Annotated in this window: 99 protein-coding genes, 4 pseudogenes and 1 other annotated feature (2 of these 104 only partly in view); of the genes and pseudogenes, 49 read left to right on the plus strand and 54 right to left on the minus strand. The window is 64.2% G+C overall.

Annotated elements, in window-relative coordinates; all coding sequences use genetic code 11:
* The 4 genes from NGK62_RS06625 to NGK62_RS06640 form a co-directional block, all read left to right on the plus strand.
* A protein-coding gene (locus NGK62_RS06625; RefSeq protein WP_059371592.1) for an ABC transporter substrate-binding protein crosses the window boundary here: on the plus strand, nt 1-667 show its 3' portion. Its footprint begins 485 nt before the window's first position; only the last 667 of its 1152 coding nucleotides appear in the window; the start codon falls outside the window, past its left edge; its stop codon occupies nt 665-667.
* Between the two features lie 250 nt (nt 668-917).
* On the plus strand, nt 918-1958 hold the full coding sequence (locus NGK62_RS06630; protein ID WP_059371591.1) for a branched-chain amino acid ABC transporter permease: 1041 nt from the start codon (nt 918-920) through the stop codon (nt 1956-1958).
* On the plus strand, nt 1955-3748 hold the full coding sequence (locus NGK62_RS06635; protein ID WP_059371590.1) for a branched-chain amino acid ABC transporter ATP-binding protein/permease: 1794 nt from the start codon (nt 1955-1957) through the stop codon (nt 3746-3748). Before NGK62_RS06630 ends, NGK62_RS06635 begins: the two co-directional genes overlap by 4 nt.
* The gene (locus NGK62_RS06640) at nt 3748-4500 is read left to right on the plus strand and encodes an ABC transporter ATP-binding protein (protein WP_059371589.1); all 753 of its coding nucleotides are present in this window, start codon (nt 3748-3750) and stop codon (nt 4498-4500) included. The genes NGK62_RS06635 and NGK62_RS06640 overlap by 1 nt, the downstream gene beginning before the upstream one ends.
* 33 nt (nt 4501-4533) lie before the next feature.
* Here the strand turns inward: NGK62_RS06640 and NGK62_RS06645 are convergent, their stop codons facing one another.
* Entirely contained in the window at nt 4534-5469 is a 936-nt protein-coding gene (locus NGK62_RS06645) for a glycosyltransferase family 2 protein (RefSeq protein WP_059371588.1), read from the minus strand.
* Nucleotides 5470-5692: 223 nt separating this feature from the next.
* On the opposite strand from NGK62_RS06645, the gene NGK62_RS06650 reads away from it, so the two are divergent.
* A complete protein-coding gene (locus NGK62_RS06650) occupies nt 5693-6661 on the plus strand; it encodes a LysR family transcriptional regulator (protein ID WP_251877781.1) in 969 nt (322 codons plus the stop codon).
* Between the two features lie 93 nt (nt 6662-6754).
* Here the strand turns inward: NGK62_RS06650 and NGK62_RS32345 are convergent, their stop codons facing one another.
* The 4 genes from NGK62_RS32345 to NGK62_RS06665 all read right to left on the minus strand — a co-directional run bounded on the left by NGK62_RS32345 (nt 6755) and on the right by NGK62_RS06665 (nt 9492).
* Nucleotides 6755-6883, minus strand: a complete 129-nt coding sequence (locus tag NGK62_RS32345) for a hypothetical protein (RefSeq protein WP_006226408.1) — start codon at nt 6881-6883, stop codon at nt 6755-6757.
* 225 nt (nt 6884-7108) lie between these two features.
* Nucleotides 7109-8041 (minus strand): sugar kinase, encoded by a 933-nt coding sequence (locus NGK62_RS06655; RefSeq protein ID WP_059371586.1) that lies wholly within the window; start codon nt 8039-8041, stop codon nt 7109-7111.
* Nucleotides 8034-8684, minus strand: a complete 651-nt coding sequence (locus NGK62_RS06660; protein WP_059371585.1) for a bifunctional 4-hydroxy-2-oxoglutarate aldolase/2-dehydro-3-deoxy-phosphogluconate aldolase — start codon at nt 8682-8684, stop codon at nt 8034-8036. Before NGK62_RS06660 ends, NGK62_RS06655 begins: the two co-directional genes overlap by 8 nt.
* Nucleotides 8685-8706: 22 nt before the next feature.
* The gene (locus NGK62_RS06665; RefSeq protein WP_059371584.1) at nt 8707-9492 is read right to left on the minus strand and encodes an IclR family transcriptional regulator; all 786 of its coding nucleotides are present in this window, start codon (nt 9490-9492) and stop codon (nt 8707-8709) included.
* Nucleotides 9493-9734: 242 nt separating this feature from the next.
* Between NGK62_RS06665 and uvrA the strand changes: the two genes are divergently transcribed.
* The 3 genes from uvrA to NGK62_RS06680 all read left to right on the plus strand — a co-directional run bounded on the left by uvrA (nt 9735) and on the right by NGK62_RS06680 (nt 17368).
* Entirely contained in the window at nt 9735-15497 is a 5763-nt protein-coding gene (gene uvrA, locus NGK62_RS06670) for an excinuclease ABC subunit UvrA (RefSeq protein ID WP_251877783.1), read from the plus strand.
* A gap of 5 nt (nt 15498-15502) precedes the next feature.
* Complete coding sequence (locus NGK62_RS06675; RefSeq protein WP_251877785.1) at nt 15503-16639, plus strand: aminodeoxychorismate synthase component I; 1137 nt, start codon at nt 15503-15505, stop codon at nt 16637-16639.
* Nucleotides 16640-16735: 96 nt separating this feature from the next.
* On the plus strand, nt 16736-17368 hold the full coding sequence (locus tag NGK62_RS06680) for an aminotransferase class IV family protein (protein WP_059371581.1): 633 nt from the start codon (nt 16736-16738) through the stop codon (nt 17366-17368).
* Here the strand turns inward: NGK62_RS06680 and NGK62_RS06685 are convergent.
* Nucleotides 17365-18267, minus strand: a complete 903-nt coding sequence (locus NGK62_RS06685) for a LysR family transcriptional regulator (RefSeq protein ID WP_059371580.1) — start codon at nt 18265-18267, stop codon at nt 17365-17367. The two genes, NGK62_RS06680 and NGK62_RS06685, sit on opposite strands and share 4 nt — an antisense overlap.
* A 210-nt stretch (nt 18268-18477) precedes the next feature.
* Here NGK62_RS06685 and NGK62_RS06690 point away from each other — a divergent pair, with 210 nt between their 5' ends.
* Genes NGK62_RS06690 through NGK62_RS06700 form a run of 3 tightly spaced genes read left to right on the plus strand, consistent with a single transcriptional unit; the run spans nt 18478 to nt 20542 of the window.
* Nucleotides 18478-19737, plus strand: a complete 1260-nt coding sequence (locus NGK62_RS06690; RefSeq protein ID WP_059371579.1) for an aromatic ring-hydroxylating dioxygenase subunit alpha — start codon at nt 18478-18480, stop codon at nt 19735-19737.
* Between the two features lie 2 nt (nt 19738-19739).
* Nucleotides 19740-20213 (plus strand): aromatic-ring-hydroxylating dioxygenase subunit beta, encoded by a 474-nt coding sequence (locus NGK62_RS06695; RefSeq protein WP_251877787.1) that lies wholly within the window; start codon nt 19740-19742, stop codon nt 20211-20213.
* Nucleotides 20214-20230: 17 nt separating this feature from the next.
* Nucleotides 20231-20542: a non-heme iron oxygenase ferredoxin subunit gene (locus tag NGK62_RS06700; protein ID WP_059371577.1), complete on the plus strand. Its 312-nt coding sequence runs from the start codon at nt 20231-20233 to the stop codon at nt 20540-20542.
* 8 nt (nt 20543-20550) lie between these two features.
* Here the strand turns inward: NGK62_RS06700 and NGK62_RS06705 are convergent, their stop codons facing one another.
* The 4 genes and pseudogenes from NGK62_RS06705 to NGK62_RS06720 form a co-directional block, all read right to left on the minus strand.
* Nucleotides 20551-21381 carry a tRNA threonylcarbamoyladenosine dehydratase gene (locus NGK62_RS06705; RefSeq protein WP_059371576.1) on the minus strand — a complete coding sequence of 277 codons (831 nt, stop codon included), beginning with the start codon at nt 21379-21381 and terminating at the stop codon, nt 20551-20553.
* A 640-nt stretch (nt 21382-22021) separates the two neighbouring features.
* The gene (locus NGK62_RS06710; RefSeq protein WP_059371575.1) at nt 22022-23443 is read right to left on the minus strand and encodes an efflux transporter outer membrane subunit; all 1422 of its coding nucleotides are present in this window, start codon (nt 23441-23443) and stop codon (nt 22022-22024) included.
* A 5-nt stretch (nt 23444-23448) separates the two neighbouring features.
* Nucleotides 23449-25407, minus strand: coding sequence for a MacB family efflux pump subunit (locus NGK62_RS06715; RefSeq protein ID WP_251877789.1), 1959 nt, complete (start codon nt 25405-25407; stop codon nt 23449-23451).
* 1 nt (nt 25408) lies between these two features.
* A pseudogene (locus NGK62_RS06720) lies at nt 25409-25915 on the minus strand (permuted SH3 domain-containing protein); the annotation flags it as partial.
* Between the two features lie 114 nt (nt 25916-26029).
* On the opposite strand from NGK62_RS06720, the gene NGK62_RS06725 reads away from it, so the two are divergent.
* Complete coding sequence (locus NGK62_RS06725; RefSeq protein WP_013521177.1) at nt 26030-26296, plus strand: type II toxin-antitoxin system RelB/DinJ family antitoxin; 267 nt, start codon at nt 26030-26032, stop codon at nt 26294-26296.
* Nucleotides 26283-26564, plus strand: a complete 282-nt coding sequence (locus NGK62_RS06730) for a type II toxin-antitoxin system YafQ family toxin (protein WP_013521176.1) — start codon at nt 26283-26285, stop codon at nt 26562-26564. Before NGK62_RS06725 ends, NGK62_RS06730 begins: the two co-directional genes overlap by 14 nt.
* Nucleotides 26565-26840: 276 nt before the next feature.
* Here NGK62_RS06730 and istB read toward each other — a convergent pair whose 3' ends face one another.
* The 9 genes from istB to NGK62_RS06775 form a co-directional block, all read right to left on the minus strand.
* Entirely contained in the window at nt 26841-27644 is an 804-nt protein-coding gene (gene istB / locus NGK62_RS06735) for an IS21-like element ISThsp10 family helper ATPase IstB (protein ID WP_013516261.1), read from the minus strand.
* A complete protein-coding gene (istA, locus tag NGK62_RS06740; RefSeq protein WP_169885095.1) occupies nt 27634-29160 on the minus strand; it encodes an IS21 family transposase in 1527 nt (508 codons plus the stop codon). Before istA ends, istB begins: the two co-directional genes overlap by 11 nt.
* 77 nt (nt 29161-29237) lie before the next feature.
* A complete protein-coding gene (locus NGK62_RS06745; RefSeq protein ID WP_251877792.1) occupies nt 29238-31310 on the minus strand; it encodes a WD40/YVTN/BNR-like repeat-containing protein in 2073 nt (690 codons plus the stop codon).
* 62 nt (nt 31311-31372) lie between these two features.
* A complete protein-coding gene (locus NGK62_RS06750) occupies nt 31373-32458 on the minus strand; it encodes a P-loop NTPase (protein ID WP_051375859.1) in 1086 nt (361 codons plus the stop codon).
* 10 nt (nt 32459-32468) lie between these two features.
* A complete protein-coding gene (gene clrC / locus NGK62_RS06755; protein ID WP_201267793.1) occupies nt 32469-33263 on the minus strand; it encodes a chlorate reductase subunit gamma in 795 nt (264 codons plus the stop codon).
* Nucleotides 33264-33292: 29 nt separating this feature from the next.
* A complete protein-coding gene (locus NGK62_RS06760; RefSeq protein WP_251877795.1) occupies nt 33293-34030 on the minus strand; it encodes a molecular chaperone TorD family protein in 738 nt (245 codons plus the stop codon).
* 16 nt (nt 34031-34046) lie between these two features.
* Complete coding sequence (gene clrB, locus NGK62_RS06765) at nt 34047-35027, minus strand: chlorate reductase subunit beta (protein WP_108241478.1); 981 nt, start codon at nt 35025-35027, stop codon at nt 34047-34049.
* A gap of 12 nt (nt 35028-35039) precedes the next feature.
* Nucleotides 35040-37814 carry a chlorate reductase subunit alpha gene (gene clrA / locus NGK62_RS06770; RefSeq protein WP_251877797.1) on the minus strand — a complete coding sequence of 925 codons (2775 nt, stop codon included), beginning with the start codon at nt 37812-37814 and terminating at the stop codon, nt 35040-35042.
* Between the two features lie 425 nt (nt 37815-38239).
* On the minus strand, nt 38240-39325 hold the full coding sequence (locus NGK62_RS06775) for an IS5-like element ISPst12 family transposase (protein ID WP_011913346.1): 1086 nt from the start codon (nt 39323-39325) through the stop codon (nt 38240-38242).
* A gap of 281 nt (nt 39326-39606) precedes the next feature.
* Here NGK62_RS06775 and NGK62_RS06780 point away from each other — a divergent pair, with 281 nt between their 5' ends.
* The 11 genes and pseudogenes from NGK62_RS06780 to NGK62_RS06830 all read left to right on the plus strand — a co-directional run.
* Nucleotides 39607-39933, plus strand: coding sequence for a c-type cytochrome (locus NGK62_RS06780; RefSeq protein WP_251877799.1), 327 nt, complete (start codon nt 39607-39609; stop codon nt 39931-39933).
* 237 nt (nt 39934-40170) lie between these two features.
* Entirely contained in the window at nt 40171-41019 is an 849-nt protein-coding gene (locus NGK62_RS06785; RefSeq protein WP_251877802.1) for a chlorite dismutase family protein, read from the plus strand.
* 312 nt (nt 41020-41331) lie between these two features.
* Nucleotides 41332-41859: a peroxiredoxin-like family protein gene (locus NGK62_RS06790; RefSeq protein WP_286012428.1), complete on the plus strand. Its 528-nt coding sequence runs from the start codon at nt 41332-41334 to the stop codon at nt 41857-41859.
* Between the two features lie 80 nt (nt 41860-41939).
* Entirely contained in the window at nt 41940-42845 is a 906-nt protein-coding gene (locus NGK62_RS06795) for a DMT family transporter (RefSeq protein ID WP_249368007.1), read from the plus strand.
* Nucleotides 42842-43558, plus strand: coding sequence for a glutathione S-transferase family protein (locus NGK62_RS06800; RefSeq protein ID WP_013521173.1), 717 nt, complete (start codon nt 42842-42844; stop codon nt 43556-43558). The genes NGK62_RS06795 and NGK62_RS06800 overlap by 4 nt, the downstream gene beginning before the upstream one ends.
* 1 nt (nt 43559) lies before the next feature.
* The gene (locus tag NGK62_RS06805) at nt 43560-44354 is read left to right on the plus strand and encodes an SDR family NAD(P)-dependent oxidoreductase (protein WP_013521172.1); all 795 of its coding nucleotides are present in this window, start codon (nt 43560-43562) and stop codon (nt 44352-44354) included.
* Between the two features lie 63 nt (nt 44355-44417).
* Nucleotides 44418-45032 carry a TetR/AcrR family transcriptional regulator gene (locus NGK62_RS06810; RefSeq protein ID WP_013521171.1) on the plus strand — a complete coding sequence of 205 codons (615 nt, stop codon included), beginning with the start codon at nt 44418-44420 and terminating at the stop codon, nt 45030-45032.
* Complete coding sequence (locus NGK62_RS06815) at nt 45029-45733, plus strand: glutathione binding-like protein (protein ID WP_013521170.1); 705 nt, start codon at nt 45029-45031, stop codon at nt 45731-45733. The genes NGK62_RS06810 and NGK62_RS06815 overlap by 4 nt, the downstream gene beginning before the upstream one ends.
* 128 nt (nt 45734-45861) lie before the next feature.
* Nucleotides 45862-47031, plus strand: coding sequence for an AlbA family DNA-binding domain-containing protein (locus NGK62_RS06820; protein ID WP_013521169.1), 1170 nt, complete (start codon nt 45862-45864; stop codon nt 47029-47031).
* A 331-nt stretch (nt 47032-47362) separates the two neighbouring features.
* On the plus strand, nt 47363-50278 hold the full coding sequence (locus NGK62_RS06825) for a Tn3-like element IS1071 family transposase (protein ID WP_251877806.1): 2916 nt from the start codon (nt 47363-47365) through the stop codon (nt 50276-50278).
* A gap of 146 nt (nt 50279-50424) precedes the next feature.
* A pseudogene (locus tag NGK62_RS06830) lies at nt 50425-50799 on the plus strand (ATP-binding protein); the annotation flags it as partial.
* 156 nt (nt 50800-50955) lie between these two features.
* Here the strand turns inward: NGK62_RS06830 and NGK62_RS06835 are convergent.
* From NGK62_RS06835 to NGK62_RS06905, 15 genes are all read right to left on the minus strand, one after another.
* On the minus strand, nt 50956-51888 hold the full coding sequence (locus NGK62_RS06835) for a CorA family divalent cation transporter (protein ID WP_042797683.1): 933 nt from the start codon (nt 51886-51888) through the stop codon (nt 50956-50958).
* A gap of 5 nt (nt 51889-51893) precedes the next feature.
* A complete protein-coding gene (locus NGK62_RS06840; RefSeq protein WP_034054001.1) occupies nt 51894-52430 on the minus strand; it encodes an MOSC domain-containing protein in 537 nt (178 codons plus the stop codon).
* A 23-nt stretch (nt 52431-52453) separates the two neighbouring features.
* On the minus strand, nt 52454-52900 hold the full coding sequence (locus tag NGK62_RS06845) for a hypothetical protein (protein ID WP_008647292.1): 447 nt from the start codon (nt 52898-52900) through the stop codon (nt 52454-52456).
* A gap of 13 nt (nt 52901-52913) precedes the next feature.
* Nucleotides 52914-53891 carry an L-histidine N(alpha)-methyltransferase gene (gene egtD / locus NGK62_RS06850; RefSeq protein ID WP_034053995.1) on the minus strand — a complete coding sequence of 326 codons (978 nt, stop codon included), beginning with the start codon at nt 53889-53891 and terminating at the stop codon, nt 52914-52916.
* Complete coding sequence (gene egtB / locus NGK62_RS06855) at nt 53888-55096, minus strand: ergothioneine biosynthesis protein EgtB (RefSeq protein WP_197022694.1); 1209 nt, start codon at nt 55094-55096, stop codon at nt 53888-53890. The genes egtD and egtB overlap by 4 nt, the downstream gene beginning before the upstream one ends.
* Before the next feature lie 21 nt (nt 55097-55117).
* On the minus strand, nt 55118-55879 hold the full coding sequence (locus NGK62_RS06860; RefSeq protein WP_042797684.1) for an FAD-binding oxidoreductase: 762 nt from the start codon (nt 55877-55879) through the stop codon (nt 55118-55120).
* Nucleotides 55872-56480 (minus strand): sulfite oxidase-like oxidoreductase, encoded by a 609-nt coding sequence (locus NGK62_RS06865; RefSeq protein WP_008647302.1) that lies wholly within the window; start codon nt 56478-56480, stop codon nt 55872-55874. The genes NGK62_RS06860 and NGK62_RS06865 overlap by 8 nt, the downstream gene beginning before the upstream one ends.
* 17 nt (nt 56481-56497) lie before the next feature.
* Nucleotides 56498-57907 (minus strand): mercuric reductase, encoded by a 1410-nt coding sequence (locus NGK62_RS06870; RefSeq protein ID WP_034053982.1) that lies wholly within the window; start codon nt 57905-57907, stop codon nt 56498-56500.
* Entirely contained in the window at nt 57904-58281 is a 378-nt protein-coding gene (locus NGK62_RS06875; protein WP_487300239.1) for a DUF427 domain-containing protein, read from the minus strand. Before NGK62_RS06875 ends, NGK62_RS06870 begins: the two co-directional genes overlap by 4 nt.
* Nucleotides 58218-59438: a bifunctional alpha/beta hydrolase/OsmC family protein gene (locus NGK62_RS06880; protein WP_008647313.1), complete on the minus strand. Its 1221-nt coding sequence runs from the start codon at nt 59436-59438 to the stop codon at nt 58218-58220. Before NGK62_RS06880 ends, NGK62_RS06875 begins: the two co-directional genes overlap by 64 nt.
* Nucleotides 59435-59875, minus strand: a complete 441-nt coding sequence (gene msrB, locus NGK62_RS06885) for a peptide-methionine (R)-S-oxide reductase MsrB (protein WP_034054008.1) — start codon at nt 59873-59875, stop codon at nt 59435-59437. Before msrB ends, NGK62_RS06880 begins: the two co-directional genes overlap by 4 nt.
* A gap of 1007 nt (nt 59876-60882) precedes the next feature.
* Nucleotides 60883-61239, minus strand: a complete 357-nt coding sequence (locus NGK62_RS06890; protein WP_012435589.1) for a cupin domain-containing protein — start codon at nt 61237-61239, stop codon at nt 60883-60885.
* 133 nt (nt 61240-61372) lie between these two features.
* Entirely contained in the window at nt 61373-61933 is a 561-nt protein-coding gene (locus NGK62_RS06895; RefSeq protein WP_011514928.1) for a chlorite dismutase family protein, read from the minus strand.
* Between the two features lie 406 nt (nt 61934-62339).
* Nucleotides 62340-62624: a type II toxin-antitoxin system RelE/ParE family toxin gene (locus NGK62_RS06900; RefSeq protein ID WP_011342942.1), complete on the minus strand. Its 285-nt coding sequence runs from the start codon at nt 62622-62624 to the stop codon at nt 62340-62342.
* Nucleotides 62621-62899, minus strand: a complete 279-nt coding sequence (locus tag NGK62_RS06905; RefSeq protein WP_011342941.1) for a hypothetical protein — start codon at nt 62897-62899, stop codon at nt 62621-62623. Before NGK62_RS06905 ends, NGK62_RS06900 begins: the two co-directional genes overlap by 4 nt.
* Nucleotides 62900-63152: 253 nt before the next feature.
* Here NGK62_RS06905 and NGK62_RS06910 point away from each other — a divergent pair, with 253 nt between their 5' ends.
* Nucleotides 63153-63731 carry a recombinase family protein gene (locus NGK62_RS06910; RefSeq protein ID WP_012077403.1) on the plus strand — a complete coding sequence of 193 codons (579 nt, stop codon included), beginning with the start codon at nt 63153-63155 and terminating at the stop codon, nt 63729-63731.
* Entirely contained in the window at nt 63728-66757 is a 3030-nt protein-coding gene (locus NGK62_RS06915; RefSeq protein WP_012077404.1) for a Tn3 family transposase, read from the plus strand. The genes NGK62_RS06910 and NGK62_RS06915 overlap by 4 nt, the downstream gene beginning before the upstream one ends.
* A 34-nt stretch (nt 66758-66791) precedes the next feature.
* Here the strand turns inward: NGK62_RS06915 and NGK62_RS06920 are convergent, their stop codons facing one another.
* The 4 genes from NGK62_RS06920 to NGK62_RS06935 all read right to left on the minus strand — a co-directional run bounded on the left by NGK62_RS06920 (nt 66792) and on the right by NGK62_RS06935 (nt 70388).
* A complete protein-coding gene (locus NGK62_RS06920; protein WP_074423286.1) occupies nt 66792-68324 on the minus strand; it encodes a protein adenylyltransferase SelO in 1533 nt (510 codons plus the stop codon).
* A 4-nt stretch (nt 68325-68328) separates the two neighbouring features.
* A complete protein-coding gene (locus NGK62_RS06925; protein ID WP_034053978.1) occupies nt 68329-68817 on the minus strand; it encodes a peroxiredoxin family protein in 489 nt (162 codons plus the stop codon).
* A gap of 85 nt (nt 68818-68902) precedes the next feature.
* Nucleotides 68903-69412, minus strand: a complete 510-nt coding sequence (gene msrA, locus NGK62_RS06930; protein WP_008652077.1) for a peptide-methionine (S)-S-oxide reductase MsrA — start codon at nt 69410-69412, stop codon at nt 68903-68905.
* A 124-nt stretch (nt 69413-69536) separates the two neighbouring features.
* Nucleotides 69537-70388 (minus strand): AraC family transcriptional regulator, encoded by an 852-nt coding sequence (locus tag NGK62_RS06935; protein WP_052157284.1) that lies wholly within the window; start codon nt 70386-70388, stop codon nt 69537-69539.
* Between the two features lie 69 nt (nt 70389-70457).
* On the opposite strand from NGK62_RS06935, the gene NGK62_RS06940 reads away from it, so the two are divergent.
* From NGK62_RS06940 to NGK62_RS06950, 3 genes are all read left to right on the plus strand, one after another.
* A complete protein-coding gene (locus tag NGK62_RS06940) occupies nt 70458-72317 on the plus strand; it encodes a glutamine--tRNA ligase/YqeY domain fusion protein (RefSeq protein ID WP_197970338.1) in 1860 nt (619 codons plus the stop codon).
* A 485-nt stretch (nt 72318-72802) separates the two neighbouring features.
* Entirely contained in the window at nt 72803-73507 is a 705-nt protein-coding gene (locus NGK62_RS06945; protein ID WP_079385910.1) for an isocitrate lyase/PEP mutase family protein, read from the plus strand.
* Nucleotides 73508-73621: 114 nt separating this feature from the next.
* A complete protein-coding gene (locus NGK62_RS06950) occupies nt 73622-76537 on the plus strand; it encodes a Tn3-like element IS1071 family transposase (protein ID WP_251877808.1) in 2916 nt (971 codons plus the stop codon).
* 142 nt (nt 76538-76679) lie between these two features.
* Here NGK62_RS06950 and NGK62_RS06955 read toward each other — a convergent pair.
* Together NGK62_RS06955 and NGK62_RS06960 are read right to left on the minus strand one after the other, a co-directional pair.
* Nucleotides 76680-77398, minus strand: a pseudogene (locus NGK62_RS06955) (IS3 family transposase); the annotation flags it as partial.
* Nucleotides 77001-77117, minus strand: a sequence feature (AL1L pseudoknot). Its footprint overlaps the pseudogene before it by 117 nt.
* A 151-nt stretch (nt 77399-77549) precedes the next feature.
* Nucleotides 77550-78233: pseudogene (locus NGK62_RS06960) on the minus strand (efflux RND transporter periplasmic adaptor subunit); the annotation flags it as partial.
* 409 nt (nt 78234-78642) lie between these two features.
* Here NGK62_RS06960 and NGK62_RS06965 point away from each other — a divergent pair.
* From NGK62_RS06965 to purU, 6 genes are all read left to right on the plus strand, one after another.
* Entirely contained in the window at nt 78643-79851 is a 1209-nt protein-coding gene (locus tag NGK62_RS06965; RefSeq protein ID WP_118932384.1) for an MFS transporter, read from the plus strand.
* Between the two features lie 2 nt (nt 79852-79853).
* Entirely contained in the window at nt 79854-80516 is a 663-nt protein-coding gene (locus NGK62_RS06970) for a gamma-glutamylcyclotransferase (protein ID WP_502802953.1), read from the plus strand.
* Nucleotides 80517-80621: 105 nt separating this feature from the next.
* Nucleotides 80622-81251 carry a pyridoxamine 5'-phosphate oxidase gene (gene pdxH, locus NGK62_RS06975; RefSeq protein ID WP_059371571.1) on the plus strand — a complete coding sequence of 210 codons (630 nt, stop codon included), beginning with the start codon at nt 80622-80624 and terminating at the stop codon, nt 81249-81251.
* 38 nt (nt 81252-81289) lie between these two features.
* Nucleotides 81290-81814 carry a flavin reductase family protein gene (locus NGK62_RS06980; RefSeq protein WP_173143915.1) on the plus strand — a complete coding sequence of 175 codons (525 nt, stop codon included), beginning with the start codon at nt 81290-81292 and terminating at the stop codon, nt 81812-81814.
* A complete protein-coding gene (lhgO, locus tag NGK62_RS06985; RefSeq protein ID WP_251877812.1) occupies nt 81811-82920 on the plus strand; it encodes an L-2-hydroxyglutarate dehydrogenase LghO in 1110 nt (369 codons plus the stop codon). Before NGK62_RS06980 ends, lhgO begins: the two co-directional genes overlap by 4 nt.
* A gap of 79 nt (nt 82921-82999) precedes the next feature.
* Nucleotides 83000-83854 (plus strand): formyltetrahydrofolate deformylase, encoded by an 855-nt coding sequence (gene purU, locus NGK62_RS06990; RefSeq protein ID WP_059371568.1) that lies wholly within the window; start codon nt 83000-83002, stop codon nt 83852-83854.
* Nucleotides 83855-83887: 33 nt separating this feature from the next.
* Here purU and NGK62_RS06995 read toward each other — a convergent pair whose 3' ends face one another.
* Complete coding sequence (locus tag NGK62_RS06995) at nt 83888-85555, minus strand: SulP family inorganic anion transporter (protein ID WP_251877814.1); 1668 nt, start codon at nt 85553-85555, stop codon at nt 83888-83890.
* A gap of 253 nt (nt 85556-85808) precedes the next feature.
* On the minus strand, nt 85809-86711 hold the full coding sequence (locus NGK62_RS07000; RefSeq protein WP_059371566.1) for a LysR family transcriptional regulator: 903 nt from the start codon (nt 86709-86711) through the stop codon (nt 85809-85811).
* A 125-nt stretch (nt 86712-86836) separates the two neighbouring features.
* On the opposite strand from NGK62_RS07000, the gene NGK62_RS07005 reads away from it, so the two are divergent.
* Genes NGK62_RS07005 through NGK62_RS07015 form a run of 3 tightly spaced genes read left to right on the plus strand, consistent with a single transcriptional unit; the run spans nt 86837 to nt 90707 of the window.
* Nucleotides 86837-88537: an acyl-CoA dehydrogenase family protein gene (locus NGK62_RS07005; RefSeq protein ID WP_251877816.1), complete on the plus strand. Its 1701-nt coding sequence runs from the start codon at nt 86837-86839 to the stop codon at nt 88535-88537.
* A gap of 47 nt (nt 88538-88584) precedes the next feature.
* On the plus strand, nt 88585-89568 hold the full coding sequence (locus NGK62_RS07010; protein WP_059371564.1) for a Bug family tripartite tricarboxylate transporter substrate binding protein: 984 nt from the start codon (nt 88585-88587) through the stop codon (nt 89566-89568).
* Between the two features lie 11 nt (nt 89569-89579).
* Nucleotides 89580-90707, plus strand: a complete 1128-nt coding sequence (locus tag NGK62_RS07015) for a CaiB/BaiF CoA transferase family protein (RefSeq protein ID WP_251877818.1) — start codon at nt 89580-89582, stop codon at nt 90705-90707.
* Between the two features lie 12 nt (nt 90708-90719).
* On the opposite strand, the gene ggt is transcribed toward NGK62_RS07015, so the two are convergent.
* Nucleotides 90720-92477 carry a gamma-glutamyltransferase gene (gene ggt, locus NGK62_RS07020; protein WP_118932388.1) on the minus strand — a complete coding sequence of 586 codons (1758 nt, stop codon included), beginning with the start codon at nt 92475-92477 and terminating at the stop codon, nt 90720-90722.
* Between the two features lie 125 nt (nt 92478-92602).
* Here ggt and NGK62_RS07025 point away from each other — a divergent pair, with 125 nt between their 5' ends.
* Complete coding sequence (locus NGK62_RS07025; protein ID WP_118932389.1) at nt 92603-93508, plus strand: LysR family transcriptional regulator; 906 nt, start codon at nt 92603-92605, stop codon at nt 93506-93508.
* 86 nt (nt 93509-93594) lie between these two features.
* Here NGK62_RS07025 and NGK62_RS07030 read toward each other — a convergent pair whose 3' ends face one another.
* Nucleotides 93595-94587, minus strand: a complete 993-nt coding sequence (locus NGK62_RS07030; protein WP_059371560.1) for a tripartite tricarboxylate transporter substrate binding protein BugE — start codon at nt 94585-94587, stop codon at nt 93595-93597.
* Between the two features lie 240 nt (nt 94588-94827).
* On the opposite strand from NGK62_RS07030, the gene NGK62_RS07035 reads away from it, so the two are divergent.
* Nucleotides 94828-95727, plus strand: coding sequence for an AEC family transporter (locus NGK62_RS07035; protein WP_118932390.1), 900 nt, complete (start codon nt 94828-94830; stop codon nt 95725-95727).
* Nucleotides 95728-95792: 65 nt separating this feature from the next.
* Here NGK62_RS07035 and fumC read toward each other — a convergent pair whose 3' ends face one another.
* A complete protein-coding gene (fumC, locus tag NGK62_RS07040) occupies nt 95793-97190 on the minus strand; it encodes a class II fumarate hydratase (RefSeq protein WP_059371558.1) in 1398 nt (465 codons plus the stop codon).
* A 163-nt stretch (nt 97191-97353) separates the two neighbouring features.
* Here fumC and tsaE point away from each other — a divergent pair, with 163 nt between their 5' ends.
* Together tsaE and NGK62_RS07050 are read left to right on the plus strand one after the other, a co-directional pair.
* Nucleotides 97354-97893, plus strand: a complete 540-nt coding sequence (gene tsaE, locus NGK62_RS07045; RefSeq protein WP_118932391.1) for a tRNA (adenosine(37)-N6)-threonylcarbamoyltransferase complex ATPase subunit type 1 TsaE — start codon at nt 97354-97356, stop codon at nt 97891-97893.
* The gene (locus NGK62_RS07050; protein WP_059371557.1) at nt 97821-99206 is read left to right on the plus strand and encodes an N-acetylmuramoyl-L-alanine amidase; all 1386 of its coding nucleotides are present in this window, start codon (nt 97821-97823) and stop codon (nt 99204-99206) included. The genes tsaE and NGK62_RS07050 overlap by 73 nt, the downstream gene beginning before the upstream one ends.
* Before the next feature lie 100 nt (nt 99207-99306).
* On the opposite strand, the gene NGK62_RS07055 is transcribed toward NGK62_RS07050, so the two are convergent.
* Entirely contained in the window at nt 99307-99945 is a 639-nt protein-coding gene (locus NGK62_RS07055) for a VTT domain-containing protein (RefSeq protein WP_118932392.1), read from the minus strand.
* 102 nt (nt 99946-100047) lie between these two features.
* Here NGK62_RS07055 and mutL point away from each other — a divergent pair, with 102 nt between their 5' ends.
* Complete coding sequence (gene mutL, locus NGK62_RS07060) at nt 100048-102006, plus strand: DNA mismatch repair endonuclease MutL (protein WP_251877820.1); 1959 nt, start codon at nt 100048-100050, stop codon at nt 102004-102006.
* A gap of 2 nt (nt 102007-102008) precedes the next feature.
* Complete coding sequence (gene miaA, locus NGK62_RS07065) at nt 102009-102977, plus strand: tRNA (adenosine(37)-N6)-dimethylallyltransferase MiaA (RefSeq protein ID WP_251877822.1); 969 nt, start codon at nt 102009-102011, stop codon at nt 102975-102977.
* 60 nt (nt 102978-103037) lie between these two features.
* Here miaA and purM read toward each other — a convergent pair whose 3' ends face one another.
* The gene (gene purM, locus NGK62_RS07070) at nt 103038-104087 is read right to left on the minus strand and encodes a phosphoribosylformylglycinamidine cyclo-ligase (RefSeq protein WP_054457472.1); all 1050 of its coding nucleotides are present in this window, start codon (nt 104085-104087) and stop codon (nt 103038-103040) included.
* Nucleotides 104088-104444: 357 nt separating this feature from the next.
* On the opposite strand from purM, the gene hda reads away from it, so the two are divergent.
* Genes hda through NGK62_RS07090 form a run of 4 tightly spaced genes read left to right on the plus strand, consistent with a single transcriptional unit; the run spans nt 104445 to nt 107695 of the window.
* Nucleotides 104445-105146 carry a DnaA regulatory inactivator Hda gene (hda, locus tag NGK62_RS07075; protein ID WP_059371554.1) on the plus strand — a complete coding sequence of 234 codons (702 nt, stop codon included), beginning with the start codon at nt 104445-104447 and terminating at the stop codon, nt 105144-105146.
* Entirely contained in the window at nt 105143-105841 is a 699-nt protein-coding gene (locus tag NGK62_RS07080; RefSeq protein WP_059371553.1) for an HAD family hydrolase, read from the plus strand. Before hda ends, NGK62_RS07080 begins: the two co-directional genes overlap by 4 nt.
* A complete protein-coding gene (gene pcnB / locus NGK62_RS07085) occupies nt 105842-107206 on the plus strand; it encodes a polynucleotide adenylyltransferase PcnB (RefSeq protein ID WP_251877824.1) in 1365 nt (454 codons plus the stop codon). It begins immediately after the preceding gene.
* Between the two features lie 3 nt (nt 107207-107209).
* Entirely contained in the window at nt 107210-107695 is a 486-nt protein-coding gene (locus NGK62_RS07090) for a 2-amino-4-hydroxy-6-hydroxymethyldihydropteridine diphosphokinase (protein WP_251877826.1), read from the plus strand.
* A gap of 4 nt (nt 107696-107699) precedes the next feature.
* On the opposite strand, the gene NGK62_RS07095 is transcribed toward NGK62_RS07090, so the two are convergent.
* Genes NGK62_RS07095 through NGK62_RS07110 form a run of 4 tightly spaced genes read right to left on the minus strand, consistent with a single transcriptional unit; the run spans nt 107700 to nt 111479 of the window.
* Nucleotides 107700-108596: a sugar kinase gene (locus tag NGK62_RS07095; protein WP_251877829.1), complete on the minus strand. Its 897-nt coding sequence runs from the start codon at nt 108594-108596 to the stop codon at nt 107700-107702.
* Between the two features lie 32 nt (nt 108597-108628).
* Nucleotides 108629-109462, minus strand: a complete 834-nt coding sequence (locus tag NGK62_RS07100; RefSeq protein ID WP_251877831.1) for an HpcH/HpaI aldolase/citrate lyase family protein — start codon at nt 109460-109462, stop codon at nt 108629-108631.
* Nucleotides 109459-110652, minus strand: a complete 1194-nt coding sequence (locus NGK62_RS07105) for a CaiB/BaiF CoA transferase family protein (protein WP_118932395.1) — start codon at nt 110650-110652, stop codon at nt 109459-109461. Before NGK62_RS07105 ends, NGK62_RS07100 begins: the two co-directional genes overlap by 4 nt.
* The gene (locus tag NGK62_RS07110; protein WP_059371547.1) at nt 110649-111479 is read right to left on the minus strand and encodes an HTD2 family dehydratase; all 831 of its coding nucleotides are present in this window, start codon (nt 111477-111479) and stop codon (nt 110649-110651) included. The genes NGK62_RS07105 and NGK62_RS07110 overlap by 4 nt, the downstream gene beginning before the upstream one ends.
* A gap of 150 nt (nt 111480-111629) precedes the next feature.
* Between NGK62_RS07110 and NGK62_RS07115 the strand changes: the two genes are divergently transcribed.
* Nucleotides 111630-112523 (plus strand): LysR family transcriptional regulator, encoded by an 894-nt coding sequence (locus NGK62_RS07115; protein ID WP_059371546.1) that lies wholly within the window; start codon nt 111630-111632, stop codon nt 112521-112523.
* A 16-nt stretch (nt 112524-112539) separates the two neighbouring features.
* Here the strand turns inward: NGK62_RS07115 and paaG are convergent, their stop codons facing one another.
* The 3 genes in view from paaG to NGK62_RS07130 are tightly spaced (at most 35 nt apart) and all read right to left on the minus strand, a layout consistent with a single transcriptional unit that may run on beyond the window.
* Nucleotides 112540-113361 (minus strand): 2-(1,2-epoxy-1,2-dihydrophenyl)acetyl-CoA isomerase PaaG, encoded by an 822-nt coding sequence (gene paaG / locus NGK62_RS07120; RefSeq protein WP_251877833.1) that lies wholly within the window; start codon nt 113359-113361, stop codon nt 112540-112542.
* Nucleotides 113358-114470 carry an acyl-CoA dehydrogenase family protein gene (locus tag NGK62_RS07125; RefSeq protein ID WP_251877835.1) on the minus strand — a complete coding sequence of 371 codons (1113 nt, stop codon included), beginning with the start codon at nt 114468-114470 and terminating at the stop codon, nt 113358-113360. Before NGK62_RS07125 ends, paaG begins: the two co-directional genes overlap by 4 nt.
* Before the next feature lie 35 nt (nt 114471-114505).
* Nucleotides 114506-115343, minus strand: the 3' portion of a protein-coding gene (locus NGK62_RS07130) for an acyl-CoA dehydrogenase family protein (RefSeq protein ID WP_251877837.1). The gene runs 353 nt beyond the window's last position; 838 of the gene's 1191 nt are visible here — the last part of the coding sequence; its start codon lies off the right edge, out of view — the gene reads right to left on this strand; its stop codon occupies nt 114506-114508.

The raw sequence follows: 115343 nt of genomic DNA on the forward strand, positions 1-115343 counted from the left end.
CATCGGCCTGAACGATCCCTACGGCGAGAACTGGTACAAGGTCTTCTCGGGCCTGGCCGCCGAAAAGGGCATCAAGATCGCCGCCAACGAACGTTATCTGCGCTTTGACAGCTCGGTCACCGGCCAGGCGCTGAAGATCCTGGCCGCCAAGCCGGACGCCGTGTTGGTGGCCGCCCCCGGCGCCGCCAGCGTGCTGCCGCAGACCACCCTGTTCGATCAGGGTTACAAGGGCAAGTTCTACCAGACCCACGGCGCGGCCCTGCCCGACTTCCTGAAGCTGGGCGGCAAGAAGGTTGAAGGCACGGTGCTGGCCGCCAGCCTGATGCTGGTGCTGCCGGAAATGCCGGACAGCAACCCGTCCAAGAAGGTCGCTGCGGACTACATCGCCGCCTACGAAAAGCTCAACGGATCCAAGCCCGCCACCTTCGGCGCCAACGTCTACGACGCCGGCCTGCTGCTGGAAAAGGCCGTGCCGCTGGCTGAAAAGGCCGGCAAGCCGGGCACCAAGGAGTTCCGCAGCGCGCTGCGCGATGCCCTGGAACAGACCAAGGAGCTGGTCGGCACGCAAGGCGTCTACAACATGACGGCTGCCGACCACAGCGGCTTTGACGATCGCGGCCGCGAGCTCATCACCGTCAAGGACGGCGCCTGGAAGCTGATTAAGTAACCCCCCCGAAGCGCTGCGCGCTTCCCCCCCAAGGGGGGCATGCCTGCGGACCGGCAAAGCCGGCTCCGCGGCATCCCGATAGGGTGCGCAGAGCTTGCTTCGTGGCATCACCATGGCGTGCGCGGAGCTTGCTCATTCGCATTCCTCTGAAGTAGCGCAGCTCCGGCTCCGCAGTGTCCCGTTGGGGGGACGCGCGGTGCATAGGGGATGACGTACCTGGCGTGCTTGTCTGTCTTACCCGGAATTTCGCATGAATGCTCAGATTGCCCTGATACTCGGGCAGGACGGCATCACCAACGGCGCCATCTATGCGCTGCTGGCCTTGTCCATCCTGCTGGTCTTTACCGTCACCCGCGTGCTGTTCATCCCGCAAGGCGAGTTCGTCGCGTTCGGCGCGCTCACCATGGCCGCGCTGCAGGCCGGCAAGCCGGTGCTGCTGGTGTGGCTGCTGTTTGCCTTCGCGCTGGCCGAAGTCGGCGCCGATCTGCTGGCGCGGCGCAAGCGCCCCGGGCGCAACCGCGGCGCCTGGCGCATGGCGGTCAAGCTGGCCTATCCGCTGGTGCTGGCCGCGCTGTTCTACAACCTGCCGCTGGCCCAGCTGCCGATGGCCGCGCAGGCGCTGCTGACGCTGCTGCTGCTGGTGCCGATGGGACCGCAGCTGTACCGCTTGTTCTACCAGCCCATCGCGTCGGCCTCGACGCTGGTGCTGCTGATCGTCTCCATTGCCGTGCACCTGGCGCTGGTCGGCCTGGGGCTGCTGGCCTTCGGCGCGGAAGGCGCGCGCACGGCGCCGTTCAGCGACGCCAGCCTGGCGCTGGGACCGTTGAACGTCAACAGCCAGGCGCTTTGGGTGGTGGCGGTGTCGGCCCTGCTCATCGTCGTGCTCTACCAATTCTTTGAACGCTCGATGTACGGCAAGGCGCTGCGCGCAGCCGCCTTCAACCGGCTGGGCGCGCGGCTGATGGGCATTTCGCCGATCTTCGCCGGCAAGGCCACGTTCTTCCTGGCCGCGCTGATCGGAACGGTGTCGGGCATCCTGATCGCTCCGATCACCACCATGTACTTCGACTCCGGCTTCATGGTCAGCCTGAAGGGCTTCGTGGGCGCCATCATCGGCGGCCTGGTGAGCTATCCGCTGGCCGCGGCCGGCGCCATCCTGGTCGGCCTGATCGAAGCCTTCTCCTCGTTCTGGGCCAGCGCCTACAAAGAAATCATTGTGTTCACGCTGATCATCCCCGTGCTGCTCTGGCGTTCACTGAAAAGCCATCACGTCGAGGAAGAAGACGAATGAACCCGCGCCACATCCTCCTCGCATTCCTGGCGCTGCTGGCGCTGGGCCCGCTGGTGCTGCCGCCGTTCTATGTGACGCTGCTGAACTACATCGGCCTGTACGCCATGGTGGCGCTGGGCCTGGTGCTGCTGACCGGCGTCGGCGGCCTGACGAGCTTCGGGCAGGCCGCGTTCGTCGGCGTGGGCGCCTACACCACGGCGCTGCTGACCACCCGCGCGGACACGCTGCCGTCCTGGCTGGCATGGCTGGGCGCATCGCCCTGGCTGACCCTGCTGGCGGGGCTGCTGCTGACGCTGGTCATCGCCTATCTGCTGGGCGCGATCACGCTGAAGCTGTCGGGGCATTTCCTGCCGCTGGGCACCATCGCCTGGGGCCTGTCGCTGTATTTCGTCTTCGGCTCGGTCGAAGGCCTGGGCGGCCACACCGGCATCCCGGACATTCCCGCCATCAACCTGTTCGGCTGGACGCTGAACCAGGGCGACAACATCTACTACCTGATCTGGGCCTTCCTGCTGGTGGCGGTGTGGTCCACCCAGAATCTGCTGGATTCGCGCGAGGGCCGCGCCATCCGGGCGCTCAAGGGCGGCCGCGTGATGGCTGAATCGATGGGCGTGGACACGGCGCGCTCGCGCATGGTGATCTTCATCATCGCCGCGCTGCAGGCCTGCGCCTCGGGCTGGCTGTACGCGCACATGCAGCGCTTCGTGAACCCCAACCCCTTCGGCCTGCAGATGGGCATCGAATACCTGTTCATGACCGTCATCGGCGGCGCGGGGCAGGTGTGGGGCGCGCTGGTCGGCGCGGGCGTCTTCACCGTGCTCAAGCAATGGCTGCAGGACTGGATGCCCAGGCTGCTGGGCCAGACCGGCAACTTCGAGGTAATCGTGTTCGGCTTCGGCATGGTGCTGCTGCTGCACCGCGCCCGCAGCGGCCTGTGGCCGGTGCTGACGCGCTGCGTGCCGGTGAAGAAGCAGCAGCGCAAGCTGGACATGAATGCCGAGCCGCTGCCGCGCAAGCCCATGCCGCCGCGCGGCGAGGTGGTGTTGAAGGCCGTGGACGTGACCCGCAAGTTCGGCGGCCTGGTCGCCAACAACGCCATGAACCTGGAAATCCGCGCCGGCGAAGTCCTGGCGCTGATCGGCCCCAACGGCGCGGGCAAGAGCACCATGTTCAACCAGATCTCGGGCGTGGACACGCCGACTTCCGGCACGGTAACGCTGCTGGGCCATTCCGTGGCCGGCGCCGGCGCTCGCCGCATTGCGCGGCTGGGACTGTCGCGCACCTTCCAGCACGTGCGCCTGCTGGGCCGCATGAGCGTGCTGGAAAACGTGGCCATCGGCGCCCACCTGCGCGGCCATCGCGGCGTACTGCCGGCCGCCTGGCGGCTGGACCGCGCCGAAGAAGCGCGCCTGCTGGCCGAAGCCGCGCGCCAGGTCGAACGCGTGGGCCTGGGCAAGCATCTGCACGACGAGGCCGGCTCGCTGGCCCTGGGGCAACAGCGCATTCTGGAAATCGCCCGCGCGCTGGCGTCCGATCCCTGCATCCTGCTGCTGGACGAACCCGCCGCCGGCCTGCGCTACCAGGAAAAATGCGAACTGGCCGAATTGCTGAAGAAGCTGCGCGCCGAAGGCATGGCCATCCTGCTGGTGGAGCACGACATGGACTTCGTGATGGGGCTGGTGGACCGCGTGGTGGTCATGGACTTCGGCGAGAAGATCGCCGAAGGCCTGCCCGCCGAGATCCAGCACAACCCCGCGGTGCTTGAAGCCTATCTGGGCGGAGTGGAATGATGAGCGCGAAATTGCTGGAAGTGCGCGACCTGCGCGTGGCCTACGACAAGATCGAGGCCGTCTCGGGCGTCAGCCTGGAAGTGGGCGAAGGCCAGATCGTGACCGTGATCGGCCCCAACGGCGCCGGCAAGACCACGCTGCTGTCGGCCATCATGGGCGTGCTGCCGTCCAGCGGCCGGATCGTCTTCGGCGGCAAGGTGCAGGAACATGCCGAGATCGAGGAAATGGTGGCGGCCGGCATGAACCTGGTGCCTGAAAAGCGCGAGCTGTTCGCCGAGATGACGGTGGAAGACAACCTGATGCTGGGCGCGTTCCACCGTTTCCGCAGCGGCCTGCGCGACCAGGACCAGACACTGGCCGAGGTCTATGAACTGTTTCCGCGCTTGAAGGAGCGCCGCCTCCAGCTCTCCGGCACGCTGTCCGGCGGCGAACGCCAGATGCTGGCGGTGGGCCGCGCGCTGATGGCCAAGCCCAAGCTGCTGATGCTGGACGAACCCAGCCTGGGGCTGGCGCCGCGCATCGTGCGCGAGGTGTTCCGCATCGTCACGCGCCTGCGCGAGATGGGCGTGTCCATCCTGCTGATCGAACAGAACGCCCGCGCCGCGCTGCAAGTGGCGGACTATGCCTACGTGTTGGAAACCGGCGCCGTCACGCTGGAAGGCCCGGCCGCCCAGGTGGCGGAGGACCCGCGCGTGGTCGAGGTGTATCTGGGGCTGGGGCACGGAGCCCCTGCCTCGGCGCCCGCCGCCTGAAGCACCGGCAGGGGCCTGCCTGCGCGGCAGGCTTCAGGCCACGCCGCGGCGCCTGTCGCGGCGGTACATGGCATAGCCCAGCGGCCACAGGGCCGCGACCATGAACTTCGCCATGGGATTGGTCAGCTTGTAGGCTTGCACCGCCGTCGGCACGCCGGAGTGCTTCAGATGCAGCCGAAAGCGTGTGTAGCGCGCCGCGGCCATGATGAATTCGCGCGGGCGGTAGCGGAAGAATTCCAGGTGATGCTGCAGCATGTCCCAGGCCAGCAGGTACAGGCCTTGCGCGTTGTTGCTCACGGAAACGGCGCCCTGGCTCAGGGCGCCGGGCGTGTCGTGATAAGTCCGCACCACACGGTTGATGAAGCGGCTGAGATAACCCGCCCGCGCAATCGCCCACCACACCAGGCTTTCGGGCACAAAGCCTGCGACATCCTCGGGGAAGGGATACTTCCTGAGGATGTCGGTGCGCATACAGCCGAATTTCTCGCCTTTGATGCGATAGCGGAAATAGACGTCCACCGCCGTGCTGTCGAACACGTCCTGCGGATAGCGGTCGCCGACGATACTGCCATCGGGACGCGCGCACAGCCCGGTCACGGCCACGTAGGATTCGCGCCGCGCCGGCGGAATGCCGTCCCAGACCTCCTTGAACGTGGCCAGCGCGTCGGCCGGCATTTCGTCGTCGCTGTCCAGGGCGACGATGAGTTCGCCGCGCGCCTCGCGCACGCCGCGGTTGAAGGCGGTTTTCTTGTGGCGGTTGTTCTGCCAGAAGTAGCGGATCGGAAAATCGGCGCGCGCCTGCCAGTCCAGGATGGATTCGTGGGTGTTGTCGGTGGAACCGTCGTCCACCACGACCCATTCGAAATCCCGGAAAGTCTGCCGGGAAAGCGATTCATATACCCGGTGCAGCGTGCCCGCCCGATTGTAGGTGGGCGTCAAAACAGTGAAAAAAGTTGGTGTGTCGGTCATGCCCACTGAGCCCCTTTGCGATGCGTCGAGCAAGCGCTGCGGTCTTGGTTTTGGTGTTTTCGCCTGAAGTTTAGGGGATATGCACGCGCGTTCCGGCCCTGTAAGGCTCAAATTTGCAATCAAATCTGACAAAAACGACAGTTGACAGGCCGTCTCGGCACTTTATCTGCCGTGGACGCACTCCTTAGTGGCGTACACTCGGGCGGCCAAAACCGGAATGCCTATGGAAGCTTCGACCGTCCAGCTCAATGACATCGCCTTGTTCGTGGAGGTTGCCAAGCGCAAAAGCTTCAGCATGGCGGCGCGCGCGCTGAACATGCCGACCTCGACTTTATCGCGGCGCATCAACGAGCTGGAGCGCGCCATCGGCCTGCGCTTGATCAACCGCAACACGCGCCGCCTGGATCTCACCGAAGCCGGCGCGGCCTACATGCGGCGCTGCCAGGGCCTGATCGACGAAGCCAGGTTGGCGCATGAGCAGCTGCAGTCCCTGTCCGGCGGCCCTTCTGGCAACCTGCGGGTATCCATGCCCTACAGCCTGGCGATGTGGCTGCTGCCAGAAACCATCAACGATTTCACCGACCGCTATCCGGAAGTGGAATGCGAGTTCGACCTGAGCATGCTGACGGCCTCCGACGCGCAGGGCACGCCGTTCGACATCGTGCTGCGCTTCGGCAGCAACGCCGACTACCCGCTGGCAGCGGCCAGCGCCGCCGACATCAACGGCAACGGCGGCATGCATGGCGGCGCGGTCGTGCAGGAGCTGGTCTCCCTGGACAACTACCTGTATGCCTCCGACCGCTACCTGGAACGCCACGGCGAGCCCGAAACGCCGGCGGATCTAAGCCGGCATCAGTGCCTGCGCACCACCATCGACGAGGCGCATTCGCACTGGACGCTGCGCCGCGGCGCGGTCAGTGAACGCGTGCCGGTCAGCGGCCACCTGGCGGCCAACAATATGAGCATCGCGGGCACCCTGGCAGGCCTGGACCTGGCGATCACGCGCATGCCGCACTGCCTGGCGCTGGAGCCCATCATCAAGCGCAATTCGCTCAAGCGCGTGCTGCCAGGGTGGTCGGTGGATCCGATCTCGATCTACGTGGTGTATCCGTCCAGCATCCAGCCGGCCAAGACCCGCGCCTTCATGGATTTCATTCTGCCCAAGCTCGGTCCGCCCCAGGAGCAGGCATAGGCCGGTCCGCGCAGGACGAAAAAAAACCCGCCGGCGCGCCGAGCGGGTTTTTTTTTGATCTGGCCGAGCCTGGGCTGCGGCCGGACGCGTCAATTAGACGCGCTTGATCTTTTCCAGCATCTTGAAAACGCCCTTGGGCGACTTGACGAACAAGCGCTTGAAAGCCTTGCCCAGGCAACGGCGTTCCAGGGTGTTGCGACGCACGCGTTTGCGTTCAGCCATGTTGATTCTCCTGTTGAATTTGCGGAAATGTTGCCCGCACAACCGGATACTGGGCTGGCGGAAAATTCGGGTAACTTGGCATTTTAGCCTGAAATGCCCTGACGGCGCCAATGACGCGAAAATGCGGCGTTTCCGCCACGTTCGCGCCAGGAGCAATCAAATGCGGGACGGAACACCGCCCAGTCAGCCTGGACAGTCGTCCGCGCCGGTCCAGCCCCCCGGCGATCAGCAGGAAAGGCTCTTCAGCCGCTCCAGCACCTGTTCCTTGCGCGGCAGCGGATCGACCGCGCCGTAGCCCAGCGTGGACAAGGCCGCCGCGGCATTGGCGTAACGCACGGCATCCTCCCAGGAGTCTCCCTGGCAGCGGCGCGCCAGCAGGCTGCCGGCAAAGCAGTCGCCCGCCCCGGTCGCGTCCACCGCATCCACGCGCAAGGCGGCCACGGGTACGCGGCGCTGGCCGTCGTCGATGATGGAGCCGTCCTTGCCCAGCTTCAGCACCACCACGCCGGTGGCGCCGGCGTCGCGGATCCAGTCCAGCGTGCGTTCCGGATCGTCGTTGCCGGTCAGATGCTGCATATCGTCCATGCTGGGCAGGAACAGGTCGGCCGTGCGCATGGTTTCGCGCAGCACGGCGCGGGCGCGGTCCACCGGCCACAGGCGCAACCGCAAGTTCGAGTCCAGGCTGACCTGGACGCCGGCCGCGTGCGCGCGCTCGATGGCGGCGAACACGGTATCGCAGGCGCTGGTGCTGATGGCCAGGCTGATGCCCGACACGTGCAGGTAGCGGGCGCGTTCGATCAGGCCCGAATCCAGGCTGGCCGGCGTCATCAGGCTGGCGGCGGAGCCGCGGCGCAGATAGCTGAAGGCATGGCCGTCCGGGCCGTGCTGCACGAAGTACAAGCCGGTGTGGGCCTGCTCATCCACCTGCACGCCGGACGTATCCACGCCTTCGGCCTGCCACAAGTCCAGGAACTGCTGGCCGAAGGCGTCGTTGCCGACCCGCGTCAGATAGGCGCAGCTTGCGCCCTGCCGCGCGGCTGCGATGACGGCGTTGGAGGTGTCGCCGCCAAAGCCCTGCAGATACTGGCGCTGGTCCTGGTGCGTCTGGTTCAGTTCGACCAGAGGCTCGCCCAGCGCGACGATGTCGAAATCAGCCATGGGCGGCCTCCCGGGTGCGGATGATCTGCGCCACCAGCGCGGCGGTGTCGCGGGCAGCGAAGGCCGCCTTGTCATAGAGATTGCTGCCGATGCCGACGATGGCGGCGCCGGCGGCGAAGTACGAGCCCATGTTGTCCTGGGTAACGCCGCCCGTGGGGCAGAAAATGGTGTCCGGATACACCGACTTGAGCGCGGCCAGGTGCTTGGGGCCGCCGGTGTCCGCGGGGAAGATCTTCACCACGTCCACGCCCGCGCGGCGCGCCGCCAACACTTCCGTGGGCGTGAAGGCGCCCAGCAGGCAGAGCGCGTCGGCCGCATGCGCCAGGTCGACGATGTCGGTGGCCAGCGCCGGCGACACCAGGAAGTCCGCGCCTGCGACCAAGGCCTCGCGCGCCTGGTGCTCGTCCAGCACCGTGCCCACGCCCAGCAGCAGCGCGCTGCCGTGCTTGTCGCGCAGCGCCCGCAGCAGGTCGGTGACGCCGGGAATGGTCCAGGTCAGTTCCAGCGTGGTGCAGCCGGCGGCCACCGCGACTTCGGCCGCATAGGCGGCGGTGGCGGCGTCCGTGTAGCGCAGCACGGGGACGACCCGGGAGGCCAGCAGGGTGGAGAGCTTGGAGGCGAGAGGGGCAGCGGTTGCGGTCATGGCATTCCTTGGAGGCGGGCGGTCAGGCGCCGCCGGGCGATACCGGCAGGACGGCGAGTTTGGCCGCGGCGGCATCGCGCAGCCGCAGCAAGGGTTCGATATAGGCGGCTTGCGGGTCTTCGCGGCGCCGGAACAACAAGGTACTGACGCTGACGCCGGCGACGGGCCGTCCGGCCGCGTCGCACACGGCCACGCCATAGCAGACGATGCCGGCTTCGTTTTCCTCGTCGTCGGTGGCGTAGCCGCGGGCGGCGGCCGCATCCAGCACGGCGCGGAGTTCGGGCAGGCTGGTCACGGTGCCGGGCATGCGGGCCGTCAGCGGCAGTTCGCGCAGCAGGCGCTCGCGCGACGCCGGGTCCAGCGCCGCCAGATAGGCCTTGCCGACCGCGCTGGAATGCAGCGCCACGCTGGCCCCGACACGCGAGGCCATGCGCACCGGACCGGGGCTTTCCAGCTTGTCGATATAGGTCATCTCGTGCCCTGCAGGCACGGCCAGGTGCACGGTTTCGCCGGTTTCATCGCGCAAGGCCTGCAGGTCGGGCGCCAGCGCCGCGCGCAGGTCGAACTGCGACCAGGCCCGGCTGGCCAGCGACATCAGGCGCGGTCCCAGGCGGTAGGCGCCGCCGGTTTCGGCCACCATGCCCTGTTCGGCCAGCGCCGCGACGATGCGGTAGACGGTGGGCCGGGGATAGCCGCAGCTGCGCGCCAACGACGCGGCCGTGGGCGGCTGGGGCGCATCCGCCACCGCCTGCAGCACCGTCATGAATTTGGCGAACGCCGCGGCGCCCGGGACCTTGGTTTCCAGCAATGTTGTCTCCAGCTAATGGCTGCATGCCTTTAGCAATGAATCTACAGAATGCGCAACGCCGACAGCGCGAAATTCAGACGAATCTGCGATACTGTTTATTTGTACAGCTAGTGAGCATCCGTTCTGTCCACATAATGGACAAGTGACTCACAATATAGTCAATTATTCCATATCGCCGCGCTCGGAACCAGCGATGGGTTGTCGCTCGGGCAGGCCTCTCCCCTCAGGCTACGATACCGTCCATGAGCTCCCAAATTCGCATCGTTGGCGCCCGCCAGAACAATCTCAAGAACCTGGACCTGACCATCGCCACCGGCGAACTGGTCGTCGTGACCGGCGTGTCGGGGTCCGGCAAAAGTTCGCTGGCCTTTGACACCCTGTACGCCGAGGGGCAGCGGCGTTATGTGGAAACCTTCTCGCCCTATGCGCGCCAGTTCCTGGACCGCATGGACAAGCCGCAGGTAGACCGCATCGAAGGCATCCTGCCCGCCATCGCCATCGACCAGACCAATCCGGTGCGCAGCTCGCGCAGCACGGTCGGCACGATGACGGAACTGAACGACCACCTGAAGCTGCTGTTCGCGCGCGGCGCCAAGCTGTATTGCCGCGGCTGCGGCAAGGTGGTGCGGCGCGACACCCCTGATTCCGTCTACCACTCGCTGGCCGAACGCGCCGCCGCCGCTGGCGATCCGCGGCTGGTGGTGACCTTCCCCATTGCGGTTCCCGCCAACTTCACCGAAGAGGAAGTGCGCGGCTTCCTGGAGCAGCAGGGCTACACCCGCGTGCACGCCGAGGAAAACGCGGCGCCGCGCGCAGCCGCCCCGGCCAAGGGCGCCAAGAAAGCCAAGGCAGCAAAAGGCAGCACCGAATCGCGCCGCATCCTGCACGTGGTCCAGGACCGCTTCCGCTTTGCCGGCACCGAACGCGAACGCATCATGGAAGCGCTGGACACGGCGTTGCGCATGGGCGCCGGCCACCTGGCCGTGTACGTCATGGACGCCGAGGGCGGCAATGCCCACATCTGGAAGTACAGCGACCGCCTGCACTGCGCCGACTGCGACATCGAATACACCGATCCGCTGCCCAGCAGCTTTTCGTTCAACTCGCCGCTGGGCGCCTGCGAAGCCTGCCGCGGCTTCGGCCGCGTGATCGGCATCGACTTCGGCCTGGTCATCCCGGACGAAAACAAGACCCTGCTGGAAGGCGCCATCAAGCCCTGGACGACCCCTTCATACAAGGAATGCCAGGACGAGCTGCAGAAGTACGCGCCCAAGGCCGGCGTGCCGCTGGGCGTACCCTGGAAGAAGCTCAGCGAAGAACACAAGCGCTGGGTGCTCTACGGCACGCCCGACTGGAAGGGCGGCAACGACGCCTGGAAGCACCAGTGGTACGGCGTGCAGCGCTTCTTCGACTGGCTGGAAACCAAGGCCTACAAGATGCACGTGCGCGTGCTGCTGTCGAAATACCGCAGCTACACGCCCTGCCCCACCTGCAATGGCGCGCGCCTCAAGCCCGACGCGCTGCTCTGGCGCCTGGGCACCAAGGAAGAAGCCGACACCGTGCTGCCGCCTGACGACGGCCGCTACAAGCGCTTCATGCCGGTGAGCGCCAACTGGAGCCGCGAACAGCTCGACAACCTGGGCGGCCTGTCCATCCATGACGTGATGCTGCTGCCGATCGAACGCGTGCGGATCTTCTTCGACACGCTGTCGTTCTCCGGCGCGCTGGACGCCGCCACCGACCTGCTCATGACAGAAGTGCGCGCGCGCCTCAAGTTCCTGTGCGACGTGGGCCTGGGCTACCTGACGCTGGACCGCCAGAGCCGCACCTTGTCGGGCGGCGAAGTGCAGCGCATCAACCTGACCACGGCGCTGGGCACCTCGCTGGTGAACACGCTTTTCGTGCTGGACGAGCCTTCCATCGGCCTGCACCCGCGCGACATGCACCGCGTGGTCGAAGTCATGCACCGCCTGCGCAACGCCGGCAACACGCTGGTGGTGGTGGAGCACGACCCGCAGGTCATGGTGGCCGCGGACCGCATCATCGACATCGGTCCCGGCCCCGGCGAACGCGGCGGCCAGATCGTCTTCGACGGCACGCCGTCCCAATTGCGCGCGGCGCGCACGCTGACGGGCGACTACCTGGGCGGCCGCCAGCGCGTGGAAGCGCCGCGCCCCATGCCGGTGGCGGCGAACACGCCGCGCCTGCTGCTGGAAGGCGTCAGCGCGCACAATCTGAAGAACGTCTCCGTCGAACTGCCGCTGGGCCGCCTGGTCTGCGTGACAGGCGTATCCGGCTCCGGCAAGTCCACGCTGGTACAGGACGTGCTCTACCCCGCCCTGCTCAAGCAGAAGGGCAAGCCCTCGGAAGCGCCCGGCGCCTTCGAACGCCTGCTGGGCGCCGAACAGATCGCCGATGTGGTCATGGTGGACCAGACCCCCATCGGCAAGACGGCGCGCTCCAACCCGGCCAGCTACGTGGGCGCGTTCGACGCGATCCGCAAGCTGTTCGCGCAAGCGCCGCTGGCGCGCGAGCGCGCCTACACGGCCGGCACCTTCAGCTTCAACGGCGGCGACGGCCGCTGCCCCACTTGCGGCGGCACCGGCTTCGAACACGTGGAAATGCAGTTCCTGTCCGACGTCTACCTGCGCTGCCCGGATTGCGACGGCAAGCGCTTCCGCCCCGAAGTGCTGGAAGTGCGCGTCGAACACCTGGGCAAGAGCGCGTCCATCGACGAAGTGCTGGAGATGACGGTCAGCGAGGCGCTGGACTTCTTCAAGGGCCTGCGCGACGTGCAGACGGGCCTGGCGCCGCTGGCCGACGTAGGCCTGGAATACGTGCGGCTGGGCCAGCCCGTGCCCACTCTGTCGGGCGGCGAGGCGCAGCGCCTGAAGCTGGCCGGCCACCTGGCCGAAGCCGCGCGCAGCGGCATCTCCACCGCCAAGGTCGCCAAGAAGGGCAGCCTGTTCCTGTTCGACGAACCCACCACCGGCCTGCACTTCGACGACGTGGCGCGGCTGATGCGCGCGTTCCGCAAGCTGCTGGCCGCCGGCCACACGCTGCTGGTGATCGAGCACAACCTGGACGTGATCCGCGCGGCCGACTGGCTGATCGACCTGGGCCCCGAAGGCGGCGACGCCGGCGGCCTGGTCATCGGCACCGGCACGCCGCAGGACCTGATGGACAACCCCAAATCGCACACGGGCGCCGCCCTGCGCGACTACGAAGTCAGCATCCTGCCGGCAGACGTGGTCGTAAGCACCGACGCCGACGCGCAGGAAGTCGAGCAGGCTGGCCTGACCGCCCGCATCGCCGAGCCCGGCGAAGCCTACGGCGCAGACGTGGGCCGCCCGTTGCAGTCGCTGATGCGCGAGCGGCGCCAGGCCAATATGGCGATCGAAATCCGCAACGCGCGCGAACACAACCTGAAGAACGTCAGCGTGGAAATCCCGCGTGACAAGTTCACCGTCATCACCGGCGTGTCCGGCTCGGGCAAGTCCACGCTGGCCTTCGACATCCTGTTCAACGAAGGGCAGCGGCGCTATCTGGAATCGCTCAACGCCTACGCCCGCGCCATCGTGCAGCCAGCCGGCAAGCCGGACGTGGACGCCATCTTCGGCATCCCGCCCACGGTCGCCATCGAGCAGCGCACCAGCCGCGGCGGACGCAAGTCCACCGTGGCCACGATGACGGAAATCCACCATTTCCTGCGCCTGCTGTACGTCAAGCTGGGCACGCAATACTGCCCGGACTGCAATGTCGCGGTGGAGCCGCAGAATACGGACCAGATCGTGGCGCGCCTGCTGCGCGAGCACAAGGGCGAGCACATCGGCCTGCTGGCGCCGCTGGTCACCGCCCGCAAGGGCTATTACACGGACCTGGCCAAATGGGCCGGTTCCAAGGGCCATTCGCACCTGCGCGTGGACGGCGAGTTCATTCCCGTGGCCCCGTGGCCGCGGCTGGACCGCTACAAGGAACACACCATCGAGCTGCCGATCGCGGACGTGGTGGTGGACCCGGCCAATGAAGCCGAGCTGCGCGCCGCGGTCAAGAACGCGCTGGAAAACGGCCAGGGCGTGATGTCCGTGGTGTGGCCCGTGAACAAGCTGCACGAGGCGCTGGACAGCGACCTGCAGCAGCAGCACTTCTCGGTCAAGCGCGCCTGCCCGTCTTGCGGCACCAGCTTCCCCGAACCGGATCCGCGCCTGTTCTCGTACAACTCCAAGCACGGCTGGTGCACCGGCTGCTACGGCACCGGCCTGCAGCTGCAAGGCTTCGACGAAGAGCAGACCGGCGAGGAAACCGCCTGGAACGCCTGGTACGAAGGCGAGGCCAAGCCCTGCACGCAATGCGACGGACAGCGCCTGAACCGCGTGGCGCGCGCCGTGCGCTGGCGCGACAAGTCCATCGCCGAACTCGCCTCGCTGCCGGTGTCGGACGCGCATACCTTCTTCACCGGGCTGGTGGCGCGCGGCCGCGAAGGCGAGATCGCCCGCGACATCCTTACGGAAATCCGCGGACGCCTGAACTTCATGCAGGAAGTCGGCCTGAACTACCTGGCGCTGGACCGGGCCGCGCCCACGCTGTCCGGCGGCGAAGCGCAGCGCATCCGCCTGGCCGCGCAGCTGGGTTCCAACCTGCAGGGCGTCTGCTACGTGCTGGACGAACCGACCATCGGCCTGCACCCGCGCGACAACCGCATCCTGCTGGACGCGCTGGCGCGCCTGGAAGGCAACGGCAACACGCTGGTGGTGGTGGAACACGACGACGACACCATCCGCCGCGCCTCGCACATCATCGACATCGGACCGGGCGCGGGCATCCGCGGCGGCCGCGTGGTGGCCCAGGGCAGCGCGCAGGACCTGATCGAAGCGCCCGAATCGGTCACCGGCCGCTATCTGGCCAAACCCTTGCAGCACCCGTTGCAAGGCCGCCGCCCGGTCGAGGCCGATACGCCCATGATCGAAATCAAGGGCGCGCGCCTGCACAACCTGCGCAGCGTGGACGCGAAGATTCCGGTGGGCCGCCTGAGCGTGGTGACCGGCGTGTCGGGTTCGGGCAAATCCACCCTGGCGCGCGAAGTGCTGCTGGACAACCTGATGCAGGCCGTGTCGCAAGGCAAGGCGCCGGGCTGGGCGGGCTGCGCCAGCATCAAGGGTTGGGAAGCCATCGACCGCGTGCTGGAAGTGGACCAGACGCCCATCGGCAAGACGCCGCGCTCCTGCCCGGCCACCTACGTGGGCTTCTGGGACGACGTGCGCAAGCAGTTCGCCGACACCCGCGAATCGCGCATGCGCGGCTGGACCGCGGCGCGCTTCTCGTTCAACACCGGCGACGGCCGCTGCCCGATCTGCGAAGGCCAGGGCATGCGCACCATCGAGATGAACTTCCTGCCGGACGTGAAGGTGCCTTGCGACGCCTGCAACGGCGCCCGCTTCAACAACGACACGCTGAGCGTGCAGATGCGCGGCAAGAACGCCGGCGAACTGCTGGCCATGGAAGTGGACGACGCCATCGGCTACTTCGCCGCGCACCCCAAGATCCACCGCCCGCTGCAGCTGATGCAGGACGTGGGCCTGGGCTATCTGACGCTGGGGCAGCCTTCGCCCACGCTGTCGGGCGGCGAAGCGCAGCGCATCAAGCTGGTGACCGAGCTGTCCAAGGCCCGCCTCACCGACGGCCTGATCAAGACCGGCCGCGCCTCGCGCATTCCGCATACGCTGTACGTGCTGGACGAACCCACCGTGGGCCTGTCGATGGCCGACGTGGAAAAACTGATCCACGTGCTGCACCGCCTGGTGGAAGCCGGCAATACGGTGGTGGTGATCGAGCACAACCTGGACGTGATCGCCGAAGCCGACTGGCTGCTGGACCTGGGCCCCGAAGGCGGCACGGGCGGCGGCAAGCTGGTGGGCGAAGGCTCGCCCGAACACGTCATGACCCTGAGCGACCATTCCCATACCGGACGGGTCCTGAAGGAATTCCTGGCACATCAACAGCAGTAGGCAGCATGGAATGTCGTTTTGAAGACCGGCTGGCCGGCCGCGCGCTGCGGTTCGAGGGCTTGTGCTCGCGGATCGAGGCGCGCTCCGCCGCCGAGGTCGCCCCCGCGCTCGCCGCCATCGAAGCGCAGCGGCGGCAGGGGCGCTGGATCGCCCTGTTGCTGGACTACGAACTGGGCGAGTGGCTGTTGCCCGAAGCCGCCATGGCGCCGCCCGCCGGCCCCTGGACGCCGCCGCGCGACGACGGCAAACCGCGCCTGACCGCGCTGGCGTTCGAACGCCGGCAGGAGGAAACGCCCTGGGACGCACCGGACGCAGGCGCTGCGCCCGCCGCCATCAGCCTGCCCGCGCCGCGCATGACAGAGGCCGACTACGTGCGCCAGATCGAAGCCATCCGCGGCCTGATCGGTGACGGCGAGCTGTATCAGGTGAACTACACCCAGCCGCTGGACCTGCAATTCCAGGGCGACGCGGCCACGCTGTACCGGCGCATCGCCGCCCGCAACCCGGTGGCGCACGGCGCGTTCATCGAGGACGGCGAGCGCACGGTGTTGTCGTTTTCGCCCGAACTGTTCGTGCGCCGCGACGGCCCGCGCCTGACCACGCGCCCGATGAAGGGCACGGCCCCGCGCCACCCCGATCCGGCCGAGGACGAACGGCTGGGCCAGACGCTCCTGGCCAGCGAAAAGAACCGCGCCGAGAACCTGATGATCGTGGATCTGCTGCGCAACGATCTGGGCCGGCTGGCCGAGCCGGGCTCGGTGCGGGTCGACGCGCTGTTCTCGCTGGAGCGCTATCCCACCGTCTGGACCATGACGTCCACGGTGTCGGCGCTGGCGCCGCACGCCTCGCTGGAAGACGTGCTGCGCGCGCTGTTTCCCTGCGGCTCCATCACCGGCGCCCCCAAGGTCGCGGCCATGCGCCGCATCCGCCAGATGGAAGCGGCGCGGCGCGGCCTGTATTGCGGCAGCATCGGCTGGCTGGCGCCGGACGGCGACTTTTCGCTGAACGTCGCCATCCGCACCCTGGTGCTGGACCAGGCCGGCCACGGCGTCTATAGCGTGGGCGGCGGCATCGTGCACGATTCAGACCCGGCCGAGGAATGGCAGGAATGCCACTGGAAGGCCCGGATCCTGCGGGCCTGAGGCCGCAGTCCGGATGTCCGGCGTCCCTGCGCGCCTGCAGCCATCGGTAGTAGGATAGAGCGCGGCCGCAGCGCACCTTTTCCCCAGGAGAGTCCCATGCAACCCGAACTGATCGAGACCATCCTGGTCGATGCCGAACGACGCGTGCCGCTGCTGGCGCGCCACCTCAAGCGCCTGGAAGCGTCCTGCAAGGCCCTGGGCTACGGCTGGGGCGGCCGGGCCGTCGAGGCCGACATCATGATCACCGCGCTGGGCCTGGCCACGCCCGGGCCGCACCGGCTGCGCCTGCTGGTGGCGCGCGACGGCAGCCGCAACATCCAGACCGCGCCGCTGCCGCCCCTGCACCCCGCGCAGGAAGCCATGCTGGCGCCCGAAGCGCTGCGTTCATCCGAACCGCTGCTGCGCTACAAGACCACCTACCGCCCCTGGTACACCAAGACCATCGAATGGCTGCCCTCGCATCCGCACATCTTCGATCTGCTCTACCTGAATGAGCGCGGCGAACTCTGCGAAGGCAGCCGCAGCAACGTCTATCTGCGCCTGGATGGCGACTGGTACACGCCGCCCGTGGACAGCGGCTGCCTGCCCGGCGTGCAGCGCGCCGAACTGCTCGAAACGGGCAAGGTGGCAGAACGCGTCCTGACCCTGGCCGACCTGCACGCGGCCGAGGAAATCCGCCTGTCCAATGCGCTGCGCGGCTGGTTTCCGGTGACGCTGCGCGACGCCTAATCCGCGAACTCGTCCACCACCACCTGCCGCAGCCACTGGTTGGCCGGCTCGCGGTGGTTGCGGGCGTGCCAGAACACATTGATGACCGACTCCGGGATCTTCACCGGACAGGGCGCGGTCGCCAAGCCGAACGGACCGCAGGCGCAGTCAGCGAAGCGCTGCGGCACCACGGCGATCATGTCGGTGGCGGCAAGCACCGGCCCCACCGCAATGAAGTGCGGCACCGTCAGGCGCAGGCGCCGCTGGATGCCGGCCTGCCCGATCACCTGGTCGACCACGCCGTGGCCCGTGCCTTCCGAGGCGATGGCCACGTGCTCGGCCGCGCGGAACTGCCGCGCCGAGACCCCGGTGCGCGCCAGCGGATGGTCGCGGCGGAAGATGCACACATAGGGCTGGCGGAACAGCAGGCGCTGGAAGAAGCCGCTCTTCAGATCGGGCAGGAAGCCCATGGCCAGGTCGATGCGGCCGCGCTCCATCTCGTCCTTCACGTCGATCGAGGTGGTGCGCACGGTGCGCACCGTAACGCCGGGCGCAGCGCGGTCCAGCGCGCGCATCAGCCGCGGCAGGAAATAGGTCTCGCCCACGTCGTTCACGCCGATCACGAAGGCGCGGCCGCTATGCGCGGGGTCGAACGCGGCGCGCGCGTTCAGGGTGCTGTGCAGCGCCTCCAGCGCGGCGGCGATGGGCTGCGCCAAATCCTGCGCGTAGGGCGTGGGCACCATGCCGCGCGAGGTGCGCAGGAAAAGCTCATCGCCCAACAGCTTGCGCAGCCGGCCCAGCGCGTTGCTGACGCCGGGCTGCGAAATGCCCAGGCTCTCGGCCACGGCCGACACCCGGCCGTGCTTGCGCAGTTCATTGAAGACGACCAGCAGGTTCAGGTCCAGGTCTTGCAGGTTCATGGGCTGCCTCCACCAATATTGATTTTGGTGATTTATCTCATCAAGCAGATTCTATTTATTTATTTCACTTTCTGCCCGATGATGCGAAAAACGCCAGCGCCCATGCAGCGCCGGCTCTGCAGGATCGCGCCCGCGGTCCGCCGAACCAAGGAGACACGCCATGCGTACCTGTACGCTGTCCGCCGCCGCGCCCTGTCGCCGGAGCGGATCATGAACGCCCCCGAGCAGCCCATCCAATTCGCCCCGCGCTGGCAGGACGACGGATCCCACCGCATCCCCTTCGGCGTCTATACCGATGCCGCCCTGCATCAGCGGGAAATGGAGCGGTTCTTCTACCGCGCGCACTGGAGCTACGTGGGCCTGGAGGCGGAGATCCCCAACCCGGGCGACTTCAAGCGCACCGCGGTGGGCGAACGCTCCGTCATCCTGCTGCGCGACAACGACGGCCAGGTGCGCGTGGTGGAAAACGTGTGCGCCCACCGCGGCGTGCAGTTCTGCCGCGAACGTTCCGGCAACCGCAGCGAATTCGTCTGTCCGTACCACCAGTGGAACTATGACCTGCAGGGCAACCTGATCGGCGTGCCGTTCCGCCGCGGCGTCAAGCAGGACGGCAAGGTCAACGGCGGCATGCCGCCCGATTTCAAGCCGGAAGAACATGGCCTGACCAAGCTGGCCGTGGCCTGCCGCAACGGCGTGGTGTTCGCCTCGTTCGATCACGATGTCGAACCGCTGGAGGACTATCTGGGGCCGGACATCCTGCACTACTTCGACCGCGTCTTCGACGGCCGCGAACTGGTGATCCACGGCTACAGCCGCCAGCGCATCCCCGGCAACTGGAAGCTGATGCAGGAGAACATCAAGGATCCCTACCATCCGGGCCTGCTGCACACCTGGTTCGTCACCTTCGGCCTGTGGCGGGCCGACAACCGCTCCGAGCTGAAGATGGACCGGCACTTGCGCCACGCCGCCATGATCTCGACACGCGGCCAGGGCGGCAAGGGCAGCGTGACCAGCGGCGTGTCCAGCTTCAAGGAACAGATGTCGCTGAACGACGACCGCTTCCTCGATATCGTGCCGGAGCCCTGGTGGAACGGCCCCACCGCCGTGCTGATGACGCTGTTCCCCAGCGTCATCATCCAGCAGCAGGTGAACTCGCTGTCCACGCGCCACATCCAGCCCGTGGGCCACGACGCCTTCGATTTCGTGTGGACGCATTTCGGCTTCGCCGACGATACGCCCGAGATGACGCGCCGCCGGCTGCGCCAGGCCAATCTGTTCGGCCCGGCGGGCTTCGTGTCGGCGGACGACGGCGAGGTCATCGAGTTCTCGCAATCGGGCTTCGAGCAGAAGCCCTGGCACCGCAGCGTGGCGGAACTGGGCGGCAAGACCGCCGAAAACACCGACCACATGGTCACGGAAACGCTGATCCGCGGCATGTACGCGTACTGGCGCCGGGTCATGGAGGCCTGACGATGCTGGACTTTCACCTCTACTACCAACTGACCTGCCTGTACAACGCCTACGCCGCCGCGCTGGACGCTGAGGAATGGGAAAAGTGGCCCGATTTCTTCCTGGAAGACTGCGTGTACAAGGTGCTGCCGCGCGAGAACCACGAGCGCGGCTATCCGCTGGCGACCATGTCCTTCGAAAGCCGCGGCATGCTGAAGGACCGCATCTACGGCGCCACCGACACCATCTTCCACGATCCCTACTACCAGCGCCATGTGGTGGGCGCGCCGCGCGTGCTGTCGGTGCAGGGCGACCGCATCGAGTCCGAGGCCAACTACGCCGTGTTCCGCACCAAGCCCAGCCAGTTGACCACGGTATTCAACGTGGGCCGCTACCTGGATGTGATCCGGCTCGGTCCGGACGGGCTCAAATTCGAATCGCGGCTCTGCATCTTCGACAGCGAGCTGGTGCCGAATTCGCTTATCTATCCCATCTGAACAAGGAAACGACAGCAATGAGCACGCAATGGATCAAGGCCATCGCGCGGGACGAGGTGCCTGAAGACGACGTCATCGCGGTGCAGGCCGGCGGCCGCGAGATCGCACTGTATGGCGTGGACGGCGAGGTCTACGCCACCGCCAACCTCTGTACGCACGGCAATGCGCGGCTGTGCGACGGCTTTCTGATGGGGCATGAGATCGAATGCCCGCTGCATCAGGGGCGCTTCGACGTGCGTGACGGGCGCGCGCTCTGTTCGCCGCTGCGCGAGAACATTGCCACCTATCCGGTCAGGATCGAGGACGGCGTGGTATTCGTGGCGCTATAGCGCCTTTGTCAGACCGCGAGGCGCAGCGCCTCGTTCGCGGCCGCCATACCCATGGCGGCCGTGACGGTCACGACCGAGCCGTAGCCGGCGCAGGACAGGCCCTGCGGCGCCAGGGTTTCTCCAGAGGCGCCCATGTCGTCCTCGCCTTCGGTGGGGCGGGTCCAGGCGTCGGGCAGGATGGCGGGCTGGTCGAACCACAGGGCGTGGATACCCATTTTCGGCACGCGCTTCAAGGCCTTGCCGTTCTGGTCGGAAGCCCGCGGAAAGCCATGCTCGCGGCGCAGCTTGTTGCGCAACTTGGACAGCAGCGCGTCGTTGACCGCGGCCGACAGGTCGCCGGCGCGCAGGGCCAGCGGATCGGTCTTGCCGCCCGCGCCGCCGCACAACAGCATGGGCACGCCGATTTCGCGCGCATGCAGGATCATCGCGATCTTGGCGGCGGCCTGGTCGGTGCAGTCGATGATGACGGAGTACGGGCCGGGCAGGACCTGGGCGACGTTCTCGGGCGAAACGAAATCATCCACCCGCGTCAGCCGGCACTCCGGATTGATCGCCAGCACGCGTTCGGCCATGGCATCGACCTTGGACTGGCCCAGCGTCTCGGTCAGCGCATGGATCTGGCGGTTGACGTTGGATTCGGCAATGTGGTCCAGGTCGATGAGCGTCAACGCCCCTACCCCGCAGCGCGCCAGGGCCTCGACGGTCCAGGAACCTACGCCGCCCAGGCCGGCGACCGCCACATGGGCGTTGCGCAGGCGGGTCGGGGCTTCGGGGCCGTAGAGGCGGGAGAGGCTGCCGAAGCGGCGGTCGAGGTCGGCGGTGGGGTCGGGGGTGTTCATGAGGGCGTATTTTATTGCAGGCGGATGGTTGGGTTCTTAAGACGCCTGGCACGGCGGCGGCCGGGGTGGCGCGGGGCAACGATTGCGGTCCGGAGCCTTCGCTCCGGACTTCCCCGTCGTCATCCTCGTCACCGCCTCCGGCGGTTCCTTCGGATTCCCTCGGGCTTATCGACGCCCCGCGCCACCCCGGCCGCCGCCGCGCCAGGCTCCGCTTATTGAATCTTGCCGGCCGCTGGGACGGGTGGTGTGCTTGACGTTCTTCTCCCCGACGAGGAAGAGAGAAAGGTCTTGCAGGGACGCCAAAGACGGCCGCGCGGGCGGCCTTCTTTGGCATATGGATATCGTTAGTCGTGCGAGAGACGCTGCGCGCTGACGCAGGCCCACACTCATATGCAGCTCGTCGACCAACAACGCTTCCTGCTCGAGCACGGACGATCATCAGCGCGCAGCGCCATCACAAATCGCAAGACACCGCGTAAGCCCCAATAGGCCGCCCGGGCGGCCTATTGGGGCGAGCATCGTAAGACCTTCGCCCACCCCCACCGTCCGCGAGAACCCTACGAAGTCCGGTCACCCCAGCTGACGTCAAGTTTCCAAAGCGGAGCCTGGCGCATCGCAGGCCCCCGACGCGCCAGGCGCCTTAAGAACCCACCGCCGCACCGCCAGCAGACTCAGCATCATCCCCACCGAGCGCCTGATAAACCGTCACCTGATTCACCAAGCGATTCAACATATTCTCATCCCGCGAAACCTCAGCCACCCGCCGCTTCTCCTGCGCATCCAGCCAATCCTTCAGCGGCACGGCCCCCGCCCGGTAGCGCACTTCGTACAGCCGCTCGGCCTCGCGCGCCGCGCGCAGAGATGCGTCCAGCTGTTCCGCCTGCAAGCGCAGTTGCGTGCGATTGGACAACGCGTTCTCCACGTCCGCCATCGCCTGGTACAGCGCCTGCCGGAAATTCACCACTCGCTCTTCGTAGTCGGCCTTGGAGATCTTGATGTTGAGCTGCATCTGGTTCCATTGCAGGAACGGCAGCGTCAGCGCCGCCCCCAGCGAGCCTACCGGGTTCTTCAGAACGTCGGACAGCGAGGGACTCGAGCTTCCCAAGGCGCCGGTCAGCGTCAATGGCGGATAGAAGCTGGCGCGGGTCGCGTCGACGGTGGACAGGGACTGGCGCAGGCGCAGTTCGGCGGCGCGCAGGTCGGGACGGCGGCCCAGCAGGTCGGCCGGCACGCCGGCGCGCGCTTGCGGCAAGGGATAGCCCGGCAACCGCGCCGGGTCGGCCATCATGCGGTCCGGCGGGCCGTCGAACAGGATGGTCAGCGCGTTGGCGTACTCCACGCGCTGCTGCACCAGCAGCGTATGAGCGGCTTCCTGGCTGGCCACGGTCTGTTCGGCCTCGGCCATTTCCAGCGCCGACGCGCCGCCCGCCGCGTACTGCGCCCGCACCAGATCCTGCGTCTTGCGCGCGTAGGCGATGCTCTCGGCGCTGCTGGCGATGCGCTGGTTGATGAAGGCGGTCTGCCAGTACAGCGTGGCGGTAGTGCCCACCAGGGACAGCGCGGCGCTCTGCCGGTCCTGCTCGGTCGCCAGAGCGTCCCATTGCGCCGCGTCGCGCTGGCTGGACAGCTTGCCCCACAGATCCGCTTCGTAGCTGACGGTCAACTGCACGGCGTTGGTCCGGGTAATGGCGCGATCGCCGTACAGGTTGCGGTTGCGCGTCACATCGGCATTGCCGCCCAGTTGCGGCAGCAGCTTGTCCTCGGTGATTCCAGCCTGGTACTGCGCCCGGCGCACGCGGATCGCGGCGGCGGCCAGGTCGTTGTTGCGCGCCAGCGCGGCGTCGACCAGGCCGTTGAGCGTCGGGTCGTTGAAATTGCGCCACCACTCGCCGCCATCGGCCAGCGGCCCGGCCTGGAAATCGCCGGCAGGCGCATGGGTCCAGGCCGCGGGGGTGGACGTCAGCGGCCGTTCGTAGTCCGTATGCAGCAGGCTGCCGCAGCCGGCCAAGGCCAGCAGCAACGCCAGGGCGGCGGGTTTGCAGATCAGGGAAACCGCTTTCATCTTCCTCATTCCCGGGCCAGGGCCTCGACGGGATCCAGACGCGCCGCATTGCGCGCCGGCAAATAGCCAAAAAGCACACCGATCAAGGTCGAGCAGCTGAACGCCGCCACCATCGATGTCGTGGAATAGATCATCTGGAACGACCCGCGCGTCGCCTTGGAAACCAGCACGCCCAGCCCCAGCGACAGCACGATGCCGATGGCGCCGCCTATCAGGCACACCAGCACCGCTTCAATCAGGAACTGCTGCATGATGTCGCTGCGCCGCGCCCCCACCGCCATGCGCACGCCGATCTCGCGGGTACGCTCGGTCACGGAAACCAGCATGATGTTCATGACCCCGATGCCGCCCACCATCAGCGAGATGAGCGCAATCATGGACACCAGCAGCGTCATGGTCGCGGTGGTGCGTTCGATGGTCTTGCGGATCGCGTCCGTGTTGAACACGAAGAAATCCTTGGTCACGTGGCGCCGCGTCAGCACGCGCACGATGGCCTGTTCCGCCGCGGCGGGCGGCGAGGCGTCATTGACGCGCACCGTGATGCTCTTCAGATGCTGCTGGCCCAGCACGCGCGACAGCGCCGTGGTGTAGGGAACCCAGACGTTCAACGAGTCGTTGCTGCCGAAGACGGTTTCCTTCTTTTGCGTCACCCCGATGACGCGCGCCGGCATCGATCCCAGAAATACGACTTGCCCAATGGGCTCGGTATGCGAACCGAACAGCTTGCGCCGGGTGGCGTCATCGATCACCACTTCCTGCGCGCGCCGCAACACGCTGGTTTCGTCGAAGAACTTGCCCTGGGCCAGCTTGATGGCGCGCACGCGGAAATATTGTTCGCCCACGCCCTGGATCACGCCGGTCACCGACACGTTGCGATAGCGCAGCGTGTTGCTGGTCGAGACTTCCGGCGTGACGCTGTCCACGTAGGACTCGCGCGCCAGGGCGTCGGCGTCGGCCGGCACCAGGGTGCGGATATTCACGGCCTTCTCGTCGCCGAAGTCCTTGCCCGGAAAGATCTCCACCGTGTTGGTGCCGATTTCGCTGATGTCGTCCAGGATCTTGCGGCGCGAGCCTTCGCCCAGCGCCACCACCGACACCACGGCCGCGATGCCGATGATGATGCCCAGCATCGTCAGCGAGGTGCGCAGCCGGTGCGCGTTCATGGCCAATAGCGCCATGCGCAGCGCCTCGCGGCAACGGTCCAGGTAAGCCTGCCAGACGGGCCGCGCGGCCAGCGCCGGCGCGTCTTCCTTGATGCGCTCGGTCCGCGGCGCGTCGGGATTGCGCTTGTCGGCGACGATCTCGCCGTCGCTGATCTCGATGATGCGCTGGGCGTGGCGCGCCACGTTCATGTCGTGCGTGACGATGATGATGGTATGGCCGGCCGCGTTCAGCTCTTCCAGGATGCGCAGTACCTCCTGGCCGGTGTGCGTGTCCAGCGCGCCGGTCGGCTCGTCGGCCAGGATGATGTCACCGCCATTCATCAGCGCGCGCGCGATGCTGACGCGCTGCTGCTGGCCGCCCGACAGCTGCCCGGGCCGGTGCCCGGTCCTGTCGCCCAGGCCCAGCCGCCGCAGCAGTTCGTCGGCACGCGCCAGGCGCGCCTCGCGCCGCTTGCCGGCGTAGACGGCCGGCACCTCGACGTTGCCCTGCGCGGTCAGGTCCGACAGCAGGTGGTAACGCTGGAAGATGAAGCCGAAGTGCTCGCGGCGCAGTTCGGCCAGTTCGTCCGGGTCCAGCTCGCCCGTGCTGCGCCCGTCGACCCGGTACTCGCCGCGGGTGGGACGGTCCAGGCAGCCCAGGATGTTCATGAGCGTGGACTTGCCCGACCCGGACGCGCCCACGATCGCCACCATCTCGCCGGACTCGATGGCCAGGTTGATGTCCTTCAGGACCGCGATGGTCTGCTCGCCCGCGGGAAACTCGCGGCGCACGCCCTTAAGCGAGATCAGAGGCCCGCTCATGTCAGGCTCCCGGCGCGGCGGCCGGCGCGGCATCCGCCGACACGACGCGCTCGCCCACCTCCAGCCCTTCCAGCACCTGCGCCTGGACGTTGTTGTTCATGCCTATCCTGACCTGGCGCGTTTCGGTCTTGTTGTCCTTCAGGACCACGCGCACGGCGTAGCGGCCGTCCTGGCCGCGCTTGCCCAGCGCCGAGGCCGGCACCACCACCGTGTCCTTGGCCTCGCCCAGCACGATGAAGACCTGGGCGGTCATGGAGATGCGCAGCTTCTCGTCCGGGTTGGGCACGTCGAACAGGCCGTTGTAGTAGACGGCGGCGGTGGTGGAGCTGCCGCTGGCCGATCCGGTCAGGGAAGACGTCGCGTCGTCCTTCTGCACCGAATCCGGCGCCGGTTCCACCGCGCGCAGCTGGGCGCGGTAGCGCTCGTCGGGCTCGCCCAGGATGGTGAAGTACACCGGCAAGCCCGGCTTCACGCGGGTGACGTCGGCTTCCGAGATCTGCGCCTTGATGGGGTCGTCTCAGAAAACGGACAACAAAGCACGGTAAGCAAACCGGCATTGCCCTTAAGCTGTAGTCACATTGCGACTACAATAGAGCCTCTGAAACCTTCAAGGGAAATGACCATGAGCACCGCCGATACCTATGTCCGCGCTCGCATCGACACCAGCACCAAGGAGCGTGCCGCTGATGCGCTCGAAGCAATGGGGTTGTCCATCTCTGACGCCATCCGCTTGCTGATGCTGCGCATTGCTGATGAGCGCCGGATGCCCTTCGATGTGAAAGCCCCTAACGCCACCACGCGCAAGGCCATTGCCGAACTTGAGGCTGGGAAAGGCAAGCGTTTCGCCAGCGTTGATGACCTGATGGCAGACTTGCATGCGGACGATTGATCGCGCCTCAGCCTTCAAACGCGACTACAAGCGCGAGGCCAAGGGCCAGCATCGGGCTACGCTCGATAGCGATTTGAAGCCCGTTCTCGTGGCCCTGGCGACCGATCAGCCGCTTGACGCAAAATTCCGCGATCACGACCTGAGCGGCGACTGGGCAGGTTATCGGGAATGCCACGTCAAGCCCGACCTGCTGCTGATCTACCGCAAGTCGGATGCCGACACTCTCCGACTGGCACGGCTTGGCTCGCACAGCGAGCTTTTCGGTTGAGCCTGTCCGATTGAAGTACAGCCTAACCGGGCGTCAGACGAAGCGGCGAAAGGGCGTCAGAGTAGGGTCTTTTCAGGCATTTCCTGACGCCTTCGGCGCGGCGTCTATGGCCTCAACCTGACACGCCAGCCCTTAGCGTGCTTTGTTGTCCGTTTTCTGAGACGACCCGTAAAAGACCGGTGGGGCATCTTCCATGCGCAGCCTGTTGATTTCCATGCAAAGCTGACCCACCATTTCCATCGAATCTTGACCCACCCTGATTCGTGAACTTCACGCTCACGTTGTGGATAAGTTCTTGGTCGCCTTCTCCTTCTTGGTGGTCTGTGGTGGTTGCTGTGCGGAGCTATTCTTGAACCGGTAGCTGTCATTGCCGGTCTCAAGAATATGGCAGTGATGCGTGAGCCGGTCGAGCAATGCCGTGGTCATCTTGGCATCCCCGAACACACTGGCCCACTCGCTGAAGCTCAGGTTGGTGGTGATCACGACGCTGGTGCGCTCGTAGAGTTTGGACAGCAGGTGGAACAGCAAGGCGCCTCCTGATGCACTGAACGGCAGGTAGCCCAACTCGTCCAGAATCACCAGATCCACATATGCAAGCCGGTGGGCCATCTGCCCTGTCTTGCCTTGGGCCTTCTCTTCTTCCAGCGCATTGACCAACTCTACCGTGGAGAAGAACCGCACCCTTCGGTGATGGTGTTCAATGGCTTGCACTCCGAGGGCTGTGGCGATGTGGGTCTTGCCTGTGCCCGGCCCGCCCACCAGCACCACGTTGTTGGCATCCTCCAAGAACTCACATCGGTGCAACTGGCGCACCAGGGCTTCGTTCACCTCGCTGTGGCTGAAGTCGAAGCCTGCCAGGTCCCGGTACGCGGGGAACCTGGCCACCTTCAATTGGTAAGCCACCGAGCGCACCTCCCGCTCGGCGGTCTCAGCCTTGAGCAGTTGGGACAGGATGGGCTGTGCTGCCTCGAAGGCTGGCGCACCTTGCTCAGCCAGTTCCGCAACTGCCTGGGCCATGCCGTGCATCTTGAGCTCGCGCAGCATGATCACGATGGAAGCGATGGCGGGGTCATGACGCATAGCGCACCTCCCTCAATTGGTCATAGCGCAGCACGTTGGCCTGGGGTTCCATCGCCAGCTTGAGGGCCTGGGGGGAGGTGACCGGTGCTGGAGCGGGCTTGCCGTCCAGCAGCCGGTGCAGCACGTTCAGGATATGGGTCTTGCTGGCAGCCCCAGACTCCAGGGCCAGTTCCACTGCGGCGAGCACGGCCTGCTCGTCGTGATGCAGCACCAGTGCCAGCACCTCCACCATCTCTCTGTCGCCGCCTGGCTGCATCAAGAGGGCGGTCTGCAGCCGTTTGAAGGCCACTGGCAGTTCCTGGAAGGGAGCGCCATTGCGCAATGCCCCGGGCTTGCGCTGCAGCACCGCCAGGTAGTGGCGCCAGTCATAGACGGTCTGCCCAGCGCCATGGTGGTTGCGCTCGATCAGGCGCTGGTGTTCACAGATGATCTGGCCTTCGGCAGCGACCACCAGGCGGTCCGCGTAGACCCGCAGGCTCACAGGCCGGTTGGCATACGGCGCTGGCACGCTGTAGCGATTGCGCTCGAAGTGGACCAAGCAGGTGGGTGAGACGCGCTTGGTGTGCTCCACAAAGCCATCGAAGGGCCGGGGCACAGGCATCAAGGCTGCCCGCTCCTCGACCCAGACGTCCGCGACGGTGCCAGCCAGCTTGCCATGCTCGATCTCGTGCCACAGCGCCACGCAGCGCTCCTCAAGCCAGGCATTGAGATCGGGCAGGCTTGGGAATGGCGGCACCACCTGCCACAGGCGATGGCGGGCATCGCGCACGTTCTTCTCCACCTGGCCCTTCTCCCAGCCCGAGGCCGGGTTGCAGAACTCGGCCTCGAACAGGAAGTGACTCACCATGGCCGCAAAGCGCGCATTGACGTCGCGCTCCTTGCCACGGCGCACCCGGTCTACAGCGGTGCGCATGTTGTCGTAGATGCCTCGGCGGGGCACACCGCCCAGCACGACGAACGCATGGTTGTGGGCATCGAACAGCATCTCGTGCGTCTGCAGAAGATAGGCACGCAGGTAGAACGCCCTGCTGTGACTGAGTTTGAAGTGAGCCACCTGCAGCTTGGTGCGCACACCTGCGAGCACTGCCCAGTCCTCGCTCCAATCGAATTGGAACGCCTCGCCGGGGCCGAAGGCCAAAGGCACAAAGGTGCCGCGGCCGGTGGTCTGCTGGGCCACCAGGCGTTGTTCTTGCCAGAGGCGGACAAAGGCCGCGACCCGGTTGTAGGAGCCGGTATAGCCCAGCGCCTGCAGATCGGCGTATATCTGCTTGACGGTACGCCGCTGCTTGCGGGATCGGCCAGCTTCCGTCTTGAGCCATCCCAAGAGCTTCGATGCGAAGGGATCGAGCTTGGAAGGGCTGACCCGCTTGGCATAGTGCGGCTCGGCCTCGCCTGCGCGCAGGTACTTGCGGATGGTGTTGCGCGAGAGGCCCGTGCGGCGGGCGATCTCTCGGATGGACAGCTGCTCTCGCAGGGCCCAGCGCCTGATGACACTCAGTGTTGCCACGTCTATCACTCCTGGTCTCCTGCTGCTCAACAAAGCAGCAGGTTAGGGTTAGTACGTGGGTCAGATTTAGATGGAAATCCTGGGGGTTAGTGGGTCACTTCTGCGTGGAAATCAACACCGTTGACCTGTATAGGCTTCTGATGCGACCTGCATTCAGGCAAAACGCTTGACACAAGCCATTTTTTATCGACTGATATAAAATAACGGGAGTCCGCTGCGATCCCCGCCGCGACTGCCTTGCTCGAAGGGAGATCCAAGTGGCCGTTATTGATCTTGATCGACAACTGCAAGAATTTTTTTGTTAGCCGACGCAGAATGGTGCCTCGATCACCTGCCGCATATACGGTGCCGCCCTGGGTGGCGCATACCGCGCGCAGCCCAACCTCGCTGCCGCTTGGCTCAGTCAGCCACTGCTCGCCTTCTAATCGCAGCACGCAACCCCGTGTGCCTACCGCATAAGCCCCCGCCGCAGGCGAGCCGGAGATGGCCAACAGATCGTCACGCAACCGGGTGGCCATTTGCTGCCAGCGCTGGCCATTAAAGTGCGCCAGTGTGCCAGAAAGCCCAATGGTATAAATATTGCTCAGGCTGTCGCCCCAAACACCGTATAAAAAGCTCTCGGTGCCCACGTTGAACTCGGTCCACTCTTTGCCGTTGTAGCGCAGCATCAGGCCAAAGTCGCCTGGCGCCAGCAAGTGTTCGTTGTCCCAGGCCCATAAACCATATAACGCAGACTGGGTGCCGCTGGGCATACGCTGCCAGCGCAAACCATCAAAGTGCAGTATCAGGCCTTCATCGCCTACGGCGTAAATGGAATCCGGTCCGCTGCCCCACATCGCCATTATGGTCACATCTAAATGCAGCTCAAAATGCAGTGTCCACTCGGTGCCACCAAAGCGATAAATACGCCCCAGCTGACCGGCAGCAAACAAGCCATTGCCGCTGTCCCACAGGCAGTGCACCGCCAGCTCGCTGGGGGCCGGCAAGGCTTCCCAGCTATTTTCTCCGTCACGCAAGCGCCACACACTACCGGCTTCGCCACAGGCGTAACAGCTACCGTCAACGCCTTCGATAATACCCCACAGCTGATGTTTGCTGGGCACATCCATTAGCTCCCAGGGGCTGGCATCCGCTGCCTGGGGTGGCGGTGCCAGCGCCTGGGTAAAGTCTTCGGCGGCGGTCATAATAGTGCCAAAATCGCCCACCACCAACGCTTCGCCGGTGGACAACACAATAATATCCATTAGATCGTGGCGGCTGTTGCTTTCGAGCTTGTCCAGCCGCAAGTCGTTCAGGTAATACAAGTGGCCCTGATCGCCGACGATCAGCACGCCGTCTTTGTAGGACTTGAGCGCGCGCAAGCGCGGCATGGGCTCGTCGAAGTTCAGAGCCTGAAACATCCCATTTTGATAGCGCACCAGTTCGCCCCGAAAGCCGCCGTGATCGACAAAATAACGGCCGCCACCCAACAGCAAGCTACCGTCATCCTGCACCAACATGGTTTGAAAACCGGAGCCCAGCGGGCAATCAAGCGCCGCCCACACCCCGCTGGCGTCCCGCTTGAGCACGGTACCTTCGCCGCCGGCCGCATAAACAGTACTGTTATCGGCGCAGGCCACCGCACGCAGATTAATCTGGGTAGGGCAGGTCTCGCGCTGCCAGCTAACGCCGTCAAAATGCAGAATAACGCCATCATCACCTACCGCCCAGGCCTGGCCCAGCTCGTTACCATCGATGGCAAACAGCGGCGTGTTTTCTTCGCTGGCGGCAAAGCGTCCGCTGCGCTCATCAATACGTCCGCCGCGCAGCTTGTGCCACTGCTCACCGTCATAATGCAACAGGCAACCCATCCAGCCCACGGCATACAGGTTATCGGCCGTTAATCCCCAGATGCCGTGTAATGGCAGGCGCTCTGGTACCGCCATCGTCTGCAATAACCGACCTTCGGCATCGGCCACACCGGTATAGCGCAGCACCCGACCTTCGTCGCCCACTACAAACAGTTCGCCATCGCCACTCCAGCCGGACCACAGCACATCCCCGTCGCCGGCCCCCACTTCGGGCACTCTATGCCAGGGGGCGCGATTGGGCGCATGTTGGTCAGTGCCCAACAGTTGACGAAAGAAATGACGACGATTGGGGGTACGGGTTTCGGTCATGACAGCACTCTCACATATTTAGAAATAAATCGATGACGAGCATCGGCGACAAAGCACCCACTCTAATGAATGGGGCCCTGACTATTGCCCAGCAAAGAGGCCAGTTGTTCGCGCAGCGCCGCTCTTTGTTCCGGCGCCACCGCATTCAGCGCTTGCTCAAGCTCGGGGGCTTCCAGCCCGGCCTGGGTCAGGCTGTGCAGAGACGCGGCGGCCGCTTCGGCAAAAATGGCCTCGCCATGGGCACGCACCGCCGCCACCGCGGGCGCAAAGGCTCGGGCTTCGGCCCCATCGGGCGCGGATAAAATAACAGGCACCCCGGTATCGGAGCCGCTGGATAACGCCAGCGACAAGGGAATTTGTGCTATCGACTCCACTTCGACTTCCGCCAGGGCCGCCGCCAGATGGGCGCGCGGAAACACGTGAAAATGACCGCTGCAATGGGGGCAGGTGACGCCCGCCATGTTCTCGACCACGCCAATCAGGGGCAGCTTGCGCTCCTGGCAAAAACGCACCGCTTTCAGGCTGTCCATTAATGCCACTTCTTGCGGCGTGGTGGTCAACAGCGCCGCCACATCATGGCCTTCCAGCATGTCGGCCAGGGTGATCAGTTCGTTACCCGTGCCCGGTGGCATATCAATGACCAGAAAATCCAGTGGCCCCCAGTCGAACGAGCCAATCAAATGGTGCATAAAGTCATGCTTGTAGGCATCACGCCACACAATAGGGGTATCGTCGCGCTCCATCATGAACGCCAGCGAGCCCACTCGCACCGGATGTTCAATACCTTCATAGGCAAAGGCTTGAGGGGGCAGCCCTTGGTTAGTCAAGCGCACTCGCTGGCCGACAAAGCCGAAAAATCGACTCTGATTGGGCCCATGAATATCCGCATCGGCCACCCCCACCCGATAACCCTGAGCGGCAAGACCGGCGGCCACGTTGGCCGATACCGTGCTTTTACCCACCCCCCCCTTGTTGGCCATGACCATGATGATTTGGCCAATATCTGCCAGGCGCGATTCAATCAGCCGCTTTTCATGACGGCCTTTATCCAGCTGGCATTGTTCTTCTTGTGGGCAAAACTGACAGGCGTGGCCACGGCCACAATCTGTGGGTGCCAGGGTCTGGGGATCAAAGTGAGAAACCGACATAGAGAGATCCTTATTTTTTAGTAGTACCGTCGTACCCGGTATCCAGCAGAATCCAGGTGTGCGTCACGCGTTTGTTGCCATTGCGCTCTTCGTCACTTCCCTGCCACACCGCAAAGCCCATGGGGACGATGGCGCGCTCAAAATCCACCTCAAACTCCCCCTTGGCGGCTAATGGCCGCGACATGACGACCTGCCAGCTGCTGTGCTGGGGGACCTGATTGGTGACGTACGCACTATCACCGGACACCGTCTGTTCCGTTAAAGTAGTCGTGCTGCCATAGCCGCCGGCAGCCAGATTTTCTACTCGATTCTGGTCGGCGCGCCAATACCAGATATTCACCGGTTGCTCTGGGCCAGAGCCCATCATATAGGAAGTGTCTGTATCGTTAAGGGCATACTGCACCGCCACCCCATCGCGAAAATCATCGACGGTCGTTGCCCTGTCTTCGGTGGCATCCTTCCAACGCAGCCGTACATAAAAGCGATCGCTAGAGCGGGCAACCTGGAAATAGATGTGTTTACCCCGGGTGGCGCCGTCATCGAAACGTAACTTAGCCGACTGATGCACCGGCGGTGCCGGCAGCAGATAGGTACTGTAGACCGGCAGTCGACTCCAAATCAGATCGTCAGGATCGTTCTGGCTACGCAAAAAAATGGTATCGGGTATTGTCGATACCTTGACCGTATCGCCGGGCTTTATTTCTAGAATATTGGGGTTTTGCTCACTGCGCTCGGCCAGGGCGCCTGCACTGGCCAACACCAGCGCCAGGGTAAGGCTGCCTTTCATAAAATGACCCAGTTTCATGGCATGATTCCTCATCGGTAATGGCTCGCTCAGTCCCACATGGACTGATTGGCAGGGGCGGCTCGTTCTTCTCCCGGCTTTGGGCTCGGGCCCACCAGGGTTTCTAACGACAGCAGCTGGGCATTGGCCCATGCGGGCAACATCTCCACCAGGTGCTCCAGATTAGGATCCAGACCGTGATGGCTCTCTTTGGCGTAGCTGGCTCGTATCGCTTGCAGCAGCGGTGCCAGGTAGCGAGCCAAAAAGTCACGCTGGGCACGGCGATAAGGGGCGGCATCTCTGTCATTCGCCAGCGCCCGTGATTCGAGGTGACACAATAGAGCACAAAACTCCAGCATGGCCACCAGATGATCTGGTTCGTCTTTATGGCCTTCGTCGCTCACGGCGGCAGTCAAGCCAAAGTGAGTGTAAAAGGCCTGCACATTCAGCAGATAGGCCCCGGGGGTGAGCCCGTCAACCAAACCTGCATAAGCACTGGCCACCAAGGGCACCCGCGGCTTGCCACGACGGCCCTGGATAAAGGTGGACATATACCCCACCTCCAGCTGCTCCAGGCTTTCGCTGATATCAAATTCCGGCCAGGGTTCACCGCCCAGCGTCTGCCAGGCTTGATCCAGCGCCATCTGCAGCCGACCTTCTTCCAGTGCCTGCTGGGTCTCTGCCAATGGGTAGCCAAGCACGACCGCAGCCAGGCGGTAAATAGCCTCGCGAGCCTCGGCCCGTTCGGCTTGCAGCTGGCGAGCCAGTGACGTATTAGCATTTGTCATAAGGTTACTCCCGCCGTTAGCTCAGCTTGAACATTTCAGCGTGTTTAAAGCCGATCAGGGTGTCCATCAGCTCACTGTCTTTACCGTCTGCCTTGGCCTGACGGGCCTCGGCCAGGGTATCCAGCACTTCTCCTACTCTGGGGCCAAACAGGCTTTCCAGATAAGACAAGGGGATCCGCGACTCCTCGAGTTGTTCACCATTGGGGCCGAACTTGGGTGGTGACGTCGGTGGTACGTAGAACACGTTGGGCTGCGTCCCCCACTCCGCATGCAGCGGCAAGGCAACCTTGTACTTTTCTACCAGCAAATGGATGGGACCTGCTTCATCATCACGATAGCCTATCCAGCGAATGCGCCCTACACACTGCTGGGCACAGGCGGTGGGCAACCCCTTTTCAATGCGCGGATAGCAGAAGATGCACTTCTCGGACTTTGAGATTTGCTCATTGAAGTAGATTTTTTTGTAGGGGCAGGCGTTGACGCAATAGCGATAACCGCGACAACGCTCCTGATCCACCAGTACGATTCCGTCTTCCTGGCGCTTGTAAATGGCGTTGCGCGAGCAGGCCGCCAAACAGGCCGGGTTGGCGCAGTGGTTACACAAGCGTGGCAGGTAGAAGTAGTAACTGTTCGGGTAGTCGCCTTCACCCTCGTCCTCATCCCAGTTGGCACCCCAGGTTGGTTTGACGTGAGGACGCAGCCAGGGGTCGGTACCTGTCATCAGTGCTTCTTCGTAGTTGTATTCCCAGGGAATACCGTAGTCTTCCTGGCTTGGTTGCTTGCCTAAACGCAAGGCACCGTCTTTGTCGAAGCCACCGCCCATGTTCTGATAATCACGGGGATAGCCTTTACCCGGCATCGTTTCCACGTTATTCCAGTACATGAATTCGCGGCCATTACGGTTGGTCCACATCAACTTGCACGCGGCAGTACAGGTCTGGCAACCAATGCATTTGTTTAAATCTAAAACCATGCTGAGCTGGCGCTTAACAGTCATAATAATTTCCTCTTAAACGGCACGTGGGTCGTTAATGTCTTCCGGCTTCGCCAGTTCAATGTCGTAGCTTGATTCATGAATGTGCTGGTTGGCGTTCCATCCGCCGTAAACGTACCTCAGGTGCCCCCAGTTACCCACCAGCTCCAGTGGTTGCAAGAATATGGCGTGGGAAATGTTCATATTTCTGCGCTTGATGTACTGATGCGGCTCCCAGCCGTGCTCCATCATGATCGAGTCGGCAGGAATGCTCGGATAGAACTTCGCCTGAGCAAAAAAGTCACCGTTGCCGTTAAACAGCCGTACCGTGTCACCGTCCTTGATACCTTTTTGTGCTGCCAGTTTCGGGTTGATGTAGATATTCGGTTCGCCACGCTGCAAACGCAGCAGGTATTTATTACTGCGCCAGTTGGAGTGGATACCCCAGCGTGCGTGTGGCGAGTAGAACTTCAATGGGTAGTTGGATGCCTTAGGCCCGGCGTGCAAACGCGCGGTGGGCACTGTGGACTTCAACTTCTCAAACCACGGGTGGTCACAATAGAAGGTGATACGACCGGTCAAGGTATCGTAGGGCTCCTTGCCATCGGTTTGTGCGGTGAACGGGTTATAACCTTCATCTGGCTTTAACGGCTGGTTCAGGCCCGCATGCTCATTCATCACAATGAAGCCTTTTTCGGCAGCTTCCTCGATGGTGACACCACCGAATTCCGGCGAATCTTCGATGATATGTTTCAGTACATCGTAATCGGTATTGAGCGCGCCATTACGGGTAAAGTCGTCGTGAATGGTATGCAGATCACGGGTAACATCACCATCCTGAATCGGGCCTATACCGCGCGCAATGGCTCTTTCCTGAATTTTTTTGGTCAGCAGCGCCATGATTTCCCAGTCTGGCTTTGACTCACCGACCGGCTCTACCGGGCGGGTGAAAATGTTGGCAAAGCGGTGATAGCCCTGGGTGCGTATATCCCAGGCTTCATAATGGCTGGCCGCCGGCAGCACGTAATCTGCCCACTCGGCGGTGGAGTCCATGCGCACGTTAATGTTCACATACAACTCTTCAGCCTGGCGTAAGTGCTCTTCGCGGTACTTTTCCGACATCTTGTTACGACGGAAAGTGTTGTCCGCGATGGAAATCATGCCTTTGATTTCGCCGTAGTACGGCATCCAGCCTTTTTCGATGGATTCGTTCATCATCTCTTCCATCTCATCGAGATCGAAGCCGACGCGCTCTTTTAGTTTTTTGTTATCGAAATGGTTACGGGCACCTTCCATCATGCCGCCACGCAAAAACTCACCCAAACCACCGGCTTCCTTGCGCGCTGACTTCTTGCCTTCAAAGCCCGCCAATTCCGACAAGCGTGGGTGATTCCACGCCACCACCCAGGAGGTATCCAAACCACCGGTACGACCACCATGTCCAGTCAGTGCCAGGGTTAATGCATAGCCCCAGCAGGTGTACAAGCAGTTGGAGTAACTTGAAGTCATAAAGCCCAGCATGATGATGGCTTTTTTAGCCGCCGCCAGATGACGGGCTTCCTGGCGCACAATATCCGGGTGAATATTGGTCTCTTCCTGGGTTTTTTCCGGAGTGTACTTGGCGGCTTCTTTTTTAACCTGTTCAAATACCGTGGTGACCGAAATGCCTTCTACCTCGAAGGTGCCCTCAATGGCCGGATCGACATTACCCAACTTAAGGGTCTTGTCTTCATCGCCCATAGTGCCTTTCGCTTTTACTGCTTGCTGGCTGTTCAGATCCCAGTGGTAGAACACCTGATCAGAACCGCCTTCCACCAGATCCGCTTCACGCAGCAGCTTACCGTTGTCGGTACGCACCAGCATCGGCAAGTCGGTTTGCTCTTTCATAAACTCAGGTTTGAACAGCTTCTCGGCAATGATCACGTTGACAAATGACATGGCCAAGAATGGATCACTCCCTTGATGGATCGGCATCCACAGATCGGTGTGAATAGCACTGGGGTTGTAATCCGGTGCGGTACTGGTGATGCGTGCGCCATTGTATTTGGCTTCCCAGATATAGTGGGCATCCGGGATACGGGTGGCGTTCGGGTTAATCATGCCGAGCATTATGTAGTCGGCATCAAACCAGGCATCGGAGGTGAAACTTTCCTGCGGGTTACCGTACGCCAGATGCGCACCGGTAATCAAATCTCCCACCGCGGTAATATGGTCCAGTTGAATACCACCGACCAGCGCAGCAAAGCGTGCAGGGCCGGCGTAACGGACCATAGACTTGTTACCCGAACCTTGGTGAGTTTTCAGCTTGCCAGGGCCGTGTTTGACAAAAATATCGATGATTTTGTCAGCCACTTCTTCAGTGGCCTGATCCCAGGAAATTCGCTGCCACTTGCCTTCACCACGTTCGCCGGCACGTTTCAATGGATAGCGTAAGCGGTCAGCTTCGTACATGGAGGTGGAGTGAATCGCACCTTTTTGGCAGCCTCGAGGGTTGGCATCCGGGATGTTTTCGTGAACCTGTGGGTATTTGGCAATCTGTTCTTCGCGGACCACGATGCCATCTTTAACGTAGACGTTCCAGGCGCAGTTACCCATGCAGTTGATACAGTGTGCCGCGTGGCCGACGGAGTCCCACGTCCACTCGTTGCGATATAAATCTTCCCAGTCACGATAGGGATATTCGCTGGCCAGGGTCTCGCCCACGGGTTCAAGGCGGTTTAGTCCCCAGACGTTACCACTCAGCATGACGCCCGCCCCCGTCACGCTCAGCCCTTTAAGAAAATCCCGGCGCTTCAGTTTCCACATTCCCATGGTTTTCTCCTCATCGACGATGATGCCGACGTGCCGGGACAATCCGGTGACGGCGTGCAGGTGACAGTGACGTCACCGTCTATTTGGTGTGTTGGTGTGTTTGGCCAAGACTCCTGGCGTGGGAGCCAGCCATACAGATGTCGATAGCTCTGCAGACAGCTCCCGGTATCAAGAGGGATTCAGTATTCATAAACAATAGCAACGGTAACGCGTTCCTGTGGAACGCACCCCCGTCGTATCATTTTTTTCTTGGTCCGCTAACAGGCCGTTGAAAAACTCGGCTTCAACTGCCCCAACCCGTCCGGTTTGGCGCTTTTTCAAGCGCTTTGGCCTAACGGAGTCCACACAAGGCCTGACTTCAGGCCTTTTTGACAGGTTTCAGCACCACGTTCACGCCTTTCGGCGTTTTTTGGGCGTAACTCGCCCTATACATGCGATCCTCGCCACCAACCCGACAGGCTACCCAGTCGGATCAGGTTGTAGACCGAGAAACCCAGCAATAACTGAGCACTCAGCTTGGCGCGACCGATCAGCTTGGTCTTGCGCAGGCCGCCAACCGTCTTCAGCCAGCCAAAACCTTCTTCGATCCGCTTGCGGATCTTCTGGCTGGCGGCATACCCCGGATGCCGCGTGGTGCGCCCATCGATGGCGCTGCCCTTGCGCTTCTGCGCCACATGCGGTGTCACTTTCAGCTCGCGCGCCCTCTGCACGAAACGCTTCTGGTCGTAATTCTTGTCTGCACCTACCGTGCTGCCCGGCTTGGCCGTGCGCTCCAGCATCTCCAGCGCCGCCTCTACCTCGGCACGTCCATTGAACTCGGTGCATTCCACATCCACGATCAGACCGTTGCGGTGCTCCATCATCGTGTGGGCCATGTGCGCCAGACGACTGGCATCGCCATTGCTCTTGCGCGCCAGCCGGGCCTCGGGATCGCTGGTCGATTGGTGGGTCGCGTTGCTGCGCTTCTCGCCCTTGAAGTCGGCATCGGGGTTGCGCGTGCCATCCTCCGGTGGGTCGCCGCCATCCTTCTTGATAAAGGACTTGTGCGAGGCCCAGGCGTCGATCAGCGTGCCATCGACGCTGAAATGCTCGTTGCTGGCGTACTCGGACCATGCGGCCAGCGACTTGATGCGCTGGAAGAACAGCCGCGCTACATCCTGGTTGAACAAGCGGTCACGGTTCTGGCTGAAGGTCGAGTGATCCCACATGCGCTCGTCCATCGACAAGCCGACGAACCAGCGAAACAGCAGGTTGAAATCAATCTGCTCGACCAACTGCCGCTCGGAGCGAATGGTGTAAATCACCTGCAGCAACGAGGCGCGCAGCAGCCGCTCCGGCGCAATCGAGGCCCGTCCCAGGGTGGAGTACAGCCCGTCGAAGTCCCGATCCATCGAAGCCAGAACGGTATCGACCAGGCCTCGCAGGGGACGCAGCGGGTGATCGTTCGGGATGCGCTGCTCCAGCGTCGTATAACTGAACAGCTCGTTTTGTTTGAGGTCGAGTCCACGCATCGGCTTGGGCTGGCTTCGGCAGAAGAGGATGGCCGCCATTTTGCCAGAGCCACGCGGGCTCTGGCTTTTTTCAACGGCCTGCTAATGGTGGCCAGCCTACATCTAAACAGAGCCGTCCTCCATCGCTTAGCCGCCGTCATCACGGCTTTTTCAACTTCATTTGACCAAGATCAACAGAGCCGTATTTAGCGCTAACCAAGGCTTGCAAAAGGGGCCTGCAACGTTCCTAATAAATTCATGGATATGGTTGTCGAAGTACTGTCACTATAGAGGGAAACAAAATGTCGAATAACTGGGTAAAAGGGTCTGTTGCCGCGGTATTGCTGGGGATGATGGCGCAATCGGGGTTGGTTATGGCCGCAGGGGATGCCGCAGCCGGAGCGCAGAAAGTAGCGGTCTGTGCCGCCTGCCATGGCGCTAACGGCAGGTCGGCGGTAAATATCTATCCCAATCTTGCCGGTCAATGGGCGCCCTATCTCGAGAGTGCACTCAAGGCCTATCGGGCAGGTGAGCGTACTGGTGGCATGACGGCCATGATGGCCCCGCAGGCCGCCAATTTAAGTGATGAGGATATTGCTGATATTGCGGCCTTTTACAGCGAGCAATAACAGCGGTTTTTAGGGTCTGTTGACCTTGCGCCAGGCAAAGAGGTAAAAGAAAGGTGGCAACCCAGTTTTTTGTTGCTTTGACAGAGCTGGCTGAACAATTTGTGACGGCCCATCTGCAACACGTGTGCTGCGGGAAATTGATTCATAGATTCAGTTAGCCAAGAGTTTTTATGTATGAAAACACCAATTTTTTAGATTCTAGAATTTCATTTATTCATTTCACACAAGGGGATATCCATGACCAACATGTCGATTCGCAGTTTCAAATTGAGTCTCGCTGCCACTGCTATCGGGGCAGCCATAGCGATGGCTTCGTCACCTGTTGTTGCTCAGCAGGCAATGCAACCCATGCAACCGATGAAAATCGAGCGGGGAACCATCCTGACCCAGCCCGGGGTCTTCGGCGTTTTTACAATGTTCAAATTGCGCCCTGATTGGAGCAAGGTGCCAGCAATGGAACGCAAGAGCGCCGCGGAAGAAGTTAAGAAACTAATTGAAAAACATAAGGATAACGTTCTGGTTGATCTCTACCTAACACGTGGCCTAGAAACCAATTCCGACTTTTTCTTCCGCATCCACGCCTACGACTTGGCAAAAGCCCAGACCTTCATGCGCGAATTCCGCTCGACAACGGTCGGGAAGAATGCCGATGTTTTTGAGACCCTTGTCGGTGTAACAAAGCCCTTAAACTACATCAGCAAAGACAAGTCTCCAGAGCTGAATGCGGGACTTAGTTCGGCTACCTATAGCGGGCCGGCACCAAGATATGTGATCGTAATCCCCGTCAAGAAAAACGCGGAATGGTGGAACATGTCGCCGGAAGAGCGTCTGAAAGAGATGGAAGTTCACACGACACCTACCTTAGCCTATCTCGTGAACGTCAAGCGTAAGTTGTACCACTCAACTGGCTTGGATGACACCGATTTCATCACCTATTTTGAGACCGATGATCTGACAGCATTCAATAATTTGATGCTGTCTCTGGCGCAGGTCAAAGAGAATAAATTCCACGTTCGTTGGGGCAGTCCGACAACGCTCGGAACCATTCACTCTCCGGAAGACGTGATAAAGGCGCTTGCCGAGTAAACGGCAAGGCTGTTCCTCCCATGCGCGCCTGGAACAGCCTTGTCTCGCGATCCTTGGGCCAGACCCAAGGATCGCCATACCCCAGTATTTGAGCATTTGAGAGTCTGAAGCTCACCTTGCTCGTTTCAGATCGCCGAGTAACCGACTCGCTATTATGCATGCCAATTAAATGACAAACATTCTCAAATCGCTGCGCCAACCAAGCACTAAATACTGCGAAAGGAGTTCGCCCGCACCGCTCCAGCCGGCCGGGTCGCGCTCTATGAGTCCAGGATCGAGGAACTGCGATCGACCTTTGCGAGGCACGCTGCGCTGAAGGAGGGAGACAGGGCCCCCGACTTTTCGTTGCCGGACGCCCAAGGCGGCACGGTGTCGCTGTCCGCTGCTCTCAAGCAAGGTCCTGTGGTGGTGACCTTCTATCGAGGTGGCTGGTGTCCGTACTGCAACCTCCAACTGCGGTCCTACCAGGCCTTGCTGCCCGAGTTGGCATCCTTTGGCGCAAGCATGCTGGCCATCTCACCTCAGCTTCCGGACGCATCACTGTCAACCGCGGAGCGCGAGGCGTTGACGTTTAACGTCCTGAGCGATCTGGGCAATGACGTGGCTCGCCAATTCGGGCTGGTCTATCCATTGCCGCAGGAACTGCGCGATGCCTTGAGTTCCAGCAACAAGGCGCTGCCGAGCATAAATGGGGACGCCAGTTGGGAGCTGCCCGTTCCCGCCACCTATGTGATCACGCCGAACCAGAGGATCTCGCTGGCTTTCATCGAGGTCGATTACCGGCAGCGATTGGCCCCGCAGCGACTTCTTGCGGCGCTGCAAGAGCAGGCGGTTACGTGACGCAGGCCGTCGACTTGGTGCAAGAAGCGGTAGTCGGACCGGCTGCCGCGTCGTGGCCTCAGAGATCATCCCGGAACGTCTTGCGCGGATTCTGCTGGGCCGGGCTCAGCGTCACGATCTTTGCGGGCTGGTTCGTCGTGACGCGCTTCAGTGTCACGCGCGAACTTCGCCTGTGGGATGTGACCGCGCTGCGGTTCGGCATCGGTGCCGTCATTCTTCTTCCAGTGCTGTTGCGGGGAAAGAGACGCCTATCAGCCAAGGAATGGCGTGAGGGGCTGGTCTATGCCTGCCTTTGGGGGTTGCCCTTCGTCCTGGCGGTCGCGCTCGGCCTGCAGCTCACGTCGGCCGGCCGCGCGGCAGCGATAGCGCCGACCCTGATGCCGGTATTCGCCGGCGCCTTCGCGTGGATTTTCCTGAAAGAGAAACAGGGCCGCGCGCGCTGGTGTGGCTACCTCGCCATCATCATCGGACTGGTGTTCATGGTTGCAGGCGGTGTTTCCGCTCACGGTGGCATGAACCCGATGGGCCTCATCGCCCTGATGACTGCCGCTGCCATGTGGGCCGTCTACACGCTGCTTTTTCGGCGCAGCGCCCTGACACCTGTGCAGGCCGCAGCCCTGATCTGCTTCTGGTCGGCCATCCTCTTCCTGCCGATCTATATTTTTGGCGGGCTCAGTCGCCTCGCCATGGCCTCACCCAGCGAGATCGGCTTGCAGGCCGTCTATCAGGGCGTCCTGATGAGCGGCGTTGCGATCGTTTCCTTCAATCGCTCTGTCGCGCTTCTGGGCCCATCTGCGGCCACAGCCATCATCGCCCTGATTCCGGTCGTTGCTTCGCTGGCCGCCATTCCCGTACTTGGAGAGCTGCCGTCTGGTGGAGAGTGCGTTGCACTTGCCGTCGTTGTTGGCGGCGTGCTCTTGGCAGCACGTCCTGCCCGTAAAGCAGCGAAGCCATCGATTTCCGCAACCACGAGGCATACACCATGATCCGGTTCTACTTTCATCCGACCCCCAACCCCGCAAAGATCGCGCTCTTTCTGGAGGAGACCGGTCTGGCCTACGAAGCCTTGCCGGTCGACACAAGCAAGGGCGAGCAGCATGCGCCCGCCTTTCGTGCGATCAATCCGAACGGCAAGGTACCGGCCATCGTCGATACCGAGGGGCCGGGCGGCAACGAAGTCAGGGTCTTCGACTCGACCGCCATCCTGATCTATCTGGCGGAAAAGACCGGCCAGCTTCTGGGCACGTCCGAGGATCGGCCGGAGTTGCTGTCCTGGCTGCTCTTCATCGCCTCGGGATTGGGGCCGTTCTCCGGGCAGGCGGTGCACTTCCAGTTCGCCGCGCCCGAGGGCTTGGACTACGCGGCCAATCGTTACCGCCGCGAGGCGGAGCGGCACTATCAGGTTCTCAACGATCACCTGTCCGGACGCGAGTTCATCGTCGGCAGCGGTTTCACGATCGCCGACATCTCCGCCTGGGGCTGGCTCGATCGCGCTTCCCGCGTGCGCAAGGGCGCCGAGGATCCTCTGGGGCCCTTTCCCGAACTGAAGCGGTGGTTCGCAGGCGTGGATGCGCGTCCGGCGGTCGCTCGCGCCCGGGCGCTCGCCAAGAGCCATGCGTTCAAGGCGATCAACGACGAGGAGACCAAGCGTGCGCTCTTCCCGTCGAACTATCCCCCTGCATCGGCGCAAGGAGTTTGAAATGGAACTGAAGAACAAGCGGGTCCTCGTCACGGGCGGATCGAGCGGGATCGGCCTCGCGCTGGCCCATGCGCTGATCGCGCGAGGCGCCAGGGTGGTCATCACCGGAAGGCGCAGAAGCGTCCTGGACGATGCACTGCGCAGCCTTGACTCGGCGACGGGCGTCTGCGCTGACGTGGGAAGTCCCGAGGGACGCGCGGCCACGCTGGACCAGGCGATACAGACGCTGGGCGGACTCGACATCCTCGTCAACAACGCCGGCGGCGTGCGGGCTGGCCGGCTGGAGAACACCACGGAAGCCGATATCGAGCAGATGGTGATCGTCGACTTGCTCGCGCCAGTCTTGTTGACCCGCGCGGCGCTCCCCGCTCTGCGGGCCAGCGGAGATGCCATGGTGGTGAATGTCGCCTCCGGCATTGCCCTGGTCGGCGCACCCTTCTATGCAACGTATGCCGCGGTGAAAGCAGGTCTGGCTCGCTTTGGCGAGGCGCTCAGGCGCGAGCTCAAGGGCGAAGGCATTCATGTGTTGACGGCCTATCCTGGAGGCACGGACACGCCGATGATGAAGTCGAATCGCGCTGGTCCCGAACTGGGGTTTTCGCGCGAGCCTGCTTCTGCGGTGGCCGATGCCATCGTCGCCGGGATCGAGGCGAACGCTTTCGAGGTCATCCGGGGCGGGGAGGCGAGAGCCCAGATGATTGCGCTCAACCGTAACGATCCGGTAGCGGTCGATGCGAGATTCCTGACGCTCAAGAGCGCGCTGGAAGAGGCGGTCAAGGACCACAGCGCATTGTGACGACGCGGCATCAAGCACCGCATCCACTCACGAAGCCAACCACGAACCGATCCAGGAACGATCATGGCGCGCCCCAGAGAGTTTGACGAAGCAGTGGCCCTCGATGCCGCGATTCAATGCTTCTGGTCGAGGGGCTACGAAGCCACCTCGGTGCGGGACCTGGCCGACGCGATGGGTATCGCCGGCCCCAGTCTGTACAACACGTTTGGCGACAAACGCACGCTGTACCGGCAGGCGCTCGAACACTATGTCGAGCGAGGCTTTTGCGATCGGGTCCGGCGCTTCGAGTCCCAGTTGGCACCTCGTGCGGCCATCGGTGCGTTCTTCGATGAGATCATCGAATTGTCGCTGGCCGACGACCAGCGCAAGGGATGCCTGATCGTGAACTCGGCACTGGAGCTGGCACCTCACGACGCGGAGTTTCAGGCTGCACTGGCCGCTGTCTTGCGCGACATGGAGGCCTTCTTCTACCGTTGCGTCAAGGCCGGCCAAGATGCCGGCGCGATCAACATCACGTTGCCGGCCGATGATCTCGCCCGGATGCTGCTCGGCTTGCTAATGGGGCTGCGCGTCCTCGCGCGATCGCGGCCAGAACCGGAATTGCTGCGTGGGCTTGTCCGGCCCGCATTGGCGCTGCTCGATGGCGCCGGCACATCTCAACGACGGAGTCGCAAATGATCGACCTCTACTATTGGCCCACGCCCAATGGCCACAAGGTCACGATGTTTCTGGAGGAGGCTGGCCTCGAATACCGCATTCATCCTGTCGACATCAGTGCGGGCGACCAGTTCAAGCCTGAGTTCCTCGCGTTCTCGCCGAACAACCGGATGCCTGCGATCATCGACATGCAGCCGGTCGACGGCGGGGAGCCCGTGACCGTCTTTGAATCGGGCGCCATCCTGGTCTATCTTGCGGAGAAAACGGGTCGCTTCATGCCGACCGACCTGCGTGAGCGCAAGGCGGTGCTGGAATGGCTCTTCTGGCAGGTCGGTGGACTCGGCCCCATGGCCGGTCAGAACCATCACTTTGGCATCTATGCGCCCGAGAAGATCCCCTATGCCATCACGCGCTACGTCAACGAGACCAATCGCCTGTACGGTGTGCTCGACCGACGCCTGGCCGTGCAGGAATATCTCGCAGGTGAAACCTATTCGATCGCGGACATGGCGACCTACCCCTGGGTGGTGCCGTGGAAGCGCCAGCAGCAGGAACTCGACGAGTTCCCCAGTCTGCGGCGGTGGTTTGATGCGATTCGCAATCGTCCCGCGACGATCAGGGCCTATGCGCGCGGCGAGCCTTTCGCATCGCGTCCTGCGGTGACGGAGGAGGGCAAGAAGCTTCTGTTCGGTCAAACTGCCGCAGGCCCGCAGGCGCGCTGATACGTTTATGGTGCACACACCAGCGATTACTCAAAGTCAAAGCAATCACGCGACGTGGGCGTGCGCCAGCTGCTGCAGGGAGCTCGGGAATTCGTGGAGATCTTTCGAGGCGCGGGCATGATATCGCTATGACCATCGAACCGTGGGCGGACGCCCAGCTATCTGAAGATATTCCTCGGCTTGCTCAGGGCGGTGAGAGCGAGACTGTGGAATTCAAGCGAGAGCTGCCAAAGCAGGTGCGGGATCTTGCCAAGGAAATCGCGGCTTTCGCTTCCAGCAGCGGGGGCCGACTCCTTCTTGGAGTGGCAGACGACGGCTCGATTCCAGGAGTCGAAAATGCACATGACCCAGCGGTTCGAGATGATCTCGGCAGAAGGATCGTGGGCGTTTGCCAGATCATCGATCCCCCCGTCCGCCCGCAGATCGGCTGGACATCGGCAAATGGGCTCGGCGTTCTCGTCATCACTGTCGAGAAGGGTTCAGAGCCTCTGTACTACGTGGATTCGCGCGCGTACATCCGGCACGGCACGGTCTACCGACCGGCGACGGCCTCAGAGGTTCGCGCTGCCTTGACAGCTTCCATGCCCGGGGAGGCCGCCGAAGGACCCAAGAATCATCCGGAGCTGTCTGCGCTGGCCGACGTGCTCGCCAACGTGCGACGCTGGAGCGATACGGACTCCGAGATGCGAAGCCTGAAACCCTGGATTGAAGATTGGTCGGCAGATGCGGAGGTCTATGCGTCAAAGCTGCGCGACCTGTCCGTCTCCGACTGGGCCATTGAGAGCCACGTCAATGAACGGTTGGAAGCCACAGCTGAGAAGCTCGATGAAGTCGCACAGTTCCGGCACTACCTCGGCGAAGGGGAAAACTTCAACGACGTGTGCAACTCCGCAGGCTTCGCTGCTGCGGAGTTGATGCGCGATCTGGTCGATCCTATCGAGGTCAGCGATGAGACACAGCGAAAAGTCCTGGAGGCGATTGCCAAACTTGCCCGCAAGTTGACCCAAATGTGGGACCGTGCCAACAAAGAGATCTTCGATGGGCGTGTCGAGAAAGCCCAGCAGGAAACCTATGGCATCGGCCAGCAAATCGCCACTTGGACCTATTTCAGGCTGTCTGTTGTGCCGGAAAGCACGCTGGCCGATCTGCGCCGAATCGGTCTTAGCCTGCTCCAACTGGTGTCCATGAGGGTCTACATGGATGGCGGCGCTTCACTACAGCGCATCGTCGATGATGCTCAGACTCTTGTGAAAGAGCTGAATGCGAACGTCGAGAGTTTCCTGCAGTTCGATCGCTGAGTACTGTGTGCGCCGCCGTTTGCCCTTGGGCGGCTGCGGGCCACGGCTGCCAGAGGCGTGCTCGCTCCAGCGGTACGGTGACCGTGCGCGCACTCAGCGTCTATGCGCTGGCGCGCGCCTCAGGTCGCCGGGAAGCACAATCCCCAGGCTCCCATGCAACTCCTGACATGGATGCGGTCCGTAGCTGGGGTCTCCTCGTTTTCAGTGCAATAAGTGACGGTACGCAAAGCTAGCACTGGCGCGGGGGTGGTCTGGGTAGACCGTTGATTTCATTGACTTTCCTGTTCGCTTTGTAAACGGGTATGGTGGCCTCCCACTTTTGAGGTTCACGATGCAGGGTTGGCACACAACGTTTTTGGGGATGCGTGGGCTCCCCCGCGATATCAGCGACTTCGAGATGAAGGCATTTTTCACCTTCGATGGTGCCGAGCGCGACGCAATCAATGCACGCCGAGGTGATTCCCACAAGCTTGGTCTGGCGCTCCATATTGGTTTCCTGCGCATGAGTGGGCGTTTGCTCGGTGCCTTTCGGGTAATTCCAGTAGCCTTGTGGCGCCACCTTGGCAACGAGCTTGGCATTGCAGCACCAGAAGTCGCCTCGCTGAGAGCCATGTATGAACGCGGGCGCACGCTATTCGATCACCAACAAGTAGCCTGCACGGTCCTTGGATTCCAGTGGATGAGCGAGCACCAGCGCCGCTCACTGGTACGTGAACTGCGCGACGAAGTGGCGCGCTGCGCCGACCGCGATCAGCTACTCGTGCGGGCGCGTCAATGGCTGTACAAGAACAAGCTGGTGATCGTGCACGGGCGGGCAATTCGGACACTGATTGCGGCGGCACTTGCCCAGCTGGAAGTTGAAACAGGCACCGCCATCGCCGCCAGCGTTGATCCAGCAACACTTGATCGCTGGCGAGCCTCAGTTTCAGAGCTGCGCCCAGATGGACAAACCCAGCAGAGTTGGCTATGGGCTGCACCGGCGAAACACTCAACCCGCCAAATCAGCGAGGTACTGGAGCGCATCGACCTGCTTTACACGCTGGACGTTCATAAGCACCTGGCAGACATCCCCGATCTCATCTTGCGCCGCTACGCGCGCCGACTTGTCTCCAGGCCGCCCTCAGCCGGAGCCAAGATCAAAGAGCCAGCGCGCACCGTGGAGGTCGCATGCTTTCTTCGGTATTGCCTGTTCACCACCACAGACCAGTTGATCCTTATGGTGCAGCGCCGGATCGCCGATCTGTGGCGTCAGGCTGCCGCCGATGTCCCCGCTACCGTCAATTGGGCCGCAATGTACAAAACGCTGCTCGGCGAACTTGTTGCCTTGAGCGCGCAAGGTGCGGTGCCAGATGCTGAGTTGCGTGCCCGTCTTGAAGCCTTGATCACCGAAACCCAGAAACGCAAACCACCGAGCAGGGCCTCCCTGGTCCGCGAGGGATTGATTGATGGAATTCGCCCCGTGCGGTCGTTGCTCGTCGCCATTGCAAAGCTGCCCTGGCAGGCCACCGGCGAGCATCCTGCCATCGAGTACCTTGCCAAGCTGCAAGCTTTATATCTCAAAGGATCCAGAAAGCTGCCAGTTGAAGTGGTGGCACCAAGTCTGGGAATGATCTGGCAGGTTTCGATCTCCAGCCCAGACCGGGAACGGGCGTTTCAGGCGTTGGAGGTGGCCACCCTGTTTGCCCTGCGCCGCGCGGTGCGCAATGGCTCGGTCTGGATTGAGCACAGCCTGAGCTTTCGGGGTCGTGCGCGCTTGTTCTTCACGGACGAGCGTTGGCAGGCAGAGTCCAAGAAACACTATGCCCGTCTATCGTTACCCAGCAAGGCTGCCACTTTCTTGAAGCCTTTGCTGGCCAGAGTAACTGCCGGTGTCGATGCGGTGGCCGCTGCAGCCCGCAGTGGCGTACTGCGCGTGGATGATGAACTCCATTTGTCGCCATTGCCCGCAGAGGACGAAGACCCAGAAGTGACCAAGCTGCGCGCGGCTTTGGATCACCGCATCGGTGAGGTTCAATTGCCGGAAGTGATTCTGGCCGTTGACGCCCAGGTGCGCTTTAGCTGGATCATGCTCGGACGTGAGCCGCGCTCTACCGACGAGCTGCTGATGGTCTATGCCGGCATCATGGCCCACGGCACCAGTCTGACTGCGGTCGAATGCGCGCGCATGATTCCGCAATTGTCTGCCACCAGCATTCGCCAGGCCATGCGCTGGGCGCGGGACGAACGGCGTCTGAGCCAGGCCTGCCAGGCTGTGCTGGAATTCATGCAGCGACACCCGATTGCCGCCACCTGGGGGCGGTCCGATTTGGCATCTTCTGACATGATGAGCATGGAGACCACCAAACGGGTGTGGCAAGCCCGGCTTGATCCTCGGCGCAACACACCTTCCATTGGAATCTACTCCCATGTAAAAGACCGGTGGGGCATCTTCCATGCGCAGCCCTTTGTGCTCAATGAGCGCCAGGCGGGCGTGGCCATTGAAGGTGTCATCCGCCAAGAAAAGCTGGAGACCAGCCAGCTTGCTGTGGATACCCATGGCTACACCGACTTTGCCATGTCACATGCCCGTTTGCTTGGTTTTGATCTTTGCCCGCGGTTGAAGGAACTCAAACAGCGCCACCTCTTTGTGCCACGCGGCACCAAAGTGCCCGCAGAAATCGCTGCGGTGTGCGAAGCCAATGTCGACGTCGCTTTGATCGAAAAGCATTGGGATAGTCTGGTGCACCTGGCAGCCTCGGTCATGAGCGGACATGCCAGTGCGGTGGCAGCTCTTGCGCGGTTCGGTTCTGCCGCCCAGGGCGATCCAATCTATGAGGCTGGCGTGCAATTGGGGCGGTTGCTGCGTACGGCGTTTTTGGCTGACTACTTTGTCAAGGACGCTTTCAGGAACGAGTTGCGCCGGGTGCTCAATCGGGGCGAGGCTGTTAACGCCCTCAAGCGCGCCATTTATACCGGCCGGATCAGCCCGGCGCAGGCCAAACGTGTCGATGAAATGCAGGCTGTGGCCGATGCGTTGAGCCTGATGGCCAACATCGTGATGGCGTGGAATACCTCACAGATGCAGGCGGTCCTGGATCGCTGGTCGAACCGCCGCCAGGTCATTCCACCGGAACTGATCGGGAAGATTGCGCCCACCAGGCTGGAGAGCATCAACTTGCGGGGTGTGTTTCGCTTCCCGGTTGACCGCTATGCTGACCAAATCCTGCCTTCGCGGCCAAATGCATCGATAACTGGCACCAATGGATGAAACCGACCACGGTTTGACGCCACGAATCGCAGATTTGAAAGTGAACAGGAAAGTCAATGAAATCAACGATCTACCAACACCACCTCCGCGCCAGTGCTAGCTTTTCGTACCGTCACTTATTGCACTGAAAACGAGGAGACCCCAACAAGTCCGGGCAGTTGGCACACCGGCTGATGTACGTCGATCTGGTGATCCTGGATGAACTGGGCTACCTGCCGTTCACGCAGTCGGGCGGTGCGATGCTGTTCCACCTGCTCTCCAAGCTCTACGAGCGAACGAGCGTGGTGATCACCACCAACCTCACCTTCTCGGAATGGAGCAGCGTCTTCGGCGACGCCAAGATGACAACCGCCTTGCTCGACCGCCTCACGCACCACTGCCACATCGTGGAGACAGGCAATGAGAGCTGGCGATTCAAGCACTCCAGTGCCGCTGGCGCGGCACCGTCCAAGCCACGTGCAAAAGCTCAGAAAGGAGATCGAAAAGCAGCAGACCCGATAGACTTATCCACAACCGAGTAGCCAGAACATCCATCAACCCAGTGGCTCAGTATTCGACGTGATCACTGGCTCAGTTGTGCTGATGAATCAACAGGCACGTATCGTTTTTCCTAACAGCGCACCCGTCCTTGATGGACGGCTCCGAAGATACATCTCAAACAGTCCACAAACCGTCTACTAAAGCCATTTGAACCAGCGAAAGACCGCTACCAACCCAACACTCATTAGTAAGCAAAGACCTACCAACACCCAGAAGCCATTGGTGGCATCTGCGAACGGCAGTCCCAGAAGATTGGCGCCAAACAGGCCAGTGACAAAGTTCAAGGGCAAGAAGATTGTGGATACCACGGCAAAAACATAAGAGCTTTGATTCAGCTGTCGCTCCTGAATGCGGTTTGCCTGGTCACTGAGGATATCGATACGGTCACGCAAATTCTCCAGCGTTTCGAGCAACCGCAACAGCTGGTTCAGGTGCTCCTCCAGTCGGCCTCGGTGATTTATATTCAGCGGCGGGACGACGAGAGTTGTCAACGTTTGAAGAACGGCTCGCTGGGGGCCAAGATGACGAAGAAAGCCAGAGATCGCGGTCTGGGTATTGGCCATGCTCGGGCATGCCGCTTCCGTCTGGTGCTGAACCAGAAGGCCGCCGATCAGATCCACCCCATCCTCCAGCATCTCGACCTGCTCGGAAACTTCCGCGAGGTGCTCTTCGATGAGATCGCAAAGGAAGTCACCTGGCGTTGCAGGGCCGCGCCCCTGAGAGATGTCTTCTGCAAGTTCGAGGATGGGATCCACATCCTCCTCGCGGGTCGTGATAACCCGACGCTCATCAATCCAGATTCGCATGGACACCATGTCCTCTGGATGCCCCACTCCATCAGCTCTCAGATGCATCGCTTTGAGCAGAACCATCACACCCTGCCCGTGGACGCGCAACCGCGACCGGGTATCTTCAGAGACCATCGCTGCGGCGATCAGCTTGTCCAGGCCGGTCGCGCTCGAGAGAAAACCTTCCGTCTCGCGGTGGTGGATGCACATGTGCAACCACGACGCACCGCCGGTCATCTGGAGAAGATGGAGGAACCCAGGCGTACGCTCTGCTTCGATCATGGCTCTCAGCCCACGGTGGATTCAACGTCAAGGTTAACGGTATCTCCAACCCGTAGCACGCCACCTACGACGATCCGTGCCGTGGCGCCCCCGTGACCACGCAGCGCGGCGTAACCGCCTTCACCGAGCTCGTCCTCCATGCGTGAACAAGGAGGACATGGCCCCGTGATTTCAATGCGGACCGAACCGCCAATTCGCCAGACAAAGCGCTCTTCCCGGAAAGGTGAATGCATCGCGGCGATGTTGATCCCCGAGATCACGAGGTTGCGCCGCAAACGCTCCGGGGCAATTGGGGCTTGCCCCGTCCAGACCCCGAGCAAGCTGAGGTGCTCAGCCTGGATCAGACTCAGCTCGCGATGGCGTTGCGCATCCGACTGACGAAGCCGCAGGGAGCGGTGATCGCCAATCAGCCCGAGACCCGGTTCGGCCCTGGCCTCCTGCACGGACACAGCGTCCTTGAGGCGATCCGGGCGCAGAACGATGGCACCAAGTCGACCTGTGCCATGAAAGCGCCGGACCAAGTCGCGCAGCGTGCCGCCCATCGTTCAGACTCGAATGAGGTGCATCACAAGACTTCCTCTATGTGCAGTTCGCGTTGCCGGAAGCTGACAACATCACCGGCTCGGGCATCTGCGATCGCTGCGTAGATGGGCGCCTGGGTGGAAATTCCCATGTAGGTGTTGCCGTCGCACTGGAAGGCATCGCTAGCAACCGCAATCACGAACCAACGCCCGTCGATGCGAACCACGGCGCCTGTCTCCACCGAATCCCGGGGACCGAAATCGATCTGACGTAAGACTTCCAGGGCCTCCTGATGATCGTGAATGGGGCATTCGAACGCCTGCGCCAGAGCGGCATTGTTGACGGCCCGCGACGCCGCATCGCTTTCACTGGGTTCATCTCCGCGGCCCGCCGCACCGACCAGGTATTGCGCATAGGTCTGTTCAGCAAACCGCAGGCGCCCTTCGGCAAGGTCCAGCATGGTCTGGCGCAGATGGGTCTTGTTGCTCATTAGGACTCCTTTTTCAGGTCGACGTTTGTTGCGTTGGGGTGAACGGTAGCCGGTGCCAGACGGTGATGGCGTACCAGCCTCGGGGGTCGGTCAGGGTGCAGGTGTTGTCAAACCCGCTTCGGCGTGCGAGGTGTTCGATTGAAGCCAGGGAGTATTTCTGGGATTGCTCTGTATAGATGGTCTCCCCGGCATGGAATACAAACCCTCGGTCAAGGGTTCTGCTGTGGACCACCTGGTCAACTTGGCTCACCAGAAAGCTTCTGGCCACGTGTTCCAGCGGACAGTAGCTGGCGTAGTGCCGAAATTTCGTCAGATCGAAGTCCATGCCCAACTCGCGATTCAACCGCGTCAGCAGATTCAAATTGAACGCAGCGGTCACGCCCTGTGAATCGTCGTATGCTGCGCGCAACATGGCCGGGTCCTTGACCAGATCCAGACCAAGCAGCACAAGGTCACCCGGGCGCAAATGCGAATGCACCCGCTGCAGCAGCTTGACGGCACCGTGTTCGTCGAGGTTGCCCAGATTGCTGCCCAGCAACATTGCAACCTGGCGTCGCCCTTCGGCAATCTGAGGCCAATGCTCGAAATAGTCTCCCAGCACCGGTTCGATGGCCATGCGGGGGAGGTACGTGTCAAAGCGGCGGCTCAGATCCGCTAGGGCGTGTGCGGACACATCCATAGGCCTGTAGATGCAATCCACTTCACGTTGCGCCAGTGCCTGGCACAGCGACAGCGTTTTGGCCCCGTCGCCGCTGCCCAGTTCAATCAGATCGATCGGGCTGCACCGAGGATCTATCCACCGGGAAAGCTCATCCGCGCGTGAGCGCAGCAGCTCGTGCTCAAGGCGTGTGAGGTAGTACTCGGGCAGCGCCATGATCTGCTGAAACAGGCGCGAGCCCTCATCGTCGTAGAACCAAGCGGATGAGAGCGCCTTCTGTGGTCGCGTCAACCCTTGCAGAACATGCTCCGTCAGTCTGTCCCGATCAGTCATGCGGACTCCCGCGAGCGAACAGGACGGATGCCCGTGAACTGCCAACGCAACGGAGCGTGAAAGAAGTTCCGGTATGTCAAACGGGCGTGGCCCGGCGATGTGGCCCAGGACGCTCCGCGCAAGACCTGCTGGTTCACCATGAACTTCCCGTTGTATTCGCCCACTGCGCCCTCGCTGCGGGCAAAACCGGGATAGGGCTGATAGGCACTGCGCGTCCATTCCCATCGACGCCCCCAGTCGAACCGGCTTGCCGCTGCTTCCCACTCGAACTCGGTGGGCAATCGCCACCCCGCCCAATCGCAGAAAGCGTGTGCCTCGTAGTAACTGACATGCGTGACTGGTGCCTGACTGGTCAGCGGCATCACCCCCTGGAGCGTGTAATGACCCCATCCGTCAGGCTGGTTAGGGTCGGGCTGCCAGTACATCGGCGCACGGAATTTAAGCGTTTGCACCCAGTCCCAGCCTTCCGCATGCCAGAGCGAATGGCGCTGATATCCTCCGTCGCGCATGAACTGAAGGTATTCATCATTGGTGACTAGCGCCACACGGATGTCTACTCCTTGAATGAGCGCCAAATGCGATGGCGACTCGTTGTCGAAGGCGAACCCTGGCCCCTGGTGGCCCATGCGAATCGTCTGCCCTTCGACGCTAAGCCAATCGTCCAGTGGTGGGCAGGTTCCATCATGTTCGGCCGTCACATCTTGGGGACCGATGCCCAGAGGGTCATACGCCGGATGCAATGGGTTGTGGCCCAGGATGTACTTGATGTCTGTGATCAGCAACTCCTGATGCTGTTGTTCATGCTGCATGCCCAGCTCTACCAAGGCCGCGACCGCGGGCTCCAGTGGTTCCTTCAGCATACGGCGCATGGACTCGTCCACATGCGCGCGATACGCCATCACCTCAGCCACCGTCGGGCGACTCAAGCTCCCTCGCTGCGGGCGTGCCAGGTGAGCGCCCTCCGATTCGTAGTAGCTGTTGAACAGGTAGCCATACAGAGGATGGAACAGTCGATAGTCCGGCTGTTGTTTCGCGAGGACAAAAGTCTCGAAGAACCACGTGGTGTGGGCCAAGTGCCACTTCGGCGGACTGACGTCGGAAACCGGTTGGGGAACATGGTCCTCGGCACTCAGAGGGGCACACAGACGTTCGCTGCGCGAACGGACAGAGACGTATCGGGTTAGGCGGATGTCTTCAGGTGTCACGGCAGATGAGAAAAAAGAGAGTCAACTTCCGAAGCGCTCGGTGCGGATGGAGACCTCGGGCACATTTAGCCCGGTGACCATATGAACGATGGACTCGACAAAGTCATTACGCCCGCAGATGAAAACCTGCGCAGATTCGGTCGCCACATCACCCAATTGCTGCAATGCCCAAGCAACATCGGCTCCATCAATGCGGCCAACGTGGTCCTGTGCGCGCGGGGCACAGGTATCCCGCGAGAGCGCCAGTCGGCTGCGAAACCGCGGCGTAAACGCTTCCCATCGCTGCAGGGTGGGCCAGAGCAACACTTCGTCAAGATGGCGTGCGGCAACCAACAGCGTTGTATGCGCTTGGCTGTATGCACCCACGCGTTGCGCTGCCATGGACAAAAGGGGAACGACGCCAGATCCTCCCCCAATCAGCAAGGCTGGTCGTGTGTTCGACTCGTCAAGCACAAAATGACCTCCAACCGGTCCGAGGACTTCAATCGTTTCGCCGTGCTGGGCCTTGTCGTGAAACCAGGTGGATACTTCGCCATCGTCCAAACGCTCAATGCCAAGCTCATAGAGCCCGGTACGTTGAGGAGGTGAGAGGAGTGAATAGCTCCGTTGTGCCTGATAGCCGTCTTCCGCTGTCAGTCGGACATCCAAATGCTGGCCCGGCCTCGGGCGAACCCATCTGTCAGGACGCAGCACCACCCGCATGACGCGTGGAGTCAGTGCCTGCAACGCATCGATGCGTGCGGTCTGCCAGCTCAGCCGGTGTTGACCAACAGCCTCATCCATAGCGCTCTTCCTTGAAAGGGTCGCCTCGCATGTGATAGCCCCGCAGTTCCCAGAACCCGGCCTCGTCGCGCTCGTTGAACTGCAGCGCATTGACCCACTTGGCCGACTTCCAGAAGTAGAGATGCGGCACCAACAGGCGTGCCGGTCCCCCGTGCTCGGGCGCGAGCGGTCGGTCGTCGTAGTGCGTTGCGATCATTGCGCGCCCTTGTGTCAGATCGGCCAACGGCACGTTGGTGGAGTAGCCGTCCTGAGAATGCGCCAACACCCAAGGCGTGGGCGCTTCCAGTCCGGCCGCCTGCAACAAGGTGTCCAACGTCACACCGCGCCAGCGGGTGTCGAATTTCGACCAGGTGGTAACGCAATGGATATCGACCACCTGCTCGGTCTGGGGCAGGGCCTGGAATTCGCTCCAGGTCCAAACGCGAACCGGCCGCACACCGACCTTCAAGGTCAAGCGCCAATCGCCAAGCGCCAAGGCTTTTGGGGTGGGGCCCGCAGTCAGCACGGGAAAACCTTCCGTCAGGGACTGTCCTGGCGGAAGTCGACCGCCGTGGTTGTGGACATCGCGATTGCGGCCGCTGAATGAGCGGTTGATGGGCATGGTGTGGGTCCTCCGGCTCACCCAGAACTTGCGGTCAAGGGCTTGCGTCGATCAATGATGGTGGGCAGGAACTCGGTGACCGTCGGGTGAACGGGCAATGCATCCCGGACCAACTTCCAGGTGCCGCCACTGGCCATCACCAGACCGATCGCCTGAATGATCTCGTCCGACTGGATCCCGAGCATGGTCGCTCCGAGGAAATGACCACTGTCCTCATCGATGAGGAGCTTGATCTTGCCCACGGTTTCGCCTTCTTCCTTCGCGCGACTGACGTCCTTCATGGCGTGAACCGCCTGGGAAATGCGTCGCCCTTCGGTCACGAGTTTTCGCGCGTCGGCCTCATAAAGACCGACGTGGGCCAGCGGAGGATCGGTAAACATGGCATAAATGCCGACGCGCGCGGCGGCGCTGCGTTGCCCTCCGGCCAGGTTCTCCGCCACGATGTCCTGATCGTGGTAGCTGGTGTGGGTAAAGGCCCCGCGCTGATTGATGTCACCCAGCGCCCAGATGCCGGGAACCGCGGTTTCGAGCCGGTCGTTGGTGACCAGGTAGCCTCGCGCACTGACCTCCAGGCCCACCGTTTCCAGGCCCAGACAGTCGGTGTTCGGTATTCGCCCGGTGGCCACCAGCAGGTGGCTGCCATCCACGCTGCGGCCACCAGCCAACTGCACCCGCACGCCAGCGTCGTTGTCCGCCTTGCCGACCCGCTCAATGCGCACGCCGGTGTTCACTTCGATGCCTTCCGCTGTCAGCATTCCGGTCACAGCGGCTGCAATGTCCTCGTCCTCGCGGGCCGTGAGGCGGGGCCCTGTTTCCAGAATGGCAACCTCACTTCCCAGCCGCCGAAAGATCTGAGCCATCTCCAGGCTGATGTATCCACCGCCGATGATCACCAGCCTGGACGGTAATTCACGCAGCGCCAACAGCCGTTCGTTGTCCAGGAACGGCAGCTCGTCCAGCCCAGGCACCGGCGGAACAAAGGGACGTGTGCCGGTGTTCAGCACCACCTTGGGCGCCACCAGCTGATGCTCGCCGGCCAGCACCACGAACTGTTCGCCTTCACGGCCCGCCAGGCGACCGCGCGCCTTGATGATGGTGAGTCCTTCCAACTGGCCCAGCCAGGCCTGCAGGCCAGAGCGAGCCTCCTCCACCCGGCGTTGCATGCGCTCCATCGCTGCCCTGAAGTTGACCTGGACCGACCCGGTTTGCACACCGAATTCGCTGGCCCGGCGCGCCATGTGAGCCACACGAGCCGACTTGCGTAGGGTCTTGGTTGGGGTGCAGCCCCGATTGACACAGGTACCACCCAGGTCACGCTCCTCGATGAGCGCCACCTTCATACCCCGGGCAACGAGTGTCGCGCCCAGAAAGGGACCGGCCTGACCGGCTCCGATCACGATCGCGTCGAACCTCTGTTCCCCGCTCATGGCCGCACCTCGACACCGCGCCAGAACGCCACCCTGCCGGTCACCGCCTCCGCACCAGCCTTGGGCGACGGGTAGTACCACGCCGCGTCAGCGTTCACGTCTTCGCCGACCACGACGTCGTAGTAGCTGGCCCGCCCCTTCCATGGACAGGTGGTGTGCGTATCGCTTGGTTTGAAATGTTCCGGGCGCAACGCGTCGTGTGGGAAATAGGCGTTGCCTTCAACTTCCACGATGTCATCGCTCTCAGCGATGGTGGTGCCTTTCCAGATGGCTCTCATGCTCCGTCTCCTTCGTTTGTGTGTGGTTGGGATCAGTCCCGAATCAGTGTGGTGGTGATCACCGGATGGTTCTCCAGCGTTCGATGCACGGGGCAACGATCGGCGATGCGCAACAGGTCCTGTCGCTGGCTTTCACTCAACGGTCCGCTCAGCAGGAGCTGCCGCGTGACGTGGTCAACCTGTCCCGAGCGATCCCCGCACTCCTGGCAATCGGTCGCGTGCGCGCGCTCATGACGCAACCTGACCTGGACATCCTTGAGCGCATAGCCTTTTCGCTTGGCGTACTGGCGCAATGTCATGGACGTGCAGGCGCCCAGCGACATCAGCAGAAGTTCATAAGGATCGGGCCCGCGTTCGCCACCACCCACTTCCTTGGGCTCATCGGCGTCGAGGTGGTGCGGACCTGCTCGCATCGATCGCCAGAAGGCGTGATCGTGCTCCCCCACCCACACCTCGCCCGCACGAAGGTCCGACGGCGCATCGTTTCGCTCGGCTCGCATCGGCAGAAACCGCGAGGCCCAGGCGCCAATCAGGTCAGCCGCATACTGCGCATCGGCCGGGCGCGTGAGCAGATGGTCCGCATCGTCCAGGCTGATGAAACTCTTAGGATGTCTGGCCGCCTTGAACAGGTCCTGTGCCTCGCCGATGTCCACCACCGCGTCACTTGGCGCGTGCATAACCAGCAAGGCCGCGCGAAGCCCCTTGACCGGGTTCTCGTGGGCTTGGGCCTGGAGCTCTTCAATGAAGGCCGGCGCGATCCTGAACGCCCGGCCGCCCAGGTCGACCTGGATCTGCCCATCCTCTTCGGACTTGGTCGGACCGAAGTGACGAAGCACATGGTCGGCCGTCGCGGGTGCGCCCAGCGTGCAAACCGCCCGTATGCCGTCGAGGCGGGCAGCCGCCGCGATGGCCGCCGTCCCCCCCAGGCTGTGTCCGACCAACAGTGCAGGCATGCCGATCGTGCTCTGCATCCAGTGCACCGCCGCCACAATGTCCGCCACGCTGGACGAAAAGCCACCGCGCCCGAAGTCGCCTTCGCTCTCGCCCAGACCGGTGAAATCAAAGCGCAGCGTGGCGATGCCCTGCTGAGCCAGCGCCCGGCTGATGCGGGTCGCGGCGAGAGAGTTCTTTCCGCAGGTAAAGCAGTGGGCAAACACCGCCAGGGCTTGTAACGGTGCATGGTCCGGGCGTTCCAAGACACCCACCAGCAGACCCTGGCTGCTGCCAGCGAAGCCTACCTTTTCGCTGCTCATGCTTTCTCCAGTGCCAGGGCGTTGATGCAGTAGCGCAGACCGCTGGGCTTGGGTCCGTCGGGAAACACGTGACCCAGGTGGGCGTCGCAGACGTTGCACGTCGTCTCCACCCGCACCATGCCGTGGCTGTTGTCTCCGTGATAGCCCACCAGACCCGGGGCAATGGCCTGCGTGAAGCTGGGCCAGCCGCTGCGGCTGTCATATTTGGTCGACGCATCGAATAGTTCAGTGCCGCAGCACACGCACCGGTAGATCCCGGGCGAAAACAGCGTACACATCGAGGAGCTGTGCGCCCGTTCGGTGCCCTTGAGCCGCGTGATTCGGAACTGCTCGGGCGTCAGCTGTTGGGCCCACTCGGCTTCGCTGCGCTCAACTCGGCGCGGTGGCGTCGGGTTGCCCGTTTCCACCAGTTGAATCACTCCTTTCCAAGTCAACATGTCGGGCCCAGGCTCCGGTGCCGCCGGTTCGTTTTCCAGCCGCTTGAGAAAGGTGACGAGCTTGTCGGCGTCGATTCGGAAATGGTTGTAGACCACTCTGCCATCGGGATCGATCAGGATGAACCAGGGTGTGCCGCCGTTGCGGTAGCGGCGCATCAGCTCCGAACCCGCGCCGTCCTGTTCGTCACCGGCGTCGTGCCCGAAGGGAATGCCCAGCGCGTAGCGGGAGTGATTGGCCAGCATGCGCTCCCAGGTGTTCGAACCGAAGTCCTCGAACACGGTCTGGACTGCGGCGAACCCGACGAAGTCGCTCCCCCGAAACGCGTCGACCACCCGGGCAAGCGCCGGAAAGCCGGTCGCATGGCACCCCGGGCAGGCGTCCTGAAAACAGAAGATGAGCTTGAACCGGCCGGGCATGCGGTCCAGGTCGAAGTGTTCCAGCGCCTGGCCCGACGCGTCCACCCACCGGGTCACACCCAGGGGAGCGGCCGCTTCGCCAAGGACACCGGGTTCCTGTTTCGTTGTGGTCATGCGAAGTCTCCTTTCAGAAATCGTTGGGTACCCCAATCAGGGGTTCTAAGCCGGAACCGCCGAAAATTCCGTCAGCCGATCAACGTGGCTTGTCCCGCGCCCGGTCGATGGGGTAGACCCAACAGTCGTGTCACTAGCCGCCATTTCGATCACGGCAATGCCAGCCGGACGTCACGTCCAGATTGTTCCGGTCTGGATGAGGCCGACTGACGTCTCGGATGACGGGTGGCATACAACTGCTGTGAGTCCTGCAGGGGGGCAGCTGCCTGACCGGACGGCGAGCATCAGCCCATCTCATGTATTAGTCATGTCAGCTTTGACACTGCGCACGCGACGGCACCCGACCCGTTGCAGACCCCCAGACATATGGAAAGCTGACGCTCAACGTGGAGTTAGCCGGCGCGGCGCGGCTTCATCGCGCAGCGTCCGTGTTGATGGATGGGTTAGAACTCTCTGGGGCACACATTTGAGAAAGACTATTTTTCAGCCAACGCAAAACCCGCGTTGCCAGATGCAACCACTGAGACAAATACAAACGGCACTGGACTAGTATTTAGAGCGCCATGCACTTGGCCAGGTTTTGCTATGGCAATATCTCCAGCCTTTAGATGAGCGACTTTGCCGCCTCCTTGGTAATACTCAGCCTCTCCAGAGATAACCGTCCAAGTATCTTGGCCGTCCGGGTGAACATGAGCGGTTATTTCTTGCCCAGGATGGGCATGCCAAACAACAACTGCTGAGTCCTTGGTTTCCAGAACCACTGAACGAATTGGTTCGCCGTCAGACGGACGAATATATTCTGTTACCGAAAATATTCTTGATTCCATTTCCATATCCACTCCAAAAATCAATTTGGCTTGAGAAGTTATTACAGAACAACTGTATCCGAGAGTTCTACGTTGCCGATAACCGGCCCGAAACGGCGGCGCAACGCGCCGCTGTTGGGGGTCCGTGTTCATCGGCGGGTTAGACCTGTGCTTGCGTAAGACGAATATCGACTTCTCGGTCGACGTATTTCCATTCCTCTGACGCACGCAGTTCGGAAAGCAGCCTGTTGAACTCAACCTCATGAATTGGCGCGTATTCGAACCAATTCAGAAAATCGAACGGTTCATTCTCTGAGAGGTCGCGGCAGTGGTGGAGCTTGCGCGCTACTGCAGGCAAATACTGAAGCCCGATTTGGACGTGCTTCGACTGTTCGAAAACGCTCCGGCGTTCGTCTTGCGTGAGCTCCCACCAAGCTGCGTTCTTCCGGATCGGTATTAGCGCACCGCACGTTGCTTCTGGGCGCGCCAGACCTTGCTGCTTCGCTACAATTTCATTCTTCTCTGCGCGCATGACATATCGTTCATTGCTGGTTATTCCACGAAGTATCCAGGGTGCATTGGTTTCAGACTGCAACTCTGAAGCGGATACGACGTTGAGCCTTTTGGCTTCAGGCAGGGGCTCGCCAACTCTCGTTTCGGCCCTGACAATCCGCCAAGGGCCAATGTCTGCGCCGACGAAAGCAAATAATCGTGTATCCATTTCAATCTTTCATGTGTGAATGTTTTAACTCTTGCAGCTTCGAAGAACCTATCTGCCGATCCCGTGCTTGTGCATCATCGCCTCCGCGCAACTGCGACGACCGCCCGCAGCAATCACATTGAACTTTCGAATCGAAACTGCTGAAGCGAACCTACGCGGACGTACGGCCGCAGTCTGTGCGCTGCCGGACGGAGCGCTGCCAATTTGCGCCTACTGGCAGGCTGTGAGTGCGCGGATGGGCCAGCGACCTCCCTTCATAGAGGGAGCGAAGCAGGTCAGAGACACTATTGAACGTCCGCTACCGGGAAGATGCTTGACCGTCCGCAACTGGCCGCCTGCCGCCGACCGCGGTCTGGCTCGAAAGCAGTCTGTCAACGCGCCGTTTCATTGTTGCCATGATCATATCTTAATCGCGCACAGGCGGCCACAGGCGGGCAGTATGAACCAGCGTCAGTATCCACACCGTTTCGCCGTCGATCTGATACACCAGGCGATAGCTTTCGTGCGGGATCAACTCGCGGGTCCCGGGAATCTTTCCCGGCTTGCCCAGCATGGGGTGCTGGATCAAGCGGGCGGCCGCGTCGCTGAAAATCTCATCCATCCGGGCCGCCGCGCGCGGATTGTCGGCTGCGATGTAGTCCCACACATCGGCACGGTCTTGCTGCGCTTCGGGCGTCCAAACAACCCTCACGCCTGGCTCGCCACACTGGCACGCCGTGCGGCGAATTCGGCCTCAACTTCATCGTTCGACCGCCCCAATCCAGCGCGCATCGAAGCCCGGCCGGCTTCGACCTTGCGGCGCAGGAACTCGTCGTACTCGCGCGACTCGCGCTGGCGCTGAACGAACTCGCGCATCAGCTCGCGCAGCACTTGCGACGCCGGGCGATGGGCCGCCTCGGCTTCGGCCATAAACTCGGCGCGCAACTCAGGCTCCAGCTTCATCGTGAAAACGGCTTGTTTTGACATGATCGGGGCCTCCTGCCACTTGATACTAACAAAGTATATACGCCGTCATTACTAAGCGCTATTCACAGAACGCTGCAAGGCGGGCGTGCGCTAGGCCAAGGCCTGTCGGAAAACATTTGTTTTTCGACAGGCCTTCAACGGTCCTCTGCACCAACCTCCGAGTGGCCGCAAAATTGTGCGGAAAACTCTGTCGCCAGACGCTACCATACGGAAACCTCGTCTTAATGGTTTTCCGCTTATGTTGGTAGGTTACATGCGCGTGTCGTCGGACTCCGACCGCCAGAGCACGAACTTGCAGCGCGATGCGCTGCTCGCCGTCGGCGTCGATGCGCGGCATCTGTTCGAGGATCATGCTTCCGGCGCGAAGGACGACCGCGCGGGCCTGGCGCGGGCGCTCGAATTCGTTCGCCCTGGCGACGTGTTGGTCGTGTGGAAGCTCGACCGGCTCGGCCGTTCGTTGTCGCACTTGCTCGCCATCGTGACCTCGCTCAAGAAAAAGCAGGTGGCGTTCCGCTCGCTGACGGAGAACCTGGATACCACGACGCCCTCGGGCGAGTTTCTGTTCCAGGTGTTCGGCGCGCTCGCGCAGTACGAACGCGCCTTGATCCAGGAACGTGTCGTCGCCGGTCTGGCTGCCGCCCGCAAACGCGGCCGGATCGGCGGCCGGCCGCAGGCGATCACCGGCGAGAAGCTGGAGGCCATCGTCGCTGCGCTCGATGGCGGCATGTCCAAGGCGGCGGTGTGCCGCAACTTCGGCGTCAAGCGAACCACGCTGATCGAGACCCTGGCACGGGTTGGTTGGACGGGCTCTCGTGGAGCGTCATCGCGATGACGACCAAGAGCGAACGATTGACCGTCCTGTCGGACGCCGAGCAGGAAGCCCTGTACGGCCTGCCGGACTTCGACGACGCCCAGCGGCTGGAATACTTGGCGTTGACTGAAACCGAACTGGCGCTCGCCAGCAGCCGGCCTGGTCTCCATGCCCAGGTCTATTGCATCTTGCAGATCGGTTACTTCAAGGCCAAGCATGCCTTCTTCCGCTTCGACTGGAGTGAGGTCGAGCACGATTGCGCCTTCGTGCTGAGCCGCTACTTCCACGGCGAGTCCTTCGAGCACAAGCCAATCTCCAAGCACGAGCACTACACCCAGCGCGAGTGGATTGCCGATCTGTTCGGCTACCGGCCGTGGGCGGCCGAGTTCCTGGCGCAGCTCGCGCAGCAGGCCGCGCAGACCGTGCGGCGCGACGTGATGCCGGGGTTCATCGCCGCCGAGCTGATCGTCTGGCTAAACGAGCACAAGATCATCCGGCCCGGCTATACCACCCTGCAAGAGCTGGTGAGCGAAGCCCTGTCCGCCGAGCGTCGGCGGCTGGCTGGCCTGCTGTCGGAAGTGTTGGACGAATCGGCCAAGGCCGCGCTGGGTCGGCTTCTAGTGCGTGACGACACCCTGTCGCAATTGGCGGCGCTCAAGCAGGACGCCAAGGACTTTGGCTGGCGTCAGATGGCCCGCGAACGCGAAAAGCGCGCCACGCTGGAGCCGCTGCACCGGATCGCCAAGGCGCTGCTGCCCAAGCTCGGCGTCTCGCAGCAGAATCTGCTGTACTACGCCAGCCTGGCGAACTTCTACACCGTCCACGATCTACGCAACCTGAAGGCCGATCAGACCTACCTCTACCTGCTTTGCTATGCCTGGGTGCGCTACCGGCAGCTTTCCGACAACCTGGTCGATGCGATGGCCTACCACATGAAGCAGTTGGAGGACGAAAGCAGTGCGGGCGCAAAGCAATCCTTTGTCGCCGAGCAGGTGCGCCGTCAGCAAGACACACCGCAGGTCGGCCGCCTGCTGTCGCTTTACATCGACGACAGCGTGCCCGATCCCACGCCGTTCGGCGATGTGCGCCAGCGCGCCTACAAAATCATGCCCCGCGATACGCTGCAAACCACCGCGCAGCGCATGAGCGTGAAGCCGGTGAGCAAGCTGGCTTTGCACTGGCAGGCGGTGGACGGCCTGGCTGAGCGCATCCGCCGCCATCTTCGGCCGCTGTATGTCGCGCTCGACCTCGCTGGCACTGATCCGGGCAGCCCGTGGCTCGTGGCGCTGGCCTGGGCCAAGGACGTGTTCGCCAAACAGCAGCGCCTATCGCAACGGCCGCTCGCCGAATGTCCAGCGGCCACGCTGCCGAAACGCTTGCGACCGTACCTGCTGACCTTCGATGCCGATGGCAAGCCGACGGACCTGCATGCCGACCGCTACGAGTTCTGGCTGTACCGCCAGGTCAGGAAGCGCTTCCAGTCGGGTGAACTCTACCTCGACGACAGCTTGCAGCACCGGCATTTTTCCGACGAGCTGGTTTCGCTGGATGAGAAGGCCGCCGTGCTGGCGCAGATCGACATCCCGTTCCTGCGGCAGCCACTCGATGCCCAGCTCGATGCGCTCGCGACCGAGCTGCGCGCTCAGTGGCTGGCCTTCAACCGCGAGCTGAAGCAGGGCAAGCTGACGCACCTAGAATACGACAAGGACACGCAGAAGCTGACATGGCGCAAGCCCAAGGGCGAGAACCAGAAGGCGCGCGAGAAGGCGTTCTACGAGCAACTGCCGTTCTGCGACGTGGCCGACGTGTTCCGCTTCGTCAACGGCCAGTGCCAGTTCCTGTCGGCGCTGACGCCTTTGCAGCCGCGCTATGCGAAGAAGGTCGCCGACGCCGACAGCCTGATGGCGGTCATCATCGCGCAGGCGATGAACCACGGCAACCAGGTCATGGCACGCACCAGCGACATCCCGTACCACGTGCTGGAGAGCGCCTACCAACAGTACCTGCGCCACGCAACGCTGCACGCGGCCAACGACTGCATCAGCAACGCCATCGCCGCGCTGCCGATCTTCCCGTACTACTCGTTCGACCTCGATGCACTGTACGGTGCCGTCGATGGTCAGAAATTCGGCGTCGAGCGGCCGACCGTGAAAGCGCGCCACTCGCGCAAATACTTTGGGCGCGGCAAGGGCGTGGTCGCCTACACGCTGCTGTGCAACCACGTGCCGCTCAACGGCTACCTGATCGGCGCGCACGATTACGAGGCCCATCACGTGTTCGACATCTGGTATCGCAACACGTCGGACATCGTGCCGACCGCGATCACCGGCGACATGCACAGCGTCAACAAGGCCAACTTCGCTATCCTGCACTGGTTCGGCCTGCGTTTCGAGCCGCGCTTCACCGACCTTGGCGATCAGTTGAAGGAACTCTACAGTGCCGACGATCCGGCGCTGTACGATCAGTGCCTGATCCGGCCGGCCGGGAGAATCGACCGCGATCTCATAGTCAGCGAGAAGCCGAACCTCGACCAGATTGTCGCCACGCTCGGACTGAAGGAGATGACGCAGGGCACGCTGATCCGCAAGCTATGCACCTACACCGCGCCGAACCCCACGCGGCGCGCGGTGTTCGAGTTCGACAAGCTCATCCGCAGCATCTACACGCTGCGCTACCTGCGCGATCCGCAACTGGAGCGCAACGTTCACCGCTCACAGAACCGCATCGAGTCCTATCACCAGCTACGCTCAACCATCGCCCAGGTCGGCGGCAAGAAGGAATTGACCGGGCGCACCGACATCGAAATTGAGATCAGCAACCAGTGCGCCAGGCTGATCGCCAACGCGGTCATCTTCTACAACTCGGCCATCCTCTCGCGGCTGCTGATGAAGTACGAGGCGAGCGGCAACGCCAAGGCGCACGCTCTCCTGACCCAGATATCGCCGGCGGCCTGGCGGCACATCCTGCTGAACGGGCATTACACCTTCCAGAGCGACGGCAAGATGATCGACCTGGATGCGCTCGTGGCGGGGCTGGAGCTGGGATGACGGAAATTTCGGCGGTTCTGGCTTAGAACCCCAATCAGGTGCCGCAGAAGGTGCGGTGGGCTGCGGCCACTTCGGGCGAGGCCGGCAGCGTGAATGGCCGCGCGGACTCCACCGTCTCGTACGGCCGCCCCAGCACCGCCAGCAGGCGCTCGAACGGACCGAGGTCGGCCTCGTCCACGGCACTCGACAGCGCCGCCTCCACCTGGTGATTGCGCGGGATCACGAAGGGATTGACCGACCACGCCGTTGCGGCGCAGTCCTGCAAGGTCCTTCCCTCCCGGGCCATGCGCTGGCGCCAGCGCGCCAGCCAGTCCGAGAGCGCCGGGCGCTCCCGTCCGAACAGGTCGTGCAGTGCGGCATCCGGCCCCGTGATGGCGTCGGACAGGAGGCGGAACGCCAGCGTGAAGTCCACCTTTTCCCGCTGCAGCAGCTGCAGGAAGTCGTCCGCCAGGGCGCGGTCGTCCGGCTCTTCAGCGGCCAAGCCCAGCTTGGCGCGCAGCTGCCCGGTCCAATGCCGGTCAAAGCGCACGGCAAACCCGGCCACCACCTGTTCCACCCGTTCCACGACGTCGATATCGCGGGCGTCCAGAACCGGCAGCAACGCTTCGGCCAGACGGGCCAGGTTCCATTGCGCCATGGCCGGCTGCTGGCCGTAGGCATATCGCCCCTGACGGTCGATCGAGCTGAACACCGTGGCCGGATCGAAACCCTCCATGAACGCACACGGACCATAGTCGATGGTCTCGCCCGAAATGCTCATGTTGTCGGTGTTCATCACCCCGTGGATGAAGCCCACGCCCATCCAGCGTGCAATCAGCTGCGCCTGCCGCTCACAGACGGCCTCCAGCATCGGAATGGGCTTGTCGGAAAGCTTGGCGAGGGCGGGGTCATGCCGCGCCACGGCATAGTCGAGCAGCCGCCGAAGCATCACCTCCTCCTCCCGCGCCGCGAAGAACTCAAAAGTGCCCACCCGCAAGTGGCTGGCCGCCACGCGCACCAAGATCGCCCCGGGGGGCGAGCCCTCGCGGTTCACCCGCTCACCGGTCCGGATCACCGCCAGCGCACGCGTCGTGGGAATGCCCAACGCGTGCATGGCCTCGCCCATGAGGTACTCGCGCAGCGCCGGGCCCAGTGCCGCCTTGCCATCGCCACGGCGCGAAAACGGCGTACGGCCCGACCCCTTGAGGGCCAGGTCCCGACGCTGTCCTGCCGTGTCGATGAGTTCCCCGAGCAGCAAGGCGCGGCCATCCCCCAAGTGTGGCGAGAACTGGCCGAACTGGTGTCCCGCGTAGGCCTGCGCCAGCGGCGCCGCCTCAGCCGGCATTTCCACGCCGGACAGCCACGCCAGACCGGTCGCAGACTTCAGCGTCGCCGGCTCCAGCCCCAGCTCCAGCGCCAGGGCGTCGTTGAACTGCACCCAGGCCGGGGCCGGGGACGGCTCGGGCTTCCAAGGCACATAGAACCCCTGCATGTCCCGGAAGAAGCTGTTGTCAAACGGCAGCCGAAACGCCGGGCCCGTCCCCGGCGTCTTCGGCTCCGACACGGCCTTTGGTGTGGACGCACGCATGACTTCAGGCCGCCTTGAGACCATCGTTCGAAGCGCCGAACGCCCCGATCAGCTGCCGCTCGTCGAGCTCGAAGTCGCTGTAGAGCACCTCGTCCAGCGGATCGATCACCAAAAACCACGGCGTGCCGCGCGTCCCGTAGTCCGCCATGAGCGACGACGCGCGTCCGATCGCAGGGTCGTGTCCGAACGGAATGTTCAAGCCGTAGCGCAACTGCGTCTCGCGCAGGCGCTCGAAGGTGTTGGACTCGGCGCCCTCGAACACGGTCTGCACCGCGGCAAACGCGAAGCCGCGATCGCCCAACGCCTTGATCAGCTTCTGCAGGGTCGGAAAGCCATGGCTGTGGCAGCCCGGACACCAGTGCTGGAAGCAGAAGATCACTTTGAACCCGTCGCCCAGATCGGACAGCTTCAGCGGTGCCATGCTGCGCCCTTCGCCGTCGATCCACCACGGCACCCGCAGCTCGGGCGCCTGTTGAATGCACCGGGATTGCATCACCATCTCCTCAGGAAAAAAACAGACACACCGGGTCGGCCCGCCCACTGGCGCGCCGACCCCCACCGTTCTTGAGCGTTGGCCGTCAGCCGATCTCGCGTCGCGGCAGCTTCCAGCCCGCACGGGGGTAGTGGCAGGTGTAGCCGTTGGGGTGCTTGACCAGGTAGTCCTGATGCTCGGGCTCGGCCTCCCAGAACGGCCCCGCGGGCGCGAGCTCGGTGACCACCTTGCCCGGCCACAAACCCGAGGCATTCACATCGGCAATGGTCTGCTGCGCCGTGGCCAGCTGCTCGTCCGAGGTGTAGAAAATGGCCGACCGGTAGGAACTGCCGCGGTCATTGCCCTGGCGCCCCGGGGTGCTCGGATCGTGGATCTGGAAGAAGAACTCCAGCAGGTCGCGAAAGCTCGTCTGCGTGGGGTCGAACTCCACCTCCAACGCCTCGGCGTGGGTGCCGTGGTTGCGGTAGGTGGCGTTGGGCACATCGCCGCCGCTGTAGCCCACACGGGTGCGCAACACGCCAGGCAGCTTGCGCACCAGGTCCTGCATGCCCCAGAAACAACCGCCGGCCAGGACTGCTTTTTCGCTCGGGTTCATCGTGATCTCCTTCAAAGTTCTGCCTCAAGGCATTGAACCTGAAGTCGGGTCCGTTCGGCACAGCACAACGGCATTCGGCGTCCGCATCACGCCACCGATCGTCCAGAACCAGGGCGCGATGGACCTACGGCTGACTCAGATGCTCCATCTGCCAAGCGCTGGGCGATTGCCCCGAGGCCCGTTGAAACGCTCGCGCGAATGCGGTGGCATTACCGTAGCCCACCTGAGAGGCCACCGCCTTCACTGCCTGCCCTTGCGCGAGTAGGTTGCGGGCAACCGCCATGCGCCAGTGGGTCAAGTAGGTCAACGGCGGTATGCCCACCACCTGGACAAAGCGCAGGGCAAAGGCAGACCGGGACAGGTGCGCCAGCTCCGCCATGCTGTCAAGCGTCCAGTCGTGCTCTGGCGATTCGTGCAGCATGGACAGCACCACACCCAGACGGCTGTCGACCATGGCCTCCAGCACACCGCCGGACAGCAGTTGCCGATCAATCAGGTGACGCACAAGCACCACGAAGGTGTATTGCAGCAGGCGGTCGATCGCTGCCCGATAACCAAAAGCACGTGCCTCGGCCTCCTCGAACAGCAGCTCTACCGGTCGCTGCAGCGATGACGTGGCGGTCAAGTCAATCACCGTGACGTCCGGCAAGATCATGTCCAGCGGCGGCGCCAATTCACTGAGGGTGGCGCACATCAGGTCCACCCCCTGCGGCCCTGAGCCCTGAACCCAGTGCTCCAACGCGCGGGGAAGCAACAGCACGCTGGGCGCCCGCACGTTCAGCGGCGCAAAGCCCTTGCGCGTCAGTTGCAGCTCGCCGCGACTCAGCAGGTGCATCGTCCCCTGCTTGAGGCCGTCAGCCTCGGATCCCTGCGTCAGGGTACAGAGATTTCCCGAGAAAAACATGCGCGCCGTGGGGGTGAACCGTAACAGCTGGTTCAGCAGAGAGGCGTTCGGCAAGGGAGTGCTTTGGTTCAAGCGCGTGACACCTGTTGTGGGTTAGACCTTGATTATCTTGGAGCTTCCGCCTCTCCTTAGAATGACTGCATGCCCCCCCCGTCCCTTTCGTCCAGCATCTCTCGACACCACCAAGCTCCCGCAGAAATTGAGGGCCAGGCGCTCAGGACGTCAAACTTCCTGCGCCAGGTCATTGAAAAAGACCTCGCCACCGGCACCTACGCCCAGCGCCAATGGGGCGGCGGCCCGGGTGATGCCGCCTTCCACGACGCCGGCCAGCCCGACCCGGCCAAGATCCGCACCCGCTTCCCGCCCGAACCCAACGGCTACCTGCACGTGGGCCACGCCAAGAGCATCTGCCTGAACTTCGGCCTGGCGCGCGACTACGGCGGCGTCTGCCACATGCGCTTTGACGACACCAACCCCGAGAAGGAAGAAAAGGAGTACGTGGACTCCATCCTCGACGCGGTGCAGTGGCTGGGTTTCAACTGGGAATCCAACTTCAACGGCAAGCAGGAAAGCCACCTGTACTACGCGTCGAACTACTTCGACTTCATGTACCGCGCGGCCGAATACCTTATCACCGCCGGCCACGCCTATGTGGACGAGCAGACAGCCGAAGACATGCGCATCAACCGCGGCGACTTCGGCAAGCCCGGCGTGGACAGCCCCTTCCGCAGCCGCAGCCCGGAAGAGAACCTGGCCCGCTTCCGCGAGATGCGCGACGGCAAACTGGCCGACGGCGCCGCCGTGCTGCGCGCCAAGATCGACATGGCCTCGCCCAACATCAACCTGCGCGACCCGGCCATCTACCGCATCCGCCGCGCCACGCACCACAACACGGGCGACGCCTGGTGCATCTACCCCATGTACACCTTCGCGCACCCCATCGAGGACGCGCTGGAGCAGATCACCCACAGCATCGCCACGCTGGAATTTGAAGACCAGCGCCCGTTCTACGACTGGTTGCTGGAGCGTTTGTGCGAAGGCGGCCTGCTCAAGGCCCCACCGCCGCGGCAGTACGAATTTGCGCGCCTGAACCTGACCTACGTGATCACCAGCAAGCGCAAGCTGGCGCAGCTGGTGAACGAGAAGAAAGTCAGCGGCTGGGACGACCCGCGCATGCCCACCATCGTCGGCCTGCGCCGCCGCGGCTACACGCCCGAGGCCATCCAGCTGTTTGCCGAACGCATCGGCGTGACCAAGAGCGACTCCTGGATCGACTACAGCACGCTCGACGGCTGCCTGCGCGAAGACCTGGAAAACAAGGCCCACCGCGGCATGGCCGTGCTTGACCCCGTCAAGCTGGTGCTCACCAACTGGGCCGAAGTGTTCGGCTCTGACGGCTACACCGAAGACTGCACCCAGCCCGCCCTGCCCCACAGCACCATTGCCGAAGGCCAGACGCCGCCGCCTGACCGCGTCTTCAAGATCGGCAAGGACGTGTGGATCGAACGCGAAGACTTTGAAGAAGTGCCGCCCAAGGGCTACAAGCGCCTGTTCCCAGGCAACGTGGTGCGCCTCAAAGGCGGCTACGTCATCGAATGCACGGGTTGCGCCAAAGACGCCGAAGGCAAAGTGACCGAAGTGCACGCCAAGGTCATCCCCGGCACCAAGAGCGGCACCCCCGGCGCCGACAGCGTCAAGGCCAAAGCCGCCATCACCTGGGTGGGCAACGCCGACGGGGTGAGCGCCGAAGTGCGCCTGTACGACCGCCTGTTCACCGACCCGCAACCCGACGCGGGCGGCAAGAACTTCCTGGACGCGCTGAACCCCGACAGCCTGAAGGTGGTGACGGCGGTTGTGGAGCCTTCACTGGCTGCAGCGAAGCCAGACCAGAAATTCCAGTTTGAGCGCCACGGCTACTTCGTGGCCGACCGTGCGGACCACGGGGTGGGCGGGAAAGTGGTGTTCAACCGGGTGACGGGGTTGAAGGATCGTTGGAATTGATCGCTATTCCCACTCTGTGCTTGCTTAATGCCTCGTACAAATCGTCTTTGTTGAAGACATCGCCTTGCACCACTTCACTCTCAGAATCTGGGGGTAGCTATCTACTCCGTTTTGGCGAGTAGGTGAACAGATCCGGAACAACGCGCGGTTGACACGGCCACATAGGAGTTGCGGAGCGTTTGCCCGGTAAACCTGTCTTGAATCGTCCCGAGGAGATTCGAACGCGCTGCCTAAAGCAACCACGCAAGCAACGTGAGCCGTTTTTCGACACCGACGAATCTGTGCATGCGCTGGTTATGGTCGAAAAGTGAGGCGCTCTACCAAATCGCAAAAACGGCAGGAAGTACATGGGTGTGTGGCATACCTCCCCCGACAACAGGGCGCACGCTTTACGACAAGTTGATGCGGTGTCTGGGCGAGATTGCCCATACGCACGATACCGACTGAAGTACCCGCCACCAACTTCGGCGACTAGGATGGCCATAATGAGCCAAATCCAACGGGGTCTACGGTTCCAGCAATTGCACACTGCCGAGGCCATCTTTCTGATGCCCAACGCTTGGGACGTTGGTAGTGCGCTGATGCTCGCGTCCTGCGGCTTTCCCGCTATCGCCACTACGAGTGCAGGCGTGGCTTTCTCGCTGGGATTCCCTGATCAAGAAGCTGCTGTGAGCAGGGAGACCATGCTGGATCGCGTGGGGTCCATTGCTGCGGCAAGTCCACTTCCTGTCTCCGCCGATCTCCAGTCGGGCTACGGTGCGAGCCCTGAAGAGGTTGGAGAAACCATCGCGGCTGCGATTCGTGCTGGTGTGGTGGGCGCGAACATCGAGGACTACAGCGGCAATCCTGCGCAAGCCCTGTTCGACAGAGAGCACGCTGTCGCGCGCGTTCGGGCAGCAAGACGCGCCGCGGACGCGTCGGGAGTTCCTTTTGTTCTGACGGCCCGATCCGATGTCTACCTGACTGGTGCGAGCAATGTTTTTGCAGAGGCCGTCGAGCGATGCAATGCGTACCGAGAGGCGGGTGCGGATTGCCTCTTTGTGCCGGGGGCTTCCGACCCCAAGACCATCGAAGCGCTCGTCCGGGAGATCAATGCCCCCCTCACCGTGGTCATGGGCCTGACAGGTTCACCTCTCACCGTGCCCCAACTCGGATCTTTGGGGTCTCCTCGTTTTCAGTGCAATAAGTGACGGTACGCAAAGCTAGCACTGGCGCGGGGGTGGTCTGGGTAGACCGTTGATTTCATTGACTTTCCTGTTCGCTTTGTAAACGGGTATGGTGGCCTCCCACTTTTGAGGTTCACGATGCAGGGTTGGCACACAACGTTTTTGGGGATGCGTGGGCTCCCCCGCGATATCAGCGACTTCGAGATGAAGGCATTTTTCACCTTCGATGGTGCCGAGCGCGACGCAATCAATGCACGCCGAGGTGATTCCCACAAGCTTGGTCTGGCGCTCCATATTGGTTTCCTGCGCATGAGTGGGCGTTTGCTCGGTGCCTTTCGGGTAATTCCAGTAGCCTTGTGGCGCCACCTTGGCAACGAGCTTGGCATTGCAGCACCAGAAGTCGCCTCGCTGAGAGCCATGTATGAACGCGGGCGCACGCTATTCGATCACCAACAAGTAGCCTGCACGGTCCTTGGATTCCAGTGGATGAGCGAGCACCAGCGCCGCTCACTGGTACGTGAACTGCGCGACGAAGTGGCGCGCTGCGCCGACCGCGATCAGCTACTCGTGCGGGCGCGTCAATGGCTGTACAAGAACAAGCTGGTGATCGTGCACGAGCGGGCAATTCGGACACTGATTGCGGCGGCACTTGCCCAGCTTGAAGTTGAAACAGGCACCGCCATCGCCGCCAGCGTTGATCCAGCAACACTTGATCGCTGGCGAGCCTCAGTTTCAGAGCTGCGCCCAGATGGACAAACCCAGCAGAGTTGGCTATGGGCTGCACCGGCGAAACACGCAGCCCGCCAAATCAGCGAGGTACTGGAGCGCATCGACCTGCTTTACACGCTGGACGTTCATAAGCACCTGGCAGACATCCCCGATCTCATCTTGCGCCGCTACGCGCGCCGACTTGTCTCCAGGCCGCCCTCAGCCGGAGCCAAGATCAAAGAGCCAGCGCGCACCGTGGAGGTCGCATGCTTTCTTCGGTATTGCCTGTTCACCACCACAGACCAGTTGATCCTTATGGTGCAGCGCCGGATCGCCGATCTGTGGCGTCAGGCTGCCGCCGATGTCCCCGCTACCGTCAATTGGGCCGCAATGTACAAAACGCTGCTCGGCGAACTTGTTGCCTTGAGCGCGCAAGGTGCGGTGCCAGATGCTGAGTTGCGTGCCCGTCTTGAAGCCTTGATCACCGAAACCCAGAAACGCAAACCACCGAGCAGGGCCTCCCTGGTCCGCGAGGGATTGATTGATGGAATTCGCCCCGTGCGGTCGTTGCTCGTCGCCATTGCAAAGCTGCCCTGGCAGGCCACCGGCGAGCATCCTGCCATCGAGTACCTTGCCAAGCTGCAAGCTTTATATCTCAAAGGATCCAGAAAGCTGCCAGTTGAAGTGGTGGCACCAAGTCTGGGAATGATCTGGCAGGTTTCGATCTCCAGCCCAGACCGGGAACGGGCGTTTCAGGCGTTGGAGGTGGCCACCCTGTTTGCCCTGCGCCGCGCGGTGCGCAATGGCTCGGTCTGGATTGAGCACAGCCTGAGCTTTCGGGGTCGTGCGCGCTTGTTCTTCACGGACGAGCGTTGGCAGGCAGAGTCCAAGAAACACTATGCCCGTCTATCGTTACCCAGCAAGGCTGCCACTTTCTTGAAGCCTTTGCTGGCCAGAGTAACTGCCGGTGTCGATGCGGTGGCCGCTGCAGCCCGCAGTGGCGTACTGCGCGTGGATGATGAACTCCATTTGTCGCCATTGCCCGCAGAGGACGAAGACCCAGAAGTGACCAAGCTGCGCGCGGCTTTGGATCACCGCATCGGTGAGGTTCAATTGCCGGAAGTGATTCTGGCCGTTGACGCCCAGGTGCGCTTTAGCTGGATCATGCTCGGACGTGAGCCGCGCTCTACCGACGAGCTGCTGATGGTCTATGCCGGCATCATGGCCCACGGCACCAGTCTGACTGCGGTCGAATGCGCGCGCATGATTCCGCAATTGTCTGCCACCAGCATTCGCCAGGCCATGCGCTGGGCGCGGGACGAACGGCGTCTGAGCCAGGCCTGCCAGGCTGTGCTGGAATTCATGCAGCGACACCCGATTGCCGCCACCTGGGGGCGGTCCGATTTGGCATCTTCTGACATGATGAGCATGGAGACCACCAAACGGGTGTGGCAAGCCCGGCTTGATCCTCGGCGCAACACACCTTCCATTGGAATCTACTCCCATGTAAAAGACCGGTGGGGCATCTTCCATGCGCAGCCCTTTGTGCTCAATGAGCGCCAGGCGGGCGTGGCCATTGAAGGTGTCATCCGCCAAGAAAAGCTGGAGACCAGCCAGCTTGCTGTGGATACCCATGGCTACACCGACTTTGCCATGTCACATGCCCGTTTGCTTGGTTTTGATCTTTGCCCGCGGTTGAAGGAACTCAAACAGCGCCACCTCTTTGTGCCACGCGGCACCAAAGTGCCCGCAGAAATCGCTGCGGTGTGCGAAGCCAATGTCGACGTCGCTTTGATCGAAAAGCATTGGGATAGTCTGGTGCACCTGGCAGCCTCGGTCATGAGCGGACATGCCAGTGCGGTGGCAGCTCTTGCGCGGTTCGGTTCTGCCGCCCAGGGCGATCCAATCTATGAGGCTGGCGTGCAATTGGGGCGGTTGCTGCGTACGGCGTTTTTGGCTGACTACTTTGTCAAGGACGCTTTCAGGAACGAGTTGCGCCGGGTGCTCAATCGGGGCGAGGCTGTTAACGCCCTCAAGCGCGCCATTTATACCGGCCGGATCAGCCCGGCGCAGGCCAAACGTGTCGATGAAATGCAGGCTGTGGCCGATGCGTTGAGCCTGATGGCCAACATCGTGATGGCGTGGAATACCTCACAGATGCAGGCGGTCCTGGATCGCTGGTCGAACCGCCGCCAGGTCATTCCACCGGAACTGATCGGGAAGATTGCGCCCACCAGGCTGGAGAGCATCAACTTGCGGGGTGTGTTTCGCTTCCCGGTTGACCGCTATGCTGACCAAATCCTGCCTTCGCGGCCAAATGCATCGATAACTGGCACCAATGGATGAAACCGACCACGGTTTGACGCCACGAATCGCAGATTTGAAAGTGAACAGGAAAGTCAATGAAATCAACGATCTACCAACACCACCTCCGCGCCAGTGCTAGCTTTTCGTACCGTCACTTATTGCACTGAAAACGAGGAGACCCCTGGTTAGGACGTTGGGCTGTGAACTGGCGGTTGACGAGGTCTAGTGGGCATGGCCTTGCCACATCTGGGCGTGTTGTGCACACCTTCTTGCCACGCCGCGCACCCTCCAACCCTAGCTTGCGCATCAGGCGCTGCACCGTGCAGCGGGCAATAGGCAAGCCCTCTCGATGCATTTGCTTCCAGACTTTGATCACCCCATAAACTTGCCAGTTTGCATGCCATACACGTTGGATATGACCGCAACTCTCTTCGTCTGATTGGCTGCGCTTGCAGCGCAGCCATGGGCAGTTTCTTTGTTGAACCCTGCGTCTGTAGCCCGATGGGGCAATTTGCAGCAGTCGGCAAATTGGCTCGACCCCATAGGCATCACGGTACTTGTCTACAAAGTCAATCAGCTCTTGATGCGACGGTCCAGCTCCGCCTGCGCAAAAAAAGCGCTCGCAGCCTTGAGTATGTCATTGGCACGCCGCAACTCCTTGTTCTCCCGCTCCAGTTGCTTGAGCCGCTCACGTTCATCTGTAGTCAAACCCGGTCGTTGGCCTGCATCTATTTCTTTGCGCTGTACCCATCCATGCAGGGTACTGACAGAGCAGCCAATCTTGGGGGCAATCGATTCGCATGCACCCCACAGTGATGCGTAATCCGCTTGGCACTCCTGCACCAAACGTACGGCACGTTCACGTACCTCAGGGCTAAAACGAGCAGCTTTAGTGTTCATGACTCAATCCTCTCAGGAGTTGAGCCTCCACGGAAGCCGGTGCGATTCAGTTGGGCAATTGCAATTGCCATGGTGAAAGTGCCACGAACAGTCAAACATCTGGGTAAGTAAGGGCTTAGCGTGCTTTATTTTCCGTTTTCTGAGGCGACCCCTTGATGGTCATGGTGTCGACCTGAGCCACTTTGATGATGGTGGGCGCGCTCTGGATGGAGTTGACGGTCTGGCCTTCCTTGGTCACCACCGCGACCACCATGCCGTCGATGGGCGAGACGATGCGGGTGTAGCCCAGGTTGACGCGGGCGGTGTCGACCTGGATCTCGGCCTGCGCGATCTGCGCGTCCAGCGAGGCGATCTCGGCGCGGGTCACGCCCAGCGTCGCCTCGGCGCTCTCGTAGGCCTCGCGCGAACTGGCGTCGGCCGCCAGCATCTGCCGCTGGCGGCGGAAGGCCAGCTCGGCCTGCTTCAGCGTGGCGACCTTGGCGGCCCGCTCGGCGCGGCGGGTCTGCAGGGCGGCCTCGGCGTTGCGCAGCTCGTTCTGCTGGGTCATGTCGTCGATCTCGGCCACCAGCTGGCCCTTTTTGACGCGGTCGCCCAGCGCCACCTTCAGGGACTTCAGCTGGCCGGTGGCCTGGGCGCCGACGCTGACGCGTTCGATGGCGTCGATGGTGCCGCTGGCCAGCACGCTGTCTTCAAGATCGGCGCGCGTGACCTCGGCCACCGCGAAAGTGGGCGGCGGCGTCGCGGAGAAGAACGCGGCGCGCACGCCGAACACGGCTAACAGGAGCAAAACGGCGATCAGGGAGTAGCGCTTGAACTTGCTGCGGGACTTTTTCATTGAACCTGCCGGATGTAGCGCCGGCTATCGGGCCGGCGCCGGTATTGCGAATTGCGGACCAGGCAAGCGACCTTGCCCACGATGCTTGCTCATCCTAAACGTGTCGTCCGCCGGAACCATCGACGATCTGTGGCAAAACGGTGAAAAACAGTAAAGCGGGCCGGAACGTCAAGGTCCGCGTGATTGTTCCGTTGCATGAACGATACAACGCTTTGTCCGTGACTCGCGAAAGCCCTTGCCCGTAGATGCGGCGAACGTGCCGCCATCTTGCGCCATAAGCATGCGAGTTCGCCCCTAGATAGCCGCCATCATGCGATTGGCGCCAATATGCGTTTGCGGCGCTGCAAAACAGCCACGCCTCGACATAGGGCGACGATATGGCCAGAATGAACGCAGTTAAGCCGTATCCGTGTCCACTTCTCATAGATCCCCCTCTTCGTCACCCAGTTCCCCAGAGTTTTCCGGGGCGGTGCTTTTGTGCCTCCTGGCCATGATGAACCACGTGGCGCTCACAGGGGGACGGATCACCGTCTCACTCACCGCGCTGCAGATGGGGCTGTCGACCTTCAAGGTGGGCACGCTGGTTGCGGTGTTCGCGGTACTGCCCATGCTGTTCTCGGTGCGCGCCGGCCGCTGGGTCGACCGGGTCGGCATCGTGCGGCCGCTGGTCATCGGCACGGCCCTGGTCGCCTCCGGCACCGCGCTGCCCTTCATCTCCCAGACCCAGTTCGCCCTGCTGATTGCCTCCTGTTGCATCGGTATCGGCTTCATGTTGCATCAGGTCGCCACGCAGGATCTGCTGGGCCACGCCGAACCGGCGCAGCGGCTGCGCAATTTTTCCTTCATGTCGCTGGCGCTGGCGGGGTCCGGATTCTCGGGCCCGCTGATCGCCGGGCTGGCCATCGACCATCTGGGCACGCGCCTGGCCTTCGGCCTGCTGACCTTGGGTCCGCTGATTTCGGCGGGCGGGCTTTATGTGTTGCGTCACCAATTGAAGGCAGTGGATTCGCAGCTGTCAGGCAAAAAAGAGGCCGAAAAGCGGCGCGTTACCGAATTGCTGGAAGTGCCGGCATTGCGCCGCATATTGATGGTCAATACGATTTTGTCCGGCGCGTGGGACACCCATTTGTTCGTCGTGCCCATTTTCGGCGTCGCCATCGGCCTGTCAGCGACTACGATCGGCATCATTCTTGCGTCCTTTGCGGCGGCTACTTTCGTTATCCGCCTGATATTGCCCTTCATCCAGCGCCGCGTGCGGTCCTGGACGCTGGTGCGGGTAGCGATGGCGACAGCAGCCATCGATTTCATGCTTTACCCGCTGTTCACCGACGTTAACGTCCTGATCGTGCTGTCTTTCATCCTCGGTCTGGCCTTGGGCTGCTGCCAGCCGAGCATGCTCTCGCTGCTGCACCAGCATTCTCCGCCAGGCCGCGCCGCCGAGGCCGTGGGCCTGCGGATGGCCCTGATCAACGGCTCGCAGGTGTCCCTGCCGTTGACCTTCGGCGCACTCGGTGCGGTAATTGGCGTTGCCCCCCTCTTCTGGGCGTACTCCGTGGCCCTGATGGCCGGAGGCTGGGCCAACCGCAATCCCCCGATCGAATCTGAACGCAAAGCGTAGCCGTGAACATGCTGTCCTCTCCTCCCGCCGCCGGCAATTCCGGCGCCAGCCTGCCCTTTCGTCTTTGGACTGCGCAAGAGCGGCAGGAATCGCTGGACGAGGCCCTGCGCCACTGGCAATCGGGCGAAGACGTGTGGGTCTACGGCTACGGTTCCCTGATCTGGCGGCCCGACTTCGATTTCGTCGAGCGCCGGCTGGCGACCCTGCGCGGCCACCACCGGGCGCTATGCCTGTGGTCGCGGGTCAACCGCGGCACCCCGGAATGCCCGGGTTTGGTATTCGGCCTGGACCGGGGAGGCTCCTGCCGCGGCGTGGTCTACCGCCTGGCGGGCGACCAGGTGTCGACCTATTTCCCCGCGCTCTGGGAGCGCGAGATGTCCACCGGCGCCTATCTGCCCCGCTGGATCAACTGCGCCACCGATACCGGCACCGTGCGGGCGCTGGTCTTCATCATGAACCGGGACAATCCGGCCTACATCCGCGCCCTGCCCGAGCCCGAGCTGCTGGCCATCGTGCGCCGCGCCGCCGGCCGCTATGGCCCTTGCACCGAATATGTGGTGCAGACCGCCCAGGCGCTGCGCGCCGCCGGCATCCATGACGCCCGCCTGGACGCCATCGCGCGCCGGCTGGAGCTGGACGCGCACACGCTGCCGGAAGGCGCCTGAGGCCCGGCCTCGGGAAATCTTGCCTGCGCCCTGAGCGGGGTCAATAAGGGTACCGCCTTCCAGGCGGTATAAACTCCTTGTTATCAACGCTGAACTACTAGCCCCATGTCCGTCTCTGATCTGCGTCAAAGCTACGACAAGAACGTGCTGCTCGAAGGCCAGGCTGCCGCCTCCCCGTTCGAGCAGTTCACCCGCTGGTTCGACGAGGCCCTGGCCGCCAAGGTCCCCGAACCCAACGCCATGACCCTGGCCACGGTGGACGCCAGCGGCCAGCCCAGCGCGCGCATCGTCCTGATCAAGGGCTTCGATGAGCGCGGGTTCACGTTCTTCACCAATTACGAATCCCGCAAGGGCCTGGACCTGCAGGCCGAGCCGCGCGCCAGCCTGCTGTTCTTCTGGCAGCCGCTGGAGCGCCAGGTCCGCATCGAAGGCGTGGTCGAAAAAGTGGCCGGCGACGAGTCGGACGCCTACTACCACAGCCGGCCCGCCGGTTCGCGCATCGGCGCCTGGGCCTCGCGCCAGAGCCAGCCCATCACCCGTGAAGAGCTGGAAGCCCGCGAACAGGAATTCCGCGAGCGCTTCGGCGAACAGCCGCCGCGCCCGCCGCACTGGGGCGGCTACCGCCTGAAGCCCACCGCCTTCGAATTCTGGCAAGGCCGGCCTTCGCGCCTGCATGACCGCCTGCGCTATGTCGCCGACGGCCAGGCCTGGAAGATCGAACGCCTGTCGCCTTGATGCCGGGCGCCTCGCGCCCGCCCCCAATTAACGATTGCATGACCGCCTCCTCCCCTGATTTTGACGCCGCCTTTTTCCGCACCGCGCTGGGCCGTTACGCCACGGGCGTGACGGTCGTGACGACCGCCGACCCCGATGGCGCGCCCATCGGCCTGACGGTCAGCTCCTTCAATTCCGTGTCGCTGAACCCGCCGCTGGTGCTGTGGAGCCTGTCGCGCAGTTCGTCGTCGCTGGCGGCCTTCGAGCAGTGCGAGCGCTACGTCGTCAACGTACTGGGCGCGGAGCAGATCGCGCTGGCGCGCCGCTTCGCCACCGGCAAGACGCCGGACCGCTACGCCGGGCTGACGGTGCACCACGCGCCGGGCGGCACGCCCATGCTGGACGGCCATTGCGCCGCCTGGTTCGAATGCCACAACCGCAGCCGCTACGTCGAGGGTGACCACGTCATCATGGTGGGCGAAGTGGAGCGCTGCGGCCATAGCGGCGAGCCGCCGCTGGTCTTCCATGCCGGCGGTTTCGACCTGACCCCGGCAGGCGCCCGTTCGGAAAGGAAAGCGCCATGAGCGTGGATGTGGATTGCGTCGTCATCGGCGCGGGCGTGGTGGGCCTGGCGATCGCGCGCGCGCTGGCCCAGTCCGGACGCGAGGTGTTGGTGGCGGAAGCCACCGAGGCCATCGGCACCGGCACCAGCTCGCGCAACTCCGAAGTCATACACGCCGGCATCTACTACCCGGCAGGCAGCCTCAAGGCGCGCCTCTGCGTGCGCGGCAAGCACCTGCTTTATTCCTATTGCGCCGAGCGCGGCGTGCCCTATAAACGCCTGGGCAAGCTCATCGTCGCCACCGACACCGAGCAGGCCGCGCAACTCGAAGGCATCGCCCAGCGCGCCCGCGCCAACGGCGTCGACGATCTGCAATTCATCTCCGGCGAGGACGCCATGCGCCTGGAGCCCGCGCTGCGCTGCGCCGCGGCGCTGTCCTCGCCGTCCACCGGCATCGTCGACAGTCATGCGTTGATGCTCTCGTTCCAGGGCGACGCCGAAAACGCGGGCGCCCAGTGCGTCTTCCACACGCCGCTGGAGTCGGCCCGCGTCCGTCCCGAGGGCGGCTTCGAGCTGCAATTCGGCGGCGACGACGCCATGACCCTGAGCTGCAACGTGCTGATCAATTCCGCCGGCCTGCACGCGCCGGCGCTGGCGCGCCGCATCGAGGGTCTGCCCGCGTCCAGCATCCCCCAGGACTACCTGTGCAAGGGCAGCTATTTCACGCTGTCTGGCCGCGCGCCGTTCTCGCGCCTGATCTACCCGGTGCCGCAGCATGCCGGCCTGGGCGTGCACCTGACGCTGGATCTGGGCGGCCAGGCCAAGTTCGGCCCCGACACCGAATGGGTCGAAACCGAGGACTACACGCTGGACCCCGCCCGCGCCGAAGTCTTCTACGAGGCCGTGCGCAGCTATTGGCCGGCCCTGCCCGATGACGCGCTGGCGCCCGGCTACACCGGCATCCGCCCCAAGATCTCCGGCCCGCACGAGCCCGCGGCCGATTTCGTCATCGCCGGCCCGGCCGCGCATGGCGTGCCCGGCCTGGTGAACCTGTTCGGCATAGAATCCCCGGGGCTGACCTCCAGCCTGGCCCTGGCCGAAGAGACCCTGGCCCGTCTGAACGGATGATCTCCGCGCCGTGCATGCCGCGCGTGGCGCCATCAATAAATACTGTCACCTTTTCTCCTTTTTCTCCTCTCCCTGAACCATGCAGCACAACGACTACATCCTGACCCTGTCCTGCCCCGACCGCACGGGCATCGTGTACCGCGTCAGCGGCCTGTTGTTCGAATTGGGCTGCAACATCCTGGATTCGCAGCAGTTCGGCGACGAAGAGACCGGCCGCTTCTTCCTGCGCGTGCACTTCGACGTGCCGGCGGGCGTGTCCGTGGATGATTTGCGGGCGCGGCTGGACGGCATGTCCGCCGAGTACGGCATGGAGCTGAAGCTGCATGACGCCCGCCGCAAGGAACGCCTGCTGATCATGGTCAGCAAGCAGGGGCACTGCCTGAACGACCTGCTGTTCCGCGTGCATAGCGGCCATCTGCATGCCGAAGTAGCCGCCATCGTCTCGAATCACAACGACTACGCCAGCCTGGCCGCTTCCTACGGCATCCCGTTCCACTACCTGCCGGTCACCGCCGACACCAAGGCGGAACAGGAAAAGCAGGTGCTGGCCCTGGTCGATCAGGAAGGCATCGACCTGGTGGTGCTGGCCCGCTACATGCAGATCCTGTCGGAAGACATGTGCCGCGCGCTGAACGGCCGCGCCATCAACATCCACCACAGCTTCCTGCCCAGCTTCAAGGGCGCCCGTCCCTACCACCAGGCGCATGCGCGCGGCGTCAAGATCATCGGCGCCACCGCCCACTACGTGACCTCGGACCTGGACGAAGGCCCCATCATCGACCAGGACATCGAACGCGTGGACCACACGATGACCGCCCAGGACCTGACCCAGGTCGGCAGCGACATCGAATCCCTGGTGCTGTCGCGCGCCGTGCGCAGCCACGTCGAGCACCGCATCCTGCTCAACCGCAACAAGACCGTCGTCTTCCGCTAGGGAGATGGGGGCTCCCAGGCCCCCACCAACCGTCTAACCGCCCTCGGCCTCCAGCGCCAGGGCGGCAGCCGTGGCGCTCGCCACGTCGGGCTGCAGATGACCTTGCAGTCGCTTGTACAGGCCGACGCGGCGCACGATGTCCTGCGGCTGCCCCATCAGGCCCGAGACGATCAGCGCCACGCCTCGCGTCTCGCACGCCTTGCTCAGTGCTTCGAGCGCTTCGGCGCCGGTCGAATCCACGTAGATCACGTTCTTCAGGTCCAGCACCAGCGCGCGGGCCGGCAGGCGGTCTTCCAGCGATTCCACCAGCTTGGTCGCGCCGAAGAAGACGGTGCCGTACAGGCGCCAGACCTCGATCTTTCCATCCATGCCAGCCAGCAAGGGCTGCTCGGCGGCCGTGATGCGCTCGGCGCGCGACAGGCTGGAGATGCGGTAAATGAAGGTCAGGCAGGCGGCGAAAATGCCGAATTCGACCGCGACCGTCAGGTCGAAGACCACCGTCAGCACGAACACCGACACCAGCGTGATCCGGTACGGCAGCCGGTAGCTCTTGAGCCGCGCGAACTCGCGCCATTCGCCCATGTTCCAGGCCACGAACATCAGGATGGCCGCCAGGGTGGCCAGCGGTATCGAGGCCGCCAGGGGCGCCGCCGCCAGCATCACCACGAGCAGCACCAGCGCGTGCACCATGCCCGCGACGGGGCTGGTGGCGCCGCTTTTCACATTGGTCACGGTGCGCGCAATCGTGCCCGTGGCCGGCATGCCGCCGAAGAACGGCGTGACGAAGTTGGCGACGCCCTGGGCCATCAGCTCCTGGTTGGGGTCGTGCCGGTCGCCTATCATGCCGTCGGCCACCCGCGCGCACAGCAGCGACTCGATGGCGCCCAGCGCCGCAAGCGTGATGGTGGGCATGAGCAGGAAGCGGGCCGACTCCCAACTGAACGCAGGCAACGTGAAATCCGGCAGCGCGGCCGGAATGCCGCCGAAGCGGCTGCCAATGGTTTCCACGGGCAGGCCGAGCACTGCCACCGCCGCGGTCGCCAGCACCAGCGCGATGATCGAGCCCGGCACGCGGGCCAGCCTGGCCGCCCGCTGGCCGCCCCATTTAGGCAGCCAGCGCTGCCAGCCGACGATCACCGCCAGCGACAGCAGCGCGATGCCGGCTGCCCAGGGATTCAACGAGGACAGATGGCTGCCCAGCGCGCCCAGGATGCCGAAGAAGTCGCCCGGCATCTTGGGGATCGCCAGGCCCAGAAAATCCTTGACCTGCGACAGCGCGATCAGCACCGCAATGCCGTTGGTGAAGCCGATGATCACCGCCACCGGGATGAAACGCACCAGCGTGCCCAGCCTGAGCAGCCCCATCACGAACAGCAGCACGCCGGACAGCGCCGTGGCGATGATCAGATTGGCCACGCCGTACTGCTGCACGATGTCGTAAACGATGACGATGAAGGCGCCCGCCGGTCCGCCGATCTGCACCCGGCTGCCACCCAGCAGGGCGATCAGGAAGCCCGCGATGATGGAAGTGAACAGCCCGGCCTCGGGCTTGAGGCCCGACCCGATGGCGAAGGCCATGGCCAGGGGCAGCGCGACCACGGCCACGGTGAGGCCCGCGCCCAGGTCCTGGGCGAAGCGGACACGGTCGTAATCGCGCAACGCGTCGAAAAGACGCGGATGAAACGAAAAAGGAATTTCCACGAAAGACTCCGGAGAAGCGGAACCGAAAAACCCTGCAGTGGGGTTCAGTACTTCGCCGGAGGGCCGCAATGGCGCAGCCTGGTGATGAAACGCCTGCGGCGCGTGAGCGGCAGGACTGGACGGTAGGACATGGCTGATACCCGGAATTCGCGTTCGTATGCAAACGGTTCCCTCCCTGGCCGCCGGACTGGCGGCGCGGGGATACCGCTAACGATAAGCCTTCGGGCGGGCTCTGCCTAGCCGGCGGCGGATTTCACGGGGTTTCCGGGGACTCCCAGCCATGCCTCCCCGCCATTTCCACCGCTTTTTCCTGCAGCGGCGTACGTCCGGCCTCGGGCCAGATCATCTGGCTGACCGAGCGGGCCGCGTGCTCGAAGGCGATGAAGCGCGTCCCCGCCAGCCCGCTGCGCGACAGGCAGGCCGGCACGATGGACACGCCCAGCCCCTGCGACACCAGCGACGCCACGCTCAGCCAGTGCCGGACCTCGTGCCGGATCACGGGCATGAAGCCGGCCGACACGCACATGGACAGCACCGTCTCGTAATAACTGGGCGAAGCGGCCCGGGCGAAGAACACGAAATCGTCCGCGGCCAATTCCGCCAGCCGCAGGGATTCCCGGCTGGCCAACGGATGCGCCTGCGGCAGGCACACCACGAAAGGCTCGGCCATCAAGTCGCGCGCCAGCACGCCTGGCGGCACCGGATTGGCGTGGATGAAGCCCAGGTCCTGCTCGCCGCGGCGCACGGCCTCGATCTGGTCATGGGAATTCAATTCGGTCAGCACGTGTTCCACGTCCGGCAGCCCGGCGCGCATGGCGTTGAGCAGCGCCGGCAGGCCGCGGTACAGCATGGAACCCACGAAGCCGATGCGCAGCCGCCCGCGCAGGCCCGCGTCCACGCGCTGCACCAGCGTGCGCACCTCTTCCGCCTGGCGCAGCAGCGTCAGGGCTTCCCGGTACAGCACCTGGCCGGCGTCGGTCAGTTCGACATGGCGGCTGGTGCGGGTCAGCAGGCGCGCGCCGACGTTGTCCTCCAGTTGGCGGATGGCGTAGCTGAGCGGCGGCTGGGAAATGTGCAGCCGCGTGGCCGCGCGGCTGAAGTGGCGTTCTTCGGCCACGGCGATGAAATAGCGCAACAGGCGCGGATCCAGGTCCATTTGTCTCCCCTGGGACTGCAATCCATACTTTTTTTGGATTGTTCTACACACAAACAGTATTTGTATAGATTAATCCATGCAAGCACCATCACAGGCATCGTTCCCGTCTTCAGCAGGATGCCGCCATGGATACCCCCCTCAAGACCGCGCCCACCGCCGCCACGCCCGTTCCGGACTCGCGCGGGCAGAACCTGTTCAGCGCGGACCCTTACGCCGAGGCGCTCAGCCGGCGTTACCTGCCGCCCGCGCTGCACGCCCATCTGCTGCCCCACCTTGAACGGCTGGGCGCACTGGCCGGCGGCGTCATGGACGAACTGGCCGCCACCGCCGACAAGCATCCGCCCACGCTGTCCGTGCGCAGCCGCGCCGGCGCCGACGAATCGCGCATCGACAAGCATCCGGCCTACGTCGAACTGGAACGCCTGGCCTACAGCGAATTCGGCCTGGCTGCGCTGTCGCACCGCGGCGGCGTGCTGGGCTGGCCCGAACCCATGCCCGCGGCCGCCAAGTACGCGCTCAGCCACCTGTTCGTGCAGGCGGAGTTCGGCCTGTGCTGCCCGGTCAGCATGACCGACTCGCTGGCGCGCACCCTGCGCAAGTTCGGCTCCCCGGAACTGGTAGAGCGGGTCCTGCCCGAAGTGACCTCGCAGGATTTCGATGCGCTGCGCCAGGGCGCCATGTTCATGACCGAACAGGGCGCCGGGTCCGATGTCAGCGCCACCGAAGTGACCGCCACCGCACAGGACGACGGCACCTGGCTCATCCACGGCGACAAATGGTTCTGCTCCAACCCGGACGCGGGCTACGCCATGGTGCTGGCGCGCAGCGAAGCCCAGCCCGGCCTGAAGGGCGTATCGCTGTTCCTGCTGCCGCGCGACCTGGCCGACGGCACGCACAACCACTACCGCATCCTGCGCCTGAAGGACAAGCTGGGCACGCGCTCGATGGCCAGCGGCGAGATCCGCCTGGAAGGCGCGGTGGCCTGGCTGGTGGGCGAGCGCGGCCGCGGCTTCAAGCACATGGCCGACATGATCAACAACTCGCGCCTGTCCAATGGCATGCGCGCCGCCGGCCTGATGCGCCGCGCCGTGACCGAAGCGGTCTATGTCTCGCAGCACCGGCGCGCCTTCGGCAAGCGCCTGATCGACATGCCGCTGATGCAGCGCCAGTTGGTCAAAATGACGGTCTGGGCCGAACAGGCCCGCAGCGTGATGTTCCAGACGGCGCGCGCGCTGGCCGACGCGGACCTGGGCGCGGCCGATCCGGCACTGGCGCGCATCCTCACGCCGTTGATCAAGTTCCGCGCCTGCCGCGATGCCCGCAAGGTGACCGGCGACGCCATGGAAGTGCGCGGCGGCTGCGGCTACATCGAGGAATGGACCGAACCGCGACTGGTGCGCGACGCCCATCTGGGCTCCATCTGGGAAGGCACCAGCAACATCGTGGCGCTGGACGTGCTGCGCGCCATCACCCGCGAAAATTCACTGCCGGCGCTGCGCAGCCATATCGACGGCCTGCTGGCCGCAGGCCGCCCCTGCCCGCCCGAACTGGCCGACATGCAGGCGCGCGCGCTGGAGCAGACCTATGCGCTGGCCGAACACGCCGCGCAGGCCGACCGCCCCGAATTGGCACGCCAGGCGGCTTCACTGCTGTACCACGCGGTGTCGATGGCCGCCCTGCGCTGGGAAGCCACCGAACCCGGCCTGGAAAGCCGCGCGCTGCTGGCCGACCAGGTGCTGCAGCACCGCCTGGGTCCGCGCGATCCTTATGCCATCCCGGCCGACGAAAGCGCGGCGTGCCGGGCCATCCTGCAGTACGCGCTGTAAGCACCGACGCCGGCGGCACAGCCGGCGCGCAACCACTGGAGACAAGCATGAACCGAACCCTCGCCTCTTTGCTGCTGGCGGCCGCCGCCATCGCCCCCGCCGCCGCGCCCGCACTGGCCGCGGACGCCTATCCCTCGGCCCGGCCCGTGACGCTGATCGTGCCGTTCCCGCCGGGCGGTCCCACCGACGCCCTGGCGCGCAGGCTGGCCGACAAGCTGCGGCAGCCGCTGAACCAGAACGTCATCGTCGAAAACCGCGCGGGCGCCGGCGGCAACATCGGCTCGGAATACGTGGCGACGGCCAAGCCGGACGGCTACACCCTGCTGTTCGGCACCTCGGGGCCGCTGGCGATCAACGTCAGCCTGTACAAGAAGCAGGGCTACAACCCCGAGACCAGCTTCGCGCCCATCATCCGCATCGGCCACCTGCCCAATATCCTGGTGGTGAACCCGTCGGTGCCCGCCAACAACGCGCAGGAACTCATCGCCTACGCCAAGAAGAACCCGGAAAAGCTGAGCTACGCCTCGTCGGGCAACGGCGCCTCGTCGCACCTGGCCGGCATACTCTTCAACAACATGGCCGGCACCCAGATCATGCACATCCCCTACAAGGGCACGGGACCGGCGCTCAATGACCTGCTGGGCGGGCAGGTGTCGATGTCGTTCACCGACATCCTTACCGCGCTGCCCTACATCAAGGCGGGCAAGCTGCGCGCCATCGGCCTGGCCAGCGCCCAGCGCTCGGACGCGCTGCCCGACCTGCCCACGCTTTCGGAGCAGGGGCTCAAGGGCTACGACGTCAGCGTGTTCTTCGGCATCGTCGCGCCCAAAGGCACGCCGCCCGACGTGGTGGACACGCTGAACCGCGCCTTCAAGACCGCGCTGTCCGATCCCGAGGTCGCGCAGACGCTGCGCAGCCAGGGCATCGTTGAAGCCCAGGACCAGACGCCGCAGGGCCTGGCAACCTTCATCTCGGCCGAAGTGCCCAAATGGCGCGACCTCATCAAGAGCGCCCACGTTTCCATCGACTGAACGGACCCCACATGGCTGCAACCCTGCCCAACGCCGGCGCGCTCGCCGGCTGCAAAGTGATAGACCTGTCGCGCGTGCTGGGCGGCCCCTATTGCACGCAGATCCTGGCCGACCACGGCGCCGACGTGCTGAAGATCGAGCCGCCCGGCGGCGACGAGACGCGCGGCTGGGGGCCGCCCTTCCTGGGCGATACCGCGTCCTATTTCATCGGCGTGAACCGCAACAAGGACGGCATGACGCTGGACCTGTCGCAGCCCGCAGGGCAGGAATTGCTGCGCCATCTGCTGACCGACGCCGACGTGCTGGTGGAAAACTTCAAGCCCGGCACGCTGGAGAAATGGGGCTTGGGATACGACACGCTGAGCCGCGACTTCCCCGCGCTGATCCATTGCCGCGTCAGCGGCTTCGGCGCGGACGGTCCGCTGGGCGGCCTGCCCGGCTACGACGCCTGCGCCCAGGCCATGTGCGGCCTGATGAGCGTGAACGGCGACGCGGACGGCGAAGCCACCCGCGTCGGCCTGCCGGTGGTGGACATGGTGACCGGCCTGAACGCGGCCGTGGCGATCCTGCTGGCGCTCAATGAGCGTACCCGCAGCGGCCTGGGCCAGTTCCTGGACATCACGCTGTATGACTGCGCCCTGTCGCTGCTGCATCCGCACGCGCCCAACTACTTCTACAGTGGCAAAGTACCCGCGCGCAGCGGCAACGCACACCCGAACATCGCCCCCTACGAAACGCTGCCCACCGCCAGCGGCCCGATCTTCCTGGCGGTCGGCAACAACCGCCAGTTCGCGCAGCTGGCGCAGACGCTGGACGCGCCGGGGTTGGCGGACGATGCACGCTACGCCACCAACGCCGACCGCCTGCGCAACCGCCAGGCCCTGCGCGGCGACCTGTCCGCGCTGCTGGCGGACCACGACGCCGCCGCGCTCGCCGACCGCCTGCTGCGTTGCGGCGTGCCCGCGGCCGCCGTGCAGACCGTGGACCAGGCGCTGGCGCATCCGCACACCCGCCATCGCGGCATGGTGCTGGAACAAGGCGACTACCGGGGCGTAGGCTCGCCGATCAAGCTGTCGCGCACGCCGGCCACGCTGCGCAAGCTGCCGCCGGCGCTGCGTCCCGCCGACGCCGGCGAATAAGCCCGCGCGGCCTCAGCCGCCCTGGGCCACGCCTTCGCGGCGCGGATCGGCGCCGCCCTGCAGCCCGCCCGCCTCGATCACGATGCCGTGGATGCCGCTGGGGAATTCGGTGATGCGCACCGGATGCCCCATGCGCTCAAGCTCTGGCGCCAGCGCCTCCAGCGCGGTGCCCTTCTCCAGCTCGGTGTCCTTGTTGCGGCTGCCCATGTTGGGCAGGTCGATGGCCGCCTGGATGTCCAGGCCCCAGTCCAGCACGCCCACAATGGTCTTGGCCACGTAGTTGATGATGGCGCTGCCGCCCGGCGAACCCACCAGCAGATAGGGCTTGCCGTCGCGCAGCACGATCATCGGCGCCATCGAGCTGCGCGGGCGCTTGCCTGGTTCGATGCGGTTGGCGACGAGGCGGCCCTCGGGATCCTTGTAGGACGAGGAAAAATCCGTCATCTCGTTGTTCAGCAGGAAACCGCGCACGAAGATCTTGCTGCCGAATTCGTTCTCGATGGTGGTCGTCATGCTCAAGGCATTGCCCTGGGCGTCCACGGCCACCAGATGGCTGGTCGAGGGCAGCGCCAGGGCGTCGTCCTTGCCCAGCGACAGCAGCTTGCCTTCCGGATCGCCGGGCAGCGCCACCTTCATGCTGCGGTCTGGCTGGATCAGCGCGCCGCGCGCGCGCAGATAGGCCGGGTCCAGCATGGCGCGCACCGGCACCCGCACGAAATCCGGATCGGCCACGTAGAAATCGCGGTCGGCGAACGCCAGCCGGCCGGCTTCGGAAAAGTAATGCACCGCCTCCAGGCTGCCCGGCTTGTAGCGGCCAAGGGGAAACTGCTCCAGCTCGCCCAACATCTGCAGCACCGCGATCGGGCCGCTGCTGGGCGGCCCCATGCCGCACAGCTGGTAGCCGCGATAGGCGCCGCAGACGGGATCGCGCGTCTTGGCGCGATAGCCCGCCAGGTCGGCCAGGGTCAGGTCGCCAGGCACGGCGTGGCCGCGCACGGCGGCGACGATATCCCGGGCGATATCGCCCTGGTAGAACGCGTCCGCGCCTTGCTCCGCCACCGCGCGCAGCGTGCGCGCGAACTCGGGGTTCTTCAACACGTGGCCCACCGGCCAGGGCGCGCCGTCGGGCGCATAGAAATAGGCCGCGGCCGCGGCTTGCGTGCGCAGCTCCTTGTTGCCGGCCAGGAGCTTGTGCAGGCGCGGCGACACGGCAAAGCCTTGTTCGGCCAGGCGGATAGCGGGCTGGAACAGGTCGACCCAGGGCAGCACGCCCTGTTCCTTGTGCGCCAGCTCCAAGCCTCGCAGCAAGCCCGGCACGCCCACTGCCAGGCCACTGTTCACCGCGCGGGCGAAGGACACCGGCTTGCCGTCCGCATCCAGGAAACGCTGCGGCTGGGCCGCGGCGGGCGCGGTCTCACGGCTGTCGTACGTCTGGATGCGGCCGCTCTTGGCCGAATACACCACCATGAAGGCGCCCCCGCCGATGCCCGACGATTGCGGCTCCACCAGATTCAGCACGAGCTGAGCGGCGATGGCGGCGTCCACGGCGCTGCCGCCCCGGCGCAGCATCTCGTCGCCGGCCTGCGTCGCCAGCGGATTGGCCGATGCCATCATGAAATGCGGCGCGCGCACCAGCTGGCGCGTCTGCATGCCGCTGGCGGCCTCGGGGTTCAGATCCTCGGCGGCCTGCGGCGTGCGCGCCCAGGCCGCAGGCATGGCGGCAAGCGCGGCGGCAAGCATGAGGGCGACGGCGTGGCGGGGTGCGCGCATGGGAAGCTCCGGTGTGCGCCGGCGTTCCGGCAGGGGTTCATGATAGTCAAGGCGCAGGCGGCTGTCGCGACACGGGCCGCATCCGGCTTAGAATCGCGGTTTCCGCCCACCGTCCCCACCGTGCCATGCGTTTGCGCCACATCGAGATTTTCGAAGCGATCCGCCGTACCGGATCCCTGACCGAGGCTGCTGCCGCGCTGCATATCTCGCAGCCCGCGGCCAGCAAGCTCTTGGCGCACGCCGAGGCGCAGCTGGGCTTCAAGCTGTTCGAGCGCGTCAAGGGCCGGCTCGTCGCCACGCGCGAGGCCGAGATTCTGACGCCCGAAGTCGCGCGCCTGAATCAGGACCTCAACAGCGTGCGCAGGCTGGCCGCCAGCCTGCGCGACCATCCCAACGGCCACCTGCGGCTGGGCTGCGCGCCCGCGCTGGGCCTGGGGCTGCTGCCCGGCGTGGTGCGCGACAGCCGCGAGGCGCAGCCCGGCATCACCTTCGACATCCACACGCATCACAGCACCGAACTCGTGCAGGGGCTGCTGACGCGCGAGCTGGACCTGGCCATCACCTTCGACACCAACGACTATCCCGGCCTGACCCGCATGGGGCTGGGCCACACGGAACTGGTGCACCTGAGCCGCAAGGATGGCGCGGGGCCGCTGCCGCTGGCGGAGCTGACGTCCATGGCCGGCGACACGCTGATCGTGCTGGACGCGGCCGACGCCTCCGGCGCCCTTTTGCAGATGGCGCTGGACGCGCAGGGCCTGGACCCGCAAGTGGCGATCCAGGTACAGACGCACTACGTGGCCTGCGCGCTGGTCGACGCGGGCTGCGGCGACGCCATCGTGGACGCCATCACCGCGCAGGCGATGCTGCGTCCCGGCATGAACCTGCGCCGGCTGGACCCGGCGCTGCGCGTGCCGATCAGCATCATGGTGCGCAACCAGGATCCGCTGTCGGCGCTGCACCGCGACTTCATCGAGCGCCTGCGCGCCGCTTGCGAAGCGCTGCAGGCGGGGCTCGACGCCACGGCCTGAGCGGCCTGCGCGCAAAAAAGACGGGCGCCCGAAGGCGCCCGTCATGGCTTGCAGACCGGGGCAGGCAGCGCCCGCCCCGCGCGGCATCAGTCCAGCTTGATGTTCTGCTTCTTCACGACGTCCTTCGCCCAGTCATACTGCTCTTTGATTTCCTTGGCGAATTCTTCCGGCGTATTGCCCGACGGCGCCGAGCCCTGGTCGTCCAGCGCCTTGATGACCTTGGGGTCCTTCAGGGCCACGACGGCAGCGTCGCGCAGCTTGTTCACAACTTCCATCGGCGTGCCCTTGGGCGCCAGCAGGCCGTACCAGACCGGCTGGTTCAGCACCGGGAAGCCGGCGTCCTTGAACGTGGGCACGTCCTTGATGGAGTCGATGTTGGTCGGCCACGCGATGGCCATGGCGCGCAGCTTGCCCGCCTGGATCTGCGGCATCGACGACGGCAGGTTGTCGAACAGGATTTCGATCTGGCCGCCGACGGCGTCAGCCACGGCCGGGCCCGAACCCTTGTACGGCACGTGCACGATGTCCGTGCCGGTGGCCATCTTGAACGATTCGCCCATCAGGTGCAGCACGCCGCAGGTGCCCGAGCTGCCATAGGAGTACTTGCCCGGATTCTTCTTCAGCTCTTCCAGGAAGCCCTTGAAGTCCTTGGCGGGGAACTTCGGGTTCACGGCCACCACGTTGGCGGTGTTGGCGAAGTTGGTGACCGGCTGGAAGTCCTTGATCGGATCGTACGGCAGGTCATTGGGACGGCAAGCAGGGTTCACGGCCATCGTCGACACGGTGGCGATGGACAGCGTGTAGCCGTCGGCATCGGCGCGCGCGGCTTCGGACGCGCCGATGGCGCCGCCGGCACCGCCCTTGTTTTCCACAACCATGGGCTGGCCCAGTTCCTGGCTCATGCGCTGCGTCACCAGGCGCGCGATGATGTCGGTCGAGCCGCCAGGCGCGAAGGGCACGATCACGCGGATAGGCTTGCTCGGGTACTTGTCGGCAGCAAAGGCGGCGGAGGCGCCGAAGGTGCCGGCAACGCCGGAGGCCAGGGCGATGGCCACGGCCAGGGAGCGGACTTTATTCATAGGTGTGTTTCCTCCAATATGCGAGCCCGTGTGTATACGGACCGTTGTGTGATGCGCCTGCCTGTGGGCAGGTCCGCAATTAACGGTGGTGGGCGCATGCTCTGTGCGCAGGGTGAGCACTGCTTTTATACGTTGCTTGTGGCACACGCGCCCGCCAGAATGACGGAGAATAGCAGCAAATACTTACAGACGCATAGCGCAGCGGTCCCCCTCTGACGCGCATCAAATACGTGTTCTCACATGTCCGTTGCCCTTCTGGTTTTCCCTGATTTCATGCTGGTCGCGCTGGGTTGGGCGCTGCGTCACAAACTGAATTTCTCGCGCGAATTCTTCGCCGGCACCGAGCGCCTGGTCTACTTCGTCCTGCTGCCCGCGCTGTTGTTCCAGTCGATCCTGCGCACCCCAATCACCGCCGGCAACGCCGCCATGCTGCTGCAGGCCTGCGCAGCCGTGATCGCAGCCGGCGTCGCGCTGACGTGGCTGGCGCGCTGGGTGCTGCGGCCGTCGCCGCTCAGCCTGGCCTCGTCCGCGCAATGCGGCTACCGCTTCAACACCTATCTCGGCCTGGCCTTGTCGGCCAGCCTGGGCGGCGTCCAGGGCCAGACGGTCATGGCGCTGATCGTGGGCTTCGCCGTGCCGATGGCCAATATGGCGGCGGTCTACGGCCTGGCGCGCCACAGCGGCGGCAACCTGCTGCGCGAGCTGGCGCGCAACCCGCTGGTCATTTCCACGCTGGCCGGCCTGGCCTGCAATCTGGCCGGCGTGCATCTGCCTGGCCCGCTGGACACGGCGTTGGGGCGCCTGGGCGCGGCGGCGCTTGCGCTGGGCATCATCTGCGTGGGCGCCAGCCTCTCCTGGGAAGGCGGCAAGGGCCATGGCGCGCTGATCGCCTGGATGCTCGGGGTCAAGCTGCTGGCGCTGCCTGCGGCCGCCCTGCTGATCGCGCATCTGCTGGCGTTGCCGCCGCTGGAATCGCAGATGCTGCTGTTGTTCGCGGCCCTGCCCACCGCGTCCGCGGCCTATGTGCTGGCCATGCGCATGGGCGGCGACGGCCGCATGGTGGCCGTGCTGATTTCGCTGGGCACGCTGCTGTCGGCGTTGACGATCCCACTGTGGCTGATGCTCACCGGCGCAGGCTGAGCGGCAATGCGCCGGCAACGAAAAAAGACCGCCGCGGCGGTCTTTTTCATGCGCGCACAGCCTGCTTACGAAGACTTGTGCGCGTTGGTCATGGAAGCCGGCACCACCCATTCGGCGAACTGCGCTTCGGTCACGTAGCCCAGCGCCAACGCCGACTCCTTCAGCGACAGGCCTTCCTTGTGCGCTTTCTTGGCGATCTGCGCGGCCTTGTCGTAGCCGATATGCGGATTCAACGCCGTCACCAGCATCAGCGAACGGTCGACCAGTTCGGCGATGCGCTCACGATTGGGCTCGATGCCGGCGGCGCAATGCTCGTTGAAGCTGGCCATGCCGTCGGTCAGCAGGCGCACCGATTGCAGGAAGTTGTGGATCACCAGCGGCTTGAACACGTTGAGTTCGAAGTTGCCGCTGGCGCCGCCGATATTGATGGCCACGTCGTTGCCCAGCACCTGCGCGGCCAGCATCGTGATGGCTTCGCATTGCGTCGGGTTGACCTTGCCCGGCATGATCGAGCTGCCCGGCTCGTTCTCGGGAATGCTGATTTCGCCCAGGCCCGAACGCGGACCGCTGGACAGCCAGCGCACGTCATTCGCGATCTTCATCAGGCCGGCGGCCAGCGACTTCAGCGCGCCGTGCGCGAACAGCAGCGCTTCGTGCGAGGCCAGGCCCTGGAACTTGTTGGGCGCCGACACGAAGGCGGTGCCGGTGGCATGCGCCAGTTCGGCCGAGACCTTGGCGCTGAACTGCGGGTGCGCGTTCAGGCCCGTGCCCACGGCCGTGCCGCCGATGGCCAACTGGTGCAGACCCGGCAGGGTGGCGCGGATCTGCTGCTCGGCCAGGTCCAGCTGGGCCACGTAGCCCGACAGCTCCTGGCCCAGCGTCAACGGCGTGGCGTCCTGCAGGTGGGTGCGGCCGATCTTGACGATGTCGTAGAACTCGGCGCTCTTGGCCGCCAGCGTGGCGCGCAGGGCCTTCAGCGACGGCAGCAGATGATGCTCGACCTGCACCGCCGCCGCCACGTGCATGGCGGTCGGGAAGGTGTCGTTGGACGACTGCCCGCGGTTGACGTGGTCGTTGGGGTGCACCTTGCGCTCTTCGCCGCGCACGCCGCCCATCAGCTCCGAGGCGCGGTTGGCCAGCACCTCGTTCATGTTCATGTTGCTTTGCGTGCCCGAGCCGGTCTGCCAGACCGACAGCGGGAACTCGTTGGGCCATTTGCCGGCGATCACTTCATCGGCGGCGCGGACGATGCCATCGGCGATCTTAGGATCCAGTTCGCCCAGATCGGCATTGACCTTGGCCGCCGCGCGCTTGAGCCGCGCCATCGCCTCGACCAGGGGAACCGGCATCTTTTCGGTGGAAATCGCGAAAAAATGCAGCGAACGCTGGGTCTGGGCGCCCCAGAGATGATCCTCAGGGACTTCGATGGGACCAAACGTGTCTTTTTCAATGCGGGTCTTCATGGCGCGTGCTACTCCGTGGCGACGTCGATTGCGGCTGGCGGCGGCGCACCAACCACGATAATGTTGAGAATGACAATCAGTTATAGGTTAGCAGAAACCCGCATTCCTATAATTGCGCAAACATCCGTGCTCCCTCCACCGTTTTTACCACTCGCCCCGCGCCATGTCCGCCCCTCTTTGCAGCCTGACCTTGCACCTGCCCGACGAAGCCGCCACGGAAGCGCTGGCGCGTCGGCTCGCCCCCCTGGTTTCCGGCGGCCAGGCCGGTCCGGCGGGGGGACACATCCACCTCCAAGGGGACCTGGGCGCGGGGAAAACCGCCTTCACACGGGCCCTGTTGCGGGAATGCGGCATCACGGGACGGATCAAAAGTCCCAGCTACGCGCTGCTTGAATCCTATAAAGTTTCTAACTTATACTTCTATCACCTTGATTTTTATAGATTTAGTGATACGCGAGAATGGTTGGACGCAGGATTCCGGGATTTACTGCGTGACGACGCAGTCGTTTTGATCGAATGGCCGGAGCGGGCCGGGGGCCTTTTGCCCCCTCCCGACCTGCTGATTTCCCTAGCCTATGCAGGCGACGGACGCGACGCCACCCTGACCGCGTACACCGCTCGAGGACAAACATGGTTGAACGCGATTGTCCCCCCGCCCCAGTCGGCGCCCTCCCCTCGGCAGGCGCCACCCGGCGCCGCCTGATCAGCGTCGCCGCCACCCTGCTCGTCCTGCCGGTCCTGCCGCGCCTGGCGCAGGCGGCGACCATCCTGGCTGTGCGCACCTGGCCGGCCGACGAATACACCCGCGTCACGCTGGAGCTCGACAGCGAGCTCAAGGCTGAGCAGTTCACGCTTGAAAACCCCCACCGCCTGGTGGTGGACATTGAGGGACTGACCATCAGCGCGGCCCTGAACGACCTGGTTTCCAAGGTCCGGCCCGACGACCCCTACATCCAAAGCCTGCGCGTGGCGCAGAACCGCCCCAACGTGGTGCGCCTGGTGTTCGACCTGAAGCAGCCCGTGGCGCCCCAGGTGTTCACGCTCAAGCCCGTGGCCGACTACCAGTACCGCCTGGTGCTGGACCTGTACCCGAAGATCGCCCAGGATCCGCTGGTCGCGATCCTGAACAAGCAGACCGGCCCCGATGTGGACGACCCGCTGGCCCGCATCCTGGAAGACATCCAGCGCAACCCGGTGACCCGCGCCGATCCGCCCGAGCCGCCGCGCGTGCGCGGCCAGCAGCCGGCGCCTCCGCTGCCCACCGCGCCCAAGCCTCCGCCCGCCACCGCCGGCCGCGGCAAGCAGCGCATGGTCACCATCGCGCTGGACCCCGGCCATGGCGGCGAGGACCCGGGCGCCATCGGCAGCAGCGGCCTGCGCGAGAAAGACGTGGTGCTGCGCATAGCCCGGCGCCTGAAGGCGCTGATCGACAGCCAGCCCTACATGCGCGCCTATCTCACGCGCGACGACGACTACTTCGTGCCCCTGCACGTGCGCGTGCAGAAGGCGCGCCGTGTGCACGCGGACCTGTTCATCTCGATCCACGCGGACGCCTGGATCAAGCCTTCGGCCAACGGCTCGTCGGTGTTCGCGCTGTCGCAGCGCGGCGCCACCAGCGCCCAGGCGCGCTGGATGGCGGACAAGGAAAACGCGGCCGACCTGATCGGCGGCGTCAACCTCGGCAGCCACGACCGCCAGGTGGCCAAGGTGCTGCTGGACCTGTCCACCACTGCCCAGATCAACGATTCGCTCAAGGTCGGCAGCGCCTTCCTGGACGAAATCAAGAAGATCAACCGCCTGCACAAGAACAGCGTCGAGCAGGCCGGCTTCGCGGTCCTGAAAGCGCCGGACATTCCTTCGGTGCTGGTCGAAACCGCCTTCATCAGCAACCCGCAGGAAGAAGCCCTGCTGCGCAGCACCTCGCATCAGGACAAGCTGGCGCAGGCCATGATGACGGGCATCCAGCGCTACTTCACCGCCAATCCGCCGCTGGCGCGGCTGGGTGACGTAAGCTGACGGCGACGGCTGCCGCCGCATAAAAAAGGGCGTTGCGCTTCACGGCGCAACGCCCTTTTCACTGGTTTGACGCGAGTACCGCAGCGTACGCTGCGGCGCTTCACGCGCCGCGTTTGGCCTTGATCAGCTTGAACAGGCCCGCCCCGATCACCGGCACGATGGCGGCGGCCAGGCCCAGCAGCACGATGGTGTTCAGGTGTTCACGCACCAGCGGGATGTTGCCGAAGAAGTAGCCCGCGGCCACCAGGCTCACCACCCACAGCAGCGCGCCCAGGATGTTGAACAGCTGGAAGCGGGACTGCGGCATGTCGGCCACGCCCGCGACAAAAGGCGCGAAGGTGCGGACGACCGGAATGAAGCGCGACATCACGATGGTCTTGCCGCCGTGCTTTTCATAGAACGCGTGCGTGCGCATCAACGCGCCGCGGTCCAGAAAGCGCAGATTCATCGAAAACACGCGCGGCCCGATATAGCGTCCGATGAAGTAGTTCACCGTATTGCCGGTGATGGCGGCGACAATCAGCAGCCCTCCCATCAGGATCGGATCGATATGCCCGGTGGCGCCGAACGCGCCCGCGATGAACAGCAGCGAGTCCCCCGGCAGAAAGGGCAGCACGACCAGCCCCGTCTCCGCAAAAACGATCAGGAACAGCACCAGGTACACCCACACGCCATACTGCGCGACCCAGACGCCGAGCGTCTTGTCGATGTGGAGCACCATATTGAAAAATTCGAGCATTGAAGCAACCCTGCCAGCGGAATGGGATATCAGTCCGCGACTATAGCCCACCCGCCCATGACGCTAAAATCGTCCACATAGCCATACCTGAACGCCAGCCACATGACCGAACGCCGCTCCATTCTTGCGCTTCCCGACCTGCTGATCAGCCAGATCGCCGCCGGCGAGGTGATCGAGCGGCCGGCATCCGTGCTCAAGGAAATCCTCGAAAACGCCATCGACGCCGGCGGACGCGCCATTGAAGTGCGCCTGGAAGGCGGCGGCATACGCCGCATCGCCGTGACCGACGACGGCGGCGGCATTCCACCCGAAGAGCTGCCGCTGGCGCTGGCGCGCCACGCCACCAGCAAGATCCGCTCCTTGAACGAGCTGGAATCGGTGGCATCCATGGGGTTCCGCGGCGAAGCGCTGGCCTCCATCGCGTCCGTGGCCCAGGTCACCATCATTTCCCGCACGCGCGACGGCGAGCATGCCTGGCAGATCGATGCCGGCAGCATGCAGGTCAGCCCCGCCTCGGGTCCTCCGGGCACCACGGTGGACGTGCGCCAGCTGTTCGACGCCGTGCCGGCCCGCCGCAAATTCCTGCGCTCCGAGGCCACCGAGTTCGGCCATTGCGTCGATGCCATGGAGCGCATCGCGCTGGCGCATCCGCAGATCGCCTTCCGCCTGTTCCATCACGACCGCGCGCAGCGCCAATGGCTGCCCGCCGAACCGCCGCAGCGCATCCGCGACGTGCTGGGCGCGGAATTCGCCGAACACGGCCTGCTGCTGTCGCATTCCGTCGGCACGGTCAGCCTGGCGGGCATGATCACCCGCCCCACCGCGGCCCGCGCCCGCGCGGACCGCCAGTATCTCTACGTGAACGGCCGCTACGTGCGCGACCGCACCGTCAGCCACGCCCTGCGCGCCGCCTACGCCGACGTGCTGCATGGCGACCGCCAGCCCGCCTACGTGCTGTTCCTGGACATCGACCCGGCCGCCGTGGACGTGAACGTGCACCCAGCCAAGCACGAGGTCCGCTTCCGCGACAGCGGCGCGGTGCATCGCTTCGTCTCGCATGCGGTCGGCCAGACGCTGGCGCAGACCGGCGGCGCGTCCGCCGCGACGCCCGCCGCGCAAAACGACGACGCGGACGATGCCGGCTTCGAAACCGTGGCCCGGCCCGCCGCCGCAACGTCTGACGCCGCCGCGCAAGCGACGCCTTACACGCCAGCCGCCAGCCCCCGGCCCATGGCGGACGCGCCCCGGCCCGCCTACAACGGCGCCAGCTCACCATCGTCCTACGGCTTGCGTCCATCGCCCACGCCACAGCGCCCGCACACCCAGGTGCCGTTCCGCCTGCATGCCGAACCCGCCGGCATTCCGGCCGCGGACTGGCAATCGCTCTACCGCCCGCTGGATGACGACTCGGCCGCCAAGACCGCGCCGCTGCGCGAACCCGCGCCGGCTCCCGCCGCCGTCCTGCCCGCGGACGAAGAACATCCGCTGGGCATGGCGCTGGCGCAGCTGCACGGCATCTACATCCTGGCGCAGACCCGCCGCGGCATCGTGCTGGTGGACATGCATGCCGCGCACGAGCGGGTGGTCTACGAACAGCTCAAGCAAGCCCTGGACGCGCGCAGCCTGCCGCGCCAGGATCTACTCGTGCCCGTGGTGTTCCATGCCCAGGAAAAAGACGTGGCGCTGGTCGAGGAATACGAAGAACAGCTGAACGAACTCGGCTTCGAAATGCGTCCCTCCGGCCCCACCTCGATCGCGGTGCGTTCGGTGCCGGCCATCCTGGCCCGCGGCGACATCGAAACGCTGGCCCGCGCCGTGCTGCGCGACCTGGGCGCCGTGGGCGTTTCGCGCCTGCTGACCGAACAGCGCAACGAACTGCTGTCCACCATGGCCTGCCACGGTTCCGTGCGCGCCAACCGCAAGCTCACCATCGAAGAAATGAACGGGCTGCTGCGCCAGATGGAAGCCACCGAACGCGCCGACCAGTGCAATCACGGCCGCCCCACCTGGATCCAATGGTCGGTGTCCGACCTGGACAAGCTCTTCCTGCGTGGGCAATAAGCTTGTCGCCGTCCTCCTTCCCCACCGCGGCGCCGCTGGTCATCTGCCTGGCCGGCCCCACCGCGGCCGGCAAAAGCGCTTCCACCCTGGCGCTGGCCGAGCGCTGGCCGCTGGAAATCGTCAACGTCGATTCGGCCACGATCTATCGCGGCATGGACATCGGCACGGCCAAGCCCTCGCCCGAGGAACAGGCGCTGGTGCCGCAGCATCTGCTGGACATCCTCGACCCCATCCAGTCGTACTCCGCCGCCGACTTCGTTGCCGACGCGCTGCGCCTGATAGACGAGATCCGCGCGCGCGGCCGCATCCCGCTGCTGGCGGGCGGCACCATGATGTACTACAAGGCGCTGCGCGACGGCCTGGACGATCTGCCGCAGGCCGATCCGGCGCTGCGCGCCGAACTGGAAGCGCGCGCCGCCGTCCACGGCTGGCCCGCGCTGCATGCCGAACTGGCGCAGCTGGATCCCGTCACCGCCGCGCGCCTGGCGCCCAACGACAGCCAGCGCATCCAGCGCGCGCTGGAGATCTGCATGCTGTCCGGCCAGCCCATGTCCGCCCTGCTGCTGCGCAGCCAGCGTCCGCGCGACGCGACGGGTAACCAGTACCTCACCATCAGCCTGGAACCTTCCGACCGCGCCGCGCTGCATGCCCGCATCGAACAACGCTTCGACGCCATGCTGGAGCGCGGCCTGCTCGACGAAGTCCGCGCCCTGCGCGCCCGAGGCGAGCTGCACACTGGCCTGCCCTCGGTCCGTTGCGTGGGCTACCGGCAGATGTGGGCGCACCTGGACGGCGAGGTCGACCTGGCCACCGCGCGCGAACAAGGCATCGCCGCCACGCGCCAACTGGCCAAGCGCCAGATCACCTGGCTGCGCGCGCAGCCCGAGCGCGTCATCGTGGACTGCCTGGCGGCGGATGCCGTGGCGCAGACCATCGACGCGATGGCCGTGGCGCTGGCGGGACGCGGCTAGGCGGACGCAGGCACAAAAAAAACCGCGCCGAGGCGCGGTTTTCATTGCAGACGGCCAGGCTTACACCACGAAGGTCTGCGCCATGCCTTCCTTTTGCTCGACGATCTCGCCCAGCGTGCTGACGGTCTCGCCCTGCTCGCGCAGCGTCGCGGCGATGGCTTCGGCCTGCGCCGGGTCCACCACCAGCACCATGCCGATGCCGCAGTTGAAGACGCGGTACATCTCGGTGTCCTCGACCTGGCCCTGCTCTTGCAGCCACTGGAACAGCTTGGGCATTTCCCAGTTGGCGCGGTGCAGCTTGGCCGACAGGCCGGGCTGCAGAATGCGCGGCACATTGTCCAGCAAGCCGCCGCCCGTGATGTGGGCCAGGCCCTTGATGCTGGTGCCATGCTTGGCCAGGGCGGCCAGCACCTGCTTCACGTAGATGCGCGTCGGCGCCATGACCACGTCGACCATCGGCTGGCCGTGGAAATCGTCGTCGGGCTTGGCGTTGGCGCGTTCGAGGATCTTGCGCAGCAGCGAATAGCCGTTGGAGTGCGCGCCGCTGGAAGCCAGGCCGAGCACCACGTCGCCGGTCTTGATCGACTGGCCCGTGATGATGGCGGACTTTTCCACCGCGCCCACCGCGAAACCGGCCAGGTCGTACTCGCCGTCCGGATACATGCCCGGCATTTCGGCGGTTTCACCGCCGATCAGCGCGCAGCCCGACAATTCGCAGCCCTTGGCGATGCCGCCCACCACGGCCGCCGCCGTATCCACCGAAAGCTTGCCGCAGCCGAAATAGTCCAGGAAGAACAGCGGCTCCGCGCCCTGCACCAGGATGTCGTTGACGCTCATGGCGACCAGATCGATACCCACGGTGTCGTGGCGGTTCCAGTCGAACGCCAGGCGCAGCTTGGTGCCCACGCCGTCGGTGCCCGAGACCAGCACGGGTTCCTTGTACGACTTCGGCACTTCGAACAAGCCGCCAAAGCCGCCGATACCGGCCAGCACCCCGGGACGCATGGTGCGCGCCGCAAGCGGTTTGATACGGTCGACCAGGGCGTCGCCTGCGTCGATGTCGACACCGGCATCGCGGTAGGTCATAGGGGCGGTAGGTTGATTCGTCATGAGAAATGCCGTGGGGTATGTAACAATTGCTGGGATTTTGGTGGAACGCCCTGCATTTTACGATGTTGCGGGGACTAGCAGGGATCGGCGCCGCCAAAGCGCTCCGGACAGGGACCGCGCCGGCTCGCCCGGCCAGGGCGGGCAAGCGGGGCCGGGTCGGCGCAAACCCAAGCCAGTCCAGGCCCGTCGACGCGACACCCTGGCCCCAGGTGGTTTAAAGTGTAGGGTTGGCCGGTATTGATTTTGCCGGTTCCCGTGGTGGAAACCCCGGGGCCAGTGACGTTTTGACCTGTTGTTTTGACCTGTAGCCGTATTGACCCGTACTACCCGCCTCGTTTCGGCACCCTGTAAGCTCCCATGAACCGCCAGCTGCTGCTTGACGTTCTCCCCGCGCCAGCGCCATCGCTGAACAACTATATCGCCGGCCCCAACGGGGAAGCGCTGGCGGCAGTGCGCGCGCTGCTTCCCGGCCGCGCCCTGTATATCTGGGGCGCCGCGGGCTGCGGCCGCAGCCATTTGCTGCGCGCGCTGACCGCCCGCCCCGACGCCGTCTATATCGACGCCAACAATGGCGAAAACATGCTGCGCCGCCTGGCCGAAGCCGATTCCAAGTCGCCCATGCCCAAGTTCGTGGCGGTCGACGACGTACACCGCATGAACGACAGCCGCCAGGCCGCCCTGTTCGCGCTCTACAACCGCTGGCGCGAATCCGCCGCCACCGGCCGCGCCTTCGCGCTGGCGCTGGCCGGCGACCGCGCCCCGCTGTCGATGCCGCTGCGCGAGGACTTGCGCACGCGCCTGGGCTGGGACCTGGTTTTCCGCCTGGATCCGCTGTCCGACGCCGACAAGCTGGCCGCCCTGTCGGCCCAGGCGGCCGACCGCGGCATGCACCTGGCGCCTGAAATCATCAATTGGATGCTCACGCACCATGAGCGCGACATCCGCAAGCTGGCGGCGCTGATCGACGCGCTGGACCGCTATTCCCTGGCCACCGGCCGTCCCATCACCCTGCCTCTACTGCGGGCCATGCTCGCAGATCCTGATTCACAACGCACATGACCTCCCGACGTCTCGCCCTGTTCGACCTGGATCACACCCTGTTGCCGCTGGATAGCGACTATCAATGGGCCGACTACCTGGCTCGCACGGGCCGCGCCGGGGATCCCGCCGAAGCCCGCCGCCAGAACGACGATCTGATGGATCGCTACAACCGCGGCGAGCTCACCGCCGAGCAGGCCGCCGAATTCATGCTCGGCCTGCTGGCCGCGCACACGCCTTACGACCTGGCGGCCTGGCACGAAACCTTCATGGAAGAAGTGATCCGCCCATCCATGACGCCCGCCGCGCGCGACCTGGTGCAATCGCACCTGGAAGCCGGCGACCTGTGCGCCGTGGTCACGGCCACCAACAGCTTCGTCACCGCGCCCATCGCCCGCGCCTTCGGCGTGCCCCACCTCGTGGCGACCGACGCGGAATACCTGCGCGGCCGCTACACCGGCCGCATCCTGGGCACGCCCAGCTTCAAGGAAGGCAAGGTGGTGCGCGTCAACGACTGGCTGGCCGGCATGGGATTGGGGCTTGCGGATTTTTCGGAATCGTTTTTCTATAGCGATTCGGTCAACGATGTGCCCCTGCTGGAGAAAGTGACCCGCCCGATCGCAGCCAACCCCAGCCCCACCCTGCGCGGCATCGCCCAGGAGCGCGGCTGGCAGGTGATCGACTTGTTCGACCACATGGAAGATTCGAAGTCCTAAATGATCACTGAAACCATAAAAAAATTCGTCGGCCGACTATTCGCGCCGGCAGCCCGGGGGCCGTTGCGCATCGCGCGCGACAAGCACGGCATCGACCGCCGCAACGTATCGCGCCACGCGATCAAGGTCTGCGAGGTGCTGCGCCAGCACGGCTATGACGCCTACATCGTCGGCGGCGCCGTGCGCGACCTGATCGTGGGCCTGGAGCCCAAGGACTTCGACGTGGCCACCAACGCCACGCCCGAACAGATCCGTCCGCTGTTCCGCCGCGCCCGCATCATCGGCCGCCGCTTCCAGCTGGTGCACGTGGTCTTCGGCCAGGAAATCATCGAAACCTCCACCTTCCGCGCACCCGCCTCGGAAGATCAGGAGACCGACGAGCACGGCCGCATCCTGCGCGACAACGTGTTCGGCTCGCACGAAGAAGACGCGGCGCGCCGCGACTTCACCATGAACGCGCTCTACTACGACCCGCACAACGAGGAAGTCATCGACTTCCACAACGGCGTGGCCGACCTGAAAAAGCGCCAAGTCCGCATCATCGGCGACCCGGTCAAACGCTACCGCGAAGACCCGGTGCGCATGCTGCGCGCCGTGCGCTTCGCCGCCAAGCTGAACGGCACCATCGACCCGGCCACGCGCCAGCCTATCAGCACCATGGCCGAGCTCATCGAAAACGTGCCGGCCTCGCGCCTGTTCGACGAAATGCTCAAGCTGCTGACCTGCGGCCATGCCATGGACTGCCTGCGCCAACTGCGCGCCGACGGCCTGCACAAAGGGCTCTTGCCTTTGCTGGACGTGGTGCTGGAACAGCCCGGCGGCGAGCATTTCGTGGAGCTTGCGCTGGAACGCACCGACGCGCGCGTGCGCTCGGGCAAGACCATCAGCCCCAGCTTCCTGTTCGCCGCGCTGCTGTGGCAGCAAGTGGAAGCGCGCTGGAAGCAATTGCGCGCCCAAGGCGAGCACACCATTCCCGCTCTGTCGCAAGCCGCCGATTCGGTGCTGGACGAACAGACCGAAAAGCTCGCCATCCAGCGCCGTTTCTCGTCGGACATGCGCGAGATCTGGTTCATGCAGCCGCGCTTCGAGCGCCGCATGGGCAAGACCATCTACCGCATGATCGAACAGCCGCGCTTCCGTGCCGCCTGCGACTTCCTGCAGCTGCGCGCCGCGGCCGGCGAGTTCGACAGCGTGCTGGCGCAATGGTGGATGGACCTGGCCAACGCCGACGACGTCATCCGCAGCGAGATGATCGAAGAGGTGTCTCGCCAGCCGCGCGATGCCGGGGACGCCCCCTCCGCCCCGCGCAAACGCCGCCGTCCGCGCCGTTCGCCCTCGCGCGGCACGCCGCCCGCAGCGGATTGAGTCATGACCGCTCCTGTGCGCGCCTACGTCGCGCTGGGCGCCAATCTGGGCGACGGCGCAGCCACGCTGCGCAGTGTCCTGGCTGAATTGCAGGAAACCGGCGGCATCGCGGCGGTGACGGCATCGCCGTTCTACCGCAGCGCGCCGGTCGAGGCCGCCGGCCCCGACTTCGTCAACGCCGTGGCGGCGCTGGACACGCATCTGGCCCCGCTAGAGCTGCTGGACGCGCTGCAGGCGCTGGAAAACCGGCATGGCCGCGAGCGCCCCTACAAGAATGCGCCGCGCACGCTGGACCTGGACCTGCTGCTGTATGGCGACACCGTGCTGGACCATGAGCGGCTGACGCTGCCCCACCCCCGCATGCACCTGCGCGCCTTCGTGCTGCTGCCCTTGCGCGACCTGGCCCCCGGCCTGACGCTGCAAGGCAAGCCCATCGACGACTGGATCGCCGCGATCCACGACCAGCCGATAGCGCGCATCGCCAGCTAGGCGTTCAATCCTTCGGCGCGTAGGCCATCAACGCGCGCTCCACGTCCTCGACCTGCGGCAGGCCCGCTTCATTGCCCAGATGCTGGATCTTGTGGGCCGAAGCCGCGCGCGCGAAGGTGAAGTGCTCTACCCAGGGCAGCTCCGGCCGGTTCAGATAGGACCAGACGTAGGCGCCGTGGAACACATCCCCGGCCCCCGAAGTGTCGACGATGCTGGCGGCCGGCACGTCCAGCGCGGGCAGGACATCCACCGTTCCGGTCTCGTCATACCAGAGCATGCCGCGTTCGCCCATGGTGACCGCGCCAATACGGCAGCCGCTCGCCTTCAGCAGTTCCAGCAGGCCTGACGGCGCAAGCCCCAATTGCTCGCACATGCGCTCCGCGCAGACCGCCACGTCGATGTGGCGCAGCAGCTCGTCGGTGTTCTCGCGCACGCCGCCGCCATCCAGCGAGGTCAGCACGCCCGCCTGCCGGCAGGCCTGCGCGTAATGCAAGGCGGCGTCGGGCTGATGGCCGTCCAGGTGCAGGACGCGGTAGCCGCCGATATCCAGCCGCGGAAAGTCGTTCAGGTAGTCCACGTCGCGCGCGCGCACGATGGCGCGCTTGCCGTGATTGGGCATGATGAAGGACAGGGACGAGCGGCCCACCTTGCGCGCATGCAGCGACACCCCGTGCGCCGCCGCCATGTCCGTGTACATGTGGCCCAGCCAGTCCGATGCCAACGAACAGATCAGATCTGGCGGCGTCCCCAGCCGCGCGCAGGCGAACGCGGCCGTCACCGCATTGCCGCCGAAGGACACGGCGTAATCGCGCGCCACGCTTTTTTCATCGCCCGTGGGCCATTCGTCCGCCAGCACGGTGACGTCGATATAAGTGTGTCCGATGAAGAGCGCTTCGCTCATAGACCTGCCGGAAAGGAGTGATCGGAACCGGCCTAGAAGCCGGTGGTTTCGCCCGCCTGCGCCAGCACCAGCCGCGCGCGCGCGATGACCGGGGCATCGACCATCTTGCCGTCCAGCATGAAGGTGCCGGCCGCGGTATCGCGGTGCGTGGCGATGACGCGGCGCGCCCAGGCCAGCTCCTGCGCCGCGGGCACGAAGGCGGCGTGGATCACCGGCACTTGGCTGGGGTGGATGCACAGCATCCCGCCAAAGCCCATCTGCTGGGCGCGGGCGGCGGCATGCGCCAGCCCGGCCTGATCCTGGATGCCCGGAAACACGCCGTCCAGCGCGGGCGCCAGCCCGGCCGCGCGGCTGTGCAGCAGCACCTGCACGCGCGCCTGGTCCAGCACGGTTTGCGCCCCCGGCGTATCGGGCGTCAACCCCATGTCCAGGCCGTAGTCCAGACTGCCGAATGCCAGGCGCTCCACGCCGGGCGTGGCGGCGACTTCCGCGGCGTTGAGGATGCCCTGGGCGGTCTCCAGGATGGGAATCACCCGCAGGCCCGCCTGGACCACGTGGCGCACCTGCGCCAGGCTCTCGGCCTTGGGCAGCAGCACGCCGGCGACCCCGGGCTTGCCGCGGCAGGCCTTGAGGTCGTCGTCGTGCCAGGAGGTGGAGGCATCGTTGATCCGCACCCACAGCCGCGCACGCGGATTCGTCCCCAGGAAATCGCACAGCGCTTCCCGCGCGGCCGCCTTGGCCAGATGCTCCACCGCGTCTTCCAGATCGACAATGACGGCATCGGCCCCCGCGGCCAGCGCCTTGGGGATGCGCTCGGGGCGCGACGCCGGCACGAACAGCGCGCTACGGACAACGGGATGCGTCACACGACCTCCGATGCATGGAACTGCGCCACCTGATCGGGCGCGTATCCCAATGATGCTAGCACCGCATCGGTGTTTTGGCCCACCGCGGGCACCGCGGCCATGCGCGGCGCGAAGGCGTTGCTGCTGGCCGGAGGCAGCAGCGCGGGCAGTTCGCCTGCGGGACTGTCCACCTGGCTCCAGCGGCCGCGGGCCTGCAACTGCGGATGAGCCCAGACCCCGGCCATGTCGTTGACGCGTGCATTGGCGATCTGCGCGTCCTCCAGCCGCTGCGTCACCTGTTCGATGGACAGGTCGGCAAAGGCCGCCACGATCAGCGCGCGCAGGTCGTCGCGATTGGCGGTGCGCAGCGAATTGGAGATGAAACGCGGGTCTTCCGCGAGCTCCGCCTGCCGCAGCACCTGGGCGCAGAACACGCGCCATTCGCGCTCGTTCTGCAGGCCCAGCATGATGGTGGCGCCGTCGCCCACCGGGAACGGACCGTAGGGATAGATGGAGGCGTGGGCCGCGCCCGCGCGCACGGGCGGCGCGGCGCCGTCGAAGGCGTAGTACATGGGAAAGCCCATCCACTCCACCATGCTCTCCAGCATGGAAACGTCCAGGCGGCTGCCCAGGCCCGTTTTCTGCCGCAGCAGCAGTGCGTTGAGGATCGCGGAATAGGCGTACATGCCGGCGGCGATGTCGGCGATGGAGCAGCCGGCCTTGACCGGATCGTCCTTGGTGCCGGTCACCGACAGGAAGCCGCTTTCGCTCTGGATCAGCAGGTCGTAGGCCTTCTTGTCCTGGTAGGGTCCGCCTTCGCCGTAGCCCGAGATGTCGCAGACAATGAGCCGCGGATACTTCTTGTGCAGGGCATCAAACGACAGGCCCAGACGCGCGGCGGCGCCGGGCGCCAGGTTCTGCACCAGCACGTCGGCCGTTTCCAGCAGGCGCTCCATGACGCCGCCTGCCTCCTCGCGCTTGAGGTCCAGCGTCAGGCTTTCCTTGGACCGGTTGGTCCAGACGAAATGCGAGGACAGGCCGCGCACGCGTTCGTCGTAGCCGCGGGCGAAATCCCCGCCACCGGGACGTTCGATCTTGATGACGCGCGCGCCCATGTCCGCCAGCTGGCGGGTGCAGAACGGCGCGGCGATCGCGTGCTCCAGGCTGACGACGGTGATGCCGTCCAGGGGACGGGGGGCCTCTATGCTCATTCTGTAAACCTCAGTTCAGCTTGGTGGGCCAGCGTGCCGTCCTGCTCGGCCCAGAGCTGGGCCACGCCCGGCTCGGTCAAGCGGCCGGCCACCTGGAAGGGAGCAGGCGCAATCAGCGGGCGCAGGCCGCGATACGACAGATGGGTCAGGCGCGCCTGCGGATGAGCGCGGGTGAAGGCGGCGACCATCTCGGTGGCGATGAGCGGGCCGTGCACCACCAATCCGGGATAGCCCTCGGTGCCAGTGACGTAGGGATGGTCGTAGTGGATGCGGTGGCCGTTGAAGGTCACCGCCGAATAGCGGAACAGCAGCACCGGCGACGGCTCGACGGTATCGCGCCACTGCGCCTGCGGCGCGGGCTCGCTGCCCGTGAGCTTGGGCGGGGTCGGCTGGCGGTAGACGATGTCCTGCTCTTCGTGGATGGCGACTTCGCCTTCCTGGCGGAACTCGTGGCGCACGGTCACGAACAACAGCGCGCCGGTGCGCCCCGCCTTTTCCTTGACGTCGACCACCGTGGACTCGCGCTCGGCGGGCACGCCGACCAACAGCGGCCGGCGGAACTCGACCCGGCCGCCTGCCCACATGCGGTTGCGGTCCTGGGCCGGCGGCAAAAAGCCGCCGCGCGCCGGATGGCCATCCGTCCCCAACCCGTCCATGCCCACCGTGGAAATGAAGAACGCCCATTGCCACAGCGGCGGCAAGGCATCGCCCTGGACCGGCGCCGGGCCGCCCAGGGTGGCCGCGATGCGCGCGGCGTGGCCGGGATCCATGGCGTCCGCCTTGCGCTCGCCGCTGCCGATCCAGGCGGCCGGATCTGTAGATGTCATGCCGATATCCTCTGCTGGGGTTTTTACAGACTGAAGCATGCCCGCAAGCCGTCCCGCTTGTGAATTCGTTTTTGCTCAAGGCGGGGTTTGCGCTGCCTGAATCGCACGCCCGCCTCCCGGCCCGACGCCTCGCGCCGTAATATATGGCCCATGCACTTCGACCTCGCCGACCTACGCCTGTTCATCCACATCGCCGAATCCCCCAGCCTGACCCAGGCTGCCAAGCGGGCCCACCTGTCCCTGGCGGCCGTCAGCGTGCGCATCAAGGCGCTGGAGAACCAGCTCAATACCCGCCTCCTGTACCGCGACAGCCGCGGCGTCGAAATCACGCCCGCGGGCCAGAAGCTGCTGCAGCATGCGCGGGTCATCATGCGCCAGGTGGACCACCTGAAACATGACTTCCAGGAGCAGGCTGACGGCGACGCCGGCCACATCCGCATCTTCGCCAACACCACGGCGGTCACGGAATTCATGCCGGACATCCTGGCGCAGTTCCTGTCCGGCCACCCCGGCGTCACCGTGGACCTGCAGGAACGCCTGACCCGCGACATCGTGCGCGGCGTGCTGGACGGCACCACCGACCTGGGCATCGTGGCCGGCCCGGTGGATGCGCCCGAATTGCAGACCGTCCACTTCAGCACCGACAAGCTGGTGCTGGTGGTGCCCAACGGCCATCCCTTGCAGGATCAGGAAAAGATCAAGCTGGCCGAGGCGGTGCGCTATCCCTTCATCACCATGCACGAAGGTTCCACCCTGGTCGCCTTCCTGCGCGACCAGCTGGAACAGGTGGGCCAGCGCCTGCCCCAGCGCATCCAGCTCTACAGCTTCGACTCCATCTGCCGGATGGTGCAGGCGGGCGTGGGCATCGGCGTCATCCCCGACTCCGCCGCGCGGCGCTACGGCGCCGACATGAAGCTGCGCGTGGTCGAGCTGGACGAGCCCTGGGTGGTGCGCGAACGCAAGCTGCTGGTGCGCGACATCGACGCCCTGCCGGGCTGCGCGCGCGAACTCATCGAGCAGATCCAGGCGGCGCGGACGCCCTGACAGCGAGCCGCCACTCTCAGGTACCGGTGAATGCCGGCGGACGCTTCTGCGCGAACGCCCGCATGCCTTCCAGGTAGTCGTCGGTGTAGCCCAGTTCGCGCTGCAAGCGGCATTCCAGATCGAATTGCTGCGCCAGCGTGTTGCCGCTGGAGGCGTGCAGCGCGGCCTTGGTGGCCGCATAGGCGCGCGTGGGCCCCGCCGCCAAGGTATCGGCGACTTCGGCCAGCGTATCCGTCAGCGCCTCGTCTGGCACCACGCGCCAGATCAGGCCCCAGGTTTCCGCCTGCCTGGCGCTGAGCGCTTCGCCGAACAGCGCGGCGCCCATGGCCCGCGCGGAACCCACCAGCCGCGGCAGGAACCAGGTGCCGCCGGCATCCGGCAGCAGGCCGATCTTGCTGAAGGCCTGAATGAAGCGCGCCGACTCCACCGCGAACACCACGTCGCAAGCCAGCGCCAGGCTGGCACCCGCGCCGGCCGCGACGCCGTTCATCACGCACACCACCGGCACCGGCAGGTTGCGCAGCCGGGTGATCAGCGGCCGGTAGCATTGTTCCAGGATCAGGCTCAGGTCGCGGCGCGCGCCGTCCTCCGCGGGCTTGCGTTCGCCGAGGTCCTGGCCCGCGCAAAAGCCCCGCCCCGCGCCGGTGATGATCAGTCCGCGCAGGCTGCGGTCGGCCTCCATGGCATCCAGCGCCCGCGCCAGCTCGGCATGCATGACTTCCGTGAAGCTGTTCAGCCGGTCGGGCCGGTTCAGCGTGATGAGGCCCACGCCCCGCTCCAACATAAATCGGATTTGTGTGTAGCCGCCTTCGCCCTGGGTCGTCGACGCCGCGCTCATGCCAGTTCCTCCAGCACCGCCAGTTGTTCGGCCGTATCGCCCAGCAGCTGGTCGACGACGGTCAGCCGTTTGAAGTAATCGCCCACGTCCAGTTCGTCGGTCATGCCCATGCCGCCATGCAGCTGCACCGCCAGTTGCGCCACCAGGCGTCCGGCGCGCGCGGCTTCCAGCTTGGCCGAGGCGATCATGCGGCGGCGCTGCGCGGCGTCGGTTTCGGTCAGGGCCGCCACCGCCACGTAGGCCATGGACAAAGCCAGTTCCTTGGCCACCAGCATTTCCGCGAGGCGATGCTGCAAGGCCTGGAACGAGGCCAGCGGCTGGCCGAACTGCTTGCGCGCCTTAAGGTAGTCGACGGTGATTTCCAGCAACCGCTCCATTGCGCCCGCGGCATGCGCGCAAAGCGCTGCCGTGCCCCACTGCAGGGACTGCGCCAGAGCCTGGTCGGCGGCGGCCCCTTGCGCCAGCAGGGCTGCACGCGGCAGGCTGACCGCGTTCAGGTCCAGCCGGGCGCAGCGCGCGCCGTCCAGCGTGGGCGTATCCGTGATCCGCACGCCCGCCGTATCGGCCGGCACGGCCAGCAACAGGGTCTCGCCCTCCTCGCCGCGCGCGCTGACCAGCCAGGCGGTGGCCGCCGCGCCGTGCCAGACCAGATGTTTGACGCCGTCCAGCCGCCAGCCATCGGCAGCCTTGCTGGCGCGGCAATCGCGCGGATCGGTGTCGTAGCGGCGCCCGGGCTCCTGGTACGCCACGCTGACGATGGCGTCGCCCGAGGCGATGGCCGGCAGCCACAGGCCGCGCGCTTCGCCGCCGCAGGCGTCGAGCAGCGCCGCGCCCATGACCGCGCTGGGGATGACAGGCTCGGACACCAGCCCTCGGCCCAGCTCCACATGCACCGGCAGCAGGCTGGCCGGCACTTCGCCGAAACCGCCAAAATCCTGCGGGATGGTCAGACCCAAAACGCCCAGTTCGGCCAATGCGGCCCAGGCATCCGCATCCAGCTTGCCCGCCGCCTGGCGGGCGCGGCGGCGCGCGTGCGTCCATTCCTGGTCCACCAGGCGCCGCAGGCTGTCGGCCAGCATGCGCTGTTCTTCGGTATAGATGAAATCCATGCGTCGTCTTCCTGTCGGGTTGCGCGAGGCCGGGCCTACAGGCCCAGCACCAGGCGGGCGATGATGCCCTTCTGCACTTCGGTGGTGCCGCCGTAGATCGAGGTCTTGCGCATGTCGGCATAGCCGGCGCCGGCCGCAGCCGCCAATTCCGGCCCTGGCCCGCAATATCCCTTGTCAGCCTGCAGCCAATCGGGGTCATAGGGCCAGGCGTCCGGTCCCGCCACCTCCATCTGCAGCATCGCCAGGTCCTGCTGGATCTCGGAGCCGCGGATCTTCAGCACGGAGGCTTCCGGCCCGGGCGTGCCGTCGTTGCTGGAGGCCACGCGCAGCAGCAGCATTTCCAGCGCCATGATGTCCACCTCGATGCGCGAAATACGGTCGCGGTACCGGCTGTCCTCCAACAGGGGCCTGCCCCGGGACCGCGCCTGCATCGCCATGTGCTTGAGCACGCCCAATTCGCGGTGGCAATGGCCCAGGCCGGCGATGCCGGTGCGCTCGTGGCCCAGCAGGTACTTGGCATAGGTCCAGCCCTGGTTCTCCACGCCTACCAGGTTGGCCACGGGCACGCGCACGTTTTCCAGCCAGACCTCGTTCACGTCGTGCCCGCCGTCCAGCGTGCGGATGGGACGCACGGTCACGCCTGGCGAGCGCATGTCCAGCAGCAGCATCGAAATGCCGCGCTGCGCGCGGGCCTCGGGGTCGGTGCGGACCAGGCAGAACATCCAGTCGGCGTACTGGGCCAGCGTGGTCCAGGTCTTCTGGCCATTGACGACGTACTCGTCGCCATCGCGCACCGCGCGGGTCGACAGCGAAGCCAGGTCGGACCCCGAACCCGGCTCGGAGTAGCCCTGGCACCACCAGTCCTCCACGCGG

It is taken from the genome of Achromobacter sp. Marseille-Q4954, from assembly GCF_943737025.1.
GTDB classification, from domain to species: Bacteria; Pseudomonadota; Gammaproteobacteria; order Burkholderiales; family Burkholderiaceae_B; genus Achromobacter; species Achromobacter bronchisepticus_A.

Bases quoted from the DNA above. Each gene is read 5' to 3' on its own strand.
- NGK62_RS06630 (WP_059371591.1), top strand. From the start codon at position 918: ATGAATGCTCAGATTGCCCTGATACTCGGGCAGGACGGCATCACCAAC.
- NGK62_RS06635 (WP_059371590.1), top strand. From the start codon at position 1,955: ATGAACCCGCGCCACATCCTCCTCGCATTCCTGGCGCTGCTGGCGCTG.
- NGK62_RS06640 (WP_059371589.1), top strand. From the start codon at position 3,748: ATGAGCGCGAAATTGCTGGAAGTGCGCGACCTGCGCGTGGCCTACGAC.
- NGK62_RS06645 (WP_059371588.1), bottom strand. From the start codon at position 5,469: ATGACCGACACACCAACTTTTTTCACTGTTTTGACGCCCACCTACAAT.
- NGK62_RS06650 (WP_251877781.1), top strand. From the start codon at position 5,693: ATGGAAGCTTCGACCGTCCAGCTCAATGACATCGCCTTGTTCGTGGAG.
- NGK62_RS32345 (WP_006226408.1), bottom strand. From the start codon at position 6,883: ATGGCTGAACGCAAACGCGTGCGTCGCAACACCCTGGAACGCCGTTGC.
- NGK62_RS06655 (WP_059371586.1), bottom strand. From the start codon at position 8,041: ATGGCTGATTTCGACATCGTCGCGCTGGGCGAGCCTCTGGTCGAACTG.
- NGK62_RS06660 (WP_059371585.1), bottom strand. From the start codon at position 8,684: ATGACCGCAACCGCTGCCCCTCTCGCCTCCAAGCTCTCCACCCTGCTG.
- uvrA (WP_251877783.1), top strand. From the start codon at position 9,735: ATGAGCTCCCAAATTCGCATCGTTGGCGCCCGCCAGAACAATCTCAAG.
- NGK62_RS06675 (WP_251877785.1), top strand. From the start codon at position 15,503: ATGGAATGTCGTTTTGAAGACCGGCTGGCCGGCCGCGCGCTGCGGTTC.
- NGK62_RS06680 (WP_059371581.1), top strand. From the start codon at position 16,736: ATGCAACCCGAACTGATCGAGACCATCCTGGTCGATGCCGAACGACGC.
- NGK62_RS06685 (WP_059371580.1), bottom strand. From the start codon at position 18,267: ATGAACCTGCAAGACCTGGACCTGAACCTGCTGGTCGTCTTCAATGAA.
- NGK62_RS06690 (WP_059371579.1), top strand. From the start codon at position 18,478: ATGAACGCCCCCGAGCAGCCCATCCAATTCGCCCCGCGCTGGCAGGAC.
- NGK62_RS06695 (WP_251877787.1), top strand. From the start codon at position 19,740: ATGCTGGACTTTCACCTCTACTACCAACTGACCTGCCTGTACAACGCC.
- NGK62_RS06700 (WP_059371577.1), top strand. From the start codon at position 20,231: ATGAGCACGCAATGGATCAAGGCCATCGCGCGGGACGAGGTGCCTGAA.
- NGK62_RS06705 (WP_059371576.1), bottom strand. From the start codon at position 21,381: ATGAACACCCCCGACCCCACCGCCGACCTCGACCGCCGCTTCGGCAGC.
- NGK62_RS06710 (WP_059371575.1), bottom strand. From the start codon at position 23,443: ATGAAAGCGGTTTCCCTGATCTGCAAACCCGCCGCCCTGGCGTTGCTG.
- NGK62_RS06715 (WP_251877789.1), bottom strand. From the start codon at position 25,407: ATGAGCGGGCCTCTGATCTCGCTTAAGGGCGTGCGCCGCGAGTTTCCC.
- NGK62_RS06725 (WP_013521177.1), top strand. From the start codon at position 26,030: ATGAGCACCGCCGATACCTATGTCCGCGCTCGCATCGACACCAGCACC.
- NGK62_RS06730 (WP_013521176.1), top strand. From the start codon at position 26,283: ATGCGGACGATTGATCGCGCCTCAGCCTTCAAACGCGACTACAAGCGC.
- istB (WP_013516261.1), bottom strand. From the start codon at position 27,644: ATGCGTCATGACCCCGCCATCGCTTCCATCGTGATCATGCTGCGCGAG.
- NGK62_RS06745 (WP_251877792.1), bottom strand. From the start codon at position 31,310: ATGACCGAAACCCGTACCCCCAATCGTCGTCATTTCTTTCGTCAACTG.
- NGK62_RS06750 (WP_051375859.1), bottom strand. From the start codon at position 32,458: ATGTCGGTTTCTCACTTTGATCCCCAGACCCTGGCACCCACAGATTGT.
- clrC (WP_201267793.1), bottom strand. From the start codon at position 33,263: ATGAAACTGGGTCATTTTATGAAAGGCAGCCTTACCCTGGCGCTGGTG.
- NGK62_RS06760 (WP_251877795.1), bottom strand. From the start codon at position 34,030: ATGACAAATGCTAATACGTCACTGGCTCGCCAGCTGCAAGCCGAACGG.
- clrB (WP_108241478.1), bottom strand. From the start codon at position 35,027: ATGACTGTTAAGCGCCAGCTCAGCATGGTTTTAGATTTAAACAAATGC.
- clrA (WP_251877797.1), bottom strand. From the start codon at position 37,814: ATGGGAATGTGGAAACTGAAGCGCCGGGATTTTCTTAAAGGGCTGAGC.
- NGK62_RS06775 (WP_011913346.1), bottom strand. From the start codon at position 39,325: ATGCGTGGACTCGACCTCAAACAAAACGAGCTGTTCAGTTATACGACG.
- NGK62_RS06780 (WP_251877799.1), top strand. From the start codon at position 39,607: ATGTCGAATAACTGGGTAAAAGGGTCTGTTGCCGCGGTATTGCTGGGG.
- NGK62_RS06785 (WP_251877802.1), top strand. From the start codon at position 40,171: ATGACCAACATGTCGATTCGCAGTTTCAAATTGAGTCTCGCTGCCACT.
- NGK62_RS06800 (WP_013521173.1), top strand. From the start codon at position 42,842: ATGATCCGGTTCTACTTTCATCCGACCCCCAACCCCGCAAAGATCGCG.
- NGK62_RS06805 (WP_013521172.1), top strand. From the start codon at position 43,560: ATGGAACTGAAGAACAAGCGGGTCCTCGTCACGGGCGGATCGAGCGGG.
- NGK62_RS06810 (WP_013521171.1), top strand. From the start codon at position 44,418: ATGGCGCGCCCCAGAGAGTTTGACGAAGCAGTGGCCCTCGATGCCGCG.
- NGK62_RS06815 (WP_013521170.1), top strand. From the start codon at position 45,029: ATGATCGACCTCTACTATTGGCCCACGCCCAATGGCCACAAGGTCACG.
- NGK62_RS06820 (WP_013521169.1), top strand. From the start codon at position 45,862: ATGACCATCGAACCGTGGGCGGACGCCCAGCTATCTGAAGATATTCCT.
- NGK62_RS06825 (WP_251877806.1), top strand. From the start codon at position 47,363: ATGCAGGGTTGGCACACAACGTTTTTGGGGATGCGTGGGCTCCCCCGC.
- NGK62_RS06835 (WP_042797683.1), bottom strand. From the start codon at position 51,888: ATGATCGAAGCAGAGCGTACGCCTGGGTTCCTCCATCTTCTCCAGATG.
- NGK62_RS06840 (WP_034054001.1), bottom strand. From the start codon at position 52,430: ATGGGCGGCACGCTGCGCGACTTGGTCCGGCGCTTTCATGGCACAGGT.
- NGK62_RS06845 (WP_008647292.1), bottom strand. From the start codon at position 52,900: ATGAGCAACAAGACCCATCTGCGCCAGACCATGCTGGACCTTGCCGAA.
- egtD (WP_034053995.1), bottom strand. From the start codon at position 53,891: ATGACTGATCGGGACAGACTGACGGAGCATGTTCTGCAAGGGTTGACG.
- NGK62_RS06860 (WP_042797684.1), bottom strand. From the start codon at position 55,879: ATGGATGAGGCTGTTGGTCAACACCGGCTGAGCTGGCAGACCGCACGC.
- NGK62_RS06865 (WP_008647302.1), bottom strand. From the start codon at position 56,480: ATGCCCATCAACCGCTCATTCAGCGGCCGCAATCGCGATGTCCACAAC.
- NGK62_RS06870 (WP_034053982.1), bottom strand. From the start codon at position 57,907: ATGAGCGGGGAACAGAGGTTCGACGCGATCGTGATCGGAGCCGGTCAG.
- NGK62_RS06880 (WP_008647313.1), bottom strand. From the start codon at position 59,438: ATGAGCAGCGAAAAGGTAGGCTTCGCTGGCAGCAGCCAGGGTCTGCTG.
- msrB (WP_034054008.1), bottom strand. From the start codon at position 59,875: ATGTTGACTTGGAAAGGAGTGATTCAACTGGTGGAAACGGGCAACCCG.
- NGK62_RS06890 (WP_012435589.1), bottom strand. From the start codon at position 61,239: ATGGAAATGGAATCAAGAATATTTTCGGTAACAGAATATATTCGTCCG.
- NGK62_RS06895 (WP_011514928.1), bottom strand. From the start codon at position 61,933: ATGGATACACGATTATTTGCTTTCGTCGGCGCAGACATTGGCCCTTGG.
- NGK62_RS06905 (WP_011342941.1), bottom strand. From the start codon at position 62,899: ATGTCAAAACAAGCCGTTTTCACGATGAAGCTGGAGCCTGAGTTGCGC.
- NGK62_RS06910 (WP_012077403.1), top strand. From the start codon at position 63,153: ATGCGCGTGTCGTCGGACTCCGACCGCCAGAGCACGAACTTGCAGCGC.
- NGK62_RS06915 (WP_012077404.1), top strand. From the start codon at position 63,728: ATGACGACCAAGAGCGAACGATTGACCGTCCTGTCGGACGCCGAGCAG.
- NGK62_RS06920 (WP_074423286.1), bottom strand. From the start codon at position 68,324: ATGCGTGCGTCCACACCAAAGGCCGTGTCGGAGCCGAAGACGCCGGGG.
- NGK62_RS06925 (WP_034053978.1), bottom strand. From the start codon at position 68,817: ATGCAATCCCGGTGCATTCAACAGGCGCCCGAGCTGCGGGTGCCGTGG.
- msrA (WP_008652077.1), bottom strand. From the start codon at position 69,412: ATGAACCCGAGCGAAAAAGCAGTCCTGGCCGGCGGTTGTTTCTGGGGC.
- NGK62_RS06940 (WP_197970338.1), top strand. From the start codon at position 70,458: ATGCCCCCCCCGTCCCTTTCGTCCAGCATCTCTCGACACCACCAAGCT.
- NGK62_RS06945 (WP_079385910.1), top strand. From the start codon at position 72,803: ATGAGCCAAATCCAACGGGGTCTACGGTTCCAGCAATTGCACACTGCC.
- NGK62_RS06950 (WP_251877808.1), top strand. From the start codon at position 73,622: ATGCAGGGTTGGCACACAACGTTTTTGGGGATGCGTGGGCTCCCCCGC.
- pdxH (WP_059371571.1), top strand. From the start codon at position 80,622: ATGTCCGTCTCTGATCTGCGTCAAAGCTACGACAAGAACGTGCTGCTC.
- NGK62_RS06980 (WP_173143915.1), top strand. From the start codon at position 81,290: ATGACCGCCTCCTCCCCTGATTTTGACGCCGCCTTTTTCCGCACCGCG.
- lhgO (WP_251877812.1), top strand. From the start codon at position 81,811: ATGAGCGTGGATGTGGATTGCGTCGTCATCGGCGCGGGCGTGGTGGGC.
- purU (WP_059371568.1), top strand. From the start codon at position 83,000: ATGCAGCACAACGACTACATCCTGACCCTGTCCTGCCCCGACCGCACG.
- NGK62_RS07000 (WP_059371566.1), bottom strand. From the start codon at position 86,711: ATGGACCTGGATCCGCGCCTGTTGCGCTATTTCATCGCCGTGGCCGAA.
- NGK62_RS07005 (WP_251877816.1), top strand. From the start codon at position 86,837: ATGGATACCCCCCTCAAGACCGCGCCCACCGCCGCCACGCCCGTTCCG.
- NGK62_RS07010 (WP_059371564.1), top strand. From the start codon at position 88,585: ATGAACCGAACCCTCGCCTCTTTGCTGCTGGCGGCCGCCGCCATCGCC.
- NGK62_RS07015 (WP_251877818.1), top strand. From the start codon at position 89,580: ATGGCTGCAACCCTGCCCAACGCCGGCGCGCTCGCCGGCTGCAAAGTG.
- ggt (WP_118932388.1), bottom strand. From the start codon at position 92,477: ATGCGCGCACCCCGCCACGCCGTCGCCCTCATGCTTGCCGCCGCGCTT.
- NGK62_RS07025 (WP_118932389.1), top strand. From the start codon at position 92,603: ATGCGTTTGCGCCACATCGAGATTTTCGAAGCGATCCGCCGTACCGGA.
- NGK62_RS07030 (WP_059371560.1), bottom strand. From the start codon at position 94,587: ATGAATAAAGTCCGCTCCCTGGCCGTGGCCATCGCCCTGGCCTCCGGC.
- NGK62_RS07035 (WP_118932390.1), top strand. From the start codon at position 94,828: ATGTCCGTTGCCCTTCTGGTTTTCCCTGATTTCATGCTGGTCGCGCTG.
- fumC (WP_059371558.1), bottom strand. From the start codon at position 97,190: ATGAAGACCCGCATTGAAAAAGACACGTTTGGTCCCATCGAAGTCCCT.
- tsaE (WP_118932391.1), top strand. From the start codon at position 97,354: ATGTCCGCCCCTCTTTGCAGCCTGACCTTGCACCTGCCCGACGAAGCC.
- NGK62_RS07050 (WP_059371557.1), top strand. From the start codon at position 97,821: ATGGTTGAACGCGATTGTCCCCCCGCCCCAGTCGGCGCCCTCCCCTCG.
- NGK62_RS07055 (WP_118932392.1), bottom strand. From the start codon at position 99,945: ATGCTCGAATTTTTCAATATGGTGCTCCACATCGACAAGACGCTCGGC.
- mutL (WP_251877820.1), top strand. From the start codon at position 100,048: ATGACCGAACGCCGCTCCATTCTTGCGCTTCCCGACCTGCTGATCAGC.
- purM (WP_054457472.1), bottom strand. From the start codon at position 104,087: ATGACGAATCAACCTACCGCCCCTATGACCTACCGCGATGCCGGTGTC.
- hda (WP_059371554.1), top strand. From the start codon at position 104,445: ATGAACCGCCAGCTGCTGCTTGACGTTCTCCCCGCGCCAGCGCCATCG.
- NGK62_RS07080 (WP_059371553.1), top strand. From the start codon at position 105,143: ATGACCTCCCGACGTCTCGCCCTGTTCGACCTGGATCACACCCTGTTG.
- pcnB (WP_251877824.1), top strand. From the start codon at position 105,842: ATGATCACTGAAACCATAAAAAAATTCGTCGGCCGACTATTCGCGCCG.
- NGK62_RS07090 (WP_251877826.1), top strand. From the start codon at position 107,210: ATGACCGCTCCTGTGCGCGCCTACGTCGCGCTGGGCGCCAATCTGGGC.
- NGK62_RS07095 (WP_251877829.1), bottom strand. From the start codon at position 108,596: ATGAGCGAAGCGCTCTTCATCGGACACACTTATATCGACGTCACCGTG.
- NGK62_RS07105 (WP_118932395.1), bottom strand. From the start codon at position 110,652: ATGAGCATAGAGGCCCCCCGTCCCCTGGACGGCATCACCGTCGTCAGC.
- NGK62_RS07110 (WP_059371547.1), bottom strand. From the start codon at position 111,479: ATGACATCTACAGATCCGGCCGCCTGGATCGGCAGCGGCGAGCGCAAG.
- NGK62_RS07115 (WP_059371546.1), top strand. From the start codon at position 111,630: ATGCACTTCGACCTCGCCGACCTACGCCTGTTCATCCACATCGCCGAA.
- paaG (WP_251877833.1), bottom strand. From the start codon at position 113,361: ATGAGCGCGGCGTCGACGACCCAGGGCGAAGGCGGCTACACACAAATC.
- NGK62_RS07125 (WP_251877835.1), bottom strand. From the start codon at position 114,470: ATGGATTTCATCTATACCGAAGAACAGCGCATGCTGGCCGACAGCCTG.